At 45.9% G+C, this 113,187-nt stretch carries 124 protein-coding genes, 7 tRNA genes, 3 rRNA genes and 2 pseudogenes (2 of these 136 cut by a window edge); 17 read left to right on the top strand and 119 right to left on the bottom strand.

Annotation, left to right across the window (positions count from 1 at the left end):
* The 6 genes from ICE89_RS07570 to ICE89_RS07595 form a co-directional block, all read right to left on the bottom strand.
* A protein-coding gene (locus ICE89_RS07570) for an amino acid ABC transporter ATP-binding protein (RefSeq protein WP_216265444.1) crosses the window boundary here: on the bottom strand, positions 1 to 594 show its 5' portion. It extends 141 nt beyond the left edge of the window; 594 of the gene's 735 nt are visible here — the first part of the coding sequence; its start codon is at positions 592 to 594; the stop codon falls past the left edge of the window.
* A gap of 36 nt (positions 595 to 630) precedes the next feature.
* Positions 631 to 1,299 carry an amino acid ABC transporter permease gene (locus ICE89_RS07575; RefSeq protein ID WP_216265445.1) on the bottom strand — a complete coding sequence of 223 codons (669 nt, stop codon included), beginning with the start codon at positions 1,297 to 1,299 and terminating at the stop codon, positions 631 to 633.
* Between the two features lie 9 nt (positions 1,300 to 1,308).
* Positions 1,309 to 2,100, bottom strand: coding sequence for an amino acid ABC transporter permease (locus tag ICE89_RS07580; RefSeq protein ID WP_216265446.1), 792 nt, complete (start codon positions 2,098 to 2,100; stop codon positions 1,309 to 1,311).
* A 21-nt stretch (positions 2,101 to 2,121) separates the two neighbouring features.
* Positions 2,122 to 3,039, bottom strand: a complete 918-nt coding sequence (locus tag ICE89_RS07585; protein WP_216265447.1) for an amino acid ABC transporter substrate-binding protein — start codon at positions 3,037 to 3,039, stop codon at positions 2,122 to 2,124.
* Between the two features lie 359 nt (positions 3,040 to 3,398).
* Positions 3,399 to 3,545 carry a hypothetical protein gene (locus tag ICE89_RS07590; protein ID WP_216265448.1) on the bottom strand — a complete coding sequence of 49 codons (147 nt, stop codon included), beginning with the start codon at positions 3,543 to 3,545 and terminating at the stop codon, positions 3,399 to 3,401.
* Between the two features lie 172 nt (positions 3,546 to 3,717).
* Positions 3,718 to 4,992, bottom strand: a complete 1,275-nt coding sequence (locus ICE89_RS07595; RefSeq protein ID WP_216265449.1) for a porin — start codon at positions 4,990 to 4,992, stop codon at positions 3,718 to 3,720.
* Positions 4,993 to 5,200: 208 nt separating this feature from the next.
* Between ICE89_RS07595 and ICE89_RS07600 the strand changes: the two genes are divergently transcribed.
* Positions 5,201 to 6,661 (top strand): tetratricopeptide repeat protein, encoded by a 1,461-nt coding sequence (locus ICE89_RS07600; RefSeq protein ID WP_216265450.1) that lies wholly within the window; start codon positions 5,201 to 5,203, stop codon positions 6,659 to 6,661.
* 5 nt (positions 6,662 to 6,666) lie between these two features.
* On the opposite strand, the gene tatC is transcribed toward ICE89_RS07600, so the two are convergent.
* The 8 genes from tatC to hisI form a co-directional block, all read right to left on the bottom strand.
* Positions 6,667 to 7,431 (bottom strand): twin-arginine translocase subunit TatC, encoded by a 765-nt coding sequence (gene tatC, locus ICE89_RS07605; RefSeq protein WP_216265451.1) that lies wholly within the window; start codon positions 7,429 to 7,431, stop codon positions 6,667 to 6,669.
* 36 nt (positions 7,432 to 7,467) lie between these two features.
* Positions 7,468 to 7,944 (bottom strand): Sec-independent protein translocase protein TatB, encoded by a 477-nt coding sequence (gene tatB / locus ICE89_RS07610; RefSeq protein WP_216265452.1) that lies wholly within the window; start codon positions 7,942 to 7,944, stop codon positions 7,468 to 7,470.
* 57 nt (positions 7,945 to 8,001) lie between these two features.
* Positions 8,002 to 8,223 carry a Sec-independent protein translocase subunit TatA gene (gene tatA / locus ICE89_RS07615; protein ID WP_216265453.1) on the bottom strand — a complete coding sequence of 74 codons (222 nt, stop codon included), beginning with the start codon at positions 8,221 to 8,223 and terminating at the stop codon, positions 8,002 to 8,004.
* Positions 8,224 to 8,239: 16 nt separating this feature from the next.
* Positions 8,240 to 8,596: a histidine triad nucleotide-binding protein gene (locus ICE89_RS07620; RefSeq protein ID WP_216265454.1), complete on the bottom strand. Its 357-nt coding sequence runs from the start codon at positions 8,594 to 8,596 to the stop codon at positions 8,240 to 8,242.
* A gap of 24 nt (positions 8,597 to 8,620) precedes the next feature.
* Positions 8,621 to 9,022, bottom strand: a complete 402-nt coding sequence (locus ICE89_RS07625) for a phosphoribosyl-ATP diphosphatase (RefSeq protein ID WP_216190697.1) — start codon at positions 9,020 to 9,022, stop codon at positions 8,621 to 8,623.
* 16 nt (positions 9,023 to 9,038) lie between these two features.
* The gene (locus ICE89_RS07630; RefSeq protein WP_255558753.1) at positions 9,039 to 9,434 is read right to left on the bottom strand and encodes a type II toxin-antitoxin system VapC family toxin; all 396 of its coding nucleotides are present in this window, start codon (positions 9,432 to 9,434) and stop codon (positions 9,039 to 9,041) included.
* Positions 9,434 to 9,697, bottom strand: a complete 264-nt coding sequence (locus ICE89_RS07635) for an antitoxin (RefSeq protein WP_370623801.1) — start codon at positions 9,695 to 9,697, stop codon at positions 9,434 to 9,436. Before ICE89_RS07635 ends, ICE89_RS07630 begins: the two co-directional genes overlap by 1 nt.
* A gap of 83 nt (positions 9,698 to 9,780) precedes the next feature.
* Positions 9,781 to 10,170, bottom strand: coding sequence for a phosphoribosyl-AMP cyclohydrolase (gene hisI / locus ICE89_RS07640; protein ID WP_216265455.1), 390 nt, complete (start codon positions 10,168 to 10,170; stop codon positions 9,781 to 9,783).
* Between the two features lie 140 nt (positions 10,171 to 10,310).
* Between hisI and ICE89_RS07645 the strand changes: the two genes are divergently transcribed.
* Entirely contained in the window at positions 10,311 to 10,703 is a 393-nt protein-coding gene (locus ICE89_RS07645; protein ID WP_216265456.1) for a type II toxin-antitoxin system HicB family antitoxin, read from the top strand.
* Between the two features lie 9 nt (positions 10,704 to 10,712).
* Here the strand turns inward: ICE89_RS07645 and hisF are convergent, their stop codons facing one another.
* The 4 genes from hisF to hisB all read right to left on the bottom strand — a co-directional run bounded on the left by hisF (position 10,713) and on the right by hisB (position 13,556).
* Entirely contained in the window at positions 10,713 to 11,471 is a 759-nt protein-coding gene (gene hisF / locus ICE89_RS07650; RefSeq protein WP_216265457.1) for an imidazole glycerol phosphate synthase subunit HisF, read from the bottom strand.
* Entirely contained in the window at positions 11,471 to 12,232 is a 762-nt protein-coding gene (hisA, locus tag ICE89_RS07655) for a 1-(5-phosphoribosyl)-5-[(5-phosphoribosylamino)methylideneamino]imidazole-4-carboxamide isomerase (protein WP_216226812.1), read from the bottom strand. The genes hisF and hisA overlap by 1 nt, the downstream gene beginning before the upstream one ends.
* A gap of 18 nt (positions 12,233 to 12,250) precedes the next feature.
* Positions 12,251 to 12,907: an imidazole glycerol phosphate synthase subunit HisH gene (gene hisH, locus ICE89_RS07660; protein WP_216265458.1), complete on the bottom strand. Its 657-nt coding sequence runs from the start codon at positions 12,905 to 12,907 to the stop codon at positions 12,251 to 12,253.
* A 61-nt stretch (positions 12,908 to 12,968) separates the two neighbouring features.
* A complete protein-coding gene (hisB, locus tag ICE89_RS07665; RefSeq protein WP_215321305.1) occupies positions 12,969 to 13,556 on the bottom strand; it encodes an imidazoleglycerol-phosphate dehydratase HisB in 588 nt (195 codons plus the stop codon).
* A 116-nt stretch (positions 13,557 to 13,672) separates the two neighbouring features.
* Between hisB and hisC the strand changes: the two genes are divergently transcribed.
* Positions 13,673 to 14,740, top strand: a complete 1,068-nt coding sequence (gene hisC / locus ICE89_RS07670; RefSeq protein WP_216265459.1) for a histidinol-phosphate transaminase — start codon at positions 13,673 to 13,675, stop codon at positions 14,738 to 14,740.
* Positions 14,741 to 14,751: 11 nt separating this feature from the next.
* On the opposite strand, the gene hisD is transcribed toward hisC, so the two are convergent.
* From hisD to ICE89_RS07750, 16 genes and pseudogenes are all read right to left on the bottom strand, one after another.
* On the bottom strand, positions 14,752 to 16,074 hold the full coding sequence (hisD, locus tag ICE89_RS07675) for a histidinol dehydrogenase (protein ID WP_216265460.1): 1,323 nt from the start codon (positions 16,072 to 16,074) through the stop codon (positions 14,752 to 14,754).
* 25 nt (positions 16,075 to 16,099) lie between these two features.
* Complete coding sequence (hisG, locus tag ICE89_RS07680) at positions 16,100 to 16,726, bottom strand: ATP phosphoribosyltransferase (RefSeq protein ID WP_216265461.1); 627 nt, start codon at positions 16,724 to 16,726, stop codon at positions 16,100 to 16,102.
* A gap of 20 nt (positions 16,727 to 16,746) precedes the next feature.
* Complete coding sequence (gene murA / locus ICE89_RS07685) at positions 16,747 to 18,021, bottom strand: UDP-N-acetylglucosamine 1-carboxyvinyltransferase (RefSeq protein ID WP_216265462.1); 1,275 nt, start codon at positions 18,019 to 18,021, stop codon at positions 16,747 to 16,749.
* Between the two features lie 56 nt (positions 18,022 to 18,077).
* Complete coding sequence (locus tag ICE89_RS07690; protein WP_215358855.1) at positions 18,078 to 18,326, bottom strand: BolA family protein; 249 nt, start codon at positions 18,324 to 18,326, stop codon at positions 18,078 to 18,080.
* 33 nt (positions 18,327 to 18,359) lie between these two features.
* Complete coding sequence (locus ICE89_RS07695; protein ID WP_216265463.1) at positions 18,360 to 19,148, bottom strand: ABC transporter permease; 789 nt, start codon at positions 19,146 to 19,148, stop codon at positions 18,360 to 18,362.
* Positions 19,149 to 19,213: 65 nt separating this feature from the next.
* Positions 19,214 to 19,897, bottom strand: a pseudogene (locus ICE89_RS07700) (ABC transporter ATP-binding protein); the annotation flags it as partial.
* A 5-nt stretch (positions 19,898 to 19,902) separates the two neighbouring features.
* Positions 19,903 to 20,160, bottom strand: coding sequence for a lipid asymmetry maintenance protein MlaB (locus ICE89_RS07705; RefSeq protein WP_216265464.1), 258 nt, complete (start codon positions 20,158 to 20,160; stop codon positions 19,903 to 19,905).
* A gap of 18 nt (positions 20,161 to 20,178) precedes the next feature.
* On the bottom strand, positions 20,179 to 20,820 hold the full coding sequence (locus ICE89_RS07710) for a phospholipid-binding protein MlaC (RefSeq protein ID WP_216265465.1): 642 nt from the start codon (positions 20,818 to 20,820) through the stop codon (positions 20,179 to 20,181).
* 69 nt (positions 20,821 to 20,889) lie between these two features.
* Positions 20,890 to 21,642, bottom strand: a complete 753-nt coding sequence (locus ICE89_RS07715) for a VacJ family lipoprotein (protein ID WP_255558754.1) — start codon at positions 21,640 to 21,642, stop codon at positions 20,890 to 20,892.
* The gene (gene mlaD, locus ICE89_RS07720; RefSeq protein WP_215321296.1) at positions 21,639 to 22,121 is read right to left on the bottom strand and encodes an outer membrane lipid asymmetry maintenance protein MlaD; all 483 of its coding nucleotides are present in this window, start codon (positions 22,119 to 22,121) and stop codon (positions 21,639 to 21,641) included. Before mlaD ends, ICE89_RS07715 begins: the two co-directional genes overlap by 4 nt.
* Positions 22,122 to 22,142: 21 nt before the next feature.
* A complete protein-coding gene (mlaE, locus tag ICE89_RS07725; RefSeq protein WP_216265466.1) occupies positions 22,143 to 22,931 on the bottom strand; it encodes a lipid asymmetry maintenance ABC transporter permease subunit MlaE in 789 nt (262 codons plus the stop codon).
* Entirely contained in the window at positions 22,928 to 23,782 is an 855-nt protein-coding gene (locus tag ICE89_RS07730; RefSeq protein ID WP_216265467.1) for an ABC transporter ATP-binding protein, read from the bottom strand. The genes mlaE and ICE89_RS07730 overlap by 4 nt, the downstream gene beginning before the upstream one ends.
* A gap of 10 nt (positions 23,783 to 23,792) precedes the next feature.
* Positions 23,793 to 25,256: a glutamate synthase subunit beta gene (locus ICE89_RS07735; protein WP_216265468.1), complete on the bottom strand. Its 1,464-nt coding sequence runs from the start codon at positions 25,254 to 25,256 to the stop codon at positions 23,793 to 23,795.
* 47 nt (positions 25,257 to 25,303) lie between these two features.
* Positions 25,304 to 30,049 carry a glutamate synthase-related protein gene (locus tag ICE89_RS07740; RefSeq protein ID WP_216265469.1) on the bottom strand — a complete coding sequence of 1,582 codons (4,746 nt, stop codon included), beginning with the start codon at positions 30,047 to 30,049 and terminating at the stop codon, positions 25,304 to 25,306.
* 194 nt (positions 30,050 to 30,243) lie between these two features.
* Complete coding sequence (locus ICE89_RS07745) at positions 30,244 to 30,948, bottom strand: transposase (RefSeq protein WP_216263298.1); 705 nt, start codon at positions 30,946 to 30,948, stop codon at positions 30,244 to 30,246.
* A gap of 12 nt (positions 30,949 to 30,960) precedes the next feature.
* Positions 30,961 to 33,297 carry a penicillin-binding protein 1A gene (locus ICE89_RS07750; RefSeq protein ID WP_216265470.1) on the bottom strand — a complete coding sequence of 779 codons (2,337 nt, stop codon included), beginning with the start codon at positions 33,295 to 33,297 and terminating at the stop codon, positions 30,961 to 30,963.
* Between the two features lie 105 nt (positions 33,298 to 33,402).
* On the opposite strand from ICE89_RS07750, the gene ICE89_RS07755 reads away from it, so the two are divergent.
* The 4 genes from ICE89_RS07755 to aroB are packed head-to-tail and all read left to right on the top strand — an operon-like array spanning position 33,403 to position 36,885.
* Positions 33,403 to 34,131 carry a hypothetical protein gene (locus ICE89_RS07755; protein WP_216263296.1) on the top strand — a complete coding sequence of 243 codons (729 nt, stop codon included), beginning with the start codon at positions 33,403 to 33,405 and terminating at the stop codon, positions 34,129 to 34,131.
* Complete coding sequence (locus ICE89_RS07760; protein WP_255537480.1) at positions 34,128 to 35,249, top strand: secretin and TonB N-terminal domain-containing protein; 1,122 nt, start codon at positions 34,128 to 34,130, stop codon at positions 35,247 to 35,249. Before ICE89_RS07755 ends, ICE89_RS07760 begins: the two co-directional genes overlap by 4 nt.
* Before the next feature lie 12 nt (positions 35,250 to 35,261).
* A complete protein-coding gene (locus tag ICE89_RS07765; protein ID WP_215321288.1) occupies positions 35,262 to 35,786 on the top strand; it encodes a shikimate kinase in 525 nt (174 codons plus the stop codon).
* 16 nt (positions 35,787 to 35,802) lie between these two features.
* Positions 35,803 to 36,885 (top strand): 3-dehydroquinate synthase, encoded by a 1,083-nt coding sequence (gene aroB, locus ICE89_RS07770; RefSeq protein ID WP_216265471.1) that lies wholly within the window; start codon positions 35,803 to 35,805, stop codon positions 36,883 to 36,885.
* On the opposite strand, the gene cyaY is transcribed toward aroB, so the two are convergent.
* On the bottom strand, positions 36,882 to 37,304 hold the full coding sequence (cyaY, locus tag ICE89_RS07775; RefSeq protein ID WP_255558756.1) for an iron donor protein CyaY: 423 nt from the start codon (positions 37,302 to 37,304) through the stop codon (positions 36,882 to 36,884). The genes aroB and cyaY overlap by 4 nt on opposite strands.
* A 2-nt stretch (positions 37,305 to 37,306) precedes the next feature.
* Here cyaY and ICE89_RS11795 point away from each other — a divergent pair, with 2 nt between their 5' ends.
* Entirely contained in the window at positions 37,307 to 37,498 is a 192-nt protein-coding gene (locus ICE89_RS11795) for a lipoprotein (RefSeq protein ID WP_215358843.1), read from the top strand.
* The gene (lysA, locus tag ICE89_RS07785; protein WP_216265472.1) at positions 37,498 to 38,796 is read left to right on the top strand and encodes a diaminopimelate decarboxylase; all 1,299 of its coding nucleotides are present in this window, start codon (positions 37,498 to 37,500) and stop codon (positions 38,794 to 38,796) included. Before ICE89_RS11795 ends, lysA begins: the two co-directional genes overlap by 1 nt.
* 72 nt (positions 38,797 to 38,868) lie before the next feature.
* Here the strand turns inward: lysA and ICE89_RS07790 are convergent, their stop codons facing one another.
* Positions 38,869 to 39,594 carry a cytochrome c gene (locus tag ICE89_RS07790; RefSeq protein WP_216265473.1) on the bottom strand — a complete coding sequence of 242 codons (726 nt, stop codon included), beginning with the start codon at positions 39,592 to 39,594 and terminating at the stop codon, positions 38,869 to 38,871.
* Positions 39,595 to 39,708: 114 nt separating this feature from the next.
* Between ICE89_RS07790 and yihA the strand changes: the two genes are divergently transcribed.
* Both yihA and hemB read left to right on the top strand, forming a co-directional pair.
* Positions 39,709 to 40,374, top strand: coding sequence for a ribosome biogenesis GTP-binding protein YihA/YsxC (yihA, locus tag ICE89_RS07795; RefSeq protein ID WP_216263292.1), 666 nt, complete (start codon positions 39,709 to 39,711; stop codon positions 40,372 to 40,374).
* Positions 40,352 to 41,386: a porphobilinogen synthase gene (gene hemB / locus ICE89_RS07800; RefSeq protein WP_216263291.1), complete on the top strand. Its 1,035-nt coding sequence runs from the start codon at positions 40,352 to 40,354 to the stop codon at positions 41,384 to 41,386. The genes yihA and hemB overlap by 23 nt, the downstream gene beginning before the upstream one ends.
* A 17-nt stretch (positions 41,387 to 41,403) precedes the next feature.
* Here the strand turns inward: hemB and dsbD are convergent, their stop codons facing one another.
* From dsbD to ICE89_RS08065, 53 genes and pseudogenes are all read right to left on the bottom strand, one after another.
* Positions 41,404 to 43,083 carry a protein-disulfide reductase DsbD gene (dsbD, locus tag ICE89_RS07805; RefSeq protein ID WP_216265474.1) on the bottom strand — a complete coding sequence of 560 codons (1,680 nt, stop codon included), beginning with the start codon at positions 43,081 to 43,083 and terminating at the stop codon, positions 41,404 to 41,406.
* A complete protein-coding gene (cutA, locus tag ICE89_RS07810) occupies positions 43,080 to 43,430 on the bottom strand; it encodes a divalent-cation tolerance protein CutA (protein ID WP_216265475.1) in 351 nt (116 codons plus the stop codon). The genes dsbD and cutA overlap by 4 nt, the downstream gene beginning before the upstream one ends.
* Before the next feature lie 69 nt (positions 43,431 to 43,499).
* Entirely contained in the window at positions 43,500 to 43,892 is a 393-nt protein-coding gene (rplQ, locus tag ICE89_RS07815) for a 50S ribosomal protein L17 (RefSeq protein ID WP_072582073.1), read from the bottom strand.
* A gap of 16 nt (positions 43,893 to 43,908) precedes the next feature.
* On the bottom strand, positions 43,909 to 44,889 hold the full coding sequence (gene rpoA, locus ICE89_RS07820; RefSeq protein WP_215321281.1) for a DNA-directed RNA polymerase subunit alpha: 981 nt from the start codon (positions 44,887 to 44,889) through the stop codon (positions 43,909 to 43,911).
* A gap of 23 nt (positions 44,890 to 44,912) precedes the next feature.
* Positions 44,913 to 45,536 carry a 30S ribosomal protein S4 gene (gene rpsD, locus ICE89_RS07825; RefSeq protein WP_011901924.1) on the bottom strand — a complete coding sequence of 208 codons (624 nt, stop codon included), beginning with the start codon at positions 45,534 to 45,536 and terminating at the stop codon, positions 44,913 to 44,915.
* A gap of 118 nt (positions 45,537 to 45,654) precedes the next feature.
* Positions 45,655 to 46,062 (bottom strand): 30S ribosomal protein S11, encoded by a 408-nt coding sequence (gene rpsK / locus ICE89_RS07830; protein ID WP_011901923.1) that lies wholly within the window; start codon positions 46,060 to 46,062, stop codon positions 45,655 to 45,657.
* Between the two features lie 18 nt (positions 46,063 to 46,080).
* Complete coding sequence (gene rpsM / locus ICE89_RS07835) at positions 46,081 to 46,446, bottom strand: 30S ribosomal protein S13 (protein ID WP_071464450.1); 366 nt, start codon at positions 46,444 to 46,446, stop codon at positions 46,081 to 46,083.
* Positions 46,447 to 46,470: 24 nt separating this feature from the next.
* On the bottom strand, positions 46,471 to 46,587 hold the full coding sequence (gene rpmJ, locus ICE89_RS07840; RefSeq protein WP_012357167.1) for a 50S ribosomal protein L36: 117 nt from the start codon (positions 46,585 to 46,587) through the stop codon (positions 46,471 to 46,473).
* A gap of 35 nt (positions 46,588 to 46,622) precedes the next feature.
* On the bottom strand, positions 46,623 to 46,841 hold the full coding sequence (gene infA, locus ICE89_RS07845; protein WP_068320132.1) for a translation initiation factor IF-1: 219 nt from the start codon (positions 46,839 to 46,841) through the stop codon (positions 46,623 to 46,625).
* A 4-nt stretch (positions 46,842 to 46,845) separates the two neighbouring features.
* Positions 46,846 to 48,183 carry a preprotein translocase subunit SecY gene (secY, locus tag ICE89_RS07850; protein WP_216263288.1) on the bottom strand — a complete coding sequence of 446 codons (1,338 nt, stop codon included), beginning with the start codon at positions 48,181 to 48,183 and terminating at the stop codon, positions 46,846 to 46,848.
* 17 nt (positions 48,184 to 48,200) lie between these two features.
* Positions 48,201 to 48,641, bottom strand: coding sequence for a 50S ribosomal protein L15 (gene rplO / locus ICE89_RS07855; protein ID WP_216265476.1), 441 nt, complete (start codon positions 48,639 to 48,641; stop codon positions 48,201 to 48,203).
* A 27-nt stretch (positions 48,642 to 48,668) separates the two neighbouring features.
* Entirely contained in the window at positions 48,669 to 48,857 is a 189-nt protein-coding gene (gene rpmD / locus ICE89_RS07860; RefSeq protein ID WP_046329387.1) for a 50S ribosomal protein L30, read from the bottom strand.
* Between the two features lie 24 nt (positions 48,858 to 48,881).
* Complete coding sequence (rpsE, locus tag ICE89_RS07865; protein WP_216265477.1) at positions 48,882 to 49,400, bottom strand: 30S ribosomal protein S5; 519 nt, start codon at positions 49,398 to 49,400, stop codon at positions 48,882 to 48,884.
* 18 nt (positions 49,401 to 49,418) lie between these two features.
* Entirely contained in the window at positions 49,419 to 49,772 is a 354-nt protein-coding gene (gene rplR, locus ICE89_RS07870; RefSeq protein ID WP_215293454.1) for a 50S ribosomal protein L18, read from the bottom strand.
* 13 nt (positions 49,773 to 49,785) lie between these two features.
* On the bottom strand, positions 49,786 to 50,319 hold the full coding sequence (gene rplF / locus ICE89_RS07875) for a 50S ribosomal protein L6 (protein WP_215358832.1): 534 nt from the start codon (positions 50,317 to 50,319) through the stop codon (positions 49,786 to 49,788).
* A 10-nt stretch (positions 50,320 to 50,329) separates the two neighbouring features.
* The gene (gene rpsH, locus ICE89_RS07880; protein WP_011901914.1) at positions 50,330 to 50,725 is read right to left on the bottom strand and encodes a 30S ribosomal protein S8; all 396 of its coding nucleotides are present in this window, start codon (positions 50,723 to 50,725) and stop codon (positions 50,330 to 50,332) included.
* Positions 50,726 to 50,749: 24 nt separating this feature from the next.
* Positions 50,750 to 51,055, bottom strand: a complete 306-nt coding sequence (gene rpsN / locus ICE89_RS07885; protein ID WP_011901913.1) for a 30S ribosomal protein S14 — start codon at positions 51,053 to 51,055, stop codon at positions 50,750 to 50,752.
* A gap of 9 nt (positions 51,056 to 51,064) precedes the next feature.
* The gene (rplE, locus tag ICE89_RS07890; protein ID WP_046329383.1) at positions 51,065 to 51,607 is read right to left on the bottom strand and encodes a 50S ribosomal protein L5; all 543 of its coding nucleotides are present in this window, start codon (positions 51,605 to 51,607) and stop codon (positions 51,065 to 51,067) included.
* A gap of 16 nt (positions 51,608 to 51,623) precedes the next feature.
* Positions 51,624 to 51,932 (bottom strand): 50S ribosomal protein L24, encoded by a 309-nt coding sequence (rplX, locus tag ICE89_RS07895; RefSeq protein WP_011901911.1) that lies wholly within the window; start codon positions 51,930 to 51,932, stop codon positions 51,624 to 51,626.
* Between the two features lie 9 nt (positions 51,933 to 51,941).
* Complete coding sequence (gene rplN, locus ICE89_RS07900; protein WP_072582069.1) at positions 51,942 to 52,310, bottom strand: 50S ribosomal protein L14; 369 nt, start codon at positions 52,308 to 52,310, stop codon at positions 51,942 to 51,944.
* Positions 52,311 to 52,493: 183 nt separating this feature from the next.
* Positions 52,494 to 52,763, bottom strand: coding sequence for a 30S ribosomal protein S17 (gene rpsQ / locus ICE89_RS07905; protein ID WP_216263287.1), 270 nt, complete (start codon positions 52,761 to 52,763; stop codon positions 52,494 to 52,496).
* 12 nt (positions 52,764 to 52,775) lie between these two features.
* Positions 52,776 to 52,970 (bottom strand): 50S ribosomal protein L29, encoded by a 195-nt coding sequence (gene rpmC / locus ICE89_RS07910; protein WP_068320118.1) that lies wholly within the window; start codon positions 52,968 to 52,970, stop codon positions 52,776 to 52,778.
* Between the two features lie 14 nt (positions 52,971 to 52,984).
* Positions 52,985 to 53,398 carry a 50S ribosomal protein L16 gene (rplP, locus tag ICE89_RS07915; RefSeq protein WP_011901907.1) on the bottom strand — a complete coding sequence of 138 codons (414 nt, stop codon included), beginning with the start codon at positions 53,396 to 53,398 and terminating at the stop codon, positions 52,985 to 52,987.
* A 2-nt stretch (positions 53,399 to 53,400) separates the two neighbouring features.
* Positions 53,401 to 54,228 (bottom strand): 30S ribosomal protein S3, encoded by an 828-nt coding sequence (gene rpsC / locus ICE89_RS07920; RefSeq protein WP_216263286.1) that lies wholly within the window; start codon positions 54,226 to 54,228, stop codon positions 53,401 to 53,403.
* 8 nt (positions 54,229 to 54,236) lie between these two features.
* Positions 54,237 to 54,569 (bottom strand): 50S ribosomal protein L22, encoded by a 333-nt coding sequence (gene rplV / locus ICE89_RS07925; protein ID WP_202816811.1) that lies wholly within the window; start codon positions 54,567 to 54,569, stop codon positions 54,237 to 54,239.
* A gap of 7 nt (positions 54,570 to 54,576) precedes the next feature.
* Positions 54,577 to 54,855 (bottom strand): 30S ribosomal protein S19, encoded by a 279-nt coding sequence (rpsS, locus tag ICE89_RS07930; protein WP_046329379.1) that lies wholly within the window; start codon positions 54,853 to 54,855, stop codon positions 54,577 to 54,579.
* A 20-nt stretch (positions 54,856 to 54,875) separates the two neighbouring features.
* Positions 54,876 to 55,706 (bottom strand): 50S ribosomal protein L2, encoded by an 831-nt coding sequence (rplB, locus tag ICE89_RS07935; protein ID WP_216263285.1) that lies wholly within the window; start codon positions 55,704 to 55,706, stop codon positions 54,876 to 54,878.
* 2 nt (positions 55,707 to 55,708) lie between these two features.
* Positions 55,709 to 56,023, bottom strand: coding sequence for a 50S ribosomal protein L23 (gene rplW / locus ICE89_RS07940; protein ID WP_072582065.1), 315 nt, complete (start codon positions 56,021 to 56,023; stop codon positions 55,709 to 55,711).
* A complete protein-coding gene (gene rplD, locus ICE89_RS07945; protein WP_216265478.1) occupies positions 56,020 to 56,640 on the bottom strand; it encodes a 50S ribosomal protein L4 in 621 nt (206 codons plus the stop codon). Before rplD ends, rplW begins: the two co-directional genes overlap by 4 nt.
* Positions 56,641 to 56,651: 11 nt before the next feature.
* Complete coding sequence (gene rplC / locus ICE89_RS07950; protein ID WP_072582122.1) at positions 56,652 to 57,308, bottom strand: 50S ribosomal protein L3; 657 nt, start codon at positions 57,306 to 57,308, stop codon at positions 56,652 to 56,654.
* Positions 57,309 to 57,504: 196 nt separating this feature from the next.
* Positions 57,505 to 57,816 carry a 30S ribosomal protein S10 gene (gene rpsJ, locus ICE89_RS07955; RefSeq protein ID WP_011901899.1) on the bottom strand — a complete coding sequence of 104 codons (312 nt, stop codon included), beginning with the start codon at positions 57,814 to 57,816 and terminating at the stop codon, positions 57,505 to 57,507.
* 134 nt (positions 57,817 to 57,950) lie between these two features.
* Positions 57,951 to 59,141 carry an elongation factor Tu gene (tuf, locus tag ICE89_RS07960; RefSeq protein ID WP_071464430.1) on the bottom strand — a complete coding sequence of 397 codons (1,191 nt, stop codon included), beginning with the start codon at positions 59,139 to 59,141 and terminating at the stop codon, positions 57,951 to 57,953.
* Positions 59,142 to 59,192: 51 nt separating this feature from the next.
* On the bottom strand, positions 59,193 to 61,295 hold the full coding sequence (gene fusA / locus ICE89_RS07965) for an elongation factor G (RefSeq protein ID WP_072582064.1): 2,103 nt from the start codon (positions 61,293 to 61,295) through the stop codon (positions 59,193 to 59,195).
* Positions 61,296 to 61,322: 27 nt separating this feature from the next.
* Positions 61,323 to 61,793, bottom strand: a complete 471-nt coding sequence (gene rpsG / locus ICE89_RS07970) for a 30S ribosomal protein S7 (RefSeq protein WP_011901897.1) — start codon at positions 61,791 to 61,793, stop codon at positions 61,323 to 61,325.
* Positions 61,794 to 61,954: 161 nt separating this feature from the next.
* Positions 61,955 to 62,335, bottom strand: coding sequence for a 30S ribosomal protein S12 (rpsL, locus tag ICE89_RS07975; protein ID WP_072582063.1), 381 nt, complete (start codon positions 62,333 to 62,335; stop codon positions 61,955 to 61,957).
* Positions 62,336 to 62,512: 177 nt separating this feature from the next.
* Entirely contained in the window at positions 62,513 to 66,775 is a 4,263-nt protein-coding gene (gene rpoC, locus ICE89_RS07980) for a DNA-directed RNA polymerase subunit beta' (protein ID WP_215362448.1), read from the bottom strand.
* A 1-nt stretch (position 66,776) separates the two neighbouring features.
* A complete protein-coding gene (gene rpoB / locus ICE89_RS07985; RefSeq protein WP_216263284.1) occupies positions 66,777 to 70,877 on the bottom strand; it encodes a DNA-directed RNA polymerase subunit beta in 4,101 nt (1,366 codons plus the stop codon).
* 226 nt (positions 70,878 to 71,103) lie between these two features.
* A complete protein-coding gene (gene rplL / locus ICE89_RS07990) occupies positions 71,104 to 71,478 on the bottom strand; it encodes a 50S ribosomal protein L7/L12 (protein ID WP_011901893.1) in 375 nt (124 codons plus the stop codon).
* Between the two features lie 159 nt (positions 71,479 to 71,637).
* Positions 71,638 to 72,156 (bottom strand): annotated as a pseudogene (gene rplJ, locus ICE89_RS07995) (50S ribosomal protein L10); the annotation flags it as partial.
* 238 nt (positions 72,157 to 72,394) lie between these two features.
* On the bottom strand, positions 72,395 to 73,096 hold the full coding sequence (gene rplA / locus ICE89_RS08000; protein WP_071464433.1) for a 50S ribosomal protein L1: 702 nt from the start codon (positions 73,094 to 73,096) through the stop codon (positions 72,395 to 72,397).
* Between the two features lie 2 nt (positions 73,097 to 73,098).
* Entirely contained in the window at positions 73,099 to 73,530 is a 432-nt protein-coding gene (gene rplK / locus ICE89_RS08005) for a 50S ribosomal protein L11 (protein ID WP_068320088.1), read from the bottom strand.
* A gap of 162 nt (positions 73,531 to 73,692) precedes the next feature.
* Entirely contained in the window at positions 73,693 to 74,265 is a 573-nt protein-coding gene (gene nusG / locus ICE89_RS08010; RefSeq protein WP_216263282.1) for a transcription termination/antitermination protein NusG, read from the bottom strand.
* A gap of 7 nt (positions 74,266 to 74,272) precedes the next feature.
* Positions 74,273 to 74,650 carry a preprotein translocase subunit SecE gene (secE, locus tag ICE89_RS08015; RefSeq protein WP_215321267.1) on the bottom strand — a complete coding sequence of 126 codons (378 nt, stop codon included), beginning with the start codon at positions 74,648 to 74,650 and terminating at the stop codon, positions 74,273 to 74,275.
* Positions 74,651 to 74,670: 20 nt separating this feature from the next.
* Positions 74,671 to 74,746: transfer RNA gene (locus ICE89_RS08020), tRNA-Trp, on the bottom strand.
* Between the two features lie 27 nt (positions 74,747 to 74,773).
* Positions 74,774 to 75,964, bottom strand: a complete 1,191-nt coding sequence (gene tuf / locus ICE89_RS08025; RefSeq protein ID WP_071464430.1) for an elongation factor Tu — start codon at positions 75,962 to 75,964, stop codon at positions 74,774 to 74,776.
* Positions 75,965 to 76,028: 64 nt separating this feature from the next.
* Positions 76,029 to 76,103 (bottom strand) — tRNA-Thr (locus tag ICE89_RS08030).
* Positions 76,104 to 76,124: 21 nt separating this feature from the next.
* A tRNA-Gly gene (locus tag ICE89_RS08035) sits at positions 76,125 to 76,198 on the bottom strand.
* Positions 76,199 to 76,203: 5 nt separating this feature from the next.
* Positions 76,204 to 76,288 (bottom strand) — tRNA-Tyr (locus ICE89_RS08040).
* 105 nt (positions 76,289 to 76,393) lie between these two features.
* Positions 76,394 to 76,507, bottom strand: a 5S ribosomal RNA gene (rrf, locus tag ICE89_RS08045).
* A 106-nt stretch (positions 76,508 to 76,613) separates the two neighbouring features.
* A 23S ribosomal RNA gene (locus tag ICE89_RS08050) occupies positions 76,614 to 79,487 on the bottom strand.
* Between the two features lie 267 nt (positions 79,488 to 79,754).
* Positions 79,755 to 79,830: transfer RNA gene (locus ICE89_RS08055), tRNA-Ala, on the bottom strand.
* A gap of 30 nt (positions 79,831 to 79,860) precedes the next feature.
* Positions 79,861 to 79,937: transfer RNA gene (locus ICE89_RS08060), tRNA-Ile, on the bottom strand.
* 58 nt (positions 79,938 to 79,995) lie between these two features.
* A 16S ribosomal RNA gene (locus tag ICE89_RS08065) occupies positions 79,996 to 81,528 on the bottom strand.
* The 16S, 23S and 5S rRNA genes sit together here with 5 tRNA genes alongside, the layout of an rRNA operon.
* A gap of 483 nt (positions 81,529 to 82,011) precedes the next feature.
* Here ICE89_RS08065 and ICE89_RS08070 point away from each other — a divergent pair.
* Entirely contained in the window at positions 82,012 to 82,668 is a 657-nt protein-coding gene (locus ICE89_RS08070) for a GNAT family N-acetyltransferase (RefSeq protein WP_216265479.1), read from the top strand.
* A gap of 9 nt (positions 82,669 to 82,677) precedes the next feature.
* Here ICE89_RS08070 and ICE89_RS08075 read toward each other — a convergent pair whose 3' ends face one another.
* Genes ICE89_RS08075 through ICE89_RS08085 form a run of 3 tightly spaced genes read right to left on the bottom strand, consistent with a single transcriptional unit; the run spans position 82,678 to position 84,337 of the window.
* A complete protein-coding gene (locus ICE89_RS08075) occupies positions 82,678 to 83,031 on the bottom strand; it encodes a c-type cytochrome (RefSeq protein ID WP_216265480.1) in 354 nt (117 codons plus the stop codon).
* Positions 83,032 to 83,049: 18 nt separating this feature from the next.
* Positions 83,050 to 83,700, bottom strand: a complete 651-nt coding sequence (locus ICE89_RS08080; RefSeq protein WP_216265481.1) for a BON domain-containing protein — start codon at positions 83,698 to 83,700, stop codon at positions 83,050 to 83,052.
* A gap of 34 nt (positions 83,701 to 83,734) precedes the next feature.
* Positions 83,735 to 84,337 (bottom strand): phosphoheptose isomerase, encoded by a 603-nt coding sequence (locus tag ICE89_RS08085; protein ID WP_216265482.1) that lies wholly within the window; start codon positions 84,335 to 84,337, stop codon positions 83,735 to 83,737.
* Positions 84,338 to 84,441: 104 nt separating this feature from the next.
* Here ICE89_RS08085 and rsmI point away from each other — a divergent pair, with 104 nt between their 5' ends.
* Complete coding sequence (gene rsmI / locus ICE89_RS08090; RefSeq protein WP_216265483.1) at positions 84,442 to 85,335, top strand: 16S rRNA (cytidine(1402)-2'-O)-methyltransferase; 894 nt, start codon at positions 84,442 to 84,444, stop codon at positions 85,333 to 85,335.
* A gap of 52 nt (positions 85,336 to 85,387) precedes the next feature.
* Here the strand turns inward: rsmI and ICE89_RS08095 are convergent, their stop codons facing one another.
* Positions 85,388 to 85,615, bottom strand: coding sequence for a hypothetical protein (locus ICE89_RS08095; protein ID WP_255537478.1), 228 nt, complete (start codon positions 85,613 to 85,615; stop codon positions 85,388 to 85,390).
* Between the two features lie 104 nt (positions 85,616 to 85,719).
* Between ICE89_RS08095 and ICE89_RS08100 the strand changes: the two genes are divergently transcribed.
* The 3 genes from ICE89_RS08100 (at position 85,720) to ICE89_RS08110 (ending at position 87,246) form a co-directional block, all read left to right on the top strand.
* A tRNA-Arg gene (locus ICE89_RS08100) sits at positions 85,720 to 85,795 on the top strand.
* Between the two features lie 82 nt (positions 85,796 to 85,877).
* A complete protein-coding gene (locus ICE89_RS08105) occupies positions 85,878 to 87,020 on the top strand; it encodes a fatty acid desaturase (protein ID WP_370625346.1) in 1,143 nt (380 codons plus the stop codon).
* Positions 87,021 to 87,060: 40 nt separating this feature from the next.
* A complete protein-coding gene (locus ICE89_RS08110; protein ID WP_041396810.1) occupies positions 87,061 to 87,246 on the top strand; it encodes a hypothetical protein in 186 nt (61 codons plus the stop codon).
* Between the two features lie 36 nt (positions 87,247 to 87,282).
* Here the strand turns inward: ICE89_RS08110 and ICE89_RS08115 are convergent, their stop codons facing one another.
* On the bottom strand, positions 87,283 to 87,927 hold the full coding sequence (locus tag ICE89_RS08115) for an MBL fold metallo-hydrolase (protein ID WP_216861965.1): 645 nt from the start codon (positions 87,925 to 87,927) through the stop codon (positions 87,283 to 87,285).
* 79 nt (positions 87,928 to 88,006) lie between these two features.
* Between ICE89_RS08115 and gcvH the strand changes: the two genes are divergently transcribed.
* Entirely contained in the window at positions 88,007 to 88,399 is a 393-nt protein-coding gene (gene gcvH, locus ICE89_RS08120; protein ID WP_255537477.1) for a glycine cleavage system protein GcvH, read from the top strand.
* A 13-nt stretch (positions 88,400 to 88,412) separates the two neighbouring features.
* Here gcvH and priA read toward each other — a convergent pair whose 3' ends face one another.
* The 25 genes from priA to dnaN form a co-directional block, all read right to left on the bottom strand.
* The gene (gene priA, locus ICE89_RS08125) at positions 88,413 to 90,539 is read right to left on the bottom strand and encodes a primosomal protein N' (RefSeq protein WP_216265484.1); all 2,127 of its coding nucleotides are present in this window, start codon (positions 90,537 to 90,539) and stop codon (positions 88,413 to 88,415) included.
* 268 nt (positions 90,540 to 90,807) lie between these two features.
* Positions 90,808 to 91,923, bottom strand: a complete 1,116-nt coding sequence (gene hemE / locus ICE89_RS08130; protein WP_216265573.1) for a uroporphyrinogen decarboxylase — start codon at positions 91,921 to 91,923, stop codon at positions 90,808 to 90,810.
* Positions 91,924 to 91,932: 9 nt separating this feature from the next.
* Positions 91,933 to 92,349 carry a F0F1 ATP synthase subunit epsilon gene (locus ICE89_RS08135; RefSeq protein WP_215321259.1) on the bottom strand — a complete coding sequence of 139 codons (417 nt, stop codon included), beginning with the start codon at positions 92,347 to 92,349 and terminating at the stop codon, positions 91,933 to 91,935.
* 12 nt (positions 92,350 to 92,361) lie between these two features.
* On the bottom strand, positions 92,362 to 93,762 hold the full coding sequence (gene atpD, locus ICE89_RS08140; protein WP_216263273.1) for a F0F1 ATP synthase subunit beta: 1,401 nt from the start codon (positions 93,760 to 93,762) through the stop codon (positions 92,362 to 92,364).
* Between the two features lie 55 nt (positions 93,763 to 93,817).
* Positions 93,818 to 94,687, bottom strand: coding sequence for a F0F1 ATP synthase subunit gamma (gene atpG / locus ICE89_RS08145; RefSeq protein ID WP_216226770.1), 870 nt, complete (start codon positions 94,685 to 94,687; stop codon positions 93,818 to 93,820).
* A gap of 17 nt (positions 94,688 to 94,704) precedes the next feature.
* On the bottom strand, positions 94,705 to 96,246 hold the full coding sequence (gene atpA / locus ICE89_RS08150) for a F0F1 ATP synthase subunit alpha (RefSeq protein WP_072582050.1): 1,542 nt from the start codon (positions 96,244 to 96,246) through the stop codon (positions 94,705 to 94,707).
* A 45-nt stretch (positions 96,247 to 96,291) separates the two neighbouring features.
* A complete protein-coding gene (locus ICE89_RS08155; protein WP_216263271.1) occupies positions 96,292 to 96,828 on the bottom strand; it encodes a F0F1 ATP synthase subunit delta in 537 nt (178 codons plus the stop codon).
* Position 96,829: 1 nt separating this feature from the next.
* Complete coding sequence (locus ICE89_RS08160; protein WP_216263270.1) at positions 96,830 to 97,300, bottom strand: F0F1 ATP synthase subunit B; 471 nt, start codon at positions 97,298 to 97,300, stop codon at positions 96,830 to 96,832.
* Between the two features lie 63 nt (positions 97,301 to 97,363).
* On the bottom strand, positions 97,364 to 97,630 hold the full coding sequence (gene atpE / locus ICE89_RS08165) for a F0F1 ATP synthase subunit C (protein ID WP_028818346.1): 267 nt from the start codon (positions 97,628 to 97,630) through the stop codon (positions 97,364 to 97,366).
* A gap of 42 nt (positions 97,631 to 97,672) precedes the next feature.
* Positions 97,673 to 98,563, bottom strand: coding sequence for a F0F1 ATP synthase subunit A (atpB, locus tag ICE89_RS08170; RefSeq protein ID WP_216265485.1), 891 nt, complete (start codon positions 98,561 to 98,563; stop codon positions 97,673 to 97,675).
* Positions 98,564 to 98,597: 34 nt separating this feature from the next.
* A complete protein-coding gene (locus tag ICE89_RS08175) occupies positions 98,598 to 99,077 on the bottom strand; it encodes an ATP synthase subunit I (RefSeq protein WP_370625350.1) in 480 nt (159 codons plus the stop codon).
* Position 99,078: 1 nt separating this feature from the next.
* Positions 99,079 to 99,972 carry a ParB/RepB/Spo0J family partition protein gene (locus ICE89_RS08180; RefSeq protein ID WP_216265487.1) on the bottom strand — a complete coding sequence of 298 codons (894 nt, stop codon included), beginning with the start codon at positions 99,970 to 99,972 and terminating at the stop codon, positions 99,079 to 99,081.
* A gap of 24 nt (positions 99,973 to 99,996) precedes the next feature.
* The gene (locus ICE89_RS08185; protein WP_216263267.1) at positions 99,997 to 100,767 is read right to left on the bottom strand and encodes a ParA family protein; all 771 of its coding nucleotides are present in this window, start codon (positions 100,765 to 100,767) and stop codon (positions 99,997 to 99,999) included.
* Between the two features lie 18 nt (positions 100,768 to 100,785).
* Positions 100,786 to 101,454, bottom strand: a complete 669-nt coding sequence (rsmG, locus tag ICE89_RS08190) for a 16S rRNA (guanine(527)-N(7))-methyltransferase RsmG (RefSeq protein ID WP_216263266.1) — start codon at positions 101,452 to 101,454, stop codon at positions 100,786 to 100,788.
* Entirely contained in the window at positions 101,447 to 103,369 is a 1,923-nt protein-coding gene (gene mnmG, locus ICE89_RS08195; protein WP_216263265.1) for a tRNA uridine-5-carboxymethylaminomethyl(34) synthesis enzyme MnmG, read from the bottom strand. The genes rsmG and mnmG overlap by 8 nt, the downstream gene beginning before the upstream one ends.
* A gap of 106 nt (positions 103,370 to 103,475) precedes the next feature.
* The gene (locus ICE89_RS08200; RefSeq protein ID WP_216265488.1) at positions 103,476 to 104,213 is read right to left on the bottom strand and encodes a TSUP family transporter; all 738 of its coding nucleotides are present in this window, start codon (positions 104,211 to 104,213) and stop codon (positions 103,476 to 103,478) included.
* A 115-nt stretch (positions 104,214 to 104,328) separates the two neighbouring features.
* On the bottom strand, positions 104,329 to 105,258 hold the full coding sequence (locus ICE89_RS08205; protein ID WP_215358811.1) for a branched-chain amino acid ABC transporter permease: 930 nt from the start codon (positions 105,256 to 105,258) through the stop codon (positions 104,329 to 104,331).
* Between the two features lie 2 nt (positions 105,259 to 105,260).
* The gene (locus tag ICE89_RS08210; RefSeq protein WP_215358810.1) at positions 105,261 to 106,181 is read right to left on the bottom strand and encodes a branched-chain amino acid ABC transporter permease; all 921 of its coding nucleotides are present in this window, start codon (positions 106,179 to 106,181) and stop codon (positions 105,261 to 105,263) included.
* A gap of 18 nt (positions 106,182 to 106,199) precedes the next feature.
* Entirely contained in the window at positions 106,200 to 107,423 is a 1,224-nt protein-coding gene (locus ICE89_RS08215) for an ABC transporter substrate-binding protein (protein ID WP_216263262.1), read from the bottom strand.
* Positions 107,424 to 107,445: 22 nt separating this feature from the next.
* Entirely contained in the window at positions 107,446 to 108,150 is a 705-nt protein-coding gene (locus ICE89_RS08220) for an ABC transporter ATP-binding protein (protein ID WP_216265489.1), read from the bottom strand.
* Positions 108,147 to 108,914, bottom strand: coding sequence for an ABC transporter ATP-binding protein (locus ICE89_RS08225; protein WP_216265490.1), 768 nt, complete (start codon positions 108,912 to 108,914; stop codon positions 108,147 to 108,149). The genes ICE89_RS08220 and ICE89_RS08225 overlap by 4 nt, the downstream gene beginning before the upstream one ends.
* Positions 108,915 to 109,019: 105 nt before the next feature.
* Entirely contained in the window at positions 109,020 to 109,235 is a 216-nt protein-coding gene (locus ICE89_RS08230; protein WP_216265491.1) for a DUF3717 domain-containing protein, read from the bottom strand.
* 11 nt (positions 109,236 to 109,246) lie between these two features.
* A complete protein-coding gene (locus ICE89_RS08235) occupies positions 109,247 to 109,741 on the bottom strand; it encodes an SET domain-containing protein (protein ID WP_216265492.1) in 495 nt (164 codons plus the stop codon).
* A gap of 3 nt (positions 109,742 to 109,744) precedes the next feature.
* On the bottom strand, positions 109,745 to 112,243 hold the full coding sequence (gene gyrB / locus ICE89_RS08240; protein WP_216265493.1) for a DNA topoisomerase (ATP-hydrolyzing) subunit B: 2,499 nt from the start codon (positions 112,241 to 112,243) through the stop codon (positions 109,745 to 109,747).
* 11 nt (positions 112,244 to 112,254) lie between these two features.
* Positions 112,255 to 113,187 carry the 3' portion of a DNA polymerase III subunit beta gene (dnaN, locus tag ICE89_RS08245; RefSeq protein WP_216265494.1) on the bottom strand. The gene runs 183 nt beyond the window's last position, so only the last 933 of its 1,116 coding nucleotides appear in the window; its start codon lies off the right edge, out of view — the gene reads right to left on this strand; its stop codon occupies positions 112,255 to 112,257.

Consider the following 113,187-nt stretch of genomic DNA (forward strand, 5'->3'; position numbering starts at 1 on the left):
AAAACCCATTTCGTGAGTCACACAGCACATAGTCATACCTTCATTGGCAAGTTTGACCATCACGTCCAAAACTTCACCAACCATTTCAGGGTCAAGCGCAGAAGTAGGCTCATCGAACAACATCACAATCGGATCCATACTCAATGCACGAGCAATAGCAACGCGTTGTTGTTGACCGCCCGATAGTTGCCCCGGAAATTTATCTTTTTGAGCACTCAAACCAACACGCTCTAAATATTTCAGGCCATGCTTTTTCGCTTCATCAGCTGAACGTCCCAATACCTTGCTTTGAGCAAGCGTAAGATTCTCAGTAATGCTTAAGTGTGGGAAAAGTTCAAAGTGCTGAAACACCATCCCAACGCGGGCGCGCAGTTTAGGCAAATTAGTTTTAGGGTCATGGAGATTAATGCCATCAACAGAAATTTGACCAGATTGAAATGGCTCTAATGCATTAATGGTTTTAATTAAAGTTGATTTACCCGAACCTGAAGGACCGCAAATAACTACTACCTCCCCTTTTTTGATTGACGTTGTGCAATCAGTCAAAACCTGAAAGGAGCCATACCATTTAGAAACGTTTTGAAGTTCAATCATGATGGTCTATGTAGAGTGTAGCGATCAAAAAAATAATTAGCGAATAATGGCAACTTTTGCCTGAATGGCGCGCACTGCTTTTGACAGTGAAAAACAGATAACGAAATACGTAGCGGCAGCCAAAATATAAGTCTCAATTGGGCGACCATAATTTTTTCCAGCAATCTCAAAACCTTTTAAGAGGTCATAAGCGCCAATGGCATAAACTAAAGAGGTATCTTGGAACAAGATAATGGTCTGCGTCATAAAAACTGGAATCATATTTCGAAAGGCTTGGGGCAAAACAACTAGTCGCATGTTTTGCCCGTAAGTCATGCCCAATGCTTCTCCTGCATAAATCTGACCTTTTGGAACCGACTGAATACCAGCTCTCACAATCTCTGAGAAGAAGGCGGCCTCAAAAGCAATAAAGGTAATAGTGGCAGATAAGTCTGCTCCTATAGGCCTGCCAATTAACATTGGTATGAGCAAGAAGAACCAAAGAATGACCATGACCAATGGAATAGAGCGCATGGTATTAACGTAAAACGTTGCTGGATAAACCAAGGAAGGTTTGCCAGAGAGCCTCATTAAGGCTAAGAAGGTGCCAACCACAATACCGCCAACTGTAGCAATGACAGTGAGCTGCACGCTAAATAGCAGGCCCTTCAAAATATAATTTGTAAAGAGTTCCCAGTTATAAAAACTTAAGTCTAAGCTCAACATATCATTCCCTTAATGAGCCAGACTTGCATCATTCGACGCAGCAATAAAACCAGGAATACGACTTCTTTTTTCGATCAAGGCCATCACACGATTAACGGCAAATGCAGATAAAGCATAGAGCGCAGTAACGGCCAAATAAATCTCTACGCCGTGAGAGGTTTCCTCTTGCGCCTGCATCGCAAATAAAGTGAGCTCAGGTACAGATACAGCGAAGGCAACTGAAGAGTTTTTGATCACATTCATACTCTCAGATGTCAGAGGCGGAATGACAATACGTAATGCCATAGGCAATATGACATAGCGATAAGTTTGCGGAGTAGTTAAACCCAACGCAGTTGCCGCAGCTCGTTGCCCGCTAGGTAAAGACTGAATGCCAGCGCGCACCTGCTCTGCTATACGAGCAGACGTAAAGAAGCCCAAGGCAATGCTGACCAACCAATACGATGGCAGTGCTTTTAAAGGCAGAACAAAAGCAGGGATAACGTGATACCAGAGGAATACCTGCACTAAGACGGGAATATTTCTAAATAACTCTACCCAAGCAGTTGAAAGTTGCACTAATACCCTACTCAACCTCCCATTATTTGGCAGGGTTCTCAAAGTGCCCATCACGGCACCCAAAATCAAGGCAATTGCAAGACCTAGAGCCGCTACCGCCAGAGTCCAGCCCCAAGCCTTCATCAGCCAGTCAAGATAACTAGGGTCTGCGTTTTGTCCAAGCCCGAGAATAGAGGAGAAGCAGTGTTCAACCACCTCTCCATCTAGAGTGCTTTTACAAAAAACGCCTAAATCTAATGCCATATAGGAAACTTATATATTGAATTACTTCTTGTTGTAGTCTTCCGCAGGCTTGTCGTTCAAATTAGCCCAAGCATTTTTAGTTGCTGGAGACAATTCAAGACCAACTACGATATTTTTTGGTGGAATTGGTGATAAGAACCACTTGCTCCACAACCCAGGCATTTTTCCATTTGCAACGATCTTCGCAATAGCAGCATTCACAGCAGCTTTAAACTCGGGATCATTCTTTGGAACCATAATGGCAATTGGCTCAGTAGAAAGAACTTCGCCCACAATTTTGAAATCTTTTGGATTCTTGGAGTTAGCAATATTTCCAGCCAAAATAGAACCGTCCATCACAAAGGCATCGGCGCGACCAGACTCAAGCAATAGAAAGCTGTCAGCATGATCTTTACCGAATACCTCGTCAAAATTTACACCATTGGCTTTTTCGTGCTTACGCAAGAGTTGTACAGAAGTAGTTCCTGTTGTTGTAGCCACTTTTTTACCATTTAAATCAGCAATAGATTTAATTCCAGAGTTTGCTTTTACGGCAATGCGAACCTCTTCAACATACAAAGTATTTGCAAAGCCAACATCTTTGGCGCGGGCCGTATTGTTTGTTGTTGTGCCGCACTCGATATCAACTGTGCCGTTTTGCACCAAAGGAACGCGATTTTGTGAAGTCACTGGCTGATAGTTAATACGTAGAGTACTCAGACCCAACTTATCCTTAATATCACCCAAAATCATGCGGCATATCTCAACATGGTAACCGTCAAAACGGCTATCGCCAGTGGTGTAGGACATTGGTATTGAAGACTCGCGTACACCCATGGTCACTGACCCACTAGATTTAATTTTATCGAGAGTAGCGCTTGCAGCGAAAACAGAATTGGCACCAGCTAATAAAGCTATAAGTGCAAAAGTAACTGAAGAAATTGAAGCTAGCTTATTCATTTTTATGTATATCCTTTTGAATGCTAAAGAATTATTGATAGCAGTTTAGAAACAGTATTCTTTTTAGCAGGTATTTGGGTTTAAATCCAGCGCAATTACAAAATGAACGCTCTTGAGTTTTAATTTAACTCTAAAAGAAAGGGTTTTGATATCCAATACCGCAATAGATAGTAAATAAGGTATACCCAATCGACACGCCCTACCCTCATAAGAGTCAGAGGACACCATTTTCTTGCTTGAAATTTGAGATAGTACGAATAAATAATTCAAGTGGCTCTAATGAAAAAACCCACCATATTGCATAGTGGGTTTTTAAGTTGTTTGCGAGATCAAAAACTTGTTTGCGTGAGACACCCAAATTAGCGGCCGCCTACACAATCTGGGTTTTTGTCCTGCCATGGAGTTTGTGGACTGCAATTAACGCCGTCTGGTGAGGTACTGCTTGCCGCACAACCCATCAAAGCGAGTGCTATAGCTGCAACTATTAATAAGAAGGCTTGTTTCATCTATTTACTCCTTTTTTGCATTTCGACATCGCTAAGGCATCAATGTAAATAGGTTCTATAAGAAAGTTTTCACTTTTTCAAGGGTCGGAATAGAAAAAACCCACCGTGTTTTCACGGTGGGTTTCAGTACGACTGTTATCTAAATTCAATACTAGCTTACGCTAGCGTTAAATTAGAAAGTGTGGCGTAAGCCTACAGCGTATTGGTTAGCAGATGCGCCTGAACCAGCGATAACTGTTGATTGGCTTGTGTTTGTTGAGCCATAAATCGCATAGAGGTTAGTACGCTTGCTGAGGTAGTAGTTAGAACCAACTTGCCAACCAACAAAGCTTGCGCTCGCTGGTGTACCAGTTGCAGCAACTGGACCAGTCCATTTACCGTTACCCAATTGACCGTAAGCTTCGATTGTTGGAGTAATGTAAGAACGAACACCGATAGCTTGTGCAGTACGGTTCAACTGAGCACCAGCAGCTGTAGCAACTGTTGAAGTGTAGTCATTTTGAATCTTACGACCAATCCACTGTGCGTATGCCTTCAAGATGCCGAAGTCATAAGTACCAGCAACGTATGTTTGCTTGTCAGAGATTTGAACAGCAGGAATCAAAGCACCAGCAGCAGTCAATTGACCGCCTGTAGGACCAGCACCGTTGATGCTAAGGTTAGCAGCAGAAGCGTTGATACCATTGTTTACTTGAGTCTTGAATGACTGATATGCAACAGTTGCGTACAAGTTGTGCCATGTGTAGTTAGCATTCAAACCATAACCGTTCCAGTTCTGGTTACCAGTATTTGCAGCGCCAGTATCTGTAAGGTTTGTATTTGCTAAAGCATAGAAAGCATTGCCTTGGAAACCAGCAAAAGTATCTGTACCAGCAGTCAACGCATTGTCAGCACGGTTAGTGAATGACTCACCATATTGCATAGAACCAGCAGCTGGCTTGATAGTTGTAGAACCTTGATAGATTACGTTACCTTGAACGTTAGCTAATTGTGTTGGATCTGTCTTAGCAGCTTCTTGGAAAATTACAGTGTATTGACGACCAAAAGCAAATTGGCCAATACCATTCTTTTTCAAACCAGCAAATGATTGACGGTTGTCAACTGCAGAGCCTGGATTGTTAGAAGTTTGTTGCCATTTATCAAACGGAACTGAACCACCGCTGATGTTTGCTGATTCTGGGTTCAAGCCCAACTCAACGGTAAAGAATGCTGAAGAACCACCACCTAAATCTTCAGTACCTTTGAAACCTAAACGGCTTGACGACTCTTGGCTTTGACCAAATTGGCTTACGTTAGTAACTGTTTTTACACCAGTTGCAGATGTATCAGTTGCCTTACCACCAGCATAACCAACGTCCAAAATACCATATACAGTCACGCTTGACTGTGCTTGAGCTGCGCCAGCAAACGCTGTCATAGCTGCAAGTGCTAATAGCGATTTTTTCATTCTGTAAATCTCCATAAATTGAAAGTAATGCCCAAATAAAACTGGGACCTGTGAATTTTGCTGGTTTTGCCTGGGTAGACTGGGGGTCAGCGCATTTATGAGCTCTTTTTGCTTGTCAAAAGGCAGTTTTTTGGCTTTCTTCGTTGTATCTCGGCAACAAAGGACATCTTTTATGTCTTTTAAGACCTCCTAATGCCAAAATTGTTACATGGCAAGTCGCGAATTCTTAAAAATCCTTAGTTCAGCCCGATTGGGTGACGTATTGGCGCAACAAAAACTGGCAGAAGCCTACCTCACCGGGGCGTTCAAGACGCCCATACAACCCTCTAACGCTTTGATTTGGCTAGAAAAATCATATTTATCAGCCAAAAGCCAAGCTCCCAATACTCAATCCACAAGCCAGCCAGAGAATCACAGTATTTTGAGCTTGATGGCCAACATCCCCCTTGCAGAAACCTTTTATTCCCCTGCATTTCAGTTTGGATGGGAATCATTTTGGCGCTTAACAGAGGCGCAAGATGAATCTAATAACGCTTTAGCGGCCAAATGGCAGCTAGCAAACTTATTGATTAATCCTAGCAATCAAGAATTACAGATACAACTAATGGATTGGGTTAAAAAGCAATCGTCCTCCTTAAGCGAAAAATTTTCAGGCCAAGATTTCAATGCATTACAAAAAAGAGCTCGTCAGTATTTGAAAGAGCTCGCGGATGGAAACTCCACTTTCGCCACGCAAGCAAAAGAACTGCTCATTAAATTACAACCAAAAAATGAAGCCTTATCTTCGCTTTGGAACGTTTGGTTGGAAGATCGGAATGAAGATGCGCTGACCCAAGCTGCCGAATTAGGTTTAACTGTAGCGAAGTTGACGCTAGGGTTACGTCTTGCTCAGTTAGATGGTGCAGCCGAGACAAAATCAAATGCCTCCTTGAAAAAAGCTGCCCATTGGATTGAGCTAGCTGCAAAGGATGGTGACCGTGATGCCTGGTACGCTTTAGGCGAAATTTATCGTCGCCCTCAATTTTCTGGATACAGCGCCACCGAAAGTGATCGCTGCTTTGATCGTGCAGCAGACCTTGGTCATCCACAAGCGCAACTTCGGAAAGGCGCCAATCTGTGGCGAAAGCGCGAAAGGAACGAAGAAAAGGTTCGGGGACTACAAGCCTCATACTGGATATGGCAAGCCCAACAACAGGGTGTAGCCAAAGCAAAAGAATTGCTTGGAAAAATATTAGTGAGTTGCCCAAACCCCAAACGCAATGATTGGTATGAGCTGGCGCAATATGCCGATCAAGCCATTAACCATCATGCTGAACACAAGCTAGATGAGGATTGGCTTCTGCTCTGCCATCGCCTCATCATTGCAAATCAATTTAACTTTAGTAAAGCAGAGTTATTGCTTTCGGAAGTAGGCCAACTACAACATGAGCACTGTGTAGTAGTGGATATTCGCTGGGAACTCCCCAAGATTTTGCCCAGATTGATTCAGATTGAAACCATTCAACAGCGTCGAGCCTTATTGGCAGCAGGCAAAGCTTTTGTTGGAGTAGAGCCGGAGATTGAAGGCAATTTGCGTCAAAGACGTTATCGCTTTGATCAGGTCACTAATTGGTTGATTAGCGCTTTTTCTAAAAACACCAAGAATCAATCAGATCCAGAGTTGGCTTAAGGCGCCTACTTAGCCTCATCTTCTGCTGGCTTAGGCACATAGAGGCGTGCCACCAATAAGCCCAACTCATAGAGCAAAGTCATTGGCACGGCCAGCAGTAATTGGGACAATACATCTGGCGGAGTTACCACTGCAGAAATCACAAAAGCTCCAACAATGACGTAAGGACGAATCTCTCTAAGCTTGGCTAGTGGAACCATGCCCATACGGACTAATACAACAACGACCACTGGAACTTCAAAGGTGATTCCGAATGCCAAAAAAGTAGTCATGGCAAAACTGAGATAGTTATCGATGTCAGTCGACATCTCAGCGCCCAATGGTGCGTTGTAACTCGCCATAAATTTGAAGACCGTTGGGAAAACAAGGAAGTAGGCAAAGGCCATACCGATAATGAATAAGGTGTAACTACTGACCACCAAAGGCAAAATAAGTTTTCGCTCATGCAGATACAAACCCGGCGCAATAAATGCCCATAATTGATACATCACCACTGGTAACGCAATGATGAATGCCACTAACATGGTGACTTTCATCGGCACAAAGAAAGAACCGGTAACGTCAGTAACGATCATCTTGCCGCCAGCGGGCAATGCCTCCAATAAAGGCTGTGCAAACAAATGGAAAATATCAGGCGCCCAGTAGACTAGACATACGAAGACAACAATGATTGCTAGCGCTGCCTTAATTACGCGATCTCGTAATTCAAATAAGTGGGATAGAAATGTTTCTTGCAATCCCGAATCTTCACTTGAATTATTTTCAGACATGGTTAGATATTTTTATTCTTTTAATTACTATGATTTTTATTTACCAGCGCTGTGATGAAAGCGCTTCATCCTAGCAGCGCCAGATTGCACTCGAGTACGAATGCCTGCGGAACGCTTGAACCAAAGGGGTCTTGCAGCACGGCGCACCCCCCAGCTATTACGGCCTTGGCGCTTGGTTTTGCGAAGGACTTCCTTTTCATCTAAAGGCGGCTTTTCAAAGCTCGTTTCAAAAATATCCGCCTGATCACTTAAGTTAGCGCCAGCCTCTTGAACTGTTGAGCCAATACTGTTTTCAACCTCTTTGAGAGTGGCAGCAGTTTCTTCCCGAAACTTTTTAAATTCTTCCACCTCCATCTGACGACTCACTTCAGACTTAACTTCAGCCATATAGCGTTGAGCACGTCCAAACAAATTACCAGCCATGCGGGCTACTTTTGGCAGGCGCTCTGGTCCAACCACCACCAGAGCAACTACAGCAATCAGCGCAAGTTTTGAAACTCCGAGATCAATCATTTAACGCAGTTATTTAATTGCAGCATGAGTTTCAATTGCGCTTCAGTTATTAGTTAGTTATTTGTTTACGTCTTTAGCGTGAATATCAACAGTCTTGTCTGCTGTTGCAGAACTTTGTTGAATTTGCTCTTTAGGCTCCTCGGCAGATTTCATGCCATCTTTAAAGCCTTTTACAGCGCCGCCCAAATCTTGACCGATATTGCGCAATTTTTTGGTACCGAATACCAACATCACGATAACTAAAACAATCAACCAATGCCAAATGCTAAATGAACCCATTTTTAATCTCCTTGGATTATTTTTTCCAGGGGCGGGGACCGCCCATCACATGTAAGTGCAAGTGATAGACCTCCTGCCCACCATCCGCACCATTGTTTACCATCAATCTAAAGCCACCATCCTTACCAGGACGACAGCCTTGCTCTTTGGCAAGACGCGGTGCTAATTCCATCATTCTACCTAGCAAAGGCGCATCTACGCTTTCTGTTGACTCCAGCATAGGGATATGTTTTTTTGGAATCATCAAGAAATGGATAGGCGCTGCTGGGTTGATATCCATAAAAGCGTAGATTTCTTCATCTTCATAGACCTTCTGGGAAGGAATCAAACCTTGAGAAATCTTACAAAACAGGCAATTAGGATCGTGTGACATACTTTTTCTCGTATTTATTCGTGCTTACTCTTTACCAGCAGCTTTTCTCGCAGCCTTCTCTTCGATGCCGGATGTTCCCAGACGACGATCAAGTTCGGCAATCACATCTTCCGGGCGCAGGTTAAATTGAGATAAAGCAATCAAGCAGTGAAACCACAAATCAGCCATTTCGCCCACTAAGAGCTTTTGCTGATCAGCCGCCAAGTTCGAGTTGCGCGCATCTTTTGCCGCCATCACAGCCTCAGTCGCTTCTTCACCAATCTTTTTCAAGATCCCGTCATCACCCTTTGAAAAGAGCAAAGCGGTATATGAAGTTTTGGGATCTGCTTGGCCTGCCTTAAATGCATCACGACGTTGATCAACTACATCGGCTAAATGAGTTAGAGCAGATTCAATTTTTTTGTCTGAGTTCAGTATTTTGTTCATTGATATATTTTGCAGACTATACAGTCCAATCCTCTACCTTTAACTGCTCTATCCTTTTAAAAGCCTGGTCATTTGTCACCAGAATTGCTCCAAGCTGAGAAGCATGTGCTGCAATTTGCATGTCAAGAGAGCCCAACACATTTCCACTGCCCTCTAACTGGGCCCTTAAAACACCATAATGCTCGGCTACATCGGTATCCCAAACTAAAACATCCACTCGCTTTAAAAACTCTTGCACAACCAAATGTAAGTTCCTTGCATTTGGCTTTTTTGCCAAACCATAGAGAATTTCACCCTCAGATATACCTGACAAGCATAGTCTTTCCATGGGAACACTAGCGATTTTTCTACTTACTACTGGGTTTTTCTTAATGAGGCTGCTGATGGTATTGGTATCGAGCATATATCTCATCAGTCATTGACTCCAGCAAAAGGATCTCGATCTTGCGAGTCTTGATTTCGATCTTCGGGACTTAAGAAATCTAGAGGAACATCTGCGCTTGCAAGCGCCACAAAAAAGCTATCCCAGTTTTCAGGTCTTCTGGACAGAATTAAATCGCCAGTACTGGGATCACGCCGAATAAATACTTCTTTTTCCTCAAAACGAAAGGCTGCAGGCAATCTTATTGCTTGACTACGCCCATTCATAAAGATTTTTGCTGTTAGACCCATCATCCTAGCCCCTTGGTATATATCAAAGTATATACCAGTCTAAACAATTATCAAGTGGAAATAAAGCCCTTAAATATTTATTTGGGTCAGTTTTTACTGATCTTTTGCCAATTTGAGCTTACAGAATCCCACCCTCTAAAGAAGCAGCTATGCTCACCCGTATGGCAAGCAATCCCGTCTTTTTGCTCAACCATCAGCAAAATCGTATCACCATCACAATCCAGACGAATTTCTTTTACTTTCTGAGTATGGCCAGACTCTTCGCCCTTGTGCCACAGTTTTTGTCTGGAACGAGTCCAGTAGACTGCCTCGCCTAAGCGTAAGGTTTCCAATAAGGCGTCACGATTCATCCAGGCCATCATCAAAACATCGCCGCTACTTGCTTCCTGGGTAATGACGGGGACTAAGCCCTGCTCATTCCAAGTCACCGCTTCTAAAAAGGCCTGGTCTTGTGAGTTTTTATTCATATCTGACATTTGTTCAATTTTGACAGAATTGTTAGGGGCCAAGTAAATAAGCGATTGCGCACGATTGAGGTACTGCCCCAACTCACCTCATGGACACTATCCTGATTTGTGTGTATAGTGTGTATCTAATTAAACTAGTGGGATTAATCATGAAATATCCAATTGCTATTGAACCGGGTGGAGATAAGTTAGCGTGGGGTGTGATTGTTCCCGATATGCCAGGCTGCTTTTCTGCAGCTGACAGTGGAATTGATGAGGCTATTGAGAATGCCAAAGAAGCGATTGAGCTTTGGATTGAGGCTGCATTAGACGCGGGCGAAGATATCCCAAAGCCCAGCTCTATTACTGATCTTCAAAAGAAGAAAGAGTTCAAAGGATATATCTGGGCAATTGCTGAGATTGACCCGGCATTACTGTCAGACGATATCGAAAGAGTAAATATCTCTTTACCAAAAAGAGTGCTGGCAAGATTAGATGCTAAGGCCAAATCCGCTGGTGAAAACCGCTCAGCATTTATCGCGCATATGGCGATTAGCGCTTAAGAAACCCACCTAAATTCGAACCGGGATTCCCTGGGCAGCCATATATTCTTTCGCCTGCCCAACGGTGTATTCACCATAGTGAAAAATACTGGCGGCCAACACAGCATCTGCATGGCCTTTGGTGATTCCATCGACTAAATGCTGCAAATTACCAACGCCGCCAGAAGCAATCACTGGGATAGATACTGCATCACTTACTGCAGCAGTTAAAGCCAAATCAAAACCATCTTTGCTGCCATCACGGTTCATACTGGTTAATAAGATTTCACCAGCGCCGCGCTTGGTAACTTCTTTAGCCCATTCAACCACATCGATACCGGTAGCCGTTCTACCACCATGAGTGAACACTTCCCAATTGCCAGCCTCTGTTTGTTTGGCATCAATCGCCACCACAATACATTGAGAGCCGTAATAGGCAGCTGCATCAGACACTAAATCCGGATTAGCAACCGCAGAAGAATTCATGCTCACTTTATCTGCGCCAGCATTGAGCAAGCGACGCACATCGGCAACAGCGCGCACACCACCGCCAACAGTCAAAGGAATAAATACTTGTGATGCAACATCTTCAATGATGTGCAAAATCAGATCGCGTCCATCCGAGGTGGCGGTAATATCCAAAAAAGTGAGTTCGTCTGCGCCTTGGGTGTCATACCGTTTAGCAATTTCAACGGGGTCGCCTGCGTCGCGCAGGCCTACAAAGTTCACACCTTTAACTACGCGCCCTGCAGTGACATCAAGACAAGGAATAATTCGCTTGGTTAACACTAGATAATTTTCTTCTTATATTTGAGTGTTAATTCATCAGCGTATTTTTGAGCGGCTGCAAGATCCAGGTCGCCAGCATAAATAGAACGGCCAGCGATAACGCCCATGACACCCTCTTCTTCAGCCTTACAGAGTGCATCAATATCTTGGTTGTTCGATAAGCCGCCACTAGCAATAACTGGAATACGTATTGCCTGAGCCAACTTGACCGTAGCATCAATATTCACGCCTTTGAGCATGCCATCGCGCCCAATGTCGGTATAGATAATGGCTTCAACGCCCCAGTCTTCAAATTTCTTGGCAAGATCAATCACTTCGTGACCAGTAATCTTGCTCCAGCCATCCGTTGCCACTTTGCCATCGCGTGCATCCAGCCCAACCATGACATGCCCTGGAAATGCTGTACAAGCATCTTGTACAAAGCCGGGATTCTTCACAGCTGCCGTACCAATGATGACAGTGCTAATACCGTCATCCAATAAACGTTCAATGGTTTCAAGATCACGAATACCACCACCGAGTTGGACAGGGATTTCATTACCAACCGCTTTGAGGATCGATTTAATCGCAGACTCATTTTTGAGCTTGCCAGCAAATGCGCCATTGAGATCTACTAAATGTAAGCGTCGAGCACCCTTGCTAATCCAATGCGCCGCCATTGCGCCAGGGTCTTCTGAAAACACCGTGGCTTTATCCATATCACCCTGTTCGAGTCGAACACAGTGGCCGTCTTTAAGATCAATTGCGGGAATCAGCAGCATAGCGAATGGTTAAGAATATTAAGGTTGCCAAGAAACAAAATTTTGATAAAGCTTTAAACCGTATTCTGCACTTTTTTCTGGATGGAATTGAGTTGCAAAAATATTATCTCGCGCAACCGCAGAAGTAAACCAATCGCCATACTCAGTAGAGCCAGCCGTATCTTCATTGCGCTGCGGCACAACATAGTAGCTATGCACAAAATAAAAGCTCGTTAAATCAGGTATGCCATCCCAAAGAGGGTGCATGCGGTCTTGGCGCACTTGGTTCCAGCCCATATGAGGGACTTTATAAGAGGATCCGTCTGGCTGCATTTTGCCAGCCAGTTCAAAACGACGCACTTCCCCGGGAATCAAAGCCAAGCAAGGCGTCCATTGCTCGGCGACACGTACCTCTGCACTTCTATCAAAGAGCATTTGCTCTCCGACACAGACCCCTAAAAGCGGCTTACTTTTAGAGGCCTCCAATAAGGCATCTAATAATCCGGATTCTTTTAGATGCTTCATGCAATCTGGCATAGCACCTTGACCAGGCAAAACAACGCGATCTGCAGAATGGATCTCTTCTGGCTGATGAGCAATCAATACATTGTCATCAGGCGCAACATGATGAAATGCTTGATATACAGAACGGAGATTACCCATTCCATAATCGACGATCGCAATGGTTTGCGCCAAAATTTACCTGCTGTCTATTGTTATCTACTGTTGTCTTCTAAGCAACCGTGGGGAGTCTAGATTAAAGACTTCCTTTGGTTGAAGGAATGGCGCCTGAAGCACGTGGATCAACCGCCAAGGCCATACGCAAAGCGCGACCAAAAGCCTTGAACACAGTTTCAATCTGATGATGCGCATTAATACCGCGCAAATTATCGATGTGCAAAGTGACTCCAGCGTGGTTCACAAAACCACGGAAGAACTCAATGCTGAGATCCACATCAAAGTCGCCTACACGTGCACGAGTAAATGGGACATTAAATTCCAAACCTGGACGGCCAGAGAAATCGATCACAACTCGAGAGAGGGTCTCATCAAGAGGCACATAGGAATGACCATAACGAGTAATACCCGCCTTATCGCCCACCGCCTTAGCAAAGGCCTGACCTAGCGTGATTCCCACATCTTCAACAGTGTGGTGATCATCAATATGGGTATCGCCATTTGCAACCACTTTGAGGTCAATCATGCCGTGACGGGCAATCTGATCGAGCATATGGTCTAGAAAAGGAACCCCGGAGGCTAGCTCAGCCTTACCGGTTCCATCTAGATTGATGGAAATCTGAATTTTGGTTTCCGAAGTGTTTCGGGTGACGTCGGCTTGCCGCATGCTTCATTGCGCCGCGAGGCGAAGTGTTGATTGAAGCCTCATAATATCATTCCTAGAAGAGATTTAAATATCGATATCGCTACACTTTTATCCCGATTTTTGACCTGAGAACCCTCATGAGCCGTTTTTGGAGCCCCGTTGTTCAAACCCTAACCCCCTATGTTCCAGGGGAACAACCGCAAATGCAGCGGCTAGTAAAACTCAATACCAACGAGAGCCCCTATGGCCCATCGCCCAAAGCGCTTGCTGCTATTGAAGGTCAAAATACTGCGGATTTACGCCTTTATCCCGATCCAGAAGGTGCAGCCTTAAAACAAGCTATCGCTAAATTACATGGCTTAGACGCAAATCAAGTCTTTGTTGGTAATGGTTCCGATGAAGTGTTAGCGCACGTCTTTGCTGGTTTACTCAAGCAAAGTAAGCCGGTACATTTTCCAGACATTACCTATAGCTTCTATCCCGTCTACTGCAAACTTTTTGGAATTAATGCCCAAATAGTTCCCTTGGACGAAAATTTTGAGATAAAAACTGCTGACTACCAAACTCCTAACGGCGGAATTATTTTTCCCAATCCCAATGCTCCTACTGGTAGATCGATTCCCCGCTCAGAAATTGAAGTGCTGCTCTTACGCAATAAAGATTCAGTAGTTGTTATTGATGAAGCTTACGTAGATTACGGAACTGAATCTTGTATTCCACTATTGCGTGGTGCCAACTGTCCAGAAAATTTGTTAGTAGTACACACGCTTTCAAAATCACGTGCTCTAGCTGGTCTGCGCGTCGGCTTTGCGGTTGGTCATCCAGCCTTGATTGAGGGCTTGGAGCGAATCAAAAATAGTTTTAACTCCTACCCCTTGGGACGCCTTGCTCAAGCTGGTGCGGTTGCAGCTATTGAGGACCAAGCGCATCTGGAAGCAACTTCAGCCAAGGTGATGCAAACTCGTGCAAAGTTAATTGAGCAACTCAATGCTTTGGAATTTGCAACCCTGCCTTCAACTGCAAACTTTATTTTCACTCGCCATCCGAAATACGCTGGTGCCAAGCTATATCAAGTATTACGGGATCGCGGCATTATCGTGCGTCACTTTAAATCACCACGCATCGAAGAGTTCTTGCGCATTACGATTGGCACAGATGAACAAAGCAATGAACTTGTTACTGCTTTAAAAGAAATCCTGAGTTAAGTTATTTGGAATTACTTTTTTAAGCGCATCTCGGCTGCACGTGCATGGGCTTGCAAGCCCTCACCGTGAGCCAGCGTACTTGCAACAGCACCCAAGGTCTGAGCTCCAGCTTCGCTTACTTCAATCATGCTCGAGCGCTTGATAAAGTCATACACTCCCAATGGTGAAGAGAAGCGTGCCGTGCGTGCAGTCGGTAAAACGTGATTAGGGCCGGCGCAGTAATCGCCTAAGGATTCGCTAGTGTAGTTGCCCATAAAGATAGCGCCAGCATGATGAATTTGGTCAGCCCACTTACGTGAATCAACAGCGCAAATCTCTAAGTGCTCAGCAGCAATCGCATTAGCAATCTCACAGGCCTCAGACATATCTTTTACCTGAATTAACAAAGCACGATTTGTGAGTGAAACTTCAATCACTTTTGCTCTTGGCATTTCTGGGAGAAGCTTATTGATGCTTGCTTGCACTTGCTCAATATATTGAACATCTGGACACAGCAAGATCGATTGCGCCTGCTCATCATGCTCGGCCTGGGAGAACAAATCCATCGCAACCCAATCTGGATTGCTGGAGCCATCACAGAGCACCAAGATCTCAGAAGGGCCGGCAATCATATCGATGCCCACAATGCCAAAGACTCTGCGCTTGGCTGCCGCTACATAAGCATTACCAGGTCCAACAATCTTATCAACTGAAGGAATAGTTTTAGTGCCGTAGGCTAAAGCGCCAACTGCCTGAGCACCGCCAATCGTAAAGACCCGATCTACGCCAGCAAGATAAGCTGCCGCCAAAACTAAAGGATTACGCGCACCATCAGGAGTGGGCACCACCATGATCACTTCAGCAACACCCGCTACTTTTGCAGGAATGGCATTCATCAGCACAGACGATGGATAGGCTGCTTTACCGCCTGGCACATAAATACCAACACGATCTAATGGAGTTACTTTTTGGCCGAGACGTGTTCCATCTTTCTCTTCGTACTCCCAAGAGTGGCAACCTGCTTCGATTTTTTGCTTCTCGTGATAAGCGCGTACTCTTTGCGCAGCAATATCGAGAGCATTTTTTTGCTCTGCTGATAAAGAGTTGTAAGCTAGCTCCAAGTCTTTGCGAGAAATCTCTAAATCAGAAACGCTGGACACATTCAAGCGATCAAACTGTTTTGTAAATCCCAAAACCGCTTCATCACCCTTGTCTTTAACTGCTGCCAAAATCTTCACTACTGCAGCATCTATCGCCTCATCATCAGCAGACGGCAAGGACAAACTCGACAACAGAATTTCTCTAAAGCCAGCATCCTTGCTGTTGAGACGCTTAACGTTGATATTTGAAGACATAGATAAGGTTATCGTTGGTTGCTAATTACTTCAGCAACTCAAAAATAGGTTGGAGCTGAGCACGCTTACGTTTGTATGAAGCTTGATTGACGACTAGGCGAGCGCTAATATCAGCAATCGGCTCAACCTCAACTAAGCCGTTTGCTTTGAGCGTATTACCAGTAGACACTAGATCCACAATTGCATCTGCCAAGCCAACCAAAGGTGCGAGCTCCATTGAGCCATACAGTTGAATCGTATCAATGTGCACACCTTTATTAGCAAAGTGTTCACGCGCGCAATTGACATACTTCGTAGCAACTTTTAAACGAGAACCTTGTTTTACAGCGGCAGCGTAATCAAATCCTTCGCGAACTGCCACAGACATCCGACACTTTGCAATATTCAAGTCGTAAGGAACGTACAAACCATCGCTACCTTTTTCCATCAATACATCCAATCCGGCAACACCAAAATCAGCTCCGCCAAATTGCACATAAGTGGGCACATCTGAAGCACGGACAATAATCAGGCGGACATCTGGATTAGAAGTCTCAATAATGAGTTTGCGTGACTTCTCAGGATCCTCCTGCGGCACTATGCCGACCTTGGATAAGATCTCTGCAGTTTCTTCGAAGATGCGCCCTTTGGAGAGGGCTAAAGTCAATTTCATGGACCAATTATCCATCAGCCTTACTTCACGCGCTCAATATTGGCGCCTAAGAGGGTTAACTTCTGCTCCATGCGGTCATACCCACGATCTAAGTGGTAAATGCGGTCTACTTGGGTTTCTCCTTGGGCAGCCAATCCAGCAATCACCAAGCTAGCTGAGGCTCGCAAATCGGTGGCCATCACAATCGCACCAGAAAGCTTTTCTACTCCCTGAGCAATCGCCGTATTACCTTCTATGGCAATGTCTGCCCCCAAACGATTGAGCTCTTGAACGTGCATAAAGCGATTTTCAAAAATCGTTTCTGTAATCGTTGAGCTGCCCGATGCGATTGCATTGACCGTCATCAGTTGCGCCTGCATATCTGTCGGGAAAGCGGGGTATTCAGAAGTGCGGAAGTTGACTGCTTTAGGTCGACCCTGCATGGAAGCCTTAATCCAGTCAGGGCCAATCTCCATTTGCAAGCCAGCCTCTTTTAACTTAACAATCACAGCATCCAAAGTGTCTGGGCGGCAGTGCTTGACTGTAATCTCGCCACCAGTGGCGGCTACCGCACATAGAAATGTGCCTGCTTCAATGCGATCTGGAATCACTGAATGCTCGGCACCGTGAAGTTTTTCTACCCCCTCAATCACTAGCCGATCACTACCAATCCCTGAAATCTTCGCGCCCATCTTCACAAGCAATTCAGCCAGGTCACCAACCTCGGGCTCGCGTGCAGCATTTTCTAAGATGGTTGTACCCGACGCCAAAGTAGCAGCCATCAATAAATTCTCAGTACCGGTTACGGTAATCATGTCAGTCAAAATGGAGGCGCCCTTTAGGCGATCTGACTGTGGCTTGGTTTCAGCCTGAATGTAGCCGCTCTTAATCTTGATACTCGCGCCCATCGCCTTCAAGCCTTTGATGTGCTGATCTACTGGACGTGCACCAATTGCGCAACCCCCTGGTAATGAAACCTTAGCGCTATGCATTCTGGCCAAAAGTGGGCCAAGCACCAAGATGGAAGCACGCATAGTCTTCACCATCTCATAAGTCGCTTCTGAGCTTTTAATAACCGCTGCATTCAATACCATATGACTACGATTACCAGCGCTTGGGAAATCGACCGTTACGCCAATTTCTTGTAAAAGCTTGAGCATAGTACGCACGTCTTGCAAATCAGGAACATTGCGCAATACGACTGGCTGATCAGTCAACAGACAAGCACACAGAATGGGTAATGCGGCATTTTTAGCGCCAGCAATGACTACCTCTCCATTAAGTGGAGCGCCGCCAACCATTCGTAATTTATCCATGAAACGATTCCAGTAAAAACTTATTTGTTAATTTGTAATGGGTAATGATGTAATTTTTATGCTGCTGAATTTTGAGCAAATTCTTCAGGTGTAAATGCCTTAATTGATAAAGCATGTACTTCTGCTTTCATGCGATCGCCCATTGCACCATAAACCAATTGATGGCGCTGTACCAAACGCTTACCTTCAAACTCGGGACTCACGATGGTTGCAAAAAAGTGCTGGCCATCACCTTCAACCTGTATGTGGGTGCAGGCTAGCCCTTGCTTGATATAGCCTTCAATCTGTTCTGGGGTGGGTAGCATTTCTTCTCCTAATAAAACTTGGGGTATCAACAATTAATAGCGGAGCTTATAGCCCTTTTGCAGTAGCCGTAGGGCAATCACTGAGACCGCCACAAAAAAGCAGAACACAATCACTAGGCTGCTCCAAGGGGAGTTATCTGAAACCCCAAAAAAGCCGTAACGGAAGCCATCAATCATGTAAAAGAACGGATTGAAGTGCGACACCACTTGCCACGCTGGCGGTAAAGAGTGAATAGAGTAAAAGACACCTGACAACATCGTTGCAGGCATGATGATGAAGTTCTGAAAAGCCGCCAACTGATCATATTTATCAGCCCAGATACCGGCTATCAAGCCAAGACTTCCCAAAATTGCTGCACCCAAGAAAGCAAACGTCAAAATCCATAAAGGATATTCCAAAGTGGGCGTTGCGAACCAAATGGTAATTAATAGGACACCTAGTCCCACAACAATTCCCCGAAATACTGCAGCCAAAATATAAGCAGAGTAAAACTCGAAATGACTTAGTGGGGCCAACAAAACAAATACTAAGTTACCGGTGACCTTAGATTGAATCAAAGAAGACGAGGTATTTGCAAAAGCATTTTGCAAGACACTCATCATTACAAGACCAGGAATCAAGAAGGCTGTGTAACTTAAGCGTCCGTAGACCTCTCTGCCCTCAAGAACATGGCCAAAAATCATCAGGTAGAGCACCGCTGTAAGCACCGGTGCGGCCACCGTCTGAAAAGCTACTTTATAAAAGCGCTTTACCTCTTTAAACAAGAGGGTAGGAAAACCACTGCCATACTCTAGGGCAGGTCGATTGAGGCCATGTTTCATTGCGCGCTCCCCGACATGATGTTAACGAAGACTTCTTCCAAGTCCGTTTTACCTTCACCGTCTTTTTTGACAGATCCATAACGACTTAATAAATTAGCAGTGGTATCTAGAGCAACAATTTTTCCTTGTTTTAGCATGGCAATGCGTTGACACAAAGCTTCCGCCTCTTCCAAGTAATGGGTAGTGAGAACAATCGTATGGCCATCTTGATTTAGTCGACTAATAAATTGCCATAAGGATTGACGTAACTCAACATCCACTCCGGCAGTCGGTTCATCCAAAATAATGACTGGTGGTCTATGAACCAAAGCCTGAGCTACAAGTACTCGACGCTTCATTCCGCCAGACAAGGAACGCATATTACTATCCGCTTTGGAGGTGAGATCAAGATTGGCCATAATCTCTTCAATCCACGCATCGTTATTTTTAATCCCAAAATAACCGGATTGGAAACGCAAGGTTTCACGCACAGTAAAAAAGGGATCAAAAACCAACTCTTGAGGAACCACACCCAGCATGCGGCGTGCCTCACGAAACCCCTTCTGAACATCTGCACCCATGATGGCAGCATGACCATGGCTAGGTCTCACTAGACCAGCCAAAATAGAAATCAAGGTAGTTTTGCCGGCACCATTGGGCCCCAATAAACCGAAAAATTCCCCTGACTCAATGGTCAACGAAACATCATCTAAAGCCTGAAGTGCTCCGTATTGCTTGGATATATTTTGAATGGAAATTGCAGGATGCATCGTCATTACAAACCTAACAATGAAGAAATACCATAAACACCTGCCAAAACCTTCAGCTTTGCTGGTGCATGCTCCACTGAAATGGATTGCCCATCAGCCATAAGCTTTTTTTGCCATGCCAATAAAACGGTGAGTACGGTGGAGTCAAAATCTTTTAACTCTGAGCAGTCTATTGAACGCAAGCTTGGACTATTTAATAAGCCCTCTTTCTGCAATAGCACAGCATTTTCTTGCGTCACTTTTTTTGGCAAAAGAAAGGGCATGATATCTGTACTTATCAATTAATTGGCTGGTTTAGCAGTGGCTAATTGCTTATTGCGATCTTGCAAAAACTTCACCAAGCCTTCAACGCCGTTTTGACTGATTTGGTTAGAGAACTGATTGCGGTAAGCCTCAACCAACCAAACGCCCATGATGTTCATGTCGTAGACCTTCCAACCACCAGCTGTTTTCTCAAGGCGGTAATCTAAAGGCACTGGATCGCCACGACCAAGCACGACAGTTTTAACAACCACTTCTTTATCGTCAGGCGCGGCACGCAAAGCTTTGAATTGCACAGTTTGATCACGTAGCTGGCTCAAAGCGCCTGAGTAAGTACGAATAAGCAAATTCTTAAACTCGGAAGTCAGCTGAGCCTGTTGCTCAGGAGTTGCCTTTTTCCAGTTAGGGCCCATGGCCATTTCTGTAGTGCGACGCATGTCGGTATACGGAACAATTTTCTTCTCGACTAAATCTACGATCTTGGGGATATTGCCCTTTTGAATGTCGGGATCAGACTTCACTGTTGTCATTACATCTGAAACGACCATTTTGATTAAAGCATCTGGGGGTGTTGATTGATCAGGAGTTTGAGCAAAAGCAGAGTTAGATACGAGCAGCAGCCCTGCAAAGAGATAACCGAAGATTTGTTTAAATTTTTTCATATTCCCACCTACTGTCTTTATCTAAATTGAGGCTGATACTAGCCGCTTGATACTGTATTACTGAATTGCTTATTGGTATGGATTCTCATAAACCGGCATCTGAGGCTCTTCATCATCTCGGCCCTCATTGATTTGATAAGCGCGTCTCTGAATATACGCATCACGCATAAAGCTGTACTTATCAATTGCAGCGCCATCCAACAAATCGCCAGCCTCGTAATACGTATTGCGTGCGTTCACTACGCGCAAACCAGTAATACTGTTTCGCAGACCAATATCCTTCACAAAACTAAATAGATAGTCTGACTCTAAATCCGCTACCGTACCAAAAGTATCGCGCACATTGCTTGGACCAAAGAAAGGTAAGACTACATAAGGCCCAGAAGGCACACCCCAAACGCCTAAAGTTTGACCCCAATCTTCCTTATGCTTTTCCAGTCCACCAGGAGTTGCTAGATCCAAGAGTCCCCCCAAGCCCATTGTTGTGTTGACCACTACGCGCATGAAGTCGTTAAAGGCATAGTCTGGCTTACCCTGCAACAAGTTAAACAGGGCAGTGTAAATGTCGTTGTAGTTACTAAAGAAGTTATAAATTCCATCGCGTATAAATTCAGGCAATACAAAGCGATAGCCTGTAACTACAGGCTTAAGAAGATAGGCATCTAAGCCTTCATTAAATTCAAAGACTGAACGATTGAATGGCTCCCAAGGATCTTGGGGAGAGCGCTCTACGCCAGCAGGAATGGATGCACAGCCAACCATGATTGCGATCAAACCAAACAAGATTGCTGTCTTGAGTTTGCGCAACAGAAACAACATCATTTTGCTGCGCCCTTTTCTTGACCGCTATCTGCTGCTTTGTTGTAAAGGAATTGGCTAATCAAATTTTCCAAAACAATGGCTGATTGTGTCTGCGCAATCTTTTCTCCATTGGTCAACATATCATCTGAGCCGCCTGCCTCAAGACCAATGTATTGCTCACCCAATAAGCCGGATGTCAAAATCTTTGCAGAAGAGTCCTTCGGAAACTTATAGGAGTCTTCAATAGTCATCACCACAGTTGCTTGATATGTTTTGTCGTCGAAGGAAATATTGGCAATTCTGCCGACCACAACACCAGCACTTTTAACTGGTGCGCGAGGCTTGAGGCCGCCGATATTGTCAAAGCGTGCAGAAATTTTGTATGTTGGCGCGAATGACACTGCATTCATATTGCCAACTTTCAGCGCGAGAAAGAGGGCTGCCAGTAAACCAATGGCAACAAAGATTCCTACCCAGACATCAATTGCACTTTTTCTCATAAGGGCCCCAGTTTATTCTTTCTAATTTGAGAACATCATCGCGGTTAGCAAGAAATCCAATGCTAAAACCGATAAAGAAGAGATCACCACCGTACGAGTAGTGGCCTGCGAAACGCCTTCAGGTGTAGGCTTGGATTCATAACCCTGATAAAGGGCAATAAAAGTGACGGCTACACCAAACACCATGCTTTTAATCAAGCCATTCCCAATATCCGAAAACAGATCAACTCCGCCTTGCATCTGCGACCAGAAGGCGCCTGAGTCAACCCCAATCAAAGGCACACCAACAAGATAGCCGCCCAAAACACCTACCGCTGTAAAGATGGTTGCCAAAATTGGCATAGAAATAATGCCTGCCCATAGTCGAGGCGCAATCACGCGGCCCAATGGATCTACTGCCATCATCTCCATCGCAGTCAATTGTTCTCCAGCCTTCATCAGACCAATCTCAGCAGTTAAGGAAGTGCCAGCTCTACCAGCAAACAATAAAGCGGTAATCACGGGACCTAACTCACGAGTTAGCGAGAGGGCAACCAATAGGCCAAGTGCTTGTTCTGAACCATAACGATTTAAGGTGTAGTAACCCTGCAAACCCAAGACGAAGCCAACAAATAATCCTGAGACTGCAATGATCACAAAAGAATGATTGCCAACAAACAGAATTTGATCAATCACCAAACGGGGTCTTTTGAGCAAGAATCCCGAGCGTACGATCACTGCTGCAAACATGCGAGCAGCTAAACCAAGGCTGCTTAAATTTCGACGTACAAAGAATCCAAGATCGCCAAATAAATTTAGGAGTGAATTCATGGTGCCTGCACTCCAAAGTCTTCTTCCAGGCTTGTGCCTGGATAATGGAATGGCACAGGACCATCTGGAGCAGCATCTAAAAATTGTCTGACAAAAGGATCTGTTGAGCGACTCAATTCCTCAGGAGTTCCTTCCGCGCCAATGCGGCCATTCGCTATGAAATACACATAATCAGCAATGGCAAAAGTCTCTTCAACATCGTGGGTAACTAATAAACTTGTGGCTCCCAGGGCAGTATTCAGATCACGAATGAGGCGCGCTGTAATACCAAGGGAAATAGGATCTAGGCCAGCAAATGGCTCGTCATACATGATGAGCGGTGGATCTAGAGCAATCGCTCTAGCAAGCGCAACACGTCGTGCCATGCCACCCGAAATTTGAGAAGGCATTAAATCGCGCGCGCCGCGTAAACCCACTGCATTGAGTTTCATCAACACTAATGAACGCAATAATTCTTCACTGAGATCTGTATGTTCGCGAAGTGGAAAGGCAACGTTTTCAAAAACACTCAGATCGGTAAACAAAGCGCCAAACTGAAAAAGCATTCCCATACGACGACGTGCGGCCATCAAATCGGCACCATTCATCCTGCCAATGTCTTGACCTTCAAATAGAACTTGACCTGATTGAGCATTAAATTGCCCACCGATTAATCGCAGGATAGTGGTCTTGCCACATCCTGAGCCGCCCATCACGGCCACTACCTGGCCACGCCGAAACTCCATATTGAGTCCCGAAAGAATTTGCCGCTCACCTGGAGCATAGGAAAAGTTGACGTCTTTAATAGAGACGACAACTTCAACTGCAGCTTGCTTATTTACATCCAAGGAGTTGGGTTGGCCACTGTTCATATCCCCCTTATTATCGGGGTAAAACAGATGACCCCATTAAATACTGGTCTACTGCCTGGGCACATTGACGACCCTCACGAATTGCCCAAACCACCAAAGACTGTCCACGACGCATATCACCGGCGGCAAACACCTTGGGAATATTCGTTTGATAGGCATTTTGACCATCTACAGTTGCTTTTGCATTGCCGCGAGCATCTTTCTCAACGCCAAATGCATTTAGTACCTGCTGAACTGGAGAGACAAAGCCCATCGCCAAGAGCACTAAATCCGCCTTGATCTCGAATTCGGAGTTAGGAACTTCTGACATCTTGCCGTCTTTCCACTCCAAACGAACACCAATCAGTTTCTCAACTTTGCCGTTTTTACCTTCAAAACGTTTGGTTCCTACGGACCAGTCACGATCGCAACCTTCTTCATGAGAAGAAGATGTGCGCAGCTTCGTTGGCCAATAGGGCCATACCAAAGGCTTGTTTTCTTCTTCTGGCGGCTGTGGGAGTAATTCGAACTGAGTAATCTTGGTTGCGCCATGGCGATTTGAAGTACCCACACAATCAGAACCCGTATCACCACCACCGATAACGACTACATGCTTATCGGTTGCACGAATTTCATTTTTGAAGTCGCCAGCATTTTCTTTATTCTGTGGAATCAAGAATTCCAACGCATAGTGCACACCAGCTAACTCACGACCTGGCACCGGCAAATCACGTGGCTGCTCTGCCCCGCCGGTGATTACTACCGCATCAAAGTCTTTCATCAACTGCTCAGGGGAAACTGTCTTATTGGAGTAATTTTTTACTTCGGCGCCAATCGCCTCTTTACCAACGAAAACACCGGTCTCAAATTTCACGCCTTCAGCCTGCATCTGTTCTACGCGGCGATCAATTAACCATTTTTCCATCTTGAAATCAGGAATGCCGTAACGCAGTAAGCCGCCAACACGATCATTCTTTTCAAATACAGTTACGTCATGACCAACGCGAGCCAATTGCTGTGCAGCCGCCATACCCGCTGGGCCGCCACCAACTACTGCGATTTTTTTACCAGTCTTAGTTTTAGATGGTTGCGGTTTAACCCAACCATTTTCCCAGCCTTTATCAATAATGGCGTGCTCAATAGATTTGATACCAACTGCAGAACTATTGATTCCTAAAGTACAAGCAGCCTCGCAAGGTGCAGGGCAAATACGACCTGTGAATTCTGGAAAGTTATTAGTTGATTGCAAAACATCTAATGCGTTCTTCCAATCATTATGAAATACCAAGTCATTGAAATCAGGAATGATGTTGTTAACTGGGCAGCCGTTATTACAGAACGGGATACCGCAATCCATACAACGTGCACCCTGAACCTTGGCTTCTTCATCAGTTAAAGCAGCAACAAACTCTTTGTAATGATGGAGGCGCTTAACCGGTGCTTCGTACGTCTCACCGACGCGCTCAAACTCCATAAATCCAGTGACCTTACCCATATCGAATCCTTAGTATCTTTTCTTAATGTCTTTATTAATTAACTGGCTTATGCCGCAACGGTTTTGTTCTGAGCTTTTTCCCACAATTCACCTAGAGCACGTTTGTACTCAGTTGGAAGAACCTTCACAAAACGACCACGCGCATTTTCCCAATCAGCCAATAGTGCTTTAGCACGCTCAGAGCCGGTATGACGGAAATGACGCTCAATCAAGCCCTTCAAAATTTGCTCGTCGGTTAAACGTTCACCGCCATCCTTCACATCAACAGGAGCATGCCATTCAGACTTTGGCATCTTAGCGATCTGCTCACCAGAAGGCAGTACTTTTTCCAAAGTCGCCATACTAGTGTTGCAACGCTTATCAAACAATCCATCCTCGTCGTAAACGTAAGCAATACCACCGCTCATACCTGCAGCAAAGTTACGGCCTGTGGCACCTAATACAACCACTGTTCCACCAGTCATGTACTCACAACCATGGTCACCAGTACCTTCAACAACCGTTGTAGCGCCAGAGTTACGAACTGCGAAACGCTCACCAGCTACGCCATTAAAGAAGGCCTCACCAGCAATTGCGCCATAGAGAACGGTATTACCAACAATGATGTTCTTGGCGGTGTCACCACGGAACTCATGAGGAGCACGAACAATTACGCGCCCGCCCGATAAACCTTTGCCAACGTAGTCATTGCCGTCGCCAACCAAGTCTAATGTGATACCGCGTGACAAGAAGGCTGCAAAGCTTTGACCGGCTGTGCCATTCAATTGAATATGAATCGTGTCATCCGGTAAGCCTGCGTGACCATAACGCTGCGCAACTTCTCCAGAGAGCATTGCGCCTACGGTACGGTTCACGTTCTTCACCGGAACAATAAAGGAAACCTTCTCACCACGCTCTAATGCGGGCTCACTCTTCTCGATCAAGATGTTGTCAAGCGCACTAGCTAGGCCGTGATCTTGAGTTAACACTTGGTAACGCGGCACTTCGCTTGCTACTTGTGGTTCAGCGAATATCTTGCTGAAATCCAAGCCGTGCACTTTCCAGTTTTCAATGCCTTTACGGGTATCTAACAAATCAACGCGACCAATTAAGTCATCAAACTTGCGAATGCCGAGTTGCGCCATTATCTCGCGAGCTTCCTCAGCAATAAAGAAAAAGAAATTCACCACATGCTCAGGTTTGCCTGAGAATTTTTTACGCAATTCTGGATCCTGGGTTGCAACACCAACTGGGCAAGTATTTAGATGACACTTACGCATCATGATGCAACCCTCAACCACCAATGGCGCTGTCGCAAAACCAAACTCATCCGCACCTAACAAAGCGCCGATCACTACGTCACGGCCTGTTTTCATCTGGCCGTCAGCCTGAACGCGAATACGGCTGCGCAAACCATTGAGAACCAATGTTTGCTGTGTTTCAGCTAAGCCCAACTCCCATGGGGAGCCAGCGTGCTTGATTGAAGACAGCGGAGATGCACCAGTACCACCATCATGACCAGCGATCACAACGTGGTCTGCCTTAGCTTTTGCCACACCAGCAGCAATAGTTCCAACGCCCACTTCAGATACCAACTTCACAGAAACGTCAGCCTTTGGATTAACGTTCTTCAAGTCATGAATCAGTTGAGCAATATCCTCAATCGAATAAATATCATGATGCGGAGGGGGAGAAATCAAACCTACACCCGGCACAGAGAAACGCAACTTACCAATGTAATCGGATACTTTTCCACCAGGCAACTGACCACCTTCCCCAGGCTTAGCGCCTTGGGCCATTTTGATCTGAATCTGATCTGCAGAGCGCAAATACTCTGTAGTCACACCAAAACGACCAGAAGCAACTTGTTTAATCTTGGAGCGCAATGAGTCGCCGTCCAACAATGGAATATTGGCTTCCACTACATCACTACCCAGGATGCTGGCTAAAGTCTCACCTTTTTTGATTGGGATACCTTTAAGCTCGTTCACATAACGATTTGGATCTTCGCCACCCTCACCAGTATTGGACTTACCGCCGATACGGTTCATAGCGATGGCCAAAGTAGCATGGGCTTCTGTAGAGATAGAACCTAAGGACATCGCGCCCGTTGCAAAACGCTTAACGATTTCTTTTGCAGACTCCACTTCATCCAATGGAATCGCTTTTGCTGGATCGAGCTTGAATTCAAACAAACCACGCAAAGTCATTTGACGCTTGGTTTGATCATTGATGATGTTGGCATACTCTTTATAAGTCTGATAGCCCTTCTCAGCACCAATTCGTGTGGAGTGTTGCAACTTCGCAATCGTATCTGGAGTCCACATATGATTCTCACCACGAATACGGAAAGCATATTCACCGCCAGCATCAAGCATATTGGTTAAAACTGGATCGTTACCAAATGCAGCCGTGTGCATACGTAAAGCTTCTTCAGCCACTTCAAATACGCCGATACCGCCCACGTTTGATGGAGTACCTTTGAAGTATTGATCAATGATGTCGTGATTTAAACCAATCGCTTCAAAAATCTGTGAGCCGGTGTAAGACATATAGGTAGAGATGCCCATTTTGGACATGACTTTTTGAAGACCCTTACCTACAGCTTTTACAAAGTTCTTCACTGCTTTTTCAGCAGATAAATCTCCAGACAATCCTTTAGCCATTTCAGCTAAGGTTTCCATAGCGAGGTATGGATGAATCGCTTCTGCACCATAACCAGCCAAGAGTGCAAAGTGATGAGTCTCACGTGCACTGCCAGTTTCAACTACTAAGCCAACGCTAGTGCGCAAACCTTTTTGCACCAAATGCTGATGGATAGCAGAAGTTGCCAGCAAAGCCGGGATGGCGACATGCTTCTCATCAACTTGACGATCACTCACGATCAAAATGTTGTAGCCAGAACGTACGGCATCTGCAGCCTCAGCGCACAAAGATGCCAAGCGAGCCTCAATGCCAGCTTTGCCCCATGAGGCTGGATAGCAAATATCCAATTCGTAAGAGCGGAACTTGCCGTTAGTGTAGTGACCAATGTGGCGAATCTTGGTGATGTCATCAAAATCCAAAATTGGCTGACTAACCTCTAAACGCATTGGTGGGTTGATGTTATTGGTATCCAACAAATTAGGCTTAGGCCCAATGAAAGAAACTAAGGACATCACCATATTCTCGCGAATCGAGTCGATTGGAGGATTGGTCACCTGCGCAAATAATTGCTTAAAGTAGTTATAGAGAGGCTTGTCCTTATTAGAAAGAACAGCCAATGGGCTGTCATTACCCATTGAACCAATAGCCTCTTCACCATTCATGGCCATTGGAGCCATCAAGAATTTGATGTCTTCTTGCGTATAACCAAATGCCTGTTGACGGTCTAATAATTTAGCTGCTGGACGAATAGTCGTTTTCTCATCAATTAAGTCTGCCTTGCTAGCATCAACCTCATCAAGCTTCACACGAACTGCATCGATCCAACTCTTATATGGCTTAGCTTTAGATACCGCATCCTTTAATTCAATGTCATCAATGATGCGACCTTGCTCCATGTCGATCATGAACATCTTGCCTGGCTGCAAACGCCATTTTTGAACGATCTTGCTCTCAGGAATTGGCAATACACCAGCTTCAGAACCCATGATGACCAAATCATCATCAGTTACGTAATAACGTGCTGGACGCAAACCGTTGCGGTCCAAGGTTGCGCCAATTTGACGACCATCAGTAAATGCCATCGCCGCAGGTCCATCCCATGGCTCCATCATGGCTGCGTGGTATTCGTAGAAAGCACGGCGATTGTCATCCATCAATGCGTGCTGTTCCCATGCCTCAGGAATCATCATCATCATGGCTTGAGCTAATGGGTAGCCAGACATCACCAGCAACTCTAGACAGTTATCAAAACACGCAGTGTCTGACTGACCTGGATAAATTAATGGCCAGAGTTTTTGTAGGTCATCACCAAGCACTGGGGAGCTAATCGCACCCTCGCGTGCATTGACCCAATTGACGTTACCCTTAACAGTGTTGATCTCACCATTGTGCGCAATCATGCGATACGGATGCGCCAATTCCCACGCAGGGAAAGTGTTGGTGGAGAAACGCTGATGCACCAAAGCAAGCGCGGATACAGTGCGCTTGTCTTGCAAGTCTTGGTAATAAGCGCCCACTTGATTGGCTAACAGCAAACCCTTGTAAACAATGGTTCTAGCGGACATTGATGCAACGAAATATTCTTTACCGTGCTTTAAATGCAAATCTTGAATTGCATGACTTGCTGTTTTGCGAATCACATACAACTTACGCTCTAGCGCATCCGTTGTCATGATGTCGCGGCCACGGCCAATAAAAATTTGACGGATAAATGGCTCTGTCATTTGTACTGTTGGAGACATCGGCAATTTCACATCTACTGGAACATCTCTCCAACCTAAAACAACTTGGCCCTCTAAGCGCACAGTGCGCTCTAATTCCTGTTCGCATGCCAAACGGGAAGCATGCTCTTTCGGCAAGAAAATCATGCCAACGCCATACTCACCTAATGGTGGCAAAGTCACGCCTTGCTTAGCCATTTCTTCGCGATACAAAGTATCTGGGATCTGAATCAAGATACCAGCGCCATCGCCCATTAACGGATCAGCACCAACTGCTCCCCGGTGATCTAAATTCTCAAGGATCTGTAAACCCTGAGAAACGATCTCATGAGATTTCTTACCTTTGATATGTGCAACGAATCCTACGCCGCAAGCGTCATGCTCATTACTAGGGTCATATAAACCTTGAGCGATAGGGCGAAGATCTGTATTTAATTTTGTAGTCATAGTATTTCCGAGGGGCGACAAAGGCCTAATTACTTTTGGAGGATCCAATATAGGTGAATACCCATACCGATGCAATAGAAATAAAATGAGTCTGTCCCATTTATTTTGATGTCGCACCAATATGAATTCTATATATGGGGACAGAGTCGTAATTCTCAATACCCTATTTGGGGTATAGGGAAACTATTAATTACCTAAGTGCTTGAATTTAATATATTAAATTTTCTAGGACGCCCACGGTGGCGAATTAATGCAAGCTCCGGAGCATCTTTAAAGAGCTTTTTGGCATAAATATCACTGACCCAAGGCTTGGATCGCAATAGAGATTCTGTGATTTGGCGGTCTTCCCAGTGGGGCGCGCCCTCTTTTACAAAGTTCGACCAGCTCATCTGCCTCTCAAAAGGGGTATTACCCAACCTCCAAAAATGCTGATGATCTACCAACCAAGGCTCCGCATTGCCACCAATGTGGGTTGCAAAACTAGTCCATGTAGAGCTTTGGGGATGAGATTCATAACCAGATCTCACCGGATTGAGCTCTATATAACGCTGGCAGCGTAAAAAATAATCTGGGTCAATCAAAGACGAGCGATAGCGCCCCTCCCAAATAGTTCCAGAGCGGCGGTGCTGTTGATTGAAGTATTGGGCATAACGGCGGCCTAGAGACTGCATTGTTTTCGCAAGCGAATCTTCACTTTGGGGAGTCATAAGTAAATGCACATGGTTGGGCATTAAAGCAAACGCATGTACAGCACAACCAAACTGCCTAGCAGCTTCACGCAGCCACTCTAGATAAGTGCGACGATCTTCATCGGCAAAGAAAATAGTTTCACGATTATTGCCGCGGACCATCACATGCATTGCTTGGCCTGGTATTACTGTGCGAGCTTGCCGTGCCATGTTGAAAACGAACTATTGCAGTTCGCGCACACCGCCGTTAGTAGAGAAGTCCGGGATAAACCAGTCGCCATCAACTTGCGTTACGCCGCTTGGCACTTCACGGGAGATCTGAGGGCTATCTTTTAACGCAGTCGCCATATAAGAAATCCACATTGGCAAAGCAAGTCCGCCACCAGTCTCTCGATCGCCCAAACTCGCAGGCTTATCAAAGCCAATCCATGCAATCGCAACTACTTTAGGGTTATAGCCAGCAAACCAGGCATCGTGCGAATCGTTCGTTGTGCCTGTTTTACCTGCAATGTCGCTGCGTCCCAACTTAACACGCGCTGAGGCTGCGGTACCCGTCTTGGTTACTTCTTGCAGCATGCTGTCCATCACAAATGCAGTGCGTGCATCCAATACACGAGGCGCATCTTCGCCCGAATGCGTAGGCTTTGCTTCGAACATGACGGTGCCTTTAGAGTCCACCATCTTGTCAATCAAAAATGGATCTACACGATAACCACCATTGGCAAACACACTATAAGCAGAGGCCATCTGCAACGGGGTTACAGAACCCGCGCCCAAAGCCATTGTTAAGTAAGGGGGATGCTTTTCTGGTTCAAAGCCAAAACGCTGAATATATTCCTGCGCATAAGAGGGGCCAATGGCACGGATAATGCGAACCGATACTAAGTTCTTTGATTTTGCCAAGGCATTGCGCAAGCGCATCATGCCGTCGTATTTACCATCGTAGTTTTTTGGCTCCCAGGCCTGACTACCAGTCTCCATGCTGCCAATGGATAAAGGTGCATCGTTCACCATCGTACTTGGGGTAAAGCCTTTTTCAATTGCGGCAGCATAGATAAATGGTTTGAATGAGGAACCAGGCTGACGCAAAGCTTGCGTCACGTGATTGAATTGATTACGACGGAAATCAAAGCCGCCTACTAAAGACAGAATTGCACCTGTCTCTGCATTCATGGAGACAAAAGCAGCTTCAACTTGCGGAAGTTGAGCCAACTTCCAAACTCCCCCATCCGATAACAAACGCACTATAGCGCCTGGGCGTAAGCGTTTTTTGGGCTGAGCACTATCAGTAATAGAGGCAGCCGCCAACTTCATGCCTTCACCTTTAATAGTGATGGTGTCCCCGGTTGAAATCATGACTTGCATTTCTTTTGGCTTTACATCAAGCACAACGCCAGACTGCAAATCATCTAACTGTGGATAAGCAAGCAATGCCTCATCAATCGCGCGCTGGCGTTTCACAGAGTCTTCAGGAAGATCGATAAAACCCTCTGGTCCACGATAAGCATGCCGTAAATCGTATTCAAAAATTCCACGTCGGACTGCTTTATAAGCAGCATCTTGATCGGCCTTCAAGATAGTCGTGTAGACGTCGATCCCCTGAGAATAGATTGCCTCACCATACTGCGTGAAGAGTAATTGACGAACCATTTCAGCGGGGAAGTCAGCACGAACTGCAAACTCATTACCTAGGCCGCGAATATGTAATTCTTCAATCATCGCTTTTTGGTATTCCTCTGGCGTGATGTAACCCAGATCACGCATGCGCTGAAGAATGTACTCTTGACGAATCTTGGCGCGGCGGAAATTGCTCACTGGGTTATAGGCTGATGGCGCCTTTGGCAGGCCAGCCAACATCGCTGATTCTGCAATTGTGATGTCCTTGAGCTCTTTTCCAAAATAAATTTGTGCGGCACTAGAGAATCCAAATGCTCTTTGACCTAAGAAAATCTGGTTCATATAGATTTCCAAGATTTTGTCTTTGGTTAATTGAGACTCAATCTCCCAGGCCAGGAGAACCTCATAAATTTTTCGGCTAAAGGTTTTTTCATTGCTGAGAAAGAAGTTGCGAGCCACCTGCATGGTGATAGTGGACGCACCTTGCGAAAGGTGTCCGCGTAAATTGGTTACTGCTGCCCGCAAAATTCCAACATAGTCCACGCCACCGTGAGAATAGAAGCGGTCATCCTCAATTGCTAATACGGCGTTGCGCATACTCATCGGTATTTCGTTTAAAGGAATGACCTTGCGGCGCTCCTCGCCAAACTCACCAATCAACACTTTGTCTGCTGTGTAAATACGCAGAGGAGTCTTGGGGTTGTAATCCGTTAAAGCAGAGATCTTCGGAAGATTGGGTTTTGCGACCAAGAACGCATAACCCATCAATAGCGTGATTACCAAAGCAAAGACTACGCTGATGATCAGTAAAGCCTTTACGAGTGGATTACTAGAAGTCTTGCGCTGCAAGCCAGGCTCAACTCGTGAATTCCGAGGGCGTCTATCGGATGGACGAATGGGACGCTGATTCAGCGGCGGCTTGTCTTTTGGAGGTAAGGCCATATGTTCAAATTATAGGGTGCTTAGACAATTCCCCTAAAACCTCCAAAATCCTTGTATCGCTTGTAGATAAGATCTGATTTCTGACGGTGGGTTCAATCTAGGCTGATGGATTTTCAGCACCCAAAACAGAAGAATATGGGCATGCCCGCACGCCATATTTCCAGCCAATCTTTTGATGAAATTCTGAGTGATCTTGGCGATGATCCAGCCATCCCCGACCCCCATGGAATCCGTAAACCACCTCCCCAACAAAGCACGCCGTCTAGAGCTCCAAACCAAGGCAGAAACAATCTCTTCCCGGAGCCTTTAAGTCCTATTCAGATCAGAAATTCGCTCCAAGGAATTGCACTTCCAATCGCCTTGATTGGCGTCTTGTTGGCAGCAGCTATTGTATTTTTTGTAGCCTACACCTCGCTGAATAAGCAATCCCAAGATGCTTTGGAGGCATCCCAACAACAGATCTCTGAATTGAAAAAGGAGATGCTATTAATGCGTGATCAAATTAATCAAGATCAGGATGAGCTATATCTAGCAATTGATGAAATAGAAGTAAGTATTCACTCTTTAAAGGAAAGAAAGGCAGAAACAAGAGCTCCCAACAGGCCGCAAGCTCCAACCCATGAGTCGGAGCTACGCCGCTGGCGCTACCTTGGAACATCCCAAATGGGCAATACCCAGCAAGCCTATTTTCATACAGGGAAAAGCCATCTTGCCTTTGAGAAGGGGGCGCAGGTTTTAGGGGAATGGCGCCTAAGTTCTATCGAAAAATCACTAGTGACCCTAATGCATCCCCAAGGCAAATCTGTGGTTCTGAAGGCTTCAAAAAGCGAATGAAGCTCAGTCTAAATAACCCCCAGAAATACTTCAAACTGATAACCTCTTGGTTAGCTGTATTGATGCTTTTATCGAGCAATACCGCAATGGGTAATACGCCTTCACAAAATCATTTCCTGATCCCTATTAGCCTACAATTTACTGATATTGAATTAACTGAACTTTTAGAAACTATGGCGAAATTGGGTAATACCAATTTTTTATTAAGTGAATCCATTAAGGGGAGGGTCTCTATAGACCTTAGAAATACCCCCTGGCAAACAGCCCTTCACTCCATTCTGGCGAGCCGCGGCTTAAGACTGGTGCGCAACGGAGAAATCTATTGGATTGGACCCCATGCAGAAATCCAAGCCTTTCAGAAATTCCGACGTGAAGACGCCGCCCTTCCTTTTGGTGGAGACCACATTAATAGTCCAAGGCAAATCCTCATAGAAGCCCGAATAGTTGAGGCTGATGAACGCTTTGCTCGTGAGCTAGGGGTCAAGCTGGGATATCAAGCTAATGGTGTCGGAGATAAAACAGATCAAAAATTGATTGGCAGCATGGATCTGGGTGGCGCTGGTTTGAGTGGTTTTAATCCAGCAACCATGGCGGCAACCTTAGTCTCCAGAAATGGAAGCCGCATTTTGCAGGCAGAACTTTCTGCGCTTGAGTCTGAAGGTCAGGGAAAGATTCTTTCAAACCCACGCATCATGACTGGCGACCAAGTGAAGGCAACCATTGAGCAAGGCACAGAACTACCCTATCAAACCTCGAATCAAAATGGCAGCAAGTTGCAATTTAGAAAGGCAAACCTTCGCCTAGAGGTTTTGCCAAAAATCCATCCAGACGGAAAGATATCAATGCTAGTGGGCATTAATAAGGACACGGTAGGTATGAAAACAGAACAGGGATATGCCATTGACACCAAAAGCCTGAGCTCAGAGGTCACCGTTGAAAACGGCGGGACAGCCATCATTGGTGGTATTTTCCAAACTACCGAACGGGAAGACGAAGTCAAAATCCCGCTCTTGGGCGATATACCCCTCATTGGTCATTTTTTTCGCCACAAATCCAAATTACAAGATAAAACCGAGCTACTTGTCTTTTTAACTCCGACCGTTCTCGACAAACCCTAATAGAATCGGAGGGTGAACTCCTCGACAAACAATATCTTTCTAATCGGTCTCATGGGCGCTGGGAAGTCGACCGTCGGTAAAGTCTTGGCAAAAAAATTAGGTCGTCGCTTTCTAGATGCCGACCATGTCATTGAAGAGCGCTGTGGCGTAAAAATTCCGGTCATTTTTGAAATGGAAGGCGAAGAAGGGTTTCGCAAAAGAGAAGCGCAAGCCATCCGTGAAATTACCGCTGAACAAGATATTATTTTGGCGACTGGCGGTGGCGCTGTTCTCTCACCAGAAAATCGACAGGCATTAAGTGAAGGTGGCACCGTGATTTATCTTCACGCAAACCCAATTGAACTTTGGCATCGTACCAAAGGTGGGGAGGGTCGCCCCTTACTAAAAAATGGGGATGCCAAAAAGATTTTAGAAAACTTATATGCCGTTCGCGATCCTCTGTATCGTGAAATCGCTGACCATGTGATTGAGACTGGTAAGCCCAGCGTTAATCAACTAGTCAACACCTTAATCATGCAGCTTGAACTTTCCGCTTAAATACATTGGCACTATCATGAAAACACTTGAAGTTGATCTTGGCAATCGCAGTTACCCAATTTATATTGGCAAAGATCTGATTGATCAAGCAAGCTTATTTAAGGCCTGTGAAAAAGCAAGCTCTATTTACATCGTAAGTAACACTACGGTTGCTCCTCTCTATGCCGAGCGCCTGACTAAAACGCTCAGCACTTTTGGGAAGCCTGTTAGAACAATTGTTCTACCTGATGGCGAGTCATATAAAGACTGGAAAAATCTGCAGTTGATTTTTGATGACCTTTTAAAATTTGGTGCTGATCGCCACACCATGTTGGTTGCTCTGGGTGGTGGCGTTATAGGCGATATGACTGGATTTGCAGCAGCCAGCTTTATGCGTGGCATCCGCTTTATTCAAGTACCCACTACCTTGCTTGCACAGGTAGATTCTTCCGTTGGCGGTAAAACTGGCATCAACCATCCGCTAGGTAAAAATATGATTGGCGCCTTTCATCAGCCGGCCGCTGTGATTGCCGATCTAAATACCTTAAAGACTCTACCTCCGAGAGAGCTGTCTGCTGGTCTTGCTGAAGTTGTAAAGCATGGTGCTATTGCAGATGCCCAATTCTTAGACTGGATTGAATCCAATGCTACGCCGCTGCTAGCCTGCGATACAGGAGCAATGGGCCACGCGGTCTTACGCTCTTGTGAAATTAAATCTACCGTGGTTTCTGCAGATGAAAGGGAGGGCGGTATCCGTGCAACCCTCAATTTTGGTCATACCTTTGGTCACGCAATTGAAGCGGGCATGGGCTACGGGGAATGGTTACATGGTGAAGCTGTTGGATGCGGCATGGTGATGGGAGCAGATCTATCGCGTCGACTCAATTACATTAGCGATGCTGATGTTCAGCGCCTTACCAAAATCATCCAATCTATGAATTTACCCATTACACCGCCAAAGTTTGGTGCGGGGCGCTATATGGAGCTCATGCAAGTTGATAAAAAAACTGAGGGTGGGCAGATCCGTTACGTTGTTTTAGAAAAAATTGGTAAAGCCCAGATTAAAAGCGTAGATGATGCCCAAGTGATTGAAACTTTAAGCGCTACTGGCGCAGCTTAAATCAAACTCATTTTGACTGTTTGACCAGCCTGAGCACTCGCAAACTCAGTCAAGTCGCTCAACAGCTCTTTTCCTGTTTTGGTATCAAGCCACAAAGGTTGTGCCATCGTACCGGCCCAACGATAGTGGTATCCACCAGATTTGGCAGCGACCCAAATCTCATGCAAAGGTGGTTGGGTATTGATCACAATGACACTTTTATCCTTAAAACGAATATTGATCACGTTCCCGCCTTGGCGTTCAATATCCAGGTCGAGGTCTAAGGCTTCGTCCGCAGTCTCCAATGCCACTTCTATGGAATGCAATAAATTACTTCCCAGCTGGTAAAACTGCTTGTCATCGATGGTTTCTACGCCTGGATTATTTGGATTCATACCGGAGTCCTGCATGCTATATTCAATCATTCGTTTTAGAGACATTCATGATAGCGATTCTTAATAGAACCCTCTGCTTTAGCCTTCTAATATCCCTTGTTGGGTGTGGGGTAAGGGGACCTCTATATATGCCAAATGTGCCACCAGTTCCCCCAGCTCCTACAGAGCCGGAACCTAAAGGCAAGCTGTACCCACCTCAAACCTCCGCTAGCCCAAGCAATTCTTCATCGGCCAAGTAATGACAAGCAAAGCAATTCCCCTTCCTAAGTTATCTGGGTTTACTGAACGCGATGGCAATTGGTATGCCGAAGAAATTCCACTTGCAGATTTAGCAAAAGAATTTGGTACGCCGCTGTATATCTATAGCAGAAAAGCATTGACTGAAGCCTACCAAGGCTACGACAAGGCATGCGTTGATAGCAATGGTAAACGTCGTGCCCGCGTGCACTATGCCATGAAAGCCAATAGCAATTTAGCGGTGATTGATTGCTTTAAAAAACTGGGGGCCGGGTTTGATTTAGTAAGCGGCGGCGAGTTGGCTCGTGCATTAGCAATTGGCGCAGACCCAAAGAGCTTAGTATTTGCTGGCGTAGGTAAATCTGCCGCCGAGATTGCCACTGCCCTCAAGGCTGGCGTCAAATGTATCAATGTGGAATCGATTGCGGAACTACACAAAATTAATCGCGTAGCCACTGAACTCAACTGCCGCGCCCCAATTTCTTTGCGCGTTAATCCTGATGTAGATGCGCAAACCCATCCCTATATTTCCACTGGACTTAAGGGTAATAAATTTGGCATCGCATATCACGAGGTTTTAAAAACCTATCATGAAGCATCACAACTTTCTCAAATAGATGTAGTCGGAATTGATTGTCATATTGGCTCACAGATCACTACTACTGCCCCCTATTTAGATGCCCTGGATAAAGTCTTAGATCTTGTTGCGCAATTAAAGAAGGAAGGTATTGTGATACACCATCTCGATCTCGGTGGTGGTCTTGGCATTTCTTATAGCGATGAAACTCCGCCAGACATTACGGACTTTACGAACACCTTGTTGAATCGAGTAGCGGAGCGTGGTTTTGGTCACCTAGATGTTGTGCTTGAGCCAGGCAGATCATTGGTGGGCAATGCTGGCGTGTTACTGACCACTGTGGAGTATTTAAAGCCTGGTGCTGAGAAGAACTTCTGCATTGTTGATGCCGCAATGACCGAACTGATGCGCCCCGCCCTATATGAAGCACACCATGGAATAGTACCGGTACAAAAGAAGGTAACAAAAGCCTTAACCTATGACATCGTTGGCCCCGTTTGCGAATCTGGCGACTGGCTGGGAAGAGATCGTCATCTTGCAGTAGAGGAAGGTGATCTTCTGGCTATTCTGTCTGCTGGTGCTTATGGTTTTGTGATGGCCTCCAACTACAACACACGCCCTAAACCTGCAGAGATTATGGTTGACGGAAAAAATGCTTACGTGATTCGTGCTCGCGAAAAAACTTCTGAGTTGTTTTCATCGGAAACAGTTTTGCCAAATTAATAATCCGTAAAAGTTTTAGACAATAAAAAACCCCGCTGAAGTAGCGGGGTTTTGTTTTAATGCTTTGACTAATTAATGCAAACCTGCGATGTAATCAGCCACCGCTTTCATTTCTTTATCCGAAAGCTTTGAAGCAATCGTTGTCATTTGACTACTGTTGGTGCGCACGCCTTCACGGAAAGCTAGCAACTGGGCATTATTGTATTCAGCCCATTGACCGCCAAGAAGCGGGTACTGAGCAGGAATACCAGCGCCTGTTGGGCTGTGGCAGGCAGCACAAGCTGGAACGCCTTTTGCTGCAATACCACCACGATAAATACTTTGGCCCAATGCGATTGTTTCTTTATCTTGAGCAACGCCCTGGGAGATTGGCTGCTTAGCTAAAAAAGCTGAGATATTTTGCATATCTTGTTGAGTCAAAGTGGCTGCCATACCCATCATGATTGGATTTGCGCGAGTGCCTTCTTTAAAGTTTTTCAACTGCTTTGTGAGGTACGCAGCATGCTGAGCGGAAAGCTTTGGCCATGTACCAATCGCACTTTGACCTTTAGGGCCATGGCAAGTGATACAGGCGGTTACGCCACGAGTTGCATCGCCATTTGAATACAGCGCTTCACCCGCAGCTGGATCAACCTTGGGTTTACCTGGAACTTCTGCTTTGGCTTCTGGAGCTGCTGCCATAGGGGCCGCATCGGCAGCAAAAACTTTACCGGATACGCTGATCAGAGCGAAAATGGAGAGAACCGCAAAACCGGCCCGTAAGCCAGTTAATTTGGAGATTTGAGAGGTTTGACGCATTATGTTTACCTTGGCAAAAATTCCTAAAAGTGTTTGGGCCCTGCATTTATAACCTTTTACCCAACACCATGAGATATTTCATGATTTTGCGTGATTTTACAATAGCTTCTGGACATGTCTAAACTCTTTCAATCCCGATTCGCCACCACAGTCAATGAGACCCATTGCCTGCCTGCCACTCCGCTGCGAGAAGTGGCCTTCGCTGGCCGCTCAAATGCGGGGAAATCTAGCGCCCTTAACATCCTTTGCAACCAAAAAAGGCTGGCTTTTGCCAGTAAAACGCCTGGACGCACCCAACATATCAACTATTTCGGTGTTTTTGCAAAAGATGACCTGCTAGCTTATTTGGTTGACTTACCAGGCTATGGCTATGCAGCAGTCAATCACGAGACCAAATACCACTGGAATGCCCTTCTAAGCGACTACCTGCAAGAGCGGGAGCAGTTAGTAGGCATGATCCTGATTGTGGACTCTAGACGCGGAATAACCGACCTGGATGAGCAAATGATTCAGTGGTTTGTCCCTACCGGCAAGCCAATTCATGTTTTGCTGAGTAAGTGCGACAAATTGAATAAAAGCGAGTGTAAGCATGCGCTTGAGGCGGTCACTAAGCGACTGCAGCAATATGACCCAGCCCTACCGGATGGAACTGGTGACTCTAAGCAACTTACGGCACAATTATTTTCAAGCACCAAACGGATTGGCCTTGAAGAGGCAGATAATTTAATTATTAAATGGCTATTTGAAGCAGAAACTCATGAAGATGAAATCACCAACTAATTCATTGCTTAATTTTCCTGGACATCGTCCTCGCCGCATGCGTCGTGATGATTGGTCACGTCGCCTTATGCAAGAGAACAGCGTTTCGGCGAATGATTTAATCTACCCCGTCTTTTTACTTGAAGGTCAAGGCAAATCTGAAGCAGTTGCCTCTATGCCCGGTGTTAATCGTCTTTCATTAGACCTACTCATGCCGGTTGCTCAAGAATGTGTAGATTTAGGCGTTCCGGTACTTGCGCTTTTTCCAGTAATCGATAGCGGATTAAAAACGCCCGATGGTAAGGAAGCCTTTAATCCAAAAGGGCTGATTCCTTCAGCAGTTCGCGAACTCAAAAAACGTTTCCCCAATTTAGGCATCATGACCGATGTAGCGCTTGATCCATATACAAGCCATGGTCAAGATGGCGTGCTCGATGAGCAAGGTCGTATTCTGAATGATGAAACGACTGCGATCTTAGTTCAGCAAGCGATTGCACAAGCAGAAGCTGGTGTTGATATCGTTGCGCCATCAGACATGATGGATGGGCGCATTGGAAAAATTCGTGAAGCACTCGAGCAAAAGAATTTAATTCACACCCGAATCATGGCTTACTCAGCTAAATATGCTTCTGCTTTTTATGGCCCCTTTAGAGATGCAGTTGGTTCTGCAAAAAACCTAGGTAAAGCCGATAAAAAAACATATCAAATGGATTGCGCCAACAGCGACGAGGCTTTGCGGGAGGTTGCTCTCGATATCAGCGAAGGTGCAGATATGGTCATGGTGAAGCCTGGCATGCCTTATTTGGATATCGTGCGTCGCGTCCGCGAAGAGTTTGACTACCCCACTTATGCCTATCAAGTAAGCGGTGAATATGCCATGCTCAAGGCTGCTGCACAAAATGGCTGGCTAGATCACGATGCTGTGATGATGGAATCGCTGCTCGCATTTAAACGCGCAGGTGCTGATGGTGTTTTGACTTACTTTGCACTCGAAGCAGCACGCCTACTTAAAACAAACGCAGCAGGCAAATAAAAAACGAATTTGATTTTTTATTGAGTGCTTGCTGCTTGTTTTAATCGCTCAATAAAACGCTGGGGTGGCATATAGCCAATCACACGTTGGTCTTTTAGCTCTTCTGAGTTTTGATTGAAGATCAGAATTCCTGGCGGACCAAATAAGCCAAAGCGCTTAAGTAATGCCTGGTTCTCAGAGCTATTTGCAGTAACGTCTGCCTGCAATAAGACAAACTGTTTTAGCTCTTTACTTACCTCTGGATTTTTAAAGGTATTTACTTCCATCTCCTTACAGCTAATACACCAGTCTGCATAAAAATCTAGGAGAACCACTTTCTTCTCTTCCTTGGCTTTGCTTAGTTGCGCATCTAACTCTGCAGGCGAATGAATCACCACAAAAGATAAATCACCTACTTGATGAATACTCTGGCCATTGACTAATTTTGCAGTTCCCGCAACATCATTTTTCTGGAGTAATGGCGAGGCAATCCATGCTGCCGTGGCGACCAGAAGAACTCCCAAGGTACGCTGCAAATAGACCATCCAAATACCCGTGGATGGAATCAGAATACGGGCCTCAATCGCAATAAAGAATAGTGGCAGACCCATTCCTAAGGCCATTATAAAAAGGAGTCCTGCGCCCAGGCTCAACGAGCCGGTTTGCGCAATAAAGGCCAAAACGCCCGCTAGGGGCGCAGTAATACAGGGGCTGGCCACTAAAGTAGAAATACCCCCCAAAGCAAAAGCACCAAATACATTGCCGCCCTTTTGACGCCCTGCCAACCGATCTACATGGTGATGCCATGATTGCGGTAACCGAAGGTCATATAAACCAAACAAACTTCCTGAAAGGGCTAAAAGTAATAGGGCAAAAGCAGCTAATGCGAGGGGACTCTGCAAAGCCCGCTGTACGCTCCCGCCAAGGGCCGCCATAAGCACTCCTGCCAAGGCGTATACCAATGCCATACCCAAGACATAGGCCAGCGCTAAGATACTGGCACGCCCCTTGGTTACAGCCTTACCGTCTTGAGTGCCAAAGATAACGCTCGACAAAATAGGCAACATGGGAAGGACGCAGGGTGTAAAAGCGAGCGCAAGCCCCAATACAAAGAAAGCTAGAAATAAATAAGTAGTTGAAGTGCTTTCTAAAAAGCGAGCAATAGCATTGACGTCATCACGCTCACGCCATAAATCAGCCAAACTGAATTCACCACTAGCCTGGGGGCTTGATAAAGGCATACCATCTAAAGCATCTGGAATCGGAGCTGCTTTAACTCCGGGGCCGGCGAGTAAAAATTTCAGGGTCATGGGTGGATAGCAAATGCCTGCCTCCGCGCAACCTTGCAGTGTTACTACTGCATGGATCGGCTTGCCATCGGCAGGCTTCACATCTAAAAATACTAAGAAAGGCTCTTTATAAACTTGTAATTTTTTCTGAAAGGTTTCATCAAACTTCACCACACCCGCTGGCAATGAAGGCCTTATATTACTTAGCTTCTCGGCCTGCGTCCCCGCCTGGAACTTTAAAGATTCTTGGTAGATGTAATAGCCTTTAGCAGGCAAAAATTCCAACTCCACTTGATTGGAATTTTCTAACCAAGTAGCCTCCACTCGGAACGCTTTCTCTGGGGGCAAGAAATCCGGCGCAGCAAAAACTTGCGCGGACAGGAATAGAAATAGGGCAAAGATCTTTGCTACAAAGGAATGCATTCTCATGACTTCGAATTTACCTCAGACTCGACCCACTTGCCGTACTGCTTTTCATATTGCTCTGGAGAAAAGGCTAATATTTCTGGTAAGTCATAAGGATGCGCGCTTTGAATAAAGGCTGAAATCTCAGGCCACTTTGATTCAGTCGTTTTTGCAGAAAGCAATACTTCTTGCTCCTCGCAAACTTTGCCCTCCCAGCGATAAATCGAATGAATGCCATCCGTCAGCTGCACACAAGCAGCTAAATGCTTCTCTACCAAGGACCGTGCCAAGCCTGTGGCAACCTCCAGATTAGGAAGACTCGTTAGCACCACCAAAAGCTTGCTGGAATTGGCTGGGGAGTTTTCAGACATTTTGTATTTATAACCTGATAAATGAAAAAAGCCAGACCGAAGCCTGGCTTTTTACCGTAACACCGAGACTTAAGCCTCTTCAGTTACTGCTGTTTCTTCAACTTCTGGGCGATCTACCAACTCAACCAAAGCCATTGGTGCATTGTCGCCATGACGGAAGCCAAACTTCAAAATGCGAAGGTAGCCGCCTGGACGTGTTGCGTAACGTGGGCCAAGCTCTGTGAAGAGTTTAGCTACGATATCGCGATCACGTGTGCGATTGAATGCTAAGCGACGGTTTGCTAAGTTATCTTTTTTACCTAAGGTAATCAAGGGCTCAACAACCATGCGCAATTCTTTTGCTTTTGGCAAAGTCGTTTTAATGACTTCGTGCTCCAAAAGTGAATTGGACATGTTGCGCAGCATCGCTAAGCGATGTGATGATGTTCTGTTAAGTTTGCGTAAGCCGTTTCCGTGACGCATGATGCTTCCTTTCTAATTATTTCTCGAGGTTGGCTGGAGGCCAGCTTTCGAGTTTCATGCCAAGACTTAAGCCACGAGCAGCCAATACATCTTTGATTTCATTCAAAGATTTGCGACCCAGATTAGGCGTCTTCAACAATTCATTCTCAGTACGTTGAATCAAGTCACCGATGTAGTAAATGTTCTCAGCCTTCAAGCAGTTTGCAGAGCGAACTGTGAGCTCGAGATCATCAACTGGACGCATCAACATTGGATCAACCATTGATGAGCGGCTTGGTGCTAAATCACCAGAAACTTCGCTGCTCTCAAGAGCCGCGAATACAACTAATTGGTCAACCAAGATGCTAGCTGCTTGACGAATTGCCTCCTCAGGAGACAACACACCGTTTGTTTCAATCGTCATTACTAAACGATCGAGGTCGGTACGTTGCTCAACACGAGCAGACTCAACAGCATAGCTAACACGGCTTACAGGGCTGAATGAGGCATCCAACACAATACGGCCAATGATCTTAGTAGCTTCGTCGCTGTACTGACGAACGTTACCAGGTACATAACCACGGCCTTTTTCAACCTTGATCTGCATGTCCAACTTACCACCAGCTGACAAGTGAGCGATCACATGATCAGGGTTCATGATTTCTACATCATGTGGCAAATCAATATCTTTTGCTGTAACAACGCCTGGGCCTTCTTTACGCAAATTGATAGTAACTTCATCACGTGACTGCAACTTAAATACGATGCCTTTGAGGTTCAACAAGAGGTTTACTACGTCCTCTTGAACTCCATCCAATGTGGAGTACTCATGAACAACACCGGCAATAGCTACTTCAGTTGGCGCATAACCAACCATCGAGGACAAGAGTACGCGACGTAATGCATTTCCGAGTGTGTGGCCATAGCCACGCTCGAACGGCTCCATAACAACCTTAGCTTGGTTGGCGGTAAGCGCTTCAACAGAAATAATCTTTGGCTTGAGCAAATTTGTTTGCATATTTTTTCCTTGAGAGTGCCTAATTAGCGTGAATACAATTCAACGATCAAACTTTCATTAATTTCACCGCTAATATCTTCGCGGTCAGGCACTTGCTTAAATGTTCCCTCGAGCTTAGCTGCATCAACCGAAACCCAAGTAACAGCTGCCATTTGTCCAACCAAATTGAGTGATTCGGTAATACGGGCTTGCTTCTTCGCTTTTTCACGAATGGCAACAACATCACCAGGTTTAACCTGAATAGATGGAATATTGACAGGGCTACCATTGAGCAAAATTGCACAGTGAGAAACCAACTGACGTGCTTCAGCGCGTGTAGAACCAAAGCCCATGCGATACACCACGTTGTCTAAACGTGACTCAAGCAACTGGAGCAATGTTTCGCCAGTGTTGCCCTTACGACGCTCAGCTTCTGCGAAGTAACGACGGAATTGACGCTCTAATACGCCATAGATACGCTTAACCTTTTGCTTTTCACGCAATTGATTACCGTAATCAGATGTTCTTGAGCCAGATGTACGGCCATGTTGACCAGGCTTAGTATCTAACTTGCACTTGTCTGACAGGGCGCGACGAGCGCTCTTTAAAAATAAGTCGGTACCTTCCCGACGTGCTAATTTGGCCTTAGGCCCTAAGTAACGTGCCACGATGCTTTCCTTTCTTTGCCGCAGTCTTACGACCGGCGGTGAGTTCGCCCTTTAAATCAGGCGAACAGTGGGCTTTAATAAAAAACTACTGAAACTGTTGTACTGCCAACTTCCAAGCTTAAATACGACGACGCTTAGGAGGGCGGCAACCATTATGTGGAACTGGAGTTACGTCTTGAATCTCAGTGATCTTGATGCCCAATGAGTTCAATGCACGAACTGCTGATTCACGACCTGGGCCTGGGCCTTTGATCTGAACTTCCAAGTTCTTGATACCGCATTCAACGGCAGCTTTACCAGCAACTTCTGCAGCTACCTGAGCAGCAAAAGGTGTTGATTTACGTGAGCCCTTGAAACCCTGGCCGCCAGAAGTTGCCCATGAAAGCGCATTTCCTTGACGATCAGTGATCGTAATAATGGTGTTATTAAAAGAAGCGTGAACGTGTGCAATACCGTCAGCAACGTTCTTTTTAACCTTCTTACGAGCGCGCTGTGAAGCGGCGGAAGCGGATTGTTGTTTTGCCATGTCAATAAACTTTCTTGATTATTTCTTCAGTTGCACGCCAGACTTACGCGGGCCCTTACGGGTACGAGCGTTTGTCTTAGTACGTTGACCACGTACAGGCAAGCCCTTACGATGACGTACGCCACGGTAGCAACCTAAGTCCATCAAACGCTTGATGCTCATAGTTACTTCGCGACGAAGGTCACCTTCAGTGATGAACTTACCTACTTCATCACGTAACTTTTCCAAGTCAGCGTCAGTAAGATCTTTAACTTTTTTATTGATTGCAACACCTGTGGTTTGACAAATTTTGTTAGCACGAGTTGTGCCAATGCCAAAAATAGCTGTTAAACCGATAACAGTATGTTGATGATTTGGGATGTTTACCCCAGCGATACGTGCCATGAGATTTCCTCTTAATTAACCAGATCAGCCTTGACGCTGCTTATGACGTGCGTCTGAAGAACAGATCACGCGAACAACGCGTTTGCGCTTAATGATCTTGCAATTTCTGCAAATACACTTAACGGATGCTAAAACTTTCATAACTCACCTCTAAAAAAATTGGTACTTCTTAATCTTTACTTCGCACGGAAAATGATTCTGGCGCGCGTTAGGTCGTAAGGAGTCATCTCCACCGTCACCTTGTCTCCCGGCAAAATACGGATGTAGTGCATCCGCATCTTTCCGGAAATGTGCCCTAGAACCACATGTCCGTTTTCCAGCTTCACGCGAAACATCGCGTTCGGCAAATTCTCTACAACCTCTCCCGCCATCTGAATTACATCGTCTTTAGACATTCAGTTAAGAGCCCATCTTAAAGTTGGCTTTCTTCATCAAAGAGCCGTACTGCTGTTGCATCACGAATGACTGGACTTGAGCCATGAAATCCATTGCAACAACAACAATAATTAACAATGAAGTACCACCGAAATAGAACGGTACGTTGTACTTCAATACTAAGAATTCTGGCAACAAGCAAACCAGAACCATATAAATTGCACCAGCCAAAGTTAAGCGCACCAAGATCTTATCGATGTAACGCGCTGTTTGGTCGCCCGGACGAATACCCGGAACAAATGCGCCACTCTTCTTCAAGTTCTCAGCAGTTTCACGGCTGTTAAATACCAATGCGGTATAGAAGAAACAGAAGAAAATAATCGCTGCTGCGTACAAAATGGTGTACACAGGTTGACCAGGAGCTAAAGTCGCTGCTAAGTCTTTAATAATTCTGCTGAACATATTGGTTGGCTCGCCTGATGTAAACCAGCCAGCAATCGTCGCAGGGAACAAAATAATCGATGAAGCAAAAATCGGAGGAATAACACCTGCCATGTTTAACTTCAATGGGAAATAAGAAGATTGGCCACCATAAATCTTGTTACCCACTTGACGCTTAGCGTAGTTCACCAAGATCCGGCGCTGACCGCGCTCTACAAACACCACAAAATAAGTTACCGCTACTACGATCACAACGATCAAGAGAGCAGAAATAATATTCATTGAGCCAGTACGCACCAACTCTAACAAGCTTGCCAATGCATTTGGCAAACCAGAAACAATACCGCCAAAAATAATGATGGAGATGCCGTTACCCAAGCCACGCTCAGTAATTTGCTCACCCAACCACATTAAGAACATTGTGCCTGTTACCAAAGTAACTACTGTATTCAATTCAAACATCAAGCCTGGGTTAATAACTAATCCTGGTTGAGCCTGCAAAGCAACTGAAATACCCAACGCTTGGAATGTTGCCAAGAACACAGTGCCGTAGCGCGTGTACTGAGTAATCTTGCGTTGACCTGCTTGGCCTTCTTTTTTCAAAGACTCTAGAGAAGGCACAACAATCGTCATTAACTGCATGATGATCGATGCAGAGATATACGGCATGATACCCAAAGCAAATACGGTAAAGCGAGACAAAGCGCCGCCTGAGAACAAGTTAAACATTCCCAAAATACCGTCTTTTTGACCAGAGAATAACTGTGCTAATTGGTCTGGATCAATTCCAGGAACGGGAATATGAGCACCCAAACGGAACACGAGCAAAGCCAACACCAGGAAAACTAAGCGTTGGCGTAATTCGCCAAACTTGCCACCTGTTGCTGCAGTGCTTGCGTTATTGGTAGGTGCTAATGCCATATCTACTAAAAGACCTATTAAACCAATTCAACCAATTTGCCGCCAGCTGCTTCGATAGCTGCTTTTGCGCCGGCAGTTGCTGTAATACCCTTGAGGGTTACAGCAATCTTGAGCTCACCAGTCTTGATAACCTTAACTGCATTGATTTGCTCACCAGCAAAGCCGTGTGCCTTCAATACCAATAAGTCCACTTCTGGCAAATTGATTTTTGCTAAATGGTTCAATGTAATTTGACCAACGTGACGACGTGTCAAAGACACGAAACCGCGTTTTGGCAAACGACGATACATAGGCATCTGACCGCCTTCAAATCCAACCTTGTGGAAACCACCAGAACGGGATTTTTGACCTTTGTGACCACGGCCAGCAGTTTTACCAAGACCAGAACCAATACCGCGACCAACGCGACGACGGTTTTTCTTGGAGCCTTCAGCAGGTTTAATTGTGTTGAGTTGCATATTCTTCGCCTATTTACTTGCTAGTTATTAGCCAACGACTTTAACTAGATAAGAAACTTTATTAATCATGCCGCGAACAGCTGGAGTGTCTTCCAATTCAGAAACTGAATTGATACGACGAAGGCCTAAGCCTCGTACAGTTGCACGGTGGCTTTCGCGTGTACCGATCAAGCTGCGTACTAATTGCAGTTTGACTTTGGAGTTAGTTGTTGTCATTTGTAGATTCCTAATCTTTTGGTCTTAGCCGAGAATCTCTTCAACTGACTTACCGCGCTTAGCAGCAATCTCAGCAGGAGTACTCATCTTGCTCAAACCATCAATGGTTGCACGAACCAAGTTGTATGGGTTTGTAGAGCCAAGTGACTTAGCAACCACGTTAGTTACACCCATTACGTCGAAAATTGCGCGCATTGGGCCGCCAGCAATAATTCCAGTACCGTCTTTAGCTGGAGAAATCAAAACGCGTGACGCGCCATGTTTACCAGTAACAGTGTGCTGCAAAGTACCTTTACGCAAAGTGACTTTGATCATCTTGCGACGAGCTTCATCCATTGCTTTTTGAACAGCAACTGGAACTTCTTTTGATTTGCCTTTACCCATGCCGATGCGGCCATCGCCATCGCCAACTACAGTGAGTGCAGCGAAGCCGAGAATACGACCACCCTTAACCACTTTAGTTACACGATTAACAGCGATCATCTTCTCGCGAAGACCATCATCACGCTCTTCGTTTTGCATCTTAGTTTGCATTTTTGCCATGTTTTTTCCTAAACCCTATTAGAACTTCAGGCCGGCTTCACGCGCAGCTTCAGCTAAGGCCTTAATACGGCCGTGGTAACGATGACCGGAACGATCAAATGCAACATCGACAATGCCTGCCTTAACAGCACGCTCAGCAACTAATTTGCCGATTTGTTTAGCCGCTTCAGCGTTGCCGCCGTTTTTGATCGCTTGGCGCAATTCTTTTTCCATTGTTGAAGCAGCTGCTACAACTTTGGTTCCGCATGGGCTATAAACCTGAGCAGAAATATGAGTATTGCTACGGATAACTGTTAAGCGATTTGCCAATGCTTCGGCAATGCGAATACGAGTCTGCCTAGCGCGTCTTTGTCTGGATTCGTCTTTATTCATTTTCTAATCTCGCTTACTTCTTCTTAGTTTCTTTCAGATGCACAACCTCATCCACGTAGCGAACGCCTTTGCCTTTGTATGGCTCTGGTGAACGGTAAGCGCGAACTTCAGCTGCGACCTGGCCAACTTGCTGCTTGTTGGAACCTTTGATAATGATTTCAGTTTGAGTTGGAGTCTCAGCCTTCACACCCTTTGGCAGGTTGTAAATAATGTCGTGTGAGAAACCTAACTGCAACTTCAATGTTTCACCTTGAGCAGCAGCACGATAACCAACGCCTACCAAGCTGAGCTTGCGCTCAAAGCCAGCAGTTACGCCAACAACCATGTTGTTAACCAAAGCACGGGCTGTACCTGACTGTGCACCAGCTTCTGGTGAGTTGTTATTTAAAACAACTGTCAATACGCCATCTTCTTGTTTCAAACCAACAGAAGGATGCAAGTTGTGTGTCAAAGTGCCCAATGGGCCCTTAACAGTCACGTTTGCACCGTTGATGCTAATCTCAGCGCCCTTAGGGACTGTAATTGGTGATTTACCTACGCGGGACATATTTCGCTCCTTAAGCTACGTAGCAAATAACTTCGCCGCCCACGCCTGTTGCACGTGCTTTACGGTCTGTCATTACGCCTTGAGGGGTTGAAATAATTGCGATGCCCAAGCCATTCATTACTTCTGGAATGTCATGGCGGCCTTTATAGATACGCAGACTTGGTGTTGATACACGGTCAATACGCTCAATAACAGGACGGCCTGCATAGTATTTGAGATCGATGTGGAGCACTGGCTTAGCTGCTTCACCTTTGATTTCGAAACTTTCGATATAGCCTTCATCTTGCAAAACTTTTGCGATGGCTACTTTTACTTTTGACGACGGCATCAAGACTACGGGTTTCTGCACTGCTTGCGCATTGCGGATCCTTGTCAACATGTCGGCGATTGGATCGCTGATACTCATGAGTTCTCCTAATTCTTTCGCCGCTTACCAGCTGGCCTTGGTTAAACCGGGGATTTCGCCACGGAAGGCGATTTCACGAATCTTGCTACGAGCCAAACCGAATTTACGGAATGTGCCACGTGGTCGACCGGTTAATGAACAACGATTTCTTTGACGAATCGGGCTTGCGTTACGTGGAAGTGCCTGTAGTTTCAAGCGAGCTTCATAGCGCTCTTCATCGCTGCGTGATTGATCAGCAATGATCGCTTTGAGTTCGGCACGCTTTACAGCGTACTTCTCTACAGTTTTTGCGCGCTTATTCTCGCGCTCAATTAGGGATAGTTTTGCCACGTTAGCCTCTTAATTGCGGAAAGGGAATTTGAATGCTGCCAACAAAGCTTTTGCTTCTTCGTCGGTCTTAGCAGTCGTCGTAATACTGATATTGAGACCACGAAGGGCATCAATTTTGTCGTATTCGATTTCAGGGAAAATGATCTGTTCTTTAACGCCGATGTTGTAGTTACCACGGCCATCAAATGCTTTACCAGAAATACCGCGGAAGTCGCGTACGCGTGGCAATGCAACAGTAACGAAACGATCCAAGAATTCGTACATGCGTGCACCACGCAATGTAACCATGGCACCGATTGGGTAACCTTGACGAATTTTGAAACCTGCAATCGCTTTTTTGGCTTTAGTTACAACTGGCTTTTGGCCCGCAACTTTAGTTAAATCGCCAACTGCATTTTCGATAATTTTCTTGTCGTTCACTGCATCACCCAAGCCCATGTTCAGGGTAACTTTGGTGATACGTGGAACTTCCATTACAGACTTGTAGCCAAACTTGGCGATTAAATCTGCAACAACTTTAGCTTGATAGTGTTCTTGAAAACGTGTGCTCATAATTTCTCCGTTCCCCTTATGCGCTTAAAGTTGCGCCAGTGGTTTTGAGGAAACGTTGCTTTTTGCCATCAACGAGTTTGATACCAACACGTGATGGTTTGCCGTTACCGTCAACCACTGCCACATTAGAAATGTGAACAGGCATCGTCTTGTCAATCATGCCGCCAGTAACGCCGGCTGCTGGATTTGGCTTAACGCTCTTTTTATAAATGTTTACGCCTTCGATCACTAACTTGTTCTCGAGAACGGCTGTAACAGTTCCTTGCTTGCCCTTATCACGGCCAGTCAACAGAACTACGGAATCACCTTTACGAATCTTTTTCATATCAGCCTCTTAAATAACTTCGGGGGCGAGAGAAACGATCTTCATGAACTTTTCAGTACGCAACTCGCGCGTCACTGGTCCAAAGATACGTGTGCCAATTGGCTCTAACTTAGCGTTGAGCAATACCGCAGCGTTGCCATCGAACTTAATCAATGAACCATCTGGACGGCGAACACCCTTAGCAGTTCTCACTACTACGGCGTTATAAATGTCACCTTTTTTAACACGGCCACGTGGAGCAGCAGACTTAACGCTGACTTTGATGACATCACCGATACTGGCGTAACGACGCTTAGAGCCGCCCAATACCTTGATGCACAACACTTCACTGGCGCCTGTGTTATCGGCAACCTGTAATCTACTTTCGGTTTGTATCATTTCTAATCCCCAACTTATTGGCCAAAGGCAAACAGTCTTGGTTCCGTCTATGGGCTTTAACGAAAGTTAAAACCCGGAATTAATGAAAAACACTGCTTCTCCAATAAAACCAGAGAAGCTTTCTATTCTACTACGTAAAAAAGGGATTTGGCAAGAAAGTTCGCCAAAATCCCCAATATTTCTTTAAATACCCTTTGATTCCTGTACTAAACGGGTCACAACCCAAGATTTAGTGCGTGAAATTGGCTTAGATTCAGCAATTTCAACGGTATCACCCATCTTGTATGTGCCAGCTTCGTCATGAGCATGGTACTTTTTGGACTGGCCAACATACTTACCAATCACTGGATGCTTAACTTGACGCTCAACCAATACCGTCACAGTTTTTTGCATTTTGTCACTAACAACACGGCCCACGAGTGTGCGGCGTAAGGGTTTAGATAGTTCTGTCATATCCCTTTTTCCTTATTTCTGTGCAGTCTTTTGGGCGATAAAAGTCTTCACACGAGCGATGTCGCGCTTATTTTTACCCAATTGGCTGGTATTTGTGAGTTGCTGAGTGCCTTTTTGCATGCGGAGCTTGAAACCGGTCTTGAGTAACTCGGTTAACTCTGCATTCAAAGCGTTCAGATCTTTTGAAGCTAATTCTGTATTTTTCATAATCTCTATCCCGATCAACCTAAGTGGCGAATCACGAAAGTGGTCTGTAAAGGCAACTTAGCAGCAGCAAGCTTGAAAGCTTCGCGCGCCAATTGCTCATCAACACCGTCCATCTCGTAGAGCACTTTGCCTGGTTGAATTTCAGCTACGTAGTACTCTGGATTACCTTTACCGTTACCCATACGTACTTCAGCAGGTTTTTGTGAAATTGGCTTATCTGGGAAAATGCGAATCCAAATACGGCCACCACGTTTAATGTGACGAGTCATTGCACGACGTGCTGACTCGATTTGACGAGCAGTCAAACGACCACGGCCAACGGCCTTCAATCCAAAGTCACCAAAGGCTACGGAACTACCACGTGTTGCCACGCCAGTGTTACGACCTTTTTGTTCCTTACGATACTTGCGACGCTTTGGTTGTAGCATGCTTACTCTCCTGACTTCTGCGTATCTGCGGCAGGTGTTTCAACCTTACGCACACGCTTTACTGCTGGCTTAGCAGCAACTAATGGCTTGTCTGTGCCAGCGGCTGGTTTACGAGCAGCTGTCTTGCTTGGGGCACGACGAGTTTTCTTTTCTTCGGCAGCTGGTTCAGCGGATGGAGCAGCTGCTTGAGCTTCTGCACCACGACCCAATGTGTCGCCTTTGTATACCCAAACTTTTACACCAATAATGCCGTATGTAGTTTCAGCTTCTGATGTTGCGTAATCAATATCAGCCTTCAATGTATGAAGTGGAACGCGACCTTCGCGATACCATTCGCGACGAGCAATCTCAGCGCCATTTAAACGACCTGATGACATGATCTTGATGCCTTGTGCGCCAAGACGCATTGCATTTTGCATTGCACGCTTCATCGCACGACGGAACATGATACGTTTTTCGAGCTGCTGAGTAATTGAGTCAGCAATTAATTGCGCGTCAACTTCTGGCTTACGAATTTCTTCAATGTTTACGTGGACTGGAACACCCATACGCTTTTGCAATTCGCGGCGGAGCACTTCAATATCTTCGCCTTTTTTACCGATTACAACGCCTGGACGTGAGCTATAGATAGTAATGCGGGCATTCTTTGCAGGACGCTCAATCACAACCTTACTTACGGATGCATTCTTCAACTTCTTCTTGAGATAGATGCGGACATCTACGTCCTCTTTCAACATCTTCGCGAAGTCAGTATTGTTTGCATACCAACGTGATGTCCAATTCTTCGTTACCGCGAGTCGGAATCCGGTTGGGTTTATCTTTTGTCCCATATCTTTCCTTAGTTACTCAAGGTCACGGTAATGTGACATGTTTGTTTTTCAATTTGATTACCACGGCCCTTAGCGCGCGCTGTGAAGCGCTTCAAGGAAGTACCTTTATCAACAATAATTGTTGAAACCTTGAGCTCATCAATATCAGCACCTTTATTGTGTTCAGCGTTGGCCACTGCAGACTCAACCACTTTTTTCACAATGAAGGCAGCTTTCTTAGGGCTGAAATTCAAAATGTTTAATGCGCGTGCAATTGGCAAACCACGAATTTGGTCTGCGACCAAACGTGTCTTTTGCGCAGAAATGCGGGCGCTCTTGTGAATAGCTTTAACTTCCATCATCATCCCCTTACTTCTTCGTTACTTTCTTGTCAGCAGCGTGACCTTTGAAAGTACGGGTCAAGGCAAATTCGCCTAACTTATGACCCACCATGTTTTCTGATACATAAACCGGAACGTGTTGACGACCGTTATGCACAGCAATCGTCAGACCAATAAAGTCTGGGAGGATTGTTGAACGGCGTGACCAAGTTTTGATCGGCTTTTTGTCTTTGTTGGCTTGTGCGACTTCAACCTTGTTTACCAAGCTGGCTTCGCAAAATGGGCCTTTTTTAGCTGAACGTGTCATATCTATTTTTCCTTAATCGCTTAACGCTTTTGACGACGTTGAACGATCATCGATGTTGTACGCTTGTTACGACGTGTACGATAACCTTTGGTTGGAGTGCCCCATGGAGATACTGGTACACGGCCTTCGCCAGTTTTACCTTCACCACCACCATGTGGGTGATCTACTGGGTTCATTGCCACACCGCGAACGGTTGGGCGAATACCACGCCAGCGATTTGCACCAGCTTTACCGATAACACGCAGGCTGTGCTCTTCGTTACCAACTTCACCAATAGTTGCGCGGCAGTCAATCAGAACACGGCGAACTTCACCGGAGCGCAAACGCACTTGAGCGTATACGCCTTCACGTGCTAACAATACTGCTGAACCACCAGCGGAACGGGCAACTTGAGCACCCTTACCTGGCATGATTTCTACACAGTGAATTGTGCTACCAACAGGAATGTTACGAATTGGCAAGTTGTTACCAGACTTGATTGGGGCTTCTGAACCAGTCATCAAGGCCTGGCCAACAGACATTCCTTTAGCTGCCAGAATGTAGCGACGCTCACCATCGGCAAACACGATCAATGCAATATTTGCACTACGGTTTGGATCGTATTCCAAGCGTTCAACTTTTGCTGGAATACCATCTTTGTCATTGCGTTTGAAATCAACAACACGATAGTGATGCTTATGACCACCACCCTTATGACGGGTAGTGATGTGACCATTATTGTTACGACCCGCTTTTTGGAATTGTGGCTCCACCAACGCTGCAAAAGGTTTACCTTTATGCAGGTCAGGATTGACCACCTTGACCATTGAACGACGACCTGGTGAGGTCGGTTTTGTCTTCATCAAAGGCATGATTAATTCGCCTCCGCTTCAAAGTTAATTTCTTGACCTGGCTTCAAGCTTACGTAGGCCTTCTTAGTGTGGTCACGACGACCTTCAAAACGGCCATAGCGCTTAGGCTTACCCTTTTGATTCACGATCTGAACAGAGTCAACTTGCACTTTGAAGAGCAATTCAACCGCTTGTTTTACATCGAGCTTGTTTGCGTCGCGAGCTACTTGGAAAACTACTTGTTCGTTTTTCTCTGCAACCATAGTGGCTTTTTCAGAGATAACCGGTCCAAGCAGAACCCTCATTAGATTGTGATCATTTTTACGGACTTGGCTCATTTCAGCAACTCCTCAATTTTTGCGATCGCAGCTTTGCTAACCAATACTTTTTTGTATTGGACCAAAGCTAATGGATCAGCGTGCTGTGGCTCACATACAGCAACTTTATGCAAGTTACGTGATGCCAAGTACAAATTCTCGCTAACCTGATCAACAATAATCAAGACTGAATCCAAACCCATTGCTTTAACTTTGTCAGCTAAAACTTTAGTCTTTGGAGCGTCAAGAGAAAATTGATCAACAACATTCAAACGACCTTCACGGGCTAACTGAGACAAAATAGATCTCATACCAGCGCGGTACATTTTCTTGTTTACTTTTTGGCTGAAATTCTCTTCTGGAGAATTCGGGAATATACGGCCACCTCCACGCCACAGCGGGGAAGAGCTCATACCAGCACGTGCACGACCAGTACCTTTTTGACGCCAAGGTTTCTTGGTTGTGTGCTTAACTTGCTCACGGTCTTTTTGTGCACGGTTACCGCTACGTGCATTAGCTTGATAAGCCACAACAACTTGGTGCACCAATGCTTCGTTATATTCGCGCTCGAATACCTCTGGTGAAGCTTGGAAGCCCGCACCTAAAGTACCGTTGTCCTGGAGAAGCTTAAGTTCCATATTCGCTCTCCTTATTTCTTCTTCAACGGTGTTTTAACCGCTGGAGTAACAATAACTTTACCGCCTGGGGCACCTGGAATGGCGCCTTTAACCATGATCAGATTACGCTCTGAATCAATGCGTGCGATGACTAAATTTTGAACTGTACGTGTAACGTCACCCAAGTGACCGGTCATACGCTTACCAGGGAAAACACGACCTGGATCTTGCGCCATACCGATTGAGCCTGGTACGTTATGTGAACGTGAGTTACCGTGGGATGCACGACCAGAAGCAAAGTGATAACGCTTGATGGTACCTGCGTAGCCCTTACCGATAGACACACCTTGCACGTCCACTTTTTGACCAGCAGTAAATGCAGTGTCAGCAGGAATAACTTGTCCTGGTGTCATTTCTGCGATTTTTGCTGCGTCTAATTGAAATTCGTTGAGGCCATTACCAGCCATCACACCAGCTTTGGCGAAGTGACCAGCCATTGCTTTAGTAACGCGAGTAGCTCTACGTGTGCCATGTGCTAACTGGATAGCATCATAGCCATCAGTTGCCTGGGTCTTGATTTGAGCGATTCTGTTGTCGCTCACGTCAATTACAGTTACAGGGATTGAATCCCCTTCGTCCGTAAATAGACGGGTCATGCCGACCTTGCGGCCGATTAAGCCTAAGCTCATATTCATGCTCCACGCCGACTTCGATTGGTCGGCAAAATTAATTTAAGTGATTTACAAGTAAAAATACTTCTAAATCAATAACTTACAACGTTTTAGTGCTGATAAAACTAAGATTTTCGCCCAAATAATTGAGTGAAGCCTTAGATTCTATCCCGAAAACCCAGTCTTGACAAGCAAAAAGACTGGAAACAACAAATTACTGCAACTTAATTTCGACGTCCACACCTGCTGGTAGGTCTAATTTCATCAAAGCATCTACAGTTTTCTCTGTAGGATCAACGATATCCATCAAACGCAGATGGGTACGGATCTCTAACTGATCACGGGATGTCTTGTTCACGTGTGGTGAACGCAAGATATCAAAACGCTCAATACGGGTTGGCAAAGGTACTGGACCCTTAACAACTGCACCAGTGCGCTTAGCTGTATCAACGATTTCAGCTGCAGACTGGTCGATCAAACGGTAATCAAATGCTTTAAGGCGAATACGAATTTTTTGGTTTTGCATATTAATTCCAAAGAGCGTTGTGGTGCTGCCACGTTATACATCTAAAGAGCTCGGTGACATCAGCAGCACTGATGTCACCGGTTAGCAAACCGCTAAATATTTTTACTTCTACTGCTTTATTTCTAACTTACTACTTAAGCCAAAATCTTTGCAACCACGCCGGCGCCAACAGTACGGCCACCTTCACGGATCGCAAAACGTAAACCTTCTTCCATCGCGATTGGAGCGATGAGTTTTACGGTAATCGTGACGTTATCGCCAGGCATGACCATTTCTTTGTCTTTTGGCAACTCGATTGAACCCGTTACGTCCGTTGTACGGAAGTAAAACTGTGGACGATAGTTGTTAAAGAATGGTGTATGACGACCACCTTCATCTTTACCCAAGATGTAAACCTCGGCTGTAAAGTGAGTATGTGGGGTGATTGAACCTGGCTTAGCCAATACTTGGCCGCGCTCAACTTCTTCACGTTTTGTACCGCGTAACAAGATACCAACGTTATCGCCTGCTTGACCTTGGTCGAGCAATTTGCGGAACATTTCAACACCAGTACAAGTTGTCTTGAGTGTTGGCTTGATACCGATGATTTCAATCTCTTCACCTACTTTAACGATACCGCGCTCGATACGACCGGTTACAACAGTACCGCGACCGGAGATAGAGAACACGTCTTCTACTGGCATCAAGAACGCGCCGTCAACAGCACGCTCTGGAGTTGGGATGTAAGTATCTAATGCTTCAGCCAATTTCATGATGGCTTCTTTACCCAATGGGCCTTCGTCGCCTTCAAGGGCTAACTTGGCAGAACCTTGGATGATTGGTGTGTCATCGCCAGGGAAGTTGTACTTCGATAAAAGCTCACGAACTTCCATTTCAACGAGTTCTAACAATTCAGCATCGTCAACCATGTCGCACTTGTTGAGGAACACCACGATGTAAGGAACGCCCACTTGGCGTGCCAAAAGGATGTGCTCACGTGTTTGTGGCATTGGGCCGTCAGCAGCAGAGCAAACTAAAATTGCGCCGTCCATCTGAGCAGCACCCGTAATCATGTTCTTCACGTAGTCAGCATGTCCTGGGCAATCAACGTGTGCGTAGTGACGGTTTGCAGTCTCGTACTCAACGTGCGCAGTATTAATCGTAATACCACGTGCTTTTTCTTCAGGAGCAGCATCGATCTGATCGTATGCTTTAGCTTCGCCACCGAATGCTTTAGAAAGCACGGTTGCAATTGCTGCTGTCAATGTCGTTTTACCGTGGTCAACGTGACCGATAGTGCCTACGTTTACGTGCGGTTTTGTCCGCTCGAATTTTTCTTTTGCCATTTTTAATCTGCCTTCTTTAGCTAGTCAATATTCAAAATTAATGTGGATAAATTACTTCGCTTTAGCAGCCATAACTGCTTCAGCAACGTTCTTCGGTGCTTCGGAATAATGCTTAAATTCCATGGTGTAGGTAGCGCGACCTTGGGTCAACGAGCGCAAGCCTGTTGAGTAACCAAACATCTCTGCCAACGGCACTTCAGCACGAACGATCTTGCCGCCGCCTGGAATGTCATCCATACCTTGCAAAATACCGCGACGGGATGAGAGATCACCCATTACGTTACCCATGAAATCTTCTGGTGTTTCTACTTCAACAGCCATCATTGGCTCAAGTAACACTGGTGCTGCTTTACGCATACCGTCCTTGAAAGCCATTGAGCCTGCCATCTTAAATGCGTTTTCGTTAGAGTCAACGTCATGGTATGAACCAAAGAACAATGTTGCTTTGATATCAACAACTGGATAACCAGCCAAAATACCGGAGTTCAATGTTTCGCGAATTCCTTTTTCTACTGCAGGAATGTATTCGCGTGGAACAACACCACCCTTAATAGCGTCAATGAATTCAAAACCTTTGCCTGGCTCTTGTGGCTCTAGCTTCAATACAACGTGACCGTATTGACCGCGACCACCAGACTGCTTAACAAACTTACCTTCGATTTCTTCGCAAACTTTGCGAATGGTTTCGCGATAGGCAACTTGTGGCTTACCAACAGTGGCTTCAACACCAAATTCACGGCGCATACGGTCAACCAAAATTTCCAAATGGAGCTCGCCCATTCCAGAAATAATTGTCTGGCCAGACTCTTCATCCGTTTTAACGCGGAAAGAAGGATCTTCTTGTGCCAAGCGGTTCAAAGCAAGGCCCATTTTTTCTTGGTCAGGCTTAGTTTTTGGCTCAACAGCTTGTGAGATCACTGGCTCTGGGAATACCATGCGCTCCAAAATCACGATGCTATCTGGATCACATAGAGTTTCGCCCGTAGTTGCGTCTTTTAGACCAACTGCTGCAGCGATATCGCCTGCGTAAACTTCTTTAATTTCTTCACGTTGGTTTGCATGCATCTGCAACAAACGTCCAACACGCTCTTTCTTACCCTTGATTGGGTTGTAGATTGTGTCGCCAGATTTCATTACGCCTGAGTAAACGCGGAAGAAGATGAGCTGGCCAACAAATGGGTCAGTCATGATCTTAAATGCCAATGCAGAGAATTTCTCAGCATCGTCAGCTTTACGTGTTGTTGGGGTACCGTCTTCCAATTCACAAGGAACTGGTGGAACGTCTAATGGGGATGGCAATAACTCAACCACCGCATCCAACATTGCCTGAACGCCTTTGTTTTTGAACGCAGTTCCGCACATCATTGGAATGATTTCATTAGCAATCGTACGTTGACGCAACGCTTTTTTGATTTCTTCTTCGGTTAACTCTTCGCCACCGAGATACTTCTCCATCAACTCTTCTGAACTTTCAGCGGCGGCTTCAACCATCTTTTCGCGCCACTCATCTGCAGATGCTTTTAATTCAGCAGGAATCTCTTCGTAGCTAAACTTAGTGCCTTGTGAAGCCTCATCCCAATAGATAGCCTTCATTTTTACCAAGTCCACAACGCCCTTGAAGTTTTCTTCAGCACCAATAGGAATCTGGATCAAGATAGGGTTTGCTTTAAGGCGTAACTTCATCTGGTCATAGACCTTAAAGAAGTTCGCGCCAGTGCGGTCCATCTTGTTTACAAAAGCTAAACGGGGAACTTGATACTTGTTAGCTTGACGCCAAACAGTTTCAGATTGTGGCTGCACACCACCTACCGCACAGTAAACCATACAAGCACCATCCAAAACGCGCATTGAACGCTCGACTTCAATAGTGAAGTCTACGTGTCCTGGGGTATCAATAATATTGATGCGGTGCTCTGGGAAGTTACCTGCCATACCCTTCCAGAATGTTGTAGTAGCAGCAGAAGTAATCGTGATACCACGCTCTTGCTCTTGTTCCATCCAGTCCATGGTTGCAGCGCCATCATGTACTTCACCAATTTTATGATTAACACCGGTGTAGAACAAAACGCGCTCTGTAGTTGTTGTCTTGCCTGCGTCAATGTGCGCAGAGATACCAATATTGCGATATCTGTCGATGGGGGTTTTACGTGCCACTGTTGGTGCCTTTTCTTTACTATTTGATTAGAAGCGGAAATGTGAGAAAGCTTTGTTAGCTTCTGCCATACGGTGAACTTCTTCACGCTTCTTCATTGCTCCGCCGCGACCTTCTGCAGCTTCCAATAATTCGTTGGCCAAACGTTGAGCCATAGATTTCTCACCGCGCTTTTTAGCGGCTTCGCGCACCCAGCGCATTGCCAAAGCAGAACGGCGTGATGGGCGAACTTCAACAGGAACCTGGTAGTTAGCGCCACCAACACGACGGCTCTTCACCTCAACCATTGGCTTAACGTTGCCCATAGCTGTTGAGAAAATTTCGAGTGGTTCTTTGTTTGCTTTTTTCTCGATGTGATCAAAGGCACCGTAAACGATACGCTCTGCAACCGATTTCTTGCCGTCCAACATGAGGACGTTCATGAATTTAGCTACTTCTACATTACCGAATTTTGGATCCGGCAAAATTTCCCGTTTGGGAACTTCACGACGACGTGGCATAACTACTCCTTCAGTTCAGTTAGGGGCGACCCACATGGATCACCCGCTCCGGTTGCCCTACTATCTAAGAAGATTCTTAGACGGAACAACCACTTACTTGTCTTTTAAGTCTGACAAACGAAGACTTACTACAAATACTTCAGCAAAAATCTATTGAAAGATTAAGCAGATTTCTTAGCGCGCTTAGCACCGTACTTGGAACGTGACTGCTTACGGTCTTTAACACCTTGCAAGTCAAGTGAGCCACGAACGATGTGGTAACGAACACCTGGCAAATCCTTTACACGACCACCACGGATTAACACTACTGAGTGTTCCTGGAGGTTATGGCCTTCACCACCAATGTATGAAATCACTTCAAAACCATTGGTTAAGCGAACTTTGGCTACTTTACGCAGCGCAGAGTTAGGCTTTTTAGGAGTAGTGGTGTACACACGTGTACAAACACCACGGCGCTGCGGACTGTTTTCCAGTGCAGGGCTCTTGCTTTTAACGATTAGCCTGGATCTTGGCTTACGTATTAATTGATTAATTGTTGGCATAAAATAGCTCGGTTAGTACTTCTTTGTTGCTTTCTTCAAGAAAATCAATGACTTAGAGAATTTCTAGGTCAAAAAGACCCTCTTCTGAATCAGTAGAACTCAGCATTCTAGCTTGGCCAGCCTTTTCCGTCAACCAAATGGGGAAAAAACTGGCCATTTCTGGCCAGAAATACCAAATTAGCTCGGATCAGCCTCCCCAGCAGGAGCAACGACTTCAGCCTCAATTTCTACAGGCATATTGGCCATTGCTTCCTCTTCGGCGGCAATCATTTGAGCGCGATCACGCTCGAATTGCTCTCTGACCTTGCGTGCACGGCGATAAGACAAGCCGGTACCAGCAGGGATCAGACGACCAATAATGACGTTTTCCTTGAGGCCACGGAGTGTATCGGTCTTGCCCATAATTGCGGCTTCGGTCAATACTCGGGTGGTTTCTTGGAAAGAAGCCGCTGAAATGAAGCTGTCGGTCGACAAGGATGCTTTAGTAATACCCAACAGCACGTTTTCGAACTGAGCTGGGCGCTTACCTGCGGCAATCACTAAATCGTTAGCGTCATACAGTTTTGAACGCTCAACTTGCTCACCAGTGATGTAAGCCGTATCGCCGCCATCAGTGATCTGCACACGACGCAACATTTGACGCACGATCACTTCAATGTGCTTGTCGTTAATCTTCACGCCTTGCAAACGGTAAACGTCTTGAACTTCATCAACGATGTAGATCGCCAACTCTTCAATACCCCTGAGAGTCAAGATGTCATGTGGATCAGCAGGGCCTTCCACAATCATCTCGCCCTTGTTCACAACTTGACCGTCATGAACGAGAACTTGCTTCTCTTTAGGAATCAAGAATTCATTGGCTTCGCCGTCCATATCGGTAATCACCAAACGCTGTTTACCTTTGGTTTCTTTACCGAAGGAAACTGTTCCAGTCACTTTCGCCAAGACAGCTGCATCTTTAGGTGAACGCGCTTCGAACAATTCAGCAACGCGTGGCAAACCACCGGTAATGTCGCGAGTCTTCTGTGATTCGATTGGAATACGCGCCAATACTTCACCAACTTCGACTTTCTGGCCATCTTTAACAGTAATCAAAGCGCCCACTTGGAGACCAATGTTTACCGGGTGATCAGTACCAGCGATCATGACTTCGTTACCCTTGTCATCAACTAAGTTGATCATTGGGCGAACGCCTTTGCTTGCTGCAGAACGACGCTTACCGTCAATTACCACCAAAGTGGAGAGGCCAGTAACTTCGTCAACCTGCTTAGCAACAGTAACGCCTTCTTCAACGTTGTCGAAGCGGGCGATACCAGCGTACTCAGAAATAATCGGACGTGTTAACGGATCCCATGTCGCCAAGCTTGCGCCAGCCTTAACAGCTGCATCTTCTTTCAGCAAGAGAGTTGCACCGTATGGAACTTTATGACGCTCGCGCTCACGACCGTTCTCATCAACGATCAAGGCTTCGCCAGAACGTGAAATCACGATCTGCTCGCCCTTCGCGTTCTTAACAACGCGCATCGTGCCGGAGAACTTCAAAGCACCATTAGATTTGGCTTCAATATTGCTTGCAACCAACGCACGTGACGCTGCACCACCAATGTGGAAGGTACGCATAGTTAACTGTGTGCCTGGCTCACCGATGGACTGAGCAGCGATAACGCCAACCGCTTCACCAACGTTCACCAAACCACCGCGACCTAGATCACGTCCGTAGCACTTCGCGCACAAACCAAAGCGAGTTAAGCAAGACAATACTGTGCGAACTTTAACTTCGTCGATACCCAATGCAACGATTTGATCAACGTGATCTTCATCGAGCAATGTGTCGTTCGGAACAATGACTTCTTGTGTGTCAGGGTGAACGATGTCACCGATACATACACGACCCAAAATACGGTCACGCAATGCTTCGATAATTTCGCCGCCTTCAACCAGCGCCTTCATGGTTACACCATTGGTTGCGCCGCAATCATCTTCGATTACCACAAGATCTTGAGTAACGTCGCACAAACGACGCGTCAAGTAACCAGAGTTCGCTGTCTTCAAAGCTGTATCAGCCAGACCTTTACGAGCACCGTGGGTTGAAATGAAGTACTGCAACACGTTCAAGCCTTCACGGAAGTTTGCAGTAATTGGGGTTTCAATGATCGAGCCATCAGGCTTTGCCATCAAACCACGCATACCAGCCAACTGACGAATCTGCGCTGCAGATCCACGCGCACCAGAATCCGCCATCATGTAGATGGAGTTAAAGGATTCTTGACGAACGGTCTTACCGTTACGGTCGAGTACGTCAACGTGTGACAACTCATCCATCATCGCTTTACCGACTTGGTCACCTGCAGCACCCCAAATATCAACCACGTTGTTATAACGCTCTTGATTGGTTACGAGACCTGACATGAACTGCTTGTCATACTCTTTAACCTTGGCAGATGCCTCAGTGATGATGCGCTCTTTAGAAGTTGGGATCAACATATCGTCGATCGCAACTGAGATACCAGCGTTGGTTGCCAAACGGAAACCAGACTGCAAGAGGCGGTCAGCAAAAATCACTGTTTCACGCAAACCGCACTTACGGAATGAAGTGTTGATCAAACGTGAGATTTCTTTTTTCTTCAAAGGTTTGTTAATTTCCTCGAAAGACATACCCTTCGGTAAAATCTCAGACAAGATGGCACGGCCAACTGAGGTTTGATAGATCTTGGTCTTTTCAGCAAAACGGGCGTCGCCCTCTGCCTTCTTGTCCACGATCTCAAACTCAGTAATACGGACAGCAACACGAGAAGCCAATTCAACTTGACCCGCTTCGTATGCGCGAACTACTTCAGTAATGTTAGCGAAGACCATGCCTTCACCCTTACCGTTGATCTTGTCACGTGTAGCGTAATACAGACCCAACACCACGTCCTGTGAAGGAACGATAGATGGTTCGCCGTTAGCTGGGAACAATACGTTGTTCGAAGCCAACATCAATGTACGTGCCTCCATTTGCGCTTCGAGCGACAAAGGAACGTGAACCGCCATTTGGTCACCGTCAAAGTCGGCGTTAAATGCCGCGCAGACTAATGGGTGCAATTGGATTGCTTTACCTTCAATCAGCATTGGCTCGAAAGCCTGAATACCGAGACGGTGCAATGTAGGCGCACGGTTCAACATGATTGGATGCTCACGAATCACTTCTTCGAGAATGTCCCAAACGATTGGAGTCTGGCTTTCAACTTCTTTCTTCGCAGCCTTAATGGTGGTTGCAATTCCTAAAGTCTCAAGCTTGTTGAAAATGAATGGCTTGAACAATTCCAAGGCCATCAATTTTGGTAAGCCGCACTGATGCAATTTCAATGTAGGGCCAACCACGATGACTGAACGACCAGAGTAGTCAACACGTTTACCCAACAAGTTTTGACGGAAACGACCGCTCTTACCTTTAATCATCTCAGCCAAGGACTTGAGAGGACGCTTGTTAGCGCCAGTCATAGCCTTACCGCGACGACCGTTGTCGAGCAATGAGTCAACCGCTTCTTGCAACATGCGCTTTTCGTTACGAACGATGATCTCTGGTGCGCGCAACTCTAACAAACGCTTCAAACGGTTGTTACGGTTGATCACGCGACGATAGAGGTCGTTCAAATCAGAAGTAGCAAAGCGACCGCCATCCAATGGCACCAATGGGCGCAATTCAGGTGGCAATACCGGCAACACTTCCATGATCATCCAGTCAGGCTTAATGCCTGAAGTCTGGAACGCCTCAAGCACTTTTAAGCGCTTTGCGTATTTCTTGATCTTGGCATCGCTACCAGTGGCTTTTAAGTCAGCACGAATAGTCTCTACTTCACGATCGATATCAATCGAACGCAAGAGATCACGAATACCTTCAGCGCCCATGATGGCGGTAAATGCACCGTCACCATACTCTTCGGTCTTAGCAATGTACTCATCTTCAGACATGATCTGACCGCGCTTCATCGCGCCTTCAGGAGTCATACCAGGATCAACTACTACATATGCTTCAAAGTAAAGAACGCGTTCGATATCCCGCAATGTCATATCGAGAACCATGCCCAAACGGGATGGCAAAGACTTCAAGAACCAAATGTGCGCTACAGGGGCTGCTAACTCAATGTGGCCCATGCGCTCACGACGTACCTTAGCGAGAGTAACTTCAACGCCACATTTCTCGCAGATAACGCCACGGAACTTTAAACGCTTGTACTTACCGCATAAGCACTCGTAGTCTTTGGTTGGCCCAAAAATTTTGGCGCAGAACAAACCATCACGCTCGGGCTTAAAAGTCCGGTAGTTGATGGTTTCTGGTTTGCGTACTTCACCAAAAGACCATGAGCGAATTTTCTCAGGAGATGCGAGACCAATTTTGATGACATCAAACTGCTCTTCGCCCTGCGTTTGCTTAAATAAATCGAGCAATGCTTTCATATCAATTGCGCTCCATGTCAATGTCAATACCCAACGAACGGATTTCTTTTACCAGCACGTTGAAGGATTCGGGCATGCCAGCATCAATCGTGTGCTCGCCCTTGACGATGTTTTCGTAAACCTTGGTACGGCCTGCGACGTCATCGGACTTCACTGTCAGCATTTCCTGCAAGACATATGAAGCACCGTATGCTTCGAGGGCCCAGACTTCCATCTCACCAAAGCGCTGACCACCGAACTGAGCTTTACCGCCCAATGGCTGTTGCGTTACTAAAGAGTAAGGTCCGGTTGAACGTGCGTGCATCTTGTCGTCGACCAAATGGTGGAGTTTCAAGACGTGCATTACGCCAACGGTTACTGGACGCTCAAATTGATCGCCAGTTCGACCGTCGCACAAAATCATTTGCTGACGTGAAGGAGTCATCTTCAAAGATTTAGCAACCTCTTCTGGATACGCCAACTCGAGCATGCGGCCGATTTCAGCTTCAGTAGCACCGTCAAACACTGGAGTAGCAAATGGCAAGCCTTGGCGAAGATTCTCGGCCAAAACATTGATCTGCTCATCAGTGAAGTTGTCGATATCTTCAATGCGGCCCGTTTCGTTGTAAAGCTGTTTGAAGAACTTACGTAATTCGGTTTGCTTAGCATGTTCACGAACCATCTCGTCGATACGCTTACCAATACCTTGAGCCGCCCAACCTAAGTGGGTTTCCAAGATCTGACCAACGTTCATACGGGAAGGAACGCCCAATGGATTCAAGACGATGTCAACAGGGCGTCCGTCAGCCATAAATGGCATGTCTTCAGCTGGGGCGATTTTAGAAACCACGCCCTTGTTACCGTGACGACCGGCCATCTTGTCACCAGGCTGCAAGCGACGCTTAACAGCTAAATACACCTTAACCATCTTCGTTACGCCAGGTTGCAGATCATCGCCCTGGGTAAGCTTGGTACGCTTCTCTTCAAAAGCTTCGTCAAACTGTTTACGTTTTGCTTCGATAGAAGATTTAATCGCTTCAACTTGTGAGGCAACTTCTTCATCTGCAGGACGAACATCAAACCAATGGTATTTATCCAAATCAGCAAGGTATTCCTTGTCGATCTTGGTGCCTTTAGCTAATTTCTTAGGGCCGCCGTTGGCAACTTTGCCAATCAACAGCTTTTCTAAACGCATGAAGGCATCGCCCTCAACAATACGCAACTGGTCGTTTAAGTCCAAACGATAGCGTTGTAATTCTTCTTGGATAATTGACTGTGCACGTGCATCGCGCTCAATACCTTCACGGGTGAAGACTTGAACATCAATAACGGTACCGATCATTCCTGATGGAACGCGCAAAGAAGTATCTTTAACATCAGATGCTTTTTCACCGAAGATCGCACGGAGGAGCTTCTCTTCAGGGGTGAGAGTGGTCTCACCCTTTGGAGTTACTTTACCAACCAATACGTCACCAGCCTCAACTTCAGCACCGATGTAAACAATACCGCTCTCATCCAAACGCGAGAGTTGTGACTCTGCCAAATTGGAGATATCGCGAGTAATTTCTTCTGAACCAAGCTTGGTGTCACGAGCAACAACCGACAACTCTTCAATATGAATAGAGGTATAGCGATCATCAGCAACAACTTTTTCAGAGATCAAGATTGAATCTTCAAAGTTGTAACCGTTCCATGGCATAAATGCCACAGTCATGTTTTGACCCAAAGCCAATTCACCCAAATCGGTAGATGCGCCATCAGCAACTACGTCGCCGCGGACAACACGATCACCAGCCTGAACGATTGGACGTTGGTTAATGTTAGTGTTTTGGTTTGAGCGGGTGTACTTGATGAGGTTGTAAATATCCACACCAACTTCACCAGCAGCTGTCTCATCATCGTTTACACGAATCACGACACGGTTTGCGTCAACATAATCAACGATACCGCCGCGGGACGCCAAAATAACCGTACCGGAGTCGACCGCAACAATACGCTCTAAACCTGTGCCAACCAATGGCTTATCTGGACGCAAGCAGGGAACTGCTTGACGCTGCATGTTTGCACCCATCAACGCACGGTTCGCATCATCGTGCTCTAAAAATGGAACAAGTGAAGCAGCAGCAGAAACGATCTGGCTCGGAGCAACGTCGATGAAATCGATGCGCTCTGGGCTAACCATCATGGTCTCGCCAGCTTCACGAGCAGAAACCAATTCGTCGGCCAACTTACCGCTCTTGTCGATTGTTGCGTTTGCCTGAGCAATCACATACTTTGCTTCCTCAATCGCAGAGAGGTAAACCACTTCGTCGCTTACCTTGCTATTGGAAACTTTACGGTATGGGGTTTCTAAGAAACCGTGCTCATTCAAACGCGCAAATAACGCGAGTGAGTTGATTAAACCAATGTTTGGTCCTTCTGGAGTTTCGATTGGGCAAACACGTCCATAGTGGGTTGGATGCACGTCACGCACTTCAAAGCCTGCGCGCTCGCGTGTCAAACCACCAGGTCCCAATGCAGAAATACGACGCTTGTGCGTGATCTCTGAGAGTGGGTTGGTTTGGTCCATAAACTGGGATAACTGTGAAGAACCGAAGAACTCACGAATCGCAGAAGAAATTGGCTTGCTGTTAATCAAGTCATGCGGCATGAGGTTTTCTGTTTCGGCTTGGCCGAGACGCTCTTTAACCGCACGCTCGACACGTGACAAACCAGCACGGAATTGGTTTTCAGCCAACTCACCAACGCAACGTACACGACGATTACCTAAGTGATCGATATCGTCTACTTCGCCTTTGCCATTACGCAAATCTACAAGAGACTTAATGGTGTCGAGAATATCTTCGTTTGACAGAACCATTGGACCTTCCATTTCTGGACGGTTCAAACGGCTGTTGACCTTCATACGACCAACGCGTGACAAATCGTAAGTATCTTCGTTATAGAACAAGCGCTGGAACAAGGCTTCAACAGCATCTTCTGTTGGAGGCTCACCAGGACGCATCATGCGGTAGATGGCGATACGAGCAGCCATTTGATCTGCAGTTTCATCAGTACGCAATGTCTGTGAAATGTATGCGCCAGAATCTAAATCATTCGTGTAGATGGTTTCCAATTGCTTGATGCCTGCATCGCGCAATGTAGCCAACAACTCTTCAGTGATTTCATCATTAGCGTAAGCTAAGATTTCACCAGAATCTGGATCAACAATATTACGTGCCACTACACGACCAATTAAATAGTCGTCTGGTACAGCGATTGTTTTTGTTTTAGCAGCTTCGAGTTCGCGAATATGCTTTGCATTGATACGCTTGTCTTTTTGAATGACGACAACGCCATTTTTATCAAGCACATCAAAATTAGCTAGCTGACCACGCAAACGCTCTGGCACAAATTCCATTGAGCCGCCGTTAGCAGTCAATGAGAAATGATCAAAGTTAAAGAAGTTAGCAAGAATCTGTTCGTTGTTTAAACCAATTGCTTTGAGCAAAATGGTGACAGGCATCTTACGACGACGGTCAACGCGGAAATAGAGAATGTCTTTTGGATCAAACTCGAAATCGAGCCATGAACCACGGTAAGGAATGATGCGTGCTGAGAACAGCAACTTACCTGAGCTATGTGTTTTACCCTTATCGTGTTCGAAGAACACGCCTGGGGAACGGTGTAACTGAGAAACGATGACGCGCTCAGTACCATTGATCACAAAAGAGCCGTTTTCTGTCATGAGTGGAATTTCACCCATGTAGACTTCGCTCTCTTTTACCTCTTTAACCTTAGTAGGCGCTTCGCGATCATAAATAATCAAGCGAACTTTTGCGCGTAAGGCTGAGTGGTATGTGTAACCACGTTGTTGACATTCTTTAACGTCAAACGGTGGCTGTGATAACTGGTAAGACACGTATTCCATACGTGCATAGCCGTTGTTAGACACAATTGGGAATGCTGATGTAAAGGCAGCTTGAAGTCCCTCAGTAAGACGAGACATTGCTGGCTTTTCAGCCTGTAAAAATTTAGCGTAGGATTCCAGCTGCGTTGCGATCAGGTACGGAACCTGGTGGTTGTTTACTCGCTTAGCAAAGCTTTTACGGACTCGCTTGCGTTCGGTGAAGCTATAGTTCATTTCATCTCCGAATTCAGCGACTGTACAAAGATTTGGCGATTGGCCACTACCAATCACTGGCGGACAACACTAAACCGATAGATCTAGTGTCCGACCAAACTTGCATTCTGCAGTCGTATCAGAAGGCAAACCCGATTTCAATCAGAAATGAAATCGGGTTTGACCTCTAGAGGTCAAACCCAACATGGCTAACGCCCCTTTTTGAGAGGCGCCAGCATTGTATGCATTACTTGAGTTCTGCTTTAGCGCCAGCTTCTTCAAGCTTCTTCTTAGCTTCTTCAGCCGTCTTCTTATCAACAGCTTCTTTGATTGGCTTCGGTGCACCGTCAACCAAGTCCTTAGCTTCTTTCAAGCCAAGACCAGTAATTTCGCGAACTGCCTTAATTACTGAAACCTTGTTTGCGCCAGCTTCGAGCAAGTTAACAGTGAATTCTGTTTGCTCTTCAGCAGCAGCGCCGCCAGCTGCACCAGCAGGACCAGCAACAGCCATCGCTGCAGCTGAAACGCCAAATTTCTCTTCGAACGCTTTAACCAAGTCGTTCAAATCCATAACGGACATGCTACCTACTGCATCAATGATTTCTTCTTTAGTAATCGCCATTTTTAGCTCCTAATACTTAAATAGTTAATCTGTCGCTTATTCAGCGGCAGGGGTTTCAGGTGTTTCTGTTCCAGCTTCTGGGGCTGCGGCTGCAGGCTCAGCACTTGCTTCTGGAGCGGCGGCTTCAGCAACTACTTCTGCTGGGGCTGCTGCTACTTCTGCTACCGGTGCTGCAACAGGAGCAGGTGCTCCTTCTGCCTTTTGTGCTGCTACTGCGCCCAATACGCGAGCCATCGCAGAAACTGGGGCCAACATCACACCCAACAACTGAGATAACAACTCGTCGCGGCTTGGAATAGACGCGAGGGATTTAACACCCGCTACGTCCAACAACTTGCCGTTATATAAGCCAGCAGTAATGACTAGCTTGTCTTGAGTCTTAGCAAAGTTCTGCAATACTTTTGCCGAAGCAATAGGATCAGCAGAGATGCCGTAAATCAAGGGGCCAACCATCGAATCAGCAAGAGGCTCAAACTGAGTGCCTTGTGCAGCACGGCGTGCCAATGTGTTCTTCAAAACGCGAAGATATACACCTTGGTCACGTGCGCTAGCACGTAGCTTTGTCAACTGCTCTACTGGAATACCACGGTATTCAGCGAGCACGACAGTTTGGGCTCCAGCCAATTGAGCGCCGACATCAGCAACAATCGCTTTTTTGTCTTGTACATTCAAAGGCACGGTTTAACTCCTAAAAAACCAACTGTTTCCAGTTGGGGTTACACACCAGCGTCTGATCATTTGTTCACAAAGTTCTTGTGAAAATCTTTTCAGGGTCGCCATCTGCGCTGGCTATTACTTTCGTAACGATTAAGAATTCATCTCTATAAAAGCAAACTCATTCACCAACGGTCTTTGATGTTCGACTCTCACCCAAAGAGCGGGAGTCGACCCAAAGTTCTTTTTTGTTACAGGCTAATTAAGCTGCTGCCTGTAACGATGCTTGGTCTACGCGTACGCCTGCACCCATGGTGCTGCTTACGGCAACCTTCTTTAAATAAATACCCTTAGATGCAGGTGGCTTTGCTTTATTCAAAGCCTCGAGCAATGCGAGCAAGTTGGACTTCAATGCAGTTGGCTCGAATGAACGACGGCCAATGCTTGCGTGCACGATACCGGCTTTGTCCACACGGAACTGAACTTGACCAGCTTTTGCATTTTTAACTGCAGTAGCAACGTCAGGAGTTACTGTTCCAACTTTTGGATTCGGCATCAAACCACGTGGGCCCAATACTTGACCTAAAGTACCAACAATTTTCATTGTGTCTGGGGATGCGATCAAAATATCGAAATCAATTTTGCCGCCTTTAATTTGTTCAGCAAGCTCTTCCATGCCAACGATTTCTGCACCAGCGGCTTTAGCTTGTTCAGCCTTCTCGCCTTGAGCAAAAACAGCCACACGAACATGCTTACCTGTACCAGCTGGGAGCACTACTGCGCCACGCACAACTTGGTCAGATTTCTTAGCATCAATACCTAACTGAACTGCAACGTCGATTGACTCATCAAACTTAGCAGTTGCACACTCTTTAACGAGGTTCAATGCGTCATCTAATGAATAGAATTTATTGCGATCAACTTTAGATTGAATAGCTTTTACACGTTTAGATAATTTAGTCATGATTAGAGACCTTCCACAGTGATGCCCATGGAACGGGCGCTACCAGCGATTGTTCTAACAGCTGCGTCCATATCGGCTGCTGTCAAATCTGGCATTTTTGCTTTAGCGATTTCTTCCGCTTGAGCACGAGTAATTGAACCCACTTTATCGGTATGAGGACGTGGTGATCCTTTTTCAATCTTCGCAGCCTTCTTAATCATGATGGTTGCTGGAGGAGTCTTCATAATGAATGTGAAGCTCTTATCAGCAAACGCTGTAATCACGACTGGAATTGGAAGACCTGGTTCCATGCTCTGAGTTTGAGCATTGAACGCCTTACAGAATTCCATAATATTAAGGCCGCGTTGACCCAATGCTGGACCTACGGGTGGTGATGGATTTGCTTTACCTGCAGGGATCTGCAGCTTAATAAAGCCAATAATCTTCTTTGCCATGTGTTGCTCCTAAAAGCGCGCCTAACCTCATAAGGAGAGACCGCTGTTGAGTAAACGCTTCGCTAGTTTTTGGCTTTCTAGCTCCGCTCCTCGGTTAAATACAAAAACTAAATAACCACTTCAAACTTACCGCTACTGCAAAACAGGACTAAGTCCTTGTTTTTACATCTTTTCTACTTGGCCGAACTCCAGCTCAACTGGGGTACCGCGGCCAAAAATTGTAACAGAAACGCGCAATCTTGACTTCTCATAATTGACTTCTTCGATGTTTCCGTTGAAATCAATAAATGGACCTTCTTTAACGCGTACGATCTCGCCAACCTCAAATAGGGTCTTAGGCTTAGGTTTATCCACCCCAGCCTGCATTTGATCCATGATTTTGGCTACTTCAGCTGTAGAAATCGGGCTTGGGCGGTTACGAACACCACCAACGAAACCGGTCACTTTTGGCGTATTTTTCACCAAATGCCAGCTCTCATCGGTCATTTCCATCTCAATCAGAACATATCCTGGGAAGAAACGACGCTCAGAAACTGACTTGGTGCCGGACTTGATCTCCACAACCTCTTCGGAAGGGACCAAAATACGGCCAAATTTCTCAGGCATTCCAGAACGAGCAATGCGCTCTTCAAGGCCTCTTTTCACGCTTTTTTCCATTCCGGAATAAGCATGAATGACATACCAGCGCATATTGCCGGTAGCTTGTGGATTAGTAGCTACTTCAGAATCAATCATTTTTTACTCACTTCCAGCCCAAAAAGACTGAAAAAACTAGCCATTCAATCAATTTGTCTGCAATCCACAAAAACAAGGACATGATCAGAACAAAGCCAAATACGACTAGAGTCATTTGGGTGGTCTCTTTACGAGTTGGCCAAACAACCTTTTTTACTTCATACCAAGAATCTTTTGCGTAGGCGATAAAGCGGCGCCCATCTGGTGAAATCGCCACAATCAAAACTGCAGCAGCAATACCGCCAAACAAAACAGCGAGACGAATCAACATAGATTGATCTACCAGCGTGTAGTACAAGACTAGCGCTGCAACGACGACTAAAGCAGCGAGTCCAGAGACCCAGCCGCTTTTTTCTTCAGTATGACTTGCTGTTTGATGAGACATATTGCTTTCAGTTCAAATCGTGGCAGGGGCGGAGGGCATCGAACCCCCAACCTTTGGTTTTGGAGACCAACGCTCTGCCAATTGAGCTACACCCCTTTATAAAAACTAATTAAAACTTACTACTTAAGCCAAAATCTTTGCAACCACGCCGGCGCCAACAGTACGGCCACCTTCACGGATCGCAAAACGTAAACCTTCTTCCATCGCGATTGGAGCGATGAGTTTTACGGTAATCGTGACGTTATCGCCAGGCATGACCATTTCTTTGTCTTTTGGCAACTCGATTGAACCCGTTACGTCCGTTGTACGGAAGTAAAACTGTGGACGATAGTTGTTAAAGAATGGTGTATGACGACCACCTTCATCTTTACCCAAGATGTAAACCTCGGCTGTAAAGTGAGTATGTGGGGTGATTGAACCTGGCTTAGCCAATACTTGGCCGCGCTCAACTTCTTCACGTTTTGTACCGCGTAACAAGATACCAACGTTATCGCCTGCTTGACCTTGGTCGAGCAATTTGCGGAACATTTCAACACCAGTACAAGTTGTCTTGAGTGTTGGCTTGATACCGATGATTTCAATCTCTTCACCTACTTTAACGATACCGCGCTCGATACGACCGGTTACAACAGTACCGCGACCGGAGATAGAGAACACGTCTTCTACTGGCATCAAGAACGCGCCGTCAACAGCACGCTCTGGAGTTGGGATGTAAGTATCTAATGCTTCAGCCAATTTCATGATGGCTTCTTTACCCAATGGGCCTTCGTCGCCTTCAAGGGCTAACTTGGCAGAACCTTGGATGATTGGTGTGTCATCGCCAGGGAAGTTGTACTTCGATAAAAGCTCACGAACTTCCATTTCAACGAGTTCTAACAATTCAGCATCGTCAACCATGTCGCACTTGTTGAGGAACACCACGATGTAAGGAACGCCCACTTGGCGTGCCAAAAGGATGTGCTCACGTGTTTGTGGCATTGGGCCGTCAGCAGCAGAGCAAACTAAAATTGCGCCGTCCATCTGAGCAGCACCCGTAATCATGTTCTTCACGTAGTCAGCATGTCCTGGGCAATCAACGTGTGCGTAGTGACGGTTTGCAGTCTCGTACTCAACGTGCGCAGTATTAATCGTAATACCACGTGCTTTTTCTTCAGGAGCAGCATCGATCTGATCGTATGCTTTAGCTTCGCCACCGAATGCTTTAGAAAGCACGGTTGCAATTGCTGCTGTCAATGTCGTTTTACCGTGGTCAACGTGACCGATAGTGCCTACGTTTACGTGCGGTTTTGTCCGCTCGAATTTTTCTTTTGCCATTTTTAATCTGCCTTTAGTTAACTCTTAAACCAAACACGAAATACACAATTAATAAAATCAAACATGGTGCCCATGGGCAGGATCGAACTGCCGACCTCTCCCTTACCAAGGGAGTGCTCTACCACTGAGCCACATGGGCGAAATCTAATGCAACAAATTCTGGAGCGGGATAAGAGAATCGAACTCTTGACCGAAGATTGGAAATCTGCTGTTTTACCATTAAACTAATCCCGCACATCTGGTGGAGGGGGTAGGATTCGAACCTACGTAGGCATAGCCAACAGATTTACAGTCTGCCTCCTTTAGCCGCTCGGACACCCCTCCGCGAACCGAACATTTTGACTCCAAATGGAGTTTCTGTCAATATCTCTAAACGCTTTGCACAAGTAAAAACGCCCAGACCTAAGAGGGTCTGGGCGTCGCATTGGTGCCCGGCAGTTACCTACTTTCACACGGGTAATCCGCACTATCATCGGCGTAAAGTCGTTTCACTGTCCTGTTCGGGATGGGAAGGAGTGGTTCCAACTTGCTATGGTCACCGGGCGTAGAGGGTCGAGTTGCTGATTAAATCAACAACTCTATTTGAGTAAGCATGTAATAAGGATGCAGATTAAATCTGGCAAACATCCAACACAATAGTGCTGGTTATAGGATCAAGCCTAACGGGCAATTAGTATCGGTTAGCTTAATGCATTACTGCACTTCCACACCCGACCTATCAACGTTGTGGTCTTCAACGACCCTTTATGTAGGTTAAACCTACGGGAGATCTCATCTTCAGGCAAGTTTCCCGCTTAGATGCTTTCAGCGGTTATCTCTTCCATTCATAGCTACCCTGCGATGCTTCTGGCGAAACAACAGGTACACCAGCGGAATGTCCACTCCGGTCCTCTCGTACTAGGAGCAGCCCCCGTCAAATCTCCAACGCCCATGGCAGATAGGGACCAAACTGTCTCACGACGTTTTAAACCCAGCTCACGTACCTCTTTAAATGGCGAACAGCCATACCCTTGGGACCGGCTACAGCCCCAGGATGAGATGAGCCGACATCGAGGTGCCAAACACCGCCGTCGATATGAACTCTTGGGCGGTATCAGCCTGTTATCCCCAGAGTACCTTTTATCCGTTGAGCGATGGCCCTTCCATACAGAACCACCGGATCACTATGACCTGCTTTCGCACCTGCTCGACTTGTCGGTCTCGCAGTTAAGCACGCTTTTGCCATTGCACTTTAGGTACGATGTCCGACCGTACCAAGCGTACCTTCGTACTCCTCCGTTACACTTTGGGAGGAGACCGCCCCAGTCAAACTGCCTACCATGCACTGTTCCCGACCCGGATAACGGGCCAAGGTTAGAACCTCAAATAAATCAGGGTGGTATTTCAAGGTTGGCTCCAACAGAACTAGCATCCTGTTATCATCGCCTCCCACCTATCCTACACAGACCGATTCAAAGTCCAATGCAAAGCTACAGTAAAGGTTCATGGGGTCTTTCCGTCTAGCCACGGGTAGATTGCATCATCACAAACATTTCAACTTCGCTGAGTCTCAGGAGGAGACAGTGTGGCCATCGTTACGCCATTCGTGCAGGTCGGAACTTACCCGACAAGGAATTTCGCTACCTTAGGACCGTTATAGTTACGGCCGCCGTTTACTGGGACTTCAATCAAGAGCTTGCACCCCATCATTTAATCTTCCAGCACCGGGCAGGCGTCACACCCTATACGTCCACTTTCGTGTTTGCAGAGTGCTGTGTTTTTATTAAACAGTCGCAGCCACCTTTTTATTGCAACCCTTTCGTCCTCCCCTTGTACAGGGTCAAACTACCAGGGCGTACCTTATCCCGAAGTTACGGTACAAATTTGCCGAGTTCCTTCTCCTGAGTTCTCTCAAGCGCCTTAGAATACTCATCTCGCCCACCTGTGTCGGTTTGCGGTACGGTCTTGTTAGACTGAAGCTTAGAGGCTTTTCTTGGAACCACTTCCAATTGCTTCGCGAATAAATTCGCTCGTCTCACGCCCTTGAATTACGCTACCGGATTTACCTAATAGCCATCTCCAACGCAAGAACCGGGACTTCCAACACCCGGACAACTTTCCGCGATCCGTCCCCCCATCGCATCTAACAATGGTCAAGGAATATTAACCTTGTTCCCATCAGCTACGCATCTCTGCCTCGCCTTAGGGGCCGACTCACCCTGTTCCGATGAACGTTGAACAGGAAACCTTGGGCTTACGGCGAGGGGGCTTTTCACCCCCTTTATCGCTACTCATGTCAGCATTCGCACTTCTGATACCTCCAGCATCCTTTACAAGACACCTTCACAGGCTTACAGAACGCTCTCCTACCATCACATTGCTGTGATCCGCAGCTTCGGTTATATGCTTAGCCCCGTTACATCTTCCGCGCAGGACGACTCGATCAGTGAGCTATTACGCTTTCTTTAAAGGATGGCTGCTTCTAAGCCAACCTCCTGACTGTTTTAGCCTTCCCACTTCGTTTCCCACTTAGCATATATTAGGGACCTTAGCTGGCGGTCTGGGTTGTTTCCCTCTTGACACCGGACGTTAGCACCCGATGTCTGTCTCCCGTGCTTGCACTTGTAGGTATTCGGAGTTTGCTATGGCGCAGTAATCCGCAATGGACCCCACTACCATGACAGTGCTCTACCCCCTACAGTGATACACGAGGCACTACCTAAATAGTTTTCGGAGAGAACCAGCTATTTCCAGTTTTGTTTAGCCTTTCACCCCTATCCACAGCTCATCCCCTAACTTTTCAACGTTAGTGGGTTCGGTCCTCCAGTACGTGTTACCGCACCTTCAACCTGGCCATGGATAGATCAACTGGTTTCGGGTCTACACCCAGCAACTAGCGCCCTATTCGGACTCGCTTTCGCTACGCCTTCCCTATTCGGTTAAGCTTGCTACTGAATGTAAGTCGCTGACCCATTATACAAAAGGTACGCAGTCACCCCTTACGAGGCTCCTACTGTTTGTATGCACACAATTTCAGGATCTATTTCACTCCCCTCCCGGGGTTCTTTTCGCCTTTCCCTCACGGTACTTGTTCACTATCGGTCGATTACGAGTATTTAGCCTTGGAGGATGGTCCCCCCATATTCAGACAGGATTTCACGTGTCCCGCCCTACTTGTCTCTAGCCTAGTACCACTCAATAATTTTCACATACGGGACTATCACCCTTTATTGTTGGACTTTCCATTCCATTCTGTTAATTACTGAGATATCACTAGAAGGCTGTTCCCATTTCGCTCGCCACTACTCTGGGAATCTCGGTTGATGTCTTTTCCTCTTGCTACTTAGATGTTTCAGTTCACAAGGTTCGCTTCTCATACCCTATGTATTCAGGTATGGATACCACAAAAGTGGTGGGTTTCCCCATTCAGAAATCCCCGGATCAAAGCTTATTTACCAGCTCCCCGGGGCTTATCGCAGGTTATAACGTCTTTCGTCGCCTGTAATCGCCAAGGCATCCATCATGTGCACTTATTCACTTGATCCTATAACGAGCACCATTGCTAGCGCCTGTTACAGGTTTACTTCTACTTCTGACATGTTTGCCGTAATCCAAACTGTAAGTACTTTGTTAAGAACTTGGTAAAACTCGTTTGTATTACTGATTGATGATTCAATCTTTACCCTTATTACATTGTCAAATGTCCTCTCAAAGAAACATTTGACACTTTGCTTACTCAAATTTTTAAAGAACAGCCATAAATGGCAAAACTAAACAATCGTTAAATCGCTTAGTTTTGACATTTAGATGATGGTGGAGGATGACGGGATCGAACCGACGACCCCCTGCTTGCAAAGCAGGTGCTCTCCCAGCTGAGCTAATCCCCCAACGTCCCACTAAGTCTTGTTTCTGGCTGGTGGTGGGTCTGGTAGGACTTGAACCTACGACCCCTGCGTTATCAACACAGTGCTCTAACCAGCTGAGCTACAGACCCGTGGCTTTTATTGTCAACCGATAAGTGTGGGCACTAGGATTCAGCATCTTTTCTCTAGAAAGGAGGTGATCCAGCCGCACCTTCCGATACGGCTACCTTGTTACGACTTTACCCCAGTCATGAACCCTGCCGTGGCAGTCGCCCTCCTTGCGGTTAGGCTAACGGCTTCTGGCAAAACCCACTCCCATGGTATGACGGGCGGTGTGTACAAGACCCGGGAACGTATTCACCGCGACATTCTGATCCGCGATTACTAGCGATTCCAGCTTCACGTAGTCGAGTTGCAGACTACGATCCGGACTACGATGCATTTTCTGAGATTAGCTCCCCCTCGCGGGTTGGCAACCCTCTGTATGCACCATTGTATGACGTGTGAAGCCCTACCCATAAGGGCCATGAGGACTTGACGTCATCCCCACCTTCCTCCGGTTTGTCACCGGCAGTCTCTTTAGAGTGCTCTTGCGTAGCAACTAAAGACAAGGGTTGCGCTCGTTGCGGGACTTAACCCAACATCTCACGACACGAGCTGACGACAGCCATGCAGCACCTGTGTTCACTTTCTCTTACGAGCACCTAATGTATCTCTACTTCGTTAGTGACATGTCAAGGGTAGGTAAGGTTTTTCGCGTTGCATCGAATTAATCCACATCATCCACCGCTTGTGCGGGTCCCCGTCAATTCCTTTGAGTTTTAATCTTGCGACCGTACTCCCCAGGCGGCTGACTTCACGCGTTAGCTACGTTACTCAGGATGTAAATCCCGAACAACTAGTCAGCATCGTTTAGGGCGTGGACTACCAGGGTATCTAATCCTGTTTGCTCCCCACGCTTTCGTGCATGAGCGTCAGTGTTATCCCAGGGGGCTGCCTTCGCCATTGGTATTCCTCCACATATCTACGCATTTCACTGCTACACGTGGAATTCTACCCCCCTCTGACACACTCTAGCTATACAGTCACAGGCGCCATTCCCAGGTTAAGCCCGGGGATTTCACGCCTGTCTTGTATAACCGCCTGCGCACGCTTTACGCCCAGTAATTCCGATTAACGCTCGCACCCTACGTATTACCGCGGCTGCTGGCACGTAGTTAGCCGGTGCTTATTCTTCAGGTACCGTCATTCCCGGACTGTGTTAGAGCCGGTGTTTCTTCCCTGACAAAAGAGCTTTACAACCCGAAGGCCTTCTTCACTCACGCGGCATTGCTGGATCAGGGTTTCCCCCATTGTCCAAAATTCCCCACTGCTGCCTCCCGTAGGAGTCTGGGCCGTGTCTCAGTCCCAGTGTGGCTGATCGTCCTCTCAGACCAGCTACTGATCGTCGCCTTGGTGGGCTTTTACCCCACCAACAAGCTAATCAGGCATCGGCCGCTCTAATCGCGCGAGGTCTTTCGATCCCCCGCTTTCCCCCTCAGGGCGTATGCGGTATTAGCACAGCTTTCGCTGCGTTATCCCCCACGATAAGGTACGTTCCGATGTATTACTCACCCGTTCGCCACTCGCCACCAGGTGCAAGCACCCGTGCTGCCGTTCGACTTGCATGTGTAAGGCATGCCGCCAGCGTTCAATCTGAGCCAGGATCAAACTCTTCAGTTCAATTCCTGTGATCCTTGCGGATCGTCGCACTCATTCAAGAAATTGACTTGGTAATAAAACCAAATCTTTTTACTGTCTATGAGTACTATTTATTTACATCTGTCCCGAAGGACTGGATGCTTTCACTTAGTACCCACAATTATCGGTTGACTAATTTTTAAAGAGGGCTGGCTTGTTACTTGTTTCAAATAACATCCAGCAGAGAGATGAGACTATATCCCACTTTTTCAGGGTCGTCAACACCTTTCGTACTCTCTTACTTAAAAAAGGCTAAGTTTTTTCTTACCTCAAAAATATAGCTAATTAAAACAATGGGTTAGATTTCGAAAAAAAATTCAACTTTTTTTGAAATTTTCCTAATTTTTAGGGGTTTAGGCCTAGTCTATCCAAAAAATACGCTGTTTTTTCATGCTTATTTGGCATATTTCCAACAAACCTAGGGAAAACCCTGAAACTTTCCCCCATTCCTGCTAAGATAAAGCTATGAACAATAAACATGCGAGTAGTCACTTGCCTTCAAGCCCTTATTCGGCTAGGCAGGCTGTACCTGTTCGCGAACTTCACGCCGGATATAGAGAAGAAATACTGAATCATTTATTGCAACTAAATGATGAAGATAGACGACTACGGTTTGGTACTCAGACCCCCGATGAGGTGATTCGTCACTATGTTGAGAGCCTCGATTTCAATCGGGACGTCATTTTTGGTGTTTTCAATTTAGACCTAGAGCTAGTTGGCATGGCCCATCTAGCCTATTTGCCTGAGCGCAAGGGCGAGGCACGAGCTGCTGAATTTGGTGTGTCTGTCCTACCAGAAGGGCGCTCCCAAGGGCTCGGCACAGCCTTGTTACAACGCTCAGCCGTTCACTCACGCAACACCAACATTGAAACCCTTTATGTTCATTGTCTTGCCAATAACAAAGCCATGATGCATTTGGCTCAAAAGGCAGGGATGACCGTTGAATACGCCTATGGCGATGCTGATGCTTGCCTTAAGTTGCCCCCAGCAAATCCCGCAACTATTGTGGAAGAGGCCGCCAATGCGCAGTGGGCTGGCATGGACTACGCCCTAAAAGAAAACCTCAAACGCTCTAATCAAGCCTGGTGGTGGCTCTTAGGAAGACCCGGTCTAGCGCCTTAACTTCTAGCCTTAGTTTTTGTTGGGTGCGCCACGCAATATCCAGCTAGTTAATGTAGATAAATCCACATCACTCAATTTTGAGTTGGCCGGCATAGGCACAACGCCCCAAGAACCAGACCCTCCTTTAGCAATTTTATTTTTTAAAAATGCTTGAGCATTGGGGTCGTTCTTATATTTTTCTGCCACCGCTTGAAAACTAGGGCCAACAATTTTTTTATTGATTGCATGGCAGCCCAAGCAAGCATTTTGTTTTGCAAGTGCGAATGCATTCTCGTCTTGAATATTCGCCTGCGCAGTAGGCAAGAAATAAGCGAGCGCTGTAAATAAAAAAACTATTTTTACAATCGCTCGCTTTTTAAACATCACCAACCTACAAAGAAATTATTGAAATTTTGGAGGGCTACTAGGTTGAGTTTGATCTGCTTTGCCTTGCTTTTCTAAGCGAACTTTTTCTTCTTGAGAAATGATGTCGAAGTAAACGTAAACATCTTTTACACCATTCGTATTGCTCGCAATTTTCTTAGCGAGGTCAGCTTCACTTTGCGTCAAGATCCCCATAAGATAGACGCTACTTCCTTCCGCCACAATAACCATAGAGTTTGAAGGTAACTGGTCAGTAAAGACCATTTGTGTTTTGATCTTAGACTCGAGATAAGAGTCATTTGCGCGTGATGTGTAACTACTGTTTGGCCCAATAACCAATTCATTAAACACAGAGCGCGCATTCTTCATCGCCTTGACATAAGCGCCTGCCTCACCCTTAATATCAGCATCCTTCACTTCGCCAGTGAGCAATACTTTTTGATTAAACGAAGTCACGTTAATGTGTGCGTTATCACCAAATCTCTTTGCTAGCGCATTCTCTGCCTCTAACTCAATCCCTTTGTCAATTGCTTGCACGGCTGGTGTGCGTCGATCCGCCATTACGGCAGCGCCCGCCGCTACCCCACCAACAGCAACCACTGCGCATGCAGAAAGTTGTGAAGCAATGAGAGTAGCGAGAAACAGTCTTCTGAGGAATGAGATTTTCATTTAGGTAATTTCTGTATTGAAGTAACAATAATTTTTAGTCGAGAAGTACGTGATCTACGCCATCACATAAAGCATGCAGCAAAACCAAATGTGTTTCTTGAATACGAGCGGTTCGCGTAGATGGCGCACACAAGTGAACATCATCTTTATCTAATAGTTGTGCAATCTTGCCGCCACCATTACCAGTGAATGCGATGATTTTCATACCAAGCTTTTTGGCAGCCTCCATGGCTTTAATCACGTTCTTCGAATTCCCTGAGGTTGATATGCCTAACAGAACGTCACCTTTTTTCCCAAGACCGCGAACTTGCTTGCTAAAAATCTCATCGTAGCTATAGTCATTTCCAATAGCCGTAAGAATTGAAGTGTCGGTCGTCAAAGCAATTGCAGCCAACTCTTGGCGCTCTCTTTCAAAACGACCAACGAGCTCTGCTGCAAAGTGCTGCGCATCAGCGGCAGAACCGCCATTGCCACAGGCCATGATCTTACCGCCGGCACGCAAACAATCGACCATCGCCAGTACACCCCTAGCAACAGATTCGGGGAGCAGTTTTTCAGCCTCTTGTTTTACGGCAATGCTGTCCAGAAAATGCTGGGAGGCACGTAGACGCAAACGTTCGTTGATATCTTTTTCCATAACAATATTATGCGCCAAAGATGTCCTAATTTCAGTAGCAATCAGCTTATCCCAAAAGCAACGTATCCTCTTACTAATTGTTTAACTTTTTGCAGGCAGCCCCCATGGAACTTGGCTCTTTCGATTTCTTAAAGCAGCAGGATTTGCCTGTAGGGGCTCTGTATATGGTTGCGACACCTATCGGCAATTTGGGTGACATTACATTACGCGCCCTGCATGTTCTCAATTCAGTCGATGGGATTGCTTGTGAAGACACTAGACATAGTGCGGCATTACTCCAACAATTTGGCATTCATAAAAAATGTTTAGCGTTGCACGAACACAATGAAATTGGCGGCGCTCAAACAGTCATACAACACCTGTTGAACAATGAGCGCTGGGCTTATATTTCAGATGCTGGCACCCCAGGAGTCTCAGACCCAGGTGCAAGACTGGTAAATGAGGTTCAAAAAGCAGGACTCAGAGTAATTCCCATTCCGGGCGCAAGCGCTGTATCAAGCGCCATCTCGGCGGCCGGCTCAGTGATGCATTACTCGGAAGGGCGCTTTCAGTTTTTAGGTTTTTGGCCCAATAAAACTAAAGAGCGTGATGCTCTGCTGCAGGATATCTCCACCAGCAAAAAGGCAAGTATCTTTTTCGAGTCTCCGCACCACATTAAAGAAACGCTTGCATTGCTTGCAAAAAATTTAGAGGCTGATCGTCAGCTTTTAGTCTGCCGTGAGTTAACCAAAAAATTTGAGCAACTTGTGCCACTTCAAGCGCAAGACATTACTCACTGGCTGGAGGCAGCAGAGAGCCTTAAGGGTGAATTTGTCATCGTGGTTGCAGGGCGGTCAGCCAATAGCGATGAGACTCCGGAGCATTCAACTCTCTTGTTGTGGGCTAATGCACTGAGCCCTTATATGGGGAGCAAAGAAATTGCTGCCGTTCTTTCGCAAACATTAGGCCTCACAAAAAAAGAAGCCTACCAAGTTGCCTTAGATGCAAAGAGTGAATAAATGGAAATAAAAAAGCTGGCACAAGGCCAGCTTTTAAATATGCGCTAAAGACTTATTTGGCGCTAGTAGCAGGAGCCGCAGGCTCGCTAGCATCTTTAAAATTGAGTTGCGCTACTGGCTTAATAATTTGTTCAGCTGACGCAGATGAATCTGCGCGCTTGCCATTGTTCACAAACACCATTAACAACAAAATGATGATGAGTGGCACGAAAAAACTTGCGAACACCATGATGATGAGTTGTTTTGGGGACTTAATTAGACTTCCGTGCTCATTGCTCATAAGAATTTATCGTTTGACGGGTTTTAGGGTTGTTTTGTCGAGATTATAACTAGAGAGAAGGGTTATAGACACTTACAATAGAGGGGTAACCAGTTTTTCCACTAGCGCCCGTAGCTCAGTGGATAGAGTATTGGCCTCCGAAGCCAAGGGTCGCAGGTTCGATTCCTGCCGGGCGCGCCAGAAATCAAGGGGTTTTTGACCTACATCATGCGTGAAATTGCGAAAACCGCTATCATTTGCACCTAACTTATTGATTCTTATCGTGTCTACACATCTAAATACCGCCCTTTCAGAGCCTTCCTTAACTAATCCTTTGCACCCAGAGGCGCCATTACCGCATCGAAAAATCATTCGAAGCTGGCTAATCCCGATGGCACAAGGAGAAACTGGGCGCGCAATCATGCTCCTAGCAATCGATGCCTTCCTTTGGCTAGGCTGTATTGCAGGAACAATCTTCGTAGAGAGCGTGTTGCTCAAAATTGTTTTTGGTTTGATTGCCGGTTTTGTAACAGGTCGCATCTTCATATTGGGTCACGATGCTTGCCATCAAAGTTACACGCCCAATCGCGAACTGAACAAAGTGTTAGGTCGTATTGCGTTCTTGCCATCTCTCACACCATATAGCTTGTGGGATGTTGGTCATAACGTTGTGCATCACGGCCAAACCAATCTAAAGGGTTTTGACTTTGTATGGGCACCCCTATCAAAATCAGAATACGACGCGCTTCCCCCATTGCGTAAGGCTCTAGAGCGCCTTTACCGTAGCGGCTGGGGTCCTGTTTTTTATTACCTCATTGAAATTTGGTGGAGACGAGAGTACTTCCCAAATGCAAAAAACAAGCCTGGTGATCGTCCTATTTTCTTAAAAGACAATTTGCTTGTTACCGCATTTGCAATCGTTTGGATTGGCTGCTTAATTGCTGGAGCCATTGCTACTGGGCAATCTATTTGGATTGGCTTGATCACTGGCTTTGCAGTGCCATTCTTGTTCTGGAACGGCATGATTGGATTTGTGGTTTACGTGCACCATACCCATCCAAAAGTCTCTTGGTATGACAAGAAATCGGAGTGGTTACGCGCCCAGCCGTTTGTATCCACAACCGTTCACCTGACTTTTAACTGGATTTGGGGCAAATTGATGCACCACATCATGGAGCACACTGCGCACCATGTAGATATGAGCGTACCGCTTTATCGCCTGCAAGAGGCCCAACAGACCTTAGAAACGATCCTTCCAGACCGTATTTTTGTGCAAAAGTTCTCTTGGGGCTGGTATTTCGATACTGCGCGCAAGTGCAAGCTCTATGACTTTGAAAACAAGGCCTGGTTAGATTTTGACGGCAACAAAACGGCCGATTCGGTCCGGGTTGTGCTAACCCCAGCCCCAGCGGGACAAAACGGGTAAAATAGATCTCTGTATAAGATTTGCCTTACCCGGATTGCCCATGACTACATCGACTCCAGCAGCTACCCAAGAAACCTCCCAGAGCCTGAAATTTTGCTCTTCTTGCAGCCGTGAAAAACGACTTGAGGGTGGCACATGGATTCCGACAAGCAATCGCAAACAACGTTGGATTTGCGCAAGCTGCCTCTACAACCGTACACATCGTACCGGTTCAGCAAAAACCTAATTACTCACTTGTAGTTCAAATAGCTAAATTCGCTAGCTACGCACCATCTCCCACATAGGGATTGGTTTTGCGTTCTTGGCCAAATGTCGACATTGGTCCATGACCGGGAACAAACTGCACATCATCGCCTAAGGGCCACAATTTCGTTTTAATCGCATTAATTAAATCCGCATGATTGCCGCGTGGAAAATCAGTTCTTCCGATTGAGCCCGCGAATAAAACATCGCCCACAATTGCAAGACGATCTTCTTTGTCAAAAAATACAACGTGGCCAGGCGTATGGCCAGGACAATGAAATACTTCTAGATCAACATTGCCCACCTGAACATGATCGCCATTATTTAACCAACGATCAGGCTCGAAAACTTTGGCATGCCCAAAACCAAAGCGTACTGTTTGTTCGGGCAGTTGATCAATCCAAAAACGTTCCTCTTCTTGTGGCCCCTCAATAGGCACACCAAGCTGATCAGCCAAGTCTTTGGCAGCAGCGCAGTGATCTAAATGTCCATGCGTCAGCAATATCTTTTTAACCCTGCCACTCATCTGCTTAACGCCCTCAAGGATCTTTTCAATATCCCCGCCAGGATCAATCACAGCAGTGTCGCCAGTCTCCTGGCAAACCAAAATCGAGCAATTTTGCTCATACGGAGTAACAGGAACAATTCCTAATTTAATTGGCATGCGTACAAGTAGTTAAGTGAATCACTGGGGAAAGCTAGTTTAGGGGAGTCGGCATAAAATGCCCCTAAAGGATAAAACAATGAATAGCCAAGATACATTTAAATTTGCAGAAACTCACGAATGGGCCGATCAGGAAAATGACGGTTTAGTGTGGGTTGGCATTAGCAATCATGCGCAAGAAGCGCTTGGTGATGTGATGTTCTTTCAAGCCCCAAAACTTGGACAACAAGTAAGGCAGGGTGAGGCTATTGCTGTGATTGAGTCAGTGAAGGCGGCTAGTGATATTCATGCACCCATAAGCGGGGAGATTGTTGCGCTCAATGAAGAGGTAGATACATCGCCTGAAATCGTTAATGAAAATCCATACGGTGTTTGGTTATTCAAAATCAAACCCGCCTCCGATGAAATTCTTAACAAAGAACTCAATCAACTCCTGACCCCAGAAATATATAACGCGGGCCCTGGCGCCTGATATCTGAAATCAATCAGATTGAAATGGGGTCGCGCTCAATTAACCAACGAATGCGCCCTTCTTTACTAATGCGTCCCTGAGAGTTCTCTCGCAAATAAAGATCCATCGCCTCTAAGATTTCTTGCAGGTTTTTACGGTCATCAGACTCCACCAGTAGTTGGGCGCGCTCCGAGCCCGCTACGCGCATCATTGCCTTTGGTACTGGATCATAGACTCTGAGGCCTTTATTTATGTGGCCCCGAGACTTTAAATATCCTTTTAAACCGCTCAAAAACTGAATTGCTTTATCTAAACTTTTAGCCTCAGCATGAATAAGGGCCTGGTAGGCAAATGGCGGCAAGCCCGCTTCTTTTCTTTCATTGGCCGTAAAGCTTAAAAACCCATCTACGTCATGGCGCAGTAAAAACTGAAAAACAGCAGACTCCGGAAACTGCGTTTCAATATAAATAGCACCACCTACTTCACCATCCTTATTGGATCGCCCAGCCCGTCCTGCAACCTGAACTAACTGGGCAAATAATCGCTCTGCCGCCCTAAAGTCTTGAGAGAACAATCTACTATCTGCATCCAGTACAGCAACTAAGCCAATATTTTGGTAATCATGCCCCTTGGCAATCATCTGGGTCCCAACAACGATATCGACATTGCCTTCGTGAATTTCCTGAAAGAGCTCTTCAGCACCCTTACTCTTTCTGCTGGAGTCTGTATCGACTCGCAGAACTCTTGCAGCCGGCCACATCTCCTCAATAGCATCTTCAATCTTTTGAGTTCCTTGTCCCAAGGTCTTCAAGTCGGCATTACCGCAGTCCGGACAATGACTTGGAATTGATTTGACCAAGCCGCAGTGATGGCAACTTAAAACTGACTTCCTGCCTAATGCTCCTGCTTTATGCAGCACCATATAGGAGCTACATTGCTCGCATCTTGAGAGCCATGAGCAAGCGCCGCAGCTAAGAACGGGGGCATAGCCTCGCCGATTGATGAGTATTAGGCTTTGCTGCTTATTTTCAAGATTCTGACTGACCGCATTAGCAAGAGTTTTAGTAATCAAGCTTTTGGATTTTGGCTTCTCCATATCGCCCGGACTAAATTGCGTTTGTGGATCGCGCGTGTTAATCAGATGCACTCTTGGCAAGCTTGCGCCTTGAGCGCGCTGATCCAAACGAATATATTCATAACGGCTAGCCCTGGCAGCCATCCAAGTCTCAAGCGATGGTGTAGCAGAGGCCAATAAGATTGGTATCTTAAGGTCGTGGGCACGCCATATCGCAAGATCCCTTGCAGAGTAACGGATACCATCTTGCTGTTTATAAGATGGATCATGCTCTTCATCAACAACAATGGCGCGCAGATTAGGCAGGGGAGTTAATGCAGCCAATCTTGTTCCCAAAATAATTTGGGCTTTACCAGTCATCGCATCATACCAAGCGATGCCTCTGACTTTTTCACTCACGCCACTGTGAAGCACCACCATTTTTTTATCTGGAAAATAAGCGCGCACTCTGCGCTCCAATTGTGGCGTTAAATTAATTTCCGGCACCAAGAGCAATACCTGTGCGCTTGCATCTTCCAAAATGCCGCTTAACCAATTTAAAAATACAGCCGTCTTTCCGCTACCAGTTTGTCCTTGCAACAGTATTGCTTTGAATTCACTTGAAGGAATGGTGCGCAATTTCTCTAGGGCGAGTTTTTGGCCATCGTTTAGATGGGCCTCATCAACATAACCCTCAACAGCTTCTAGCTTGTTTTTTTTCTTTTGTTTTTCTTCATCCGCTGCTAATTTCTTGGGGATCTTTTCCCAATCATCTGGCTTTTTCCACATCTGTGGAATGGTGGGAATAATGGTCTCACCTAGCGCATGAATGTAATACTGGCTGGCAAAGTTCATTAGCCTCAATACTGCGGGATCCAAAGGGGGAAGGGGCGCAATTTTGCTTACCCCTTTTAATTTATCAAGATCATAGTCTGAGTAAGCGCTTACTTTAATTACAAATCCTACCAGTGAACTGCGCCCAAAGGGAACCTCAACTATTGCCCCTACTTGTGGGGCGCACCCTATTGCCTCTTCATCCCACAAGTAATCAAAGCCCTGGGCAAGGGGCTTATCAACAACAACTTGGACAACGATTGGAGGGGGCATGATTTACTTCAAATCTCTAGTTTGCTTGTGGATAAGTCTGTGGATATCATCCGAGGATTCTGATTTATAAGCTAATTTATCAGCTTTCAGATTCTGCACTCTTTTAAAGCTTTTTAGTAATTATTTATATAAATCAATGACTTGTAAAGATATTCGAAAGTGAATTTTCATCATTATTCGCAATCTCACTGAATTTCGAATTTTCCCGTTATCTGTGCATAACTTTCGCTAAAAATCCTAGCGTCAAGTTAGCAATCACTCAGTATTATCACTTTGTCCTGAGAGCCTTTGAGCGCTCAATGACCGCTTCGGCAAGAGCCGTAACACTTTCAGGAGGGGTAAATTGAGAAATCCCATGCCCTAGATTAAAGACATGTCCGTCTAGAGGATGTAACCCCGATTTAAGGGCTGGAGCACTCGCTAAATCCTCAAGCAGGAGGTTTGCTTGCTGCGCAATTTGTTTTGGCTCCGAGAACAGAATAAGCGGGTCTAAATTACCTTGCAATGCTAATGGCTTGTTCAATGCCAGCAATTGTTTGCGTGCGCGACTCAGTGACATTGTCCAATCAATGGCAATAACATCAGCACCAACTTGCGCCATATCGTTCAACCAAATCCCGCCGCCTTTAGTAAACATGATTACTGGAATTTTTCTGCCTTCATGTTCGCGCGGCAATAAAGAAATCACTTTTTGCATTGAGGCCAGAGACATTTTTTGATACCAGCCATCTGGCAGCATTCCGCCCCAGGTATCAAAAATCATCAAAGCCTGAGCGCCTGCTTTAACTTGCTCTATCAAATAGGCTGCCACTGACTGAGCATTAATATCAAGGATATGCTGCATCAAGTCAGGACGATTAAACATCATCGTTTTGGCATGACGAAAATCATCGGCACTTGAACCATCAATCATGTAGCAAGCTAATGTCCAAGGGCTTCCAGAGAAACCAATCAATGGCACACGCTGTTTACCATCCTGTATCAATGCTTTCCGAATTTCTGAAACCGCATCAAATACATATTTGAGCTGATCCATGTCAGCAACGCGCAATTTCTTAACCGCCTCTTCAGTACGAAGAGGATGCTCAAAGCTTGGGCCTTCACCAGCAGTAAATTTCAAGCCCAATCCCATCGCATCAGGAATAGTCAAAATATCGGAGAATAAAATCGCCGCATCCAACGGATAGCGATCTAAAGGCTGAAGGGTTACTTCAGTAGCATATGCAGGATTTTTTGCGAGCCCTAAAAAACTTCCAGCTTTGGCGCGAGTATCGTTGTACTCGGGGAGGTATCGGCCGGCTTGACGCATGAGCCAAAGCGGTGTTTGATCAACCGCTTCGCCCAGGCAGGCCTTTAAAAACCGATCATTTAACATCAAGGAGATGACCGGCCATTACTTTTTACGACGGAAACGAGCAATTGCAGCCAGCTGTGCAGCCGCCATTGCAAACTCAGATTGGGCCAAAGCCAAATCAAAGTCAGTGCCACGGTTTTGCATCGCTTCTTCAGCACGTTTCTTTGCTTCAATCGCTTTAGCTTCATCAAGATCGTGTCCGCGAATGGCGGTATCTGCTAAAACAGTAACGCGATCTGGCTGAACTTCTAAATAGCCACCTGCTACGAAAACAAACTCTTCATCACCATCAGCTTTTTCAATGCGAACTGAGCCTGGACGAATGCGTGTAATCAAAGGAGTATGGCCGCGCAAAATGCCGAGCTCGCCACTTTCGCCAGGAAGCGCAACAAACTTGGCTTCCCCGCTGAAAATAGACTGCTCAGCACTCACTACATCGACGCGTATGGTTGACATAATTTCCCTAGATTAAAGCTTCTTGGCTTTCTCGATGGCTTCATCAATTGAACCCACCATGTAGAACGCTTGCTCAGGCAAGTGATCCAATTCGCCGCTGCAGATCATTTTGAAACCACGAATAGTTTCTTTCAATGGAACATATTTGCCTGGTGAGCCAGTAAACACTTCAGCAACGTGGAAAGGTTGGGACAAGAAACGTTGAATCTTACGAGCACGTGATACTGACAACTTATCTTCTGGTGACAACTCGTCCATACCCAGAATTGCAATAATGTCGCGCAATTCTTTGTAACGCTGCAATGTCATCTGAACATCACGAGCAACTTCATAGTGCTCTTGGCCAACCACTTGTGGGTCTAGCTGACGGCTGGTTGAATCCAATGGATCAACCGCTGGGTAAATACCTAATGCAGCGATATCACGTGACAACACAACTGTGGAGTCTAGGTGCAAGAAGGTTGTAGCTGGTGATGGATCGGTCAAGTCATCCGCAGGAACGTAAACGGCCTGAATAGAGGTAACAGAACCAGTCTTGGTAGAAGTAATACGCTCTTGCAATTTACCCATCTCTTCAGCCAATGTAGGTTGGTAACCCACAGCAGAAGGCATACGGCCGAGCAACGCAGAAACTTCGGTACCGGCCAATGTGTAACGATAAATATTGTCAACGAAGAACAAAATGTCACGGCCTTCGTCACGGAAAGCTTCAGCCATTGTCAAACCAGTTAACGCAACGCGCAAACGGTTGCCAGGAGGCTCGTTCATCTGGCCAAACACCATCGCCACTTTGTCGATAACGTTAGATTCTTTCATCTCGTGGTAGAAGTCATTACCTTCACGAGTACGCTCACCAACACCGGCAAACACCGATAAACCTGAGTGTTGCTTAGCGATGTTGTTAATCAATTCCATCATGTTCACGGTCTTACCAACACCCGCACCACCGAACAAGCCTACCTTACCGCCTTTAGCAAACGGGCAAACTAAGTCAATAACCTTAATACCGGTTTCTAACAAGTCCACAGAAGGTGAAAGCTCATCAAACTTAGGTGCTGGCTGGTGAATAGCGCGACGCTCTTCAGTTGCAATCGGACCTGCGTCATCAATTGGGCGACCTAAAACGTCCATAATGCGGCCGAGTGTTGCTGGGCCAACAGGCACAGAAATTGGGCCGCCAGTAGATTTCACTTCCATACCACGACGCAAACCATCGCTTGCACCCATGGCAATAGCGCGAACTACGCCGTCACCAATTTGTTGCTGAACTTCAAAGGTCAAACCTTTTTCAGCAAATGATTTTTCACCGCTATCAACTAATGTCAACGCATCATAAATGTTTGGCATTTTGTCGCGTGGGAACTGAATGTCCACCACTGGACCGATACATTGCACGATATTTCCATTACTCATCGCATTTCTCCGCTTTTAATTCCTGAATTCTTTCGTATTCCTAAACGCCGACCACTTAAACCGCAGCCGCTCCGCCAACAATTTCTGACAACTCTTTAGTAATAGCAGCCTGTCGTGTCTTGTTGTATTCCAATTGCAATTCGCCGATTACATTCTTCGCATTATCTGAAGCGGCCTTCATTGAGACCATGCGTGCAGATTGTTCTGAAGCCATGTTTTCAGCAACCGCCTGATAAATCATTGCTTCAACGTAACGCTTAAGCAGACCATTCAAAATAGACTCTGCGTCAGGTTCGTAGATGTAATCCCAAGAATTGCCTGTTTTCTCTTGTGGAGTCAAAGCTTCTGACTCTAAAGGCAAAAGTTTTTCCAATACAGGCTCTTGTTTCATTGCATTTACAAAGCGGGTATATGCCAAATAAACAGCATCAATCTCGCCACGCTCAAACGCCTCTAATTGGGCAACAATTGCACCAATCAAAACATCCATATGTGGTGTGTCACCAATTTGGATTGTTTGAGAAATCAATTTTGCTTTTGAGCGATTCAAAAATTGCAGGCCTTTTGAACCAATCGCGGTGTAGGCAATCTCAACATTCTTGTCTTGCAAATCGCGCACTTGGTTAGCAATCAAACGCAAGACGTTGGTATTTAAACCGCCGCATAAGCCTTTGTCTGTTGTAACCAAAATCGTGCCAACTTTCTTCACTTCACGAGTCGCCATGTAAGCAGGGCGAAACTCTGGATTTGCTTTAGAAAGGTTGGCGACAATCTCACGAATTTTTTCAGCATAGGGGCGCGCATTACGCATACGCTCCTGGGCGCGACGCATCTTGGATGCGGCGACCATTTCCATTGCCTTCGTGATCTTGCGCGTGTTTTGCACGCTCTTGATCTTAGATCGTATCTCTTTTGTGCTTGCCATGATTTATGCGAGCCCTCTTAGAAAGAGGCAGAACGCTTGTAATCCTCAATGGCAGCGCGCAATGCAGCTTCGTCATCTTTGCTCAAATCTTTGGTTTCTTCAATACGCGCAACTAAGTCAGCGAATTTAGATTTCAAATGATCTTGCAAACCTTTTTCGAATGGCAATACATTCTTCACTTCGAGATCATCGAAGTAGCCGTTATTAACAGCATAAAGTGAAGCGGCCATTTCCCAAACTTGGAGTGGCTTGTATTGAGCTTGCTTACACAATTCAGTAACGCGACGACCACGCTCGAGCTGCTTGCGGGTTGCTTCGTCAAGGTCAGATGCGAACTGAGCAAACGCAGCCAATTCACGATATTGCGCTAAGTCGGTACGAATACCGCCAGACAATTTCTTAATCACTTTAGTTTGTGCAGCACCACCAACGCGGGAAACAGAAATACCGGCGTTAATCGCAGGACGCACGCCAGCGTTGAACAAGTCCGTTTCCAAGAAGATCTGGCCGTCAGTAATCGAAATCACGTTGGTTGGAACGAATGCAGAAACGTCACCAGCTTGAGTTTCAATGATTGGCAATGCAGTCAATGAACCAGTCTTACCTTTAACGGCGCCATTGGTGAACTTCTCAACATACTCAGCATTTACACGAGCAGCGCGCTCGAGTAAGCGTGAGTGGAGGTAGAACACGTCGCCAGGATAAGCTTCACGGCCTGGTGGGCGGCGCAGCAACAAGGAAATTTGACGGTAAGCAACTGCTTGCTTAGTTAAGTCATCGTAAACAATCAAAGCATCTTCGCCACGATCGCGGAAGTATTCGCCCATGGTGCATCCTGCGTAAGCAGAGAGATACTGCATCGCTGCAGACTCAGAAGCACTCGCTGCAACAACAACGGTGTACTCCATCGCGCCCAATTCTGTGAGCTTGCGAACAACGTTAGCAATAGTGGAAGCTTTTTGACCGATCGCCACGTAAACGCAATAAACGCCTTTACCTTTTTGGTTAATGATCGCATCAACCGCAACTGCAGTCTTACCAGTTTGTCGGTCGCCAATGATCAACTCACGCTGACCACGGCCAATGGGAACCATCGCGTCAATCGCCTTCAAACCAGTTTGAACTGGCTGGCTAACGGATTGACGTGCGATAACGCCTGGAGCAACTTTTTCGATAAAGTCAGTTAACTTCGTATTGATTGGGCCTTTGCCATCAATAGGCTGACCAAGTGCGTTTACTACGCGGCCGAGCAACTCTGGGCCAACTGGAACTTCCAAAATGCGGCCAGTACATTTCACTGGATCGCCTTCTTTAATGTGGGTGTACTCACCCAACACTACGGCGCCAACAGAATCACGCTCAAGGTTTAATGCGAGGCCGATAGTGTTGTTAGGAAATTCCAACATTTCGCCCTGCATAACGCCTGACAAGCCATGTACGCGGCAAATACCGTCGGTCACTGAAATTACAGTGCCTTCGTTGCGAACTTGGGAGTCAACGCCCAATTCGCTAATTCGGCTTTTGATCAGCTCGCTGATCTCGGAAGGGTTGAGTTGCATTACTTACTCCTGGGTCTTATTTCGTATGTTCTTAATAGGGTTCACTTATGCGCCAAGACTTGCTTGCATTTGAGCTAACTGAGCCTTAACTGAACTATCCATTACTTCGTCGCCAACTTGAATGCGAACTCCGCCAATCAATGTTGGATCAATTTGGATAGTTGGGCGCAATTCTTTACCCCCAAAGCGCTTCTTCAAACTTGACAACAAATCGTTTAACGCAGAACCCTCTAAAGGGAATGCGCTAGTAATATTTACTTCTGCAGCGCCTTCGCTTTTATTCTTCATTGCTTCAAATTGATGAGCAATTTCAGGAACAGCTGCTAAGCGGTGGTTTTGATTCACAAGATTTAAAAAGCTAGCAACCTTAGGGTCGAGCTTAGTTTTCACCATGCCAGAAAGTAACTTGCTTAAATCATCAGCGGATACTTTTGGGTTGTTTGATAGGGCAGCAACTTCTGGCAAAGCAGCAAGCTGAGCCAATTCATTTAATTGCTCCAAACAGCCTGCAAGCTCAGCCGGCTTAGCACTTTGAAAAAGTGCTTCCGCGTAAGGACGTGCAATGGTGGCTAATTCAGCCATATCAAAGTTCTGCCTTTAGTTGGTCAAGTAATTGGCCATGCGCTTTTGCATCAACTTCGCGACGCAAAATTTGCTCGGCGCCTTTAACAGCGAGAACAGCCACTTCAGCACGCAGAACTTCGCGGGCACGAGTAACTTGCTGGGCTGCGTCTTGTTGCGCTTGAGAAATGATTCGGGCAGCCTCAGCTTGTGCGTTAGCGCGAATTTCTTCGGCTGACATTTGTGCACGTTTTTCAGCTTCGGCAACGCGTTGAACACCTTCTTGGCGTGCTTTAGTTAATTCTTGCTCAGCTTCATTGCTTGCCAATGCGAGCGCTTCTTTACCACGCTCGGCAGAGGCTAATCCATCAGCAATTTTGCTTGAACGCTCATCTAACGCCTTAACCAGCGGAGGCCACACGAAGCGTGCAACAACCCACCATAAGACGAAGAAAACGATCATTTGCGCGAATAGGGTCGCGTTCAGATTCACGATATTCCTTTCAGTATTGTTGAGAACAGTTGGATGACCCGTTGGTCATCCACGCCAGAACAATTACTTAATAACTGCGAGCAGTGGGTTTGCGAAAGCAAACAACATTGCAACACCAACGCCGATCAAGAACGCAGCGTCGATCAAACCAGCCAAAAGGAACATTTTGGTTTGTAGTTCATTGATCAATTCTGGTTGACGGGCGGCGCCCTCAATGAACTTACCACCCATTAGGCCAATGCCCAAACAGGCTCCTAATGCGCCGAGGCCGATGATGAGGCCAATACCGATAGCGGTTAGTCCTTGAATGTTGGCTAAGAATGCTTGCATGTTTACTCCTAAGTATTGAAGGTGAGGTTAAAAATAAAAAAGTTAATGGTGACTATGGGCTTGCCCAATGTAAACCAAGGTCAACATCATGAAAATAAATGCTTGTAACAAAATAACTAAGATGTGGAATATCGCCCAAGCTGAGCCAGCAATAACGTTACCAACAAAGCCAAGCATGTACAAATCTAAGTTAAAGGTCCACATACTTCCCAAGAGGGCGATGAGCAAAAAGAGCAGCTCACCTGCATACATATTTCCGAAAAGTCGCATCCCCAAGGAAACGCCCTTAGCAATGTATTCGATAATGTTTAAAACCAAGTTGAAAGGTGCCAAGTACCACTTTGCGCCGAAAGGTGCAGAAACCAACTCGTGCAAAAATCCGCCTAGGCCCTTAACTTTGAAGCTATAGAAGAACACTAGTAGTAGAACTGAGAACGATAAGCCGAAAGTGGCATTTAGATCGGTAGTAGGTACGATCTTGTGGTGCGGAACGTGAACGCCAAAACTGCCAATAAATTGATTTACGCCAAAGATCCAATCTACTGGCACTAAATCCAAAGTATTTAGGAGAATGATCCAGCAAAAAACGAATAGCGCTAGCGGTGCAATGAAAGTGCGGTCGCCATGAACAATACTCTTAGTTTGGTTATCAACCATCTCAACCAGCATTTCCACTAAACACTGAAAGCGTCCTGGAACTCCAGGGGATGCTCTGCGAGCAGCAAGAACCAAGAGAAAAACGGTGATCAACCCCATTAAAGAGGTCCAAAAGATAGTATCTAAGTTAATAACACTGAAATCAATGGCAGAGGTTTGCGCCCCACCAATGTTATTCAGGTTTTGTAAGTGCTCAGCAATATAAGCAGTAGGTGTAAGCGGTTCGCTAGCCACATGATGGGCTACCTCTGCTGCTGCGTTGACTTCGCTAGACATCTCTGAACTTGTCCTTATCTATATTTACCACTTGTTACCTCCAAAACCACGCTAACAAATAACACTTAAGCGTAGCTAAATAGGTGACAAGCAATGGAATCCATTTCAAATCAGGTTGCTTTAGGGCAAAGCCAATAAACAGGAGAATGGTTGCTAGGATTTTTAAAAATTCGCCAGAAACCACTGCTGCTAAATATCCACCGGGGCTCGATTTTACATTCTTTTTCGCGGCTTCTAAGCGCACCAAAAACAACCCGGAGGGCAAAAACCCAATCAAGCCACCCACTAAAGCCGAGTAAGTATAAACGACTCTTTCTGCCGACTCAGAAAAAAAATAACAAAAACTAGCAATAATCAGGGTAAGCACCGCCTGACTTGTAACAACGAGCCATCCATTGATTGAAGTAAAGTTCTTAGGCTTTGCCTTTCGCAAAGCATCCATCTCGGCCTTACTGAGCGCCTTGAATGAATCCTCATCTTGATCGTTCCATTCAACCGCTTTAATAGGGCGCACTTTATTCAAAACCAATACCCAACTTTTTTAATAAGGAATCAAGCTCATCAAATTGGCTAAAGCGAATTCTGATCTCTCCGCCACTCCCTTTAAGCTTAAATTCAGTGCTTAATCCGATTAAGTCAGCTATTTCCTGAGTTAAACGCTGCATGTCTGGGTCCGCACTCGGGGACTTATTCCCAGACTTATTTTTAGACTTTTTGTCACCAATCTGACCACCAGCAATCACCAAAGCCGCAGTCATGCGCTCTGCCTCACGGACAGACAGGCCTTGAGCAGAAATTCTTTGAGCTAGGGCAACCTGACTTGCGCCTGGTAACGGCAAAAGCGCACGGGCATGCCCCATATCGATGTCGCCGGCCAACAGCATGGCTTGCACAGGCTTAGCTAGCTGAGTAAGGCGCAGTAGATTGGTGATGGCGCTACGAGACTTTCCTACAGCCTTGGCAGCCTGCTCATGAGTAAAACCAAACTCCTCAATCAACCTAGCTAAACCCTGTGATTCTTCGAGAGGATTCAAATCCTCTCGCTGCATGTTTTCCACCAAGGCCATTGCTGCCGCAGCCTGATCATCAGCGTCAGAGACTAAAACGGGAACCTCTTTTAAGCCCGCAATTGTTGCCGCACGAAAGCGTCTTTCGCCAGCAATGATTTCGTATTTGCCAGGAGCTACTAGACGAACCAAGAGTGGCTGCATAACACCTTGCTCGCGAATACTTTCTGCCAACTCTTGCAAAGCACCGGCTTCCATTTTTTGACGCGGCTGATATTTGCCTGCCTGCAAAGCTGTTAATGGCAAACGATTAATTTCGGTGGAAGGATTTGCTTGCTGCGTCTTTTCTCCAAGCAAAGCTTCAAGACCTCTACCTAAACCTTTTTTCTTAATGGCAACCATGATCTTTATTGTTCTTTCTAAAAATTACATGTGCTTGATGCGCTCAACCATCTCGGCACCAAAATCTAAATAGGCTTTTGCGCCACGTGATGATTTATCGAAAGCCACCCCAGGAAGCCCGTAAGACGGGGCTTCAGCAAGACGTACATTACGCGGAATAATGGTCTTAAATACTTTGTCGCCGAAGTGCTCAAGCAGCTGATCGGAAACTTGTTGTTGCAAAGTCATGCGCGCATCAAACATGACACGCAATAAACCAATGATGACTAAGTCGGGATTCAAATTTGCATGCACTTGTTTGATGGTGTTTACCAAATCGGACAAACCCTCTAACGCAAAGTATTCGCATTGCATTGGCACAATCACACCATTTGCTGCACACAATCCGTTGAGCGTAAGTAAGGACAAAGCGGGTGGGCAATCAATCAAAATAAAGTCGTAATCGTTCGCTACTTGAGAAAGAGCATCTTTCAAACGTGCTTCGCGTAAATCTAGATCTACCAATTCAATTTCAGCGCCCGCTAAATCACGATTAGCCGGCAATACGTCATACCCGGAGCTTTCGCAACGCTGCACACATTCTTTAACTGATGTCATACCAATTAATACCTGATATATGCTTGCGTTTAAGTCTGCTTTCTCTACTCCTGAGCCCATAGTGGCATTACCCTGAGGATCAAGGTCAACCAACAAAACGCGCTGCTGTAGTCCTGCTAAACCCGCTGCTAAATTAACGGCGGTAGTGGTCTTACCAACACCACCTTTTTGATTTGCAATACAGAAAATTTTTGCCATGGCTACTTTTGGGTTTACTTAAGAGGTGAGGGTGGATTTTCTCACGGGGGCCAGCACCAAAAGGCGTCGCTCCACCGCTAAATTAGGGATATGAAGGGGCTCATCGGCAACTAAGCACCAATGGTCCATGGAAACATCTTTCATTTCGTCGTCAGCGCGCTTGGCCTTCATTGCAAATACCAAGCCATCGGGCTTTAAGAAGGGCAATGACAGCTCTAAAAAACGTGCGAGATTTGTAAATGCCCGAGAAATGACTGCATCAAATTGTGCTGGTTGTTGCATTGCAGCATCTTCCACCCTCTCACAGAGCACCTCAATATTTTTCAGTTTGAGTTTTCCGCGCACATGCTGCAAAAAAGCCGTCTTCTTCCGAATTGCTTCAATCAATGAAAGGCGCCAATCTGGCTGAACAATAGCAATTGGAATGGCCGGCAACCCGCCCCCTGAACCAAGGTCGGCAATCTTAGGAGATGGGCCCTTTAAGAAGCGTTTCAATACTGGCAAAACTGCAATAGAATCAATCAGATGCAGTCGAATAGAATCTTTCTCACCCTCAATTGCCGTGAGATTATGCACCCGGTTCCAGCGTCCCATTTCTTGCAAAAACAGCTCTAAATCGGCGATATTGCTTGGACTTAATTCCAGCCCAAGATCCTCAATCCCCAAGGCAAGCAACCCCTCACTCATGAGTTTCTTGAGTGCGGCCCAAGCCTTTTTTAAGATGCACTAATAAAAGCGAAAGAGCTGCAGGCGTGACCCCTGAAATCCGGCCAGCCTGACCCAATGTTTCGGGTTTATGCAAATTCAGCTTTTGCTGGACCTCTTTAGATAAGCCAACAACCTGAGAATAATCTAACGACTCTGATAGGGGGAAAGATTCGTTGTGCTCTTGACGAGCAATTTCTGTCGCCTGACGATCAATGTAACCCTGGTATTTAACTGAAATTTCTACCTGATCGCTAATTTGAGACGCCAAGCCAAGATCCTCATCTAAAGTTTCAGGAGCCCACATTCCGCCACCCAAAGCAGTAATAGCCTCATAAGTAACCCCTGGGCGCCTCAATAACTCGGTTAAGTTGCATTCATGGGACAGGTCTTGACCCAGCAACTGAGAAACTAGGGGGGCAGCCTCATGTTTTGGCCCAACCCAAATATCTTGCAAGCGAGATGTTTCACGTGAAACAGCCTCCTGTTTTCTGCAAAACACCTCCCAACGATAGTCGTCCACCAATCCAAGCTCGCGCCCAATTGTGGTTAAGCGCATATCTGCATTGTCTTCGCGCAAGCTCAGGCGATATTCTGCTCGGCTTGTAAACATGCGGTACGGCTCCTGAACCCCACGGGTAATTAGATCGTCAACTAAAACGCCAATATAGGATTCGCTGCGTTTTGGAAGCCAGGGCTCTCTGCCTTTCGCTGCCAAGCCAGCATTGATTCCAGCCAGCATACCCTGCGCTGCAGCCTCTTCATAGCCCGTAGTCCCATTAATCTGGCCAGCGAAGTAAAGGCCGCCAATAGCCCTTGTCTCAAGGCTATGGCGCAATTGGCGTGGATCAAAGAAGTCGTACTCAATTGCGTAGCCAGGGCGGACAATCACCGCAGACTCCATACCCCGAATACTGCGGACTAAGTCCCACTGAACATCAAAAGGTAAGCTGGTAGAAATCCCATTAGGGTAAAACTCGTTAGTTGTTAGGCCCTCTGGCTCCAAAAAGATCTGGTGGCTATTTCTGGAGGCAAAACGATGAATCTTGTCCTCAATTGAAGGGCAGTAGCGAGGGCCAACCCCTTCAATTACGCCGGTATACATCGGTGAACGATCTAAACCGCCTCGAATAATGTCGTGAGTCTTTTCATTTGTATGGGAAATCCAGCAAGGAACCTGCTTGGGGTGCTGCTCTGGTCGCCCCAAATAAGAAAACACTGGTACAGGATCCAAGTCTCCAGGCTGCTCAAGCATGACTGAAAAGTCGATTGTTCGACCATCAATGCGAGGTGGGGTACCAGTCTTCAATCTTCCCTGTGGAAGCTCCAACTCTTTTAATCTAGCTGATAAGGAAACTGCGGCAGGATCTCCAGCACGCCCACCGGCATAGTTATTTAAACCAACATGAATCTTTCCATCTAAGAAAGTACCTGCCGTCAGGACCACTTTTTTAGACTCAAACTCCAAGCCCATTTGGGTAAAAACGCCCTGGACCTGATCACCCTTGACTAATAAATCATCCACTGCGGCCTGGAAGATGCTTAAATTAGATTGATTTTCTAGACGGCGACGAATGGCGGCCTTATATAGAACTCGGTCACCCTGAGCGCGAGTGGCTCGAACAGCAGGGCCCTTACTAGAATTCAAGATACGAAACTGAATGCCAGCCTCATCGGTAGCCGCGGCCATTGCGCCGCCCATGGCATCAATTTCTTTTACTAGATGACCCTTACCAATCCCGCCGATGGAAGGATTGCAGCTCATGGCGCCCAGGTTTTCAATGCTATGGGTAATTAATAGGGTGTCACATCCCATGCGCGCCGACGCAAGCGCGGCCTCGGTCCCAGCGTGACCGCCTCCAACCACAATGACATCGAAACTTTTGGAATAACGCATGATTTGCCTCAGATAGGGCGATGATCATAGCATTTTGTTTGTTTCACGTGAAACAAAAGATTAAAAATTCCTAGAAAAACAATGGGCAGTTTTCTAAGTAATTGATTTAATTAATGAAATAAGCATTCCAGGCTGACTTCAATATCAGCACACTAACAATGACCAAAAAGGCCTTTCTGACAAAGGCGCTGCCATGCTTAATTGCCAATCGACTGCCAAACTGACTACCAACAACATTAGCAATCATCATTGCAAACCCAAGAGGCCAATTAATTTGACCAAGGCTAGCCAACATCAAAATAGCCGCTAAGTTTGTTGCTACATTTACCAATTTCGTTGCCGCAGACGCATGAAGAAAATCAAAACCAAAAAAACGCACGAAACCAAACAACAAAAAACTGCCGGTGCCGGGACCAAAAAAGCCGTCATAAAAACCAATTGTTAAACCAAGAGCAACGCCCTTGATCTGTTGAAAGCGCCCAAGAATTTTCGGTAAGTGGGCCTCTCCAAGCGATGGCTGAAACCAGGTGTACAGCAACAGAAATAACAAAACAAACGGCAAAGCTTTACGCAACAGCTCCGCTGGAAAATTGCTCACTGCATTTGCACCCAAAAGAGAGCCAACAAAACCTGCAACGATTGCTGGCAAAACAATTGCCCAAGGTAAAGAAACATGGCCCAAAAATTTACGCGCTGCATTAAAGGTCCCGCCAACCGCGGCAACCTTATTCGTCGCCAGCAAAGTTGCAGGCGGAACATTGGGGTAAGTAGCAAAAAGGGCCGGCACCTGAATCAAGCCGCCGCCTCCGGCTACAGCATCAACCAGCCCAGCAAAGAAAGCCATTGCCAAAAGCAATGGCCATATGAAAATTGAAAATTCGATGAGAGTCTCTTTTAATTAAATGAGTGCGGCGAGAGCGCCGCACTAAAAATCAAATAATAAAAGGAAAAACAAAAACTCAGTTTTTGTTTTTATAGTACGCAGCAATCTCGCCAACAACGCCACGACGAAATGCTAAAACACAAATGACAAAAATGAAGCCGGTTGCAATTGTGCTCCATGAGCCAATGTTGGCAAGGTAGTTTTGCAAACCAACCACAATTCCTGCGCCAACCACTGGGCCCAGAATGGTTCCCATGCCACCAAGCAAAGTCATCAACACAACCTCGCCGGACATGTGCCAGTGAACATCGGTCAGTGTTGCCAACTGGAACACCAAAGATTTCATGGATCCAGCCAAACCAGATAATGCGGCGGAAAGCACAAAAGACATCAACTTAAAACGATCAACGTCATAACCCAAGGAAATTGCACGAGGCTCATTCTCACGAATTGCCTTAAGAACCTGACCAAACGGGGAGTGCACTGCGCGCATGATGACGGCAAAGCCAAATAAAAAAACTGCTAAAACAAAGTAATACATTGCAACGTCATCTTTTAGGTCAATCAAGCCAAATAACATGCCGCGCGGGACGCCCTGTATTCCATCTTCACCGCCTGTAAATGGAAGCTGAACAGCTAAAAAGTAAACCATTTGCGAAAGGGCCAAAGTCACCATCGCAAAGTAAATACCTTGTCTGCGAATAGCCAACGATCCAATTAAGAATCCCAGAACACCAGAGCCAACAACGCCCAACACAACTCCTAACTCAGGGGAGAGGCCCGCCTCTTTGCAGAAGTAAGCGGTAATGTAAGCGGCAGTTCCAAAAAATGCTGCGTGACCAAAAGATAGAAGCCCAGTAAAACCCAAAAGCAAATTAAATGCGCATGCAAAAAGAGCAAAACACAACACCTTCATTGCAAACACGAGATAAATAAAATCTTGGAACGGCAATAACAGGGCAATTAAAACCAAGATGCCGTAAAGCAATTTTGTTTTTGGATTCATGCTTATTTCTCCCGCCCAAACAGTCCAGCAGGACGAATCAAAAGAACAATTGCCATGATCACAAAAATCACAACGCCGGAGGCCTCTGGATAAAAGACCTTAGTCAGGCCCTCAACTAGACCCAAGCCCAAACCAGTAAGGATGGCACCCATGATCGAGCCCATGCCACCAATCACTACCACCGCAAACACAACAATAATGAGGTTGGAGCCCATCAACGGGTTCACCTGGAAAATAGGGGCCGCCAATACACCAGCGAAACCCGCTAGACCAACGCCATAGGCGTAGGCCAAAGAAATCATCAGCGGGACATTGATACCAAAGGCTTGTAGTAATTTAGGGTTTTCAGTTCCAGCGCGCAAATAGGCACCCAACTTTGTTCTCTCAATCACATACCAAGTTGAGAAACAAACTACCAAAGAGATAACAACTACCCATACACGATACTTTGGCAAGATGATGCCAAGCGACTCTAATGGGATTGCCCCCTGCAATATCTCTGGGGCTGGATAGCTCTCTCCAGAAATGCCGTACCAGTGACGGAACATACCCTCAATAATGAGAGCCAAACCAAAAGTCAGTAACAAGCCATATAGGTGATCAAGGTGGTACAGGCGGCGCAACATTGTGCGCTCCAGAATTAAGCCGAAACCAGCCAGAACCAATGGCACAACAATCAGAGCAAACCAATAATTAATAGATAAGTCAGGGAAGCCAAGCCATTGGCTAATCTGGGTTAAACCAATCCAGGCCACAAAAGCACCCATAGTGTATTGGGCGCCATGTGCAAAATTAATGATGTTGAGAAGGCCAAAAATAATGGCCAATCCCAAACTCAATATGGCATAGAAAGAGCCATTAATAAGACCCACCAAGAGCTGGGCTACCAGCCCTTGAGGGGTAATTCCGAGAAGTTCAAACATTCTTGATTTCTAAATTTCTTACTTATTAACTAACTTGCACTTTGATTGCGAAAGCGGCAAGGTTGCTTCAGCAGCAGGGATGGTCGCGCGCACATTGTAGTAATCCCACGGGCTCTTAGAGTCAGCCGGTTTCTTCACTTCCAACAAATACATGTCATGCTCAAACTTGCCATCCGCACGAATCTTGCCTTTGAAGAGGCCGTCATCGATGTTGGTTGATTTAAGCGCCTTCATTACAGCCTGTGTATCGTCTGTGCCAGCTTTTTGAACCGCATTCAAATAAGCAAGAACGGATGAGTAAACACCGGCTTGAACCATGGTTGGCATACGCTTGTGTTGCAAAATAAAGCGTTTGGAGAATGCGCGGGTCTTGTCATCCTTGTCCCAATAGAATCCTTCTGTAAGGTACATGCCTTGTGCGGCAGGCAGGCCCAAAGAATGCACGTCGGAGATAAACATCAACAAAGGAACAACCGTTTGTTTTTTGTTGATACCAAACTCAGAGGCTTGCTTAACGGTGTTGATAGTATCTTGACCAGCATTTGCCAAAGCAACTACGTCCGCACCACTAGCTTGCGCCTTTAAAAGGTATGAAGAGAAATCGCTATTAGGGAAAGGGTGTTTGCTAGTGCCCAAAACTTTACCGCCATTAGCAGTCACAACAGCCGTCGCATCTTTCTCAAGAGCAGCACCGAAAGCATAGTCGGCAGTAATAAAGTACCAATTCTTTTTACCCTGTTTTACAACTGCCTTACCTGTGCCATTAGATAGTGCATATGTGTCATAAGCCCAATGCACATTGTTTGGCGTACATTTTTCATTGGTAATAGTTAAGGAGCCTGCGCCAGAAACCAAAGTAATCTTGTTCTTTTGCTCTGCTACTTCCATCACAGCCAAGGCAACGTTGGTTGAAACTAATTCAACAATCACATCCACGCCGTCTTTGTCGTACCATTCGCGCGCTTTGTTTGCTGCAATATCGGCCTTGTTTTGGTGATCAGCACTAACAAGTTCAATCTTTTTTCCAATTACAGTACCGTCTTTGGAAAAATCAGCAATTGCCATTTTTGCAGCAATCACTGCACCGGGGCCAGCCAAATCAGAATAGGTTGATGAAAGGTCGGTTAATACACCAATCTTTACAACGTCGCCACTTACCTTAGATCCACTTTGTGCAAATGCTGGGTTTGAACCAAATATGGTCGCCGCAACCAGACATGCGGTTATTTGCTTTAACTTCATTACCGTCTCCTATAGAAATCCACTAAACACCAAGATACTCATTTAATAAAGTTGCTTTTTCTGCAAGCTCGCTTTGTTGCACCACCTCAACCACATTTCCGTGCTCAACCACATAATGACGATCAGCCAAGGGTGCAGCAAAGCGGAAGTTTTGCTCAACCAACACAATCGTGAAGCCTTTGTTGCGCAATCTGGTAACAACTTCTCCAAGCTTTTGCACAATCACGGGCGCCAACCCCTCAGTAATCTCATCCAACAACAATAACTTTGCACCGGTTCTCAAAATTCGCGCCATCGCTAGCATTTGCTGCTCGCCACCAGATAAGCGGGTGCCGGGGCTATTTTTTCTTTCATAGAGGTTTGGAAACATTTCATAAATCTCATCCAAACCCATGCCGCCAGGCGCAATCTCCGGCAAAAGCAAAAGGTTTTCCTCTGTACTCAAGCTAGCAAAAATTCCTCTTTCCTCTGGGCAAAAACCAACCCCCAAACGAGCAATCTTATAAGTAGGCATGGAGATAGTTTCCGCCCCATACACCTCTACAGAACCAGTTCTTTTGCTAGTTAAACCTAAGATGGTCTTCAGAATAGTGCTTCGACCGGCGCCATTTCTTCCAAGTAAAGTAACAACCTCGCCATCACGCACAGCAAAATTCACGCCATGCAAAATGTGAGATTCGCCATAACAAGACTCTAAATTTTTAACCTCTAGCGCCATGGTGATCATAGGTTGTCTCCCCCATGGCTACCCATATAGGCCTCAACAACTAGTGGGTTGCTTGAAACCTCATGATAAGAACCCTCAGCCAGCACGGAGCCACGCTGTAAAACGGTAATACGATCTGCAATTGAAGAAACCACCTTCATATTGTGTTCAACCATCAGAATAGTGCGGCCCTTGGCTACACGATCAATCAATTCTGTTACGCGCTCAACATCTTCATGCCCCATTCCCTGGGTGGGCTCATCCAAAAGCATTAACTCCGGCTCCATAGCTAAAGTTGTTGCAATTTCAAGCGCCCTTTTACGGCCATAAGCTAGGTTGAGCGTTTCCTCGTTGGCAAAGTCTTCCAAGCCAACCTCGTGTAGAAGCTCTAAAGCGCGCTCATTAAGCACATTTAAAGAGTTTCCAGACTTCCAGAAGTGAAACTCGGTTCCCAACCCTGGCTGCAGTGCAACACGAACATTTTCTATAACCGTTAAATGTGGAAAAACAGCGGAAATCTGAAAGGAGCGAATAATGCCCCGTCTCGCAATTTGTGCTGGGGCCTCTTTGGTGATGTCAAAGCCATTGAATAAGATTTGGCCGCTGCTGGGCTCTAAAAACTTAGTCAGCAAATTGAAGCAGGTTGTTTTGCCAGCTCCATTGGGCCCAATCAAGGCGTGAATGGTTCCCCGAGCGACATCTAGGTTCACATTAGTGACCGCAGAAAACCCCTTAAAGGATTTCCCCAGTCCAATTGTTTTTAATATTGTTTCTTGCAATGTCATGCCCTCTACCCCCTACTTGGGAGCAAGAATACGAGAATACCCGAAGATGGCTTGGGTTTATATAGCAATAACCCTAAACAATTAGGGTGCGCAACAGAACAAAACTTAAGAGATTTTTTGAAATTGCTGAATTGCCAAACGAGCCAATTCATCCAAGACGTCCACAGGAATCCTTTGGGCGCCCTGCACAATCATTAGCGCATATGGTTTCGCTAGGGCCGAGGCTTCAGGACAGAGTCGCAACTCATCGCCCTCTGATGGGGACTGGCTGCGCCAGTAATTGATGGCAGCCTCTAACTCTTGGATTGTTACAAACAACATGAAAATTATTTTTACTTATCTTTGGTTGCAAGCATAGTGCCACGGCATTTTTTTGCACCACAACGGCATTCGTAATCTTTTTTCATTTGCCTGGTAATTTTGCCCTCAATATCAAGTGAGTAGTCATAAAACAACTCTTCACCAACCTTAAGGGCGCGCTTTGCATAAATAAACACGCGGGGCTCACCATCAAAACTATCTTCCCGGGTTTCGCAAATTGGCTTACATGAGTGGTTGATCCAGCGGGCAGCATTCCCACCATATTTCGCATCAATCACACGACCATCTTCCAATGAAAAGTAAAAGGTGTGATTAGGGTCTTTAGGGTCGTGGGGGTGGCGCTTCTCTGCAAGCCTCCAACTGATGCGCTCACCCTTGTATTCAATAATTGCCTGACCCTTTTTAATGGGCTTGGCAACAAATACGCCTTTTCCATGAATGGGGGAAGATTTCACAACAATAGATGATCGGTCCACCTTGGGTGGTTTTAATTTTTTGGCTGTCATAAATTAAACGTCTAGGTTGCGGGCAATAAGGGCATTTTTTTCAATAAATGCGCGACGAGGCTCAACCTCATCCCCCATGAGTGTAGTAAAGACCTGGTCCGCAGCAATCGCATCTTCAATCTTTACCTGCAAGAGTGTTCTAGAGCTTGCATCCATGGTGGTTTCCCACAGCTGTGATGGATTCATCTCGCCAAGGCCTTTATAGCGCTGACGACTCAACACGCGCTCTGCCTCAGACAATAACCAAGCAAAGGCGGCCCTAAAGTCCCCAATAGTTTGCTCTTTTTGGTTTTTGTCAGGGTCGCCACGACGAACCTTGGAGCCCGCCACAACCTTGCCCGATAAAACAGCTGCAGCATTTGCAAGGCTTTGGTAATCATCACCATGAACAAAGTCCGAGTTAATGGAAGACAACTTCAGATTTCCATGAATACGGCGCGATAACAACAAGCGGAAGCGCTCAGTACGGTCTTCTTTTTGAACAATAACCTCTGGTGGCAAAGCTAAAGGGTTCAAAGAATCCGCAAGCGCTTGCCTTAAACGATCAGCAGACTCATTTGCTGATTTTTCTGTGTCCAGATTTAATGGTGTTCCTGAGGCAATTGCACGCAAAGCATCTTCATCAATGGTTCGAGATAGGCGGTCAACGATCAACTGAATCACTTGATAGTGTTTTGCCAACTCATTGAGCGCCTCACCCTCAATAATTTCGCCTGATGGAGTTTGTAGGGATGCTGTTTCAAGTGCAATTTTTAACAGTAGTTGATTTAGTTCGTTGTCATCTTTAATGTACTGCTCGTTCTTACCAAACTTTACCTTGTAGAGTGGTGGTTGAGCGATATAGATATGGCCACGCTCGATCAACTCAGGCATCTGCCTATAGAAGAAAGTTAACAACAGTGTGCGGATATGACTACCGTCAACGTCTGCGTCGGTCATGATAATGATGCGGTGATAGCGCAATTTATCCGCCTTATATTCTTCGATCCCGATGCCAGTGCCCAGAACGGTAATTAGAGTAACCACCTCTTGGCTGGCAAGCATTTTGTCAAAACGTGCTTTTTCTACGTTAAGGATTTTTCCTTTTAAAGGAAGAATTGCTTGGAAGCGACGATCGCGCCCCTGTTTTGCAGAGCCTCCCGCGGAGTCTCCCTCAACAATAAAGAGTTCAGATTTGGTTGGATCTTTTTCTTGGCAGTCGGCCAACTTACCAGGCAGGCCAAGCCCATCCAAAACACCCTTACGTCTAGTCATATCGCGTGCTTTGCGTGCGGCTTCGCGAGCACGGGCTGCATCAACAATCTTACCGCACAGAATCTTCGCGTCGGCTGGGCGTTCTTGAAGATATGCGCTCAATGCTTCAGCAACAATTTCTTCAACCGGGCCACGCACCTCACTAGAAACCAATTTGTCTTTTGTTTGGCTGGAGAATTTTGGTTCTGGAACCTTCACCGATAAAACGCAGGCCAAGCCCTCGCGCATATCATCACCAGAAATTTCTACTTTTGCTTTTTTAGCAACTTCATGCTCATCAATGTATTTATTAATTACGCGTGTCATTGCGGCACGCAAGCCGGTCAAGTGTGTTCCACCATCCCTCTGTGGAATGTTGTTAGTAAAACAAAGTACTTGCTCACTAAAGCTATCATTCCACTGCATAGATACTTCAGCAGTAATTTGACCGCCTAGGTCTGAAGGGCGATTACCCTCAGCATAAAAAATATTAGGGTGCAATACGTGTTTAGTTTGGTTGATGTACTCAACAAACCCTTTTACACCACCAGAGAATGCAAAGTCTTCTTCTTGACCGGTGCGTTGATCAATCAGTTTAATGTGAACACCGTTGTTTAAGAATGAAAGTTCGCGGATACGCTTAACCAAAATTTCATAATGAAACTCAACGTTTCCAAAGATTGTTTCGTCGGCCAAAAAGTGAACTTCAGTTCCTGAAAGCTCCGTGTCACCATTAACGGTAATTGGAGAAACTAAAACCCCATTCTCATCAACAACATTGCGATTTTGAATAACGCCGCGCGCAAACTCCATGTAATGCGCTTTGCCGTCACGCCGGATGGTTAACTTCAACCATTTAGATAGCGCATTTACGCAACTAACACCCACACCATGTAGACCGCCAGAAACTTTGTAACTGTTTTGATCGAACTTACCACCTGCATGCAGCTCGGTCATAACGATTTCAGCAGCACTGCGTTTCGGCTCATGCTTATCGTCGTATTTAATCCCTGTTGGGACACCACGACCATTATCGACAATAGAAATAGAGTTATCAGTTTGAATAACTACTGTGATTTCAGAACAATAACCTGCTAAAGCTTCATCAATGGAGTTATCCAAAACCTCAAATACAAGGTGATGCAGACCTGTACCATCGGATGTGTCACCGATGTACATACCAGGCCGTTTACGAACAGCCTCAAGACCCTCTAAGATTTGAATCGATGCAGCGCCGTACTGCTCTACTACCTTTTTTTCTTCAGTCATTTTTTTCTAAGTTAAATACGCATTGGCATCACAACATACTTAAAACTCTCTGAGCCAGGCAGAGTAATCACAGCACTGCTATTTGCATCACCCAAGCTAATTTGAATCTTTTCGCTCTTTAGGTTTGATAAAACATCCAACAAGTAGCTAACGTTAAATCCAATCTCTACCGCATCACCAGAATACTCAGTCTCAATTTCTTCTTGAGCCTCTTCTTGCTCAGCGTTGGTTGATTGAATTGTGATGCGGTTTGGGGATAATGAAAAACGAACACCTTTAAATTTGTCTGTTGTCAAAATAGCGGCACGTTGAAGTGCTGATTGAAGAGTTTCACGACCAACTACGAGTGAGTTTTTATGACCCTTCGGAATCACTCTTTGAAAGTCTGGGAACTTACCTTCAACTAATTTTGAGATTAACTCAATATCCCCAAATGAAAACTTCACCTGATTAGTTGTCAAACTAATTTCCAAGGACTCATCAGAATCTTCAAGCAAGTGCTGGCACTCTAAAATTGTTTTGCGAGGAATAATGATTTCTTGTTTTTGACCAGAGCCTGAGGGGGCCTCTGCTAGCTCAACCTGAGAGTAAGCAAGGCGGTGACCATCTGTTGCCACTGCAACTACCTCTTTACCCTCAATTACCAACAGCATCCCATTTAAGTAATAACGAATATCTTGCTGAGCCATTGAAAAATGCACTTGGCTTATGAGTTGACGGAAAGTCTTTTGTGACATCTTCCAAGCAGCAGTTACCTCACCCACACTTTGCATCACCGGAAACTCAGTTGCAGAAAGTGTTTGTAAAGAGAAGCGGCTTTTGCCGCTTTGTACAACCATCTTGTTATCTTTAAGATTTAAAGATACTGGACCCTCTGGCAATGCACGCAAAATATCTAAAAGTTTTCTAGCGGCAACGGTGGTTGTTACATCCTCAGTACCAAC

The organism is Polynucleobacter sp. AP-Kaivos-20-H2 (assembly GCF_018882215.1).
Lineage (GTDB): Bacteria > Pseudomonadota > Gammaproteobacteria > Burkholderiales > Burkholderiaceae > Polynucleobacter.

Coding starts and splice junctions, on each gene's coding strand:
- rplC (WP_072582122.1), bottom strand. CDS start 57,308: ATGAGCTTAGGCTTAATCGGCCGCAAGGTCGGCATGACCCGTCTATTT.
- tatB (WP_216265452.1), bottom strand. CDS start 7,944: ATGATTGATCTCGGAGTTTCAAAACTTGCGCTGATTGCTGTAGTTGCT.
- rplR (WP_215293454.1), bottom strand. CDS start 49,772: ATGAATAAAGACGAATCCAGACAAAGACGCGCTAGGCAGACTCGTATT.
- atpA (WP_072582050.1), bottom strand. CDS start 96,246: ATGCAACTCAACCCTTCCGAGATCAGCGAGCTGATCAAAAGCCGAATT.
- ICE89_RS07760 (WP_255537480.1), top strand. CDS start 34,128: ATGAAGCTCAGTCTAAATAACCCCCAGAAATACTTCAAACTGATAACC.
- ICE89_RS07595 (WP_216265449.1), bottom strand. CDS start 4,992: ATGAAAAAATCGCTATTAGCACTTGCAGCTATGACAGCGTTTGCTGGC.
- mlaE (WP_216265466.1), bottom strand. CDS start 22,931: ATGAATTCACTCCTAAATTTATTTGGCGATCTTGGATTCTTTGTACGT.
- ICE89_RS07575 (WP_216265445.1), bottom strand. CDS start 1,299: ATGTTGAGCTTAGACTTAAGTTTTTATAACTGGGAACTCTTTACAAAT.
- ICE89_RS08075 (WP_216265480.1), bottom strand. CDS start 83,031: ATGTTTAAAAAGCGAGCGATTGTAAAAATAGTTTTTTTATTTACAGCG.
- rpmD (WP_046329387.1), bottom strand. CDS start 48,857: ATGACAACAACTAACTCCAAAGTCAAACTGCAATTAGTACGCAGCTTG.
- ICE89_RS11795 (WP_215358843.1), top strand. CDS start 37,307: ATGATAGCGATTCTTAATAGAACCCTCTGCTTTAGCCTTCTAATATCC.
- ICE89_RS07755 (WP_216263296.1), top strand. CDS start 33,403: ATGGATTTTCAGCACCCAAAACAGAAGAATATGGGCATGCCCGCACGC.
- hisA (WP_216226812.1), bottom strand. CDS start 12,232: ATGCTGCTGATTCCCGCAATTGATCTTAAAGACGGCCACTGTGTTCGA.
- hisD (WP_216265460.1), bottom strand. CDS start 16,074: ATGTCTTCAAATATCAACGTTAAGCGTCTCAACAGCAAGGATGCTGGC.
- rpsE (WP_216265477.1), bottom strand. CDS start 49,400: ATGGCAAAAATGCAAACTAAGATGCAAAACGAAGAGCGTGATGATGGT.
- ICE89_RS07790 (WP_216265473.1), bottom strand. CDS start 39,594: ATGCGTCAAACCTCTCAAATCTCCAAATTAACTGGCTTACGGGCCGGT.
- ICE89_RS07635 (WP_370623801.1), bottom strand. CDS start 9,697: ATGATGGGTCTAACAGCAAAAATCTTTATGAATGGGCGTAGTCAAGCA.
- ICE89_RS08220 (WP_216265489.1), bottom strand. CDS start 108,150: ATGATCACCATGGCGCTAGAGGTTAAAAATTTAGAGTCTTGTTATGGC.
- hisG (WP_216265461.1), bottom strand. CDS start 16,726: ATGAAATTGACTTTAGCCCTCTCCAAAGGGCGCATCTTCGAAGAAACT.
- ICE89_RS07690 (WP_215358855.1), bottom strand. CDS start 18,326: ATGCTACCCACCCCAGAACAGATTGAAGGCTATATCAAGCAAGGGCTA.
- rplE (WP_046329383.1), bottom strand. CDS start 51,607: ATGAGCACACGTTTTCAAGAACACTATCAAGCTAAAGTTGTTGCAGAT.
- rpsS (WP_046329379.1), bottom strand. CDS start 54,855: ATGACACGTTCAGCTAAAAAAGGCCCATTTTGCGAAGCCAGCTTGGTA.
- hisI (WP_216265455.1), bottom strand. CDS start 10,170: ATGTCAGATATGAATAAAAACTCACAAGACCAGGCCTTTTTAGAAGCG.
- gcvH (WP_255537477.1), top strand. CDS start 88,007: ATGAATAGCCAAGATACATTTAAATTTGCAGAAACTCACGAATGGGCC.
- priA (WP_216265484.1), bottom strand. CDS start 90,539: ATGCCCCCTCCAATCGTTGTCCAAGTTGTTGTTGATAAGCCCCTTGCC.
- rpsG (WP_011901897.1), bottom strand. CDS start 61,793: ATGCCACGTCGTCGTGAAGTTCCCAAACGGGAAATTTTGCCGGATCCA.
- tuf (WP_071464430.1), bottom strand. CDS start 59,141: ATGGCAAAAGAAAAATTCGAGCGGACAAAACCGCACGTAAACGTAGGC.
- rplX (WP_011901911.1), bottom strand. CDS start 51,932: ATGAAAAAGATTCGTAAAGGTGATTCCGTAGTTCTGTTGACTGGCCGT.
- rplO (WP_216265476.1), bottom strand. CDS start 48,641: ATGCAACTCAACACAATTAAACCTGCTGAAGGCTCCAAGAAAAACCGT.
- rplP (WP_011901907.1), bottom strand. CDS start 53,398: ATGCTACAACCAAAGCGTCGCAAGTATCGTAAGGAACAAAAAGGTCGT.
- ICE89_RS07730 (WP_216265467.1), bottom strand. CDS start 23,782: ATGAACAGTGGCCAACCCAACTCCTTGGATGTAAATAAGCAAGCTGCA.
- ICE89_RS08225 (WP_216265490.1), bottom strand. CDS start 108,914: ATGACATTGCAAGAAACAATATTAAAAACAATTGGACTGGGGAAATCC.
- rplB (WP_216263285.1), bottom strand. CDS start 55,706: ATGCCTTTGATGAAGACAAAACCGACCTCACCAGGTCGTCGTTCAATG.
- rplN (WP_072582069.1), bottom strand. CDS start 52,310: ATGATACAAACCGAAAGTAGATTACAGGTTGCCGATAACACAGGCGCC.
- tatA (WP_216265453.1), bottom strand. CDS start 8,223: ATGGGTTCATTTAGCATTTGGCATTGGTTGATTGTTTTAGTTATCGTG.
- atpD (WP_216263273.1), bottom strand. CDS start 93,762: ATGAGTAATGGAAATATCGTGCAATGTATCGGTCCAGTGGTGGACATT.
- rplQ (WP_072582073.1), bottom strand. CDS start 43,892: ATGCGTCACGGAAACGGCTTACGCAAACTTAACAGAACATCATCACAT.
- ICE89_RS08235 (WP_216265492.1), bottom strand. CDS start 109,741: ATGACAGCCAAAAAATTAAAACCACCCAAGGTGGACCGATCATCTATT.
- rplF (WP_215358832.1), bottom strand. CDS start 50,319: ATGTCCCGCGTAGGTAAATCACCAATTACAGTCCCTAAGGGCGCTGAG.
- ICE89_RS08080 (WP_216265481.1), bottom strand. CDS start 83,700: ATGAAAATCTCATTCCTCAGAAGACTGTTTCTCGCTACTCTCATTGCT.
- ICE89_RS08185 (WP_216263267.1), bottom strand. CDS start 100,767: ATGGCAAAAATTTTCTGTATTGCAAATCAAAAAGGTGGTGTTGGTAAG.
- ICE89_RS08115 (WP_216861965.1), bottom strand. CDS start 87,927: ATGCCAATTAAATTAGGAATTGTTCCTGTTACTCCGTATGAGCAAAAT.
- rpsK (WP_011901923.1), bottom strand. CDS start 46,062: ATGGCAAAACAACAATCCGCTTCCGCCGCTTCACAGCGCGCTCGTAAG.
- rpsJ (WP_011901899.1), bottom strand. CDS start 57,816: ATGCAAAACCAAAAAATTCGTATTCGCCTTAAAGCATTTGATTACCGT.
- ICE89_RS07630 (WP_255558753.1), bottom strand. CDS start 9,434: ATGAGATATATGCTCGATACCAATACCATCAGCAGCCTCATTAAGAAA.
- ICE89_RS07710 (WP_216265465.1), bottom strand. CDS start 20,820: ATGAAAAAATTTAAACAAATCTTCGGTTATCTCTTTGCAGGGCTGCTG.
- ICE89_RS07745 (WP_216263298.1), bottom strand. CDS start 30,948: ATGGCACGGCAAGCTCGCACAGTAATACCAGGCCAAGCAATGCATGTG.
- rplL (WP_011901893.1), bottom strand. CDS start 71,478: ATGGCGATTACTAAAGAAGAAATCATTGATGCAGTAGGTAGCATGTCC.
- tuf (WP_071464430.1), bottom strand. CDS start 75,964: ATGGCAAAAGAAAAATTCGAGCGGACAAAACCGCACGTAAACGTAGGC.
- atpE (WP_028818346.1), bottom strand. CDS start 97,630: ATGCAAGCATTCTTAGCCAACATTCAAGGACTAACCGCTATCGGTATT.
- hisC (WP_216265459.1), top strand. CDS start 13,673: ATGAGCCGTTTTTGGAGCCCCGTTGTTCAAACCCTAACCCCCTATGTT.
- rpoB (WP_216263284.1), bottom strand. CDS start 70,877: ATGAACTATAGCTTCACCGAACGCAAGCGAGTCCGTAAAAGCTTTGCT.
- atpG (WP_216226770.1), bottom strand. CDS start 94,687: ATGGCAAGCACAAAAGAGATACGATCTAAGATCAAGAGCGTGCAAAAC.
- rplV (WP_202816811.1), bottom strand. CDS start 54,569: ATGATGGAAGTTAAAGCTATTCACAAGAGCGCCCGCATTTCTGCGCAA.
- gyrB (WP_216265493.1), bottom strand. CDS start 112,243: ATGACTGAAGAAAAAAAGGTAGTAGAGCAGTACGGCGCTGCATCGATT.
- nusG (WP_216263282.1), bottom strand. CDS start 74,265: ATGATTGATTCTGAAGTAGCTACTAATCCACAAGCTACCGGCAATATG.
- ICE89_RS07580 (WP_216265446.1), bottom strand. CDS start 2,100: ATGGCATTAGATTTAGGCGTTTTTTGTAAAAGCACTCTAGATGGAGAG.
- rpsH (WP_011901914.1), bottom strand. CDS start 50,725: ATGAGTATCAGCGATCCAATCGCCGACATGTTGACAAGGATCCGCAAT.
- mlaD (WP_215321296.1), bottom strand. CDS start 22,121: ATGAGAAAAAGTGCAATTGATGTCTGGGTAGGAATCTTTGTTGCCATT.
- ICE89_RS08155 (WP_216263271.1), bottom strand. CDS start 96,828: ATGGCTGAATTAGCCACCATTGCACGTCCTTACGCGGAAGCACTTTTT.
- ICE89_RS07715 (WP_255558754.1), bottom strand. CDS start 21,642: ATGATGTTGTTTCTGTTGCGCAAACTCAAGACAGCAATCTTGTTTGGT.
- ICE89_RS07705 (WP_216265464.1), bottom strand. CDS start 20,160: ATGCCCTTTCTTTTGCCAAAAAAAGTGACGCAAGAAAATGCTGTGCTA.
- ICE89_RS08070 (WP_216265479.1), top strand. CDS start 82,012: ATGAACAATAAACATGCGAGTAGTCACTTGCCTTCAAGCCCTTATTCG.
- ICE89_RS07625 (WP_216190697.1), bottom strand. CDS start 9,022: ATGAACAAAATACTGAACTCAGACAAAAAAATTGAATCTGCTCTAACT.
- ICE89_RS08230 (WP_216265491.1), bottom strand. CDS start 109,235: ATGTTGTTTGTAACAATCCAAGAGTTAGAGGCTGCCATCAATTACTGG.
- ICE89_RS07740 (WP_216265469.1), bottom strand. CDS start 30,049: ATGACTACAAAATTAAATACAGATCTTCGCCCTATCGCTCAAGGTTTA.
- hisB (WP_215321305.1), bottom strand. CDS start 13,556: ATGCGGCAAGCCGACGTCACCCGAAACACTTCGGAAACCAAAATTCAG.
- rpoA (WP_215321281.1), bottom strand. CDS start 44,889: ATGCAAACAAATTTGCTCAAGCCAAAGATTATTTCTGTTGAAGCGCTT.
- rpmC (WP_068320118.1), bottom strand. CDS start 52,970: ATGAAAAATACAGAATTAGCTTCAAAAGATCTGAACGCTTTGAATGCA.
- ICE89_RS08200 (WP_216265488.1), bottom strand. CDS start 104,213: ATGGCTTTCTTTGCTGGGCTGGTTGATGCTGTAGCCGGAGGCGGCGGC.
- ICE89_RS08095 (WP_255537478.1), bottom strand. CDS start 85,615: ATGAGCAATGAGCACGGAAGTCTAATTAAGTCCCCAAAACAACTCATC.
- ICE89_RS08205 (WP_215358811.1), bottom strand. CDS start 105,258: ATGAATCCAAAAACAAAATTGCTTTACGGCATCTTGGTTTTAATTGCC.
- rpmJ (WP_012357167.1), bottom strand. CDS start 46,587: ATGAAAGTTTTAGCATCCGTTAAGTGTATTTGCAGAAATTGCAAGATC.
- secY (WP_216263288.1), bottom strand. CDS start 48,183: ATGGCATTAGCACCTACCAATAACGCAAGCACTGCAGCAACAGGTGGC.
- ICE89_RS08135 (WP_215321259.1), bottom strand. CDS start 92,349: ATGTCAACCATACGCGTCGATGTAGTGAGTGCTGAGCAGTCTATTTTC.
- ICE89_RS08110 (WP_041396810.1), top strand. CDS start 87,061: ATGACTACATCGACTCCAGCAGCTACCCAAGAAACCTCCCAGAGCCTG.
- secE (WP_215321267.1), bottom strand. CDS start 74,650: ATGTCTCATCAAACAGCAAGTCATACTGAAGAAAAAAGCGGCTGGGTC.
- rpsC (WP_216263286.1), bottom strand. CDS start 54,228: ATGGGACAAAAGATAAACCCAACCGGATTCCGACTCGCGGTAACGAAG.
- ICE89_RS07735 (WP_216265468.1), bottom strand. CDS start 25,256: ATGGGTAAGGTCACTGGATTTATGGAGTTTGAGCGCGTCGGTGAGACG.
- aroB (WP_216265471.1), top strand. CDS start 35,803: ATGAAAACACTTGAAGTTGATCTTGGCAATCGCAGTTACCCAATTTAT.
- murA (WP_216265462.1), bottom strand. CDS start 18,021: ATGGATAAATTACGAATGGTTGGCGGCGCTCCACTTAATGGAGAGGTA.
- ICE89_RS07695 (WP_216265463.1), bottom strand. CDS start 19,148: ATGAAACATGGCCTCAATCGACCTGCCCTAGAGTATGGCAGTGGTTTT.
- cutA (WP_216265475.1), bottom strand. CDS start 43,430: ATGTCTGAAAACTCCCCAGCCAATTCCAGCAAGCTTTTGGTGGTGCTA.
- rpsM (WP_071464450.1), bottom strand. CDS start 46,446: ATGGCACGTATCGCTGGGGTAAACATCCCAAATCATCAACATACTGTT.
- infA (WP_068320132.1), bottom strand. CDS start 46,841: ATGTCTAAAGACGATGTAATTCAGATGGCGGGAGAGGTTGTAGAGAAT.
- ICE89_RS07585 (WP_216265447.1), bottom strand. CDS start 3,039: ATGAATAAGCTAGCTTCAATTTCTTCAGTTACTTTTGCACTTATAGCT.
- ICE89_RS07750 (WP_216265470.1), bottom strand. CDS start 33,297: ATGGCCTTACCTCCAAAAGACAAGCCGCCGCTGAATCAGCGTCCCATT.
- rplD (WP_216265478.1), bottom strand. CDS start 56,640: ATGGAACTTAAGCTTCTCCAGGACAACGGTACTTTAGGTGCGGGCTTC.
- ICE89_RS08215 (WP_216263262.1), bottom strand. CDS start 107,423: ATGAAGTTAAAGCAAATAACCGCATGTCTGGTTGCGGCGACCATATTT.
- cyaY (WP_255558756.1), bottom strand. CDS start 37,304: ATGTCTCTAAAACGAATGATTGAATATAGCATGCAGGACTCCGGTATG.
- dsbD (WP_216265474.1), bottom strand. CDS start 43,083: ATGAGAATGCATTCCTTTGTAGCAAAGATCTTTGCCCTATTTCTATTC.
- rpsL (WP_072582063.1), bottom strand. CDS start 62,335: ATGCCAACAATTAATCAATTAATACGTAAGCCAAGATCCAGGCTAATC.
- hemB (WP_216263291.1), top strand. CDS start 40,352: ATGAAGATGAAATCACCAACTAATTCATTGCTTAATTTTCCTGGACAT.
- yihA (WP_216263292.1), top strand. CDS start 39,709: ATGTCTAAACTCTTTCAATCCCGATTCGCCACCACAGTCAATGAGACC.
- ICE89_RS08210 (WP_215358810.1), bottom strand. CDS start 106,181: ATGTTTGAACTTCTCGGAATTACCCCTCAAGGGCTGGTAGCCCAGCTC.
- rplW (WP_072582065.1), bottom strand. CDS start 56,023: ATGAGCCAAGTCCGTAAAAATGATCACAATCTAATGAGGGTTCTGCTT.
- ICE89_RS08180 (WP_216265487.1), bottom strand. CDS start 99,972: ATGGTTGCCATTAAGAAAAAAGGTTTAGGTAGAGGTCTTGAAGCTTTG.
- ICE89_RS07645 (WP_216265456.1), top strand. CDS start 10,311: ATGAAATATCCAATTGCTATTGAACCGGGTGGAGATAAGTTAGCGTGG.
- mnmG (WP_216263265.1), bottom strand. CDS start 103,369: ATGCGTTATTCCAAAAGTTTCGATGTCATTGTGGTTGGAGGCGGTCAC.
- lysA (WP_216265472.1), top strand. CDS start 37,498: ATGACAAGCAAAGCAATTCCCCTTCCTAAGTTATCTGGGTTTACTGAA.
- rplK (WP_068320088.1), bottom strand. CDS start 73,530: ATGGCAAAGAAGATTATTGGCTTTATTAAGCTGCAGATCCCTGCAGGT.
- rplA (WP_071464433.1), bottom strand. CDS start 73,096: ATGACTAAATTATCTAAACGTGTAAAAGCTATTCAATCTAAAGTTGAT.
- rsmG (WP_216263266.1), bottom strand. CDS start 101,454: ATGAGTGAGGGGTTGCTTGCCTTGGGGATTGAGGATCTTGGGCTGGAA.
- ICE89_RS08085 (WP_216265482.1), bottom strand. CDS start 84,337: ATGGAAAAAGATATCAACGAACGTTTGCGTCTACGTGCCTCCCAGCAT.
- rsmI (WP_216265483.1), top strand. CDS start 84,442: ATGGAACTTGGCTCTTTCGATTTCTTAAAGCAGCAGGATTTGCCTGTA.
- rpoC (WP_215362448.1), bottom strand. CDS start 66,775: ATGAAAGCATTGCTCGATTTATTTAAGCAAACGCAGGGCGAAGAGCAG.
- ICE89_RS07600 (WP_216265450.1), top strand. CDS start 5,201: ATGGCAAGTCGCGAATTCTTAAAAATCCTTAGTTCAGCCCGATTGGGT.
- tatC (WP_216265451.1), bottom strand. CDS start 7,431: ATGTCTGAAAATAATTCAAGTGAAGATTCGGGATTGCAAGAAACATTT.
- rpsQ (WP_216263287.1), bottom strand. CDS start 52,763: ATGACAGAACTATCTAAACCCTTACGCCGCACACTCGTGGGCCGTGTT.
- atpB (WP_216265485.1), bottom strand. CDS start 98,563: ATGTCTAGCGAAGTCAACGCAGCAGCAGAGGTAGCCCATCATGTGGCT.
- ICE89_RS07590 (WP_216265448.1), bottom strand. CDS start 3,545: ATGAAACAAGCCTTCTTATTAATAGTTGCAGCTATAGCACTCGCTTTG.
- ICE89_RS07620 (WP_216265454.1), bottom strand. CDS start 8,596: ATGTCACACGATCCTAATTGCCTGTTTTGTAAGATTTCTCAAGGTTTG.